The sequence below is a fragment of the Paenibacillus sp. GQ49 genome (assembly GCF_059759055.1).
Genome location: NZ_JCAXEL010000005.1, coordinates 230,686 through 346,028 on the forward strand (window position 1 = coordinate 230,686; position 115,343 = coordinate 346,028).

Annotated in this window: 76 protein-coding genes and 1 riboswitch (2 of these 77 only partly in view); of the genes, 59 read left to right on the forward strand and 17 right to left on the reverse strand. The window is 45.2% G+C overall.

The window, feature by feature from the left end:
- From AC6CIF_RS12280 to AC6CIF_RS12290, 3 genes are all read left to right on the forward strand, one after another.
- Positions 1–263 carry the end of a response regulator transcription factor gene (locus AC6CIF_RS12280; protein ID WP_498199844.1) on the forward strand. It extends 382 nt beyond the left edge of the window, so only the last 263 of its 645 coding nucleotides appear in the window; its start codon lies beyond the left edge, outside the window; its stop codon occupies positions 261–263.
- Positions 264–443: 180 nt separating this feature from the next.
- Complete coding sequence (locus tag AC6CIF_RS12285; RefSeq protein ID WP_498199845.1) at positions 444–1,475, forward strand: alpha/beta fold hydrolase; 1,032 nt, start codon at positions 444–446, stop codon at positions 1,473–1,475.
- 401 nt (positions 1,476–1,876) lie between these two features.
- Positions 1,877–3,616: an ABC-F family ATP-binding cassette domain-containing protein gene (locus AC6CIF_RS12290; protein ID WP_498199846.1), complete on the forward strand. Its 1,740-nt coding sequence runs from the start codon at positions 1,877–1,879 to the stop codon at positions 3,614–3,616.
- Between the two features lie 70 nt (positions 3,617–3,686).
- Here the strand turns inward: AC6CIF_RS12290 and AC6CIF_RS12295 are convergent, their stop codons facing one another.
- A complete protein-coding gene (locus tag AC6CIF_RS12295; RefSeq protein ID WP_047843165.1) occupies positions 3,687–4,070 on the reverse strand; it encodes a hypothetical protein in 384 nt (127 codons plus the stop codon).
- Between the two features lie 506 nt (positions 4,071–4,576).
- Here AC6CIF_RS12295 and AC6CIF_RS12300 point away from each other — a divergent pair.
- Positions 4,577–7,249 carry an endo-1,4-beta-xylanase gene (locus tag AC6CIF_RS12300; protein ID WP_498199847.1) on the forward strand — a complete coding sequence of 891 codons (2,673 nt, stop codon included), beginning with the start codon at positions 4,577–4,579 and terminating at the stop codon, positions 7,247–7,249.
- A gap of 205 nt (positions 7,250–7,454) precedes the next feature.
- Positions 7,455–7,552: riboswitch (TPP riboswitch) on the forward strand.
- A gap of 113 nt (positions 7,553–7,665) precedes the next feature.
- Positions 7,666–8,328, forward strand: a complete 663-nt coding sequence (gene tenA, locus AC6CIF_RS12305) for a thiaminase II (protein WP_498199848.1) — start codon at positions 7,666–7,668, stop codon at positions 8,326–8,328.
- A 266-nt stretch (positions 8,329–8,594) separates the two neighbouring features.
- On the opposite strand, the gene AC6CIF_RS12310 is transcribed toward tenA, so the two are convergent.
- From AC6CIF_RS12310 to AC6CIF_RS12330, 5 genes are read right to left on the reverse strand one after another with little or no spacing between them, the layout of a single operon-like run.
- A complete protein-coding gene (locus AC6CIF_RS12310) occupies positions 8,595–8,891 on the reverse strand; it encodes a spore coat protein (protein WP_047843175.1) in 297 nt (98 codons plus the stop codon).
- An 11-nt stretch (positions 8,892–8,902) separates the two neighbouring features.
- Positions 8,903–9,103, reverse strand: coding sequence for a hypothetical protein (locus AC6CIF_RS12315; protein ID WP_498199849.1), 201 nt, complete (start codon positions 9,101–9,103; stop codon positions 8,903–8,905).
- A 31-nt stretch (positions 9,104–9,134) separates the two neighbouring features.
- Positions 9,135–10,271, reverse strand: a complete 1,137-nt coding sequence (locus AC6CIF_RS12320) for a zinc-dependent alcohol dehydrogenase (protein ID WP_036615410.1) — start codon at positions 10,269–10,271, stop codon at positions 9,135–9,137.
- Entirely contained in the window at positions 10,268–10,654 is a 387-nt protein-coding gene (locus AC6CIF_RS12325) for a spore coat protein (protein ID WP_047843178.1), read from the reverse strand. The genes AC6CIF_RS12320 and AC6CIF_RS12325 overlap by 4 nt, the downstream gene beginning before the upstream one ends.
- A gap of 11 nt (positions 10,655–10,665) precedes the next feature.
- Entirely contained in the window at positions 10,666–10,908 is a 243-nt protein-coding gene (locus AC6CIF_RS12330) for a hypothetical protein (protein ID WP_036615405.1), read from the reverse strand.
- Positions 10,909–11,096: 188 nt separating this feature from the next.
- Here AC6CIF_RS12330 and AC6CIF_RS12335 point away from each other — a divergent pair, with 188 nt between their 5' ends.
- From AC6CIF_RS12335 to AC6CIF_RS12370, 8 genes are all read left to right on the forward strand, one after another.
- Positions 11,097–11,378 (forward strand): hypothetical protein, encoded by a 282-nt coding sequence (locus tag AC6CIF_RS12335; RefSeq protein WP_498199850.1) that lies wholly within the window; start codon positions 11,097–11,099, stop codon positions 11,376–11,378.
- A gap of 302 nt (positions 11,379–11,680) precedes the next feature.
- Positions 11,681–12,766, forward strand: coding sequence for an L-dopachrome tautomerase-related protein (locus AC6CIF_RS12340; RefSeq protein WP_498199851.1), 1,086 nt, complete (start codon positions 11,681–11,683; stop codon positions 12,764–12,766).
- A gap of 289 nt (positions 12,767–13,055) precedes the next feature.
- On the forward strand, positions 13,056–13,322 hold the full coding sequence (locus AC6CIF_RS12345) for a CD3324 family protein (RefSeq protein ID WP_076210507.1): 267 nt from the start codon (positions 13,056–13,058) through the stop codon (positions 13,320–13,322).
- A 156-nt stretch (positions 13,323–13,478) separates the two neighbouring features.
- The gene (locus AC6CIF_RS12350; protein WP_498199852.1) at positions 13,479–14,561 is read left to right on the forward strand and encodes a nucleotidyltransferase domain-containing protein; all 1,083 of its coding nucleotides are present in this window, start codon (positions 13,479–13,481) and stop codon (positions 14,559–14,561) included.
- A gap of 196 nt (positions 14,562–14,757) precedes the next feature.
- Positions 14,758–14,904: a hypothetical protein gene (locus AC6CIF_RS12355; protein WP_339296875.1), complete on the forward strand. Its 147-nt coding sequence runs from the start codon at positions 14,758–14,760 to the stop codon at positions 14,902–14,904.
- A 336-nt stretch (positions 14,905–15,240) separates the two neighbouring features.
- Positions 15,241–16,701: a spore germination protein gene (locus AC6CIF_RS12360; protein ID WP_498199853.1), complete on the forward strand. Its 1,461-nt coding sequence runs from the start codon at positions 15,241–15,243 to the stop codon at positions 16,699–16,701.
- On the forward strand, positions 16,698–17,813 hold the full coding sequence (locus AC6CIF_RS12365) for a GerAB/ArcD/ProY family transporter (protein WP_498199854.1): 1,116 nt from the start codon (positions 16,698–16,700) through the stop codon (positions 17,811–17,813). Before AC6CIF_RS12360 ends, AC6CIF_RS12365 begins: the two co-directional genes overlap by 4 nt.
- 2 nt (positions 17,814–17,815) lie before the next feature.
- The gene (locus AC6CIF_RS12370) at positions 17,816–18,910 is read left to right on the forward strand and encodes a Ger(x)C family spore germination protein (RefSeq protein ID WP_498199855.1); all 1,095 of its coding nucleotides are present in this window, start codon (positions 17,816–17,818) and stop codon (positions 18,908–18,910) included.
- 120 nt (positions 18,911–19,030) lie between these two features.
- Here the strand turns inward: AC6CIF_RS12370 and AC6CIF_RS12375 are convergent, their stop codons facing one another.
- Both AC6CIF_RS12375 and AC6CIF_RS12380 read right to left on the reverse strand, forming a co-directional pair.
- Positions 19,031–19,372, reverse strand: coding sequence for a nuclear transport factor 2 family protein (locus AC6CIF_RS12375; RefSeq protein ID WP_498199856.1), 342 nt, complete (start codon positions 19,370–19,372; stop codon positions 19,031–19,033).
- Between the two features lie 28 nt (positions 19,373–19,400).
- Positions 19,401–20,195 (reverse strand): SDR family oxidoreductase, encoded by a 795-nt coding sequence (locus AC6CIF_RS12380; RefSeq protein WP_498199857.1) that lies wholly within the window; start codon positions 20,193–20,195, stop codon positions 19,401–19,403.
- A gap of 176 nt (positions 20,196–20,371) precedes the next feature.
- On the opposite strand from AC6CIF_RS12380, the gene AC6CIF_RS12385 reads away from it, so the two are divergent.
- The 5 genes from AC6CIF_RS12385 (at position 20,372) to AC6CIF_RS12405 (ending at position 26,565) form a co-directional block, all read left to right on the forward strand.
- Positions 20,372–21,253: a LysR family transcriptional regulator gene (locus AC6CIF_RS12385; protein WP_340914493.1), complete on the forward strand. Its 882-nt coding sequence runs from the start codon at positions 20,372–20,374 to the stop codon at positions 21,251–21,253.
- A gap of 227 nt (positions 21,254–21,480) precedes the next feature.
- On the forward strand, positions 21,481–21,630 hold the full coding sequence (locus AC6CIF_RS12390) for a hypothetical protein (protein ID WP_498199858.1): 150 nt from the start codon (positions 21,481–21,483) through the stop codon (positions 21,628–21,630).
- A 424-nt stretch (positions 21,631–22,054) separates the two neighbouring features.
- A complete protein-coding gene (locus tag AC6CIF_RS12395; RefSeq protein WP_498199859.1) occupies positions 22,055–22,483 on the forward strand; it encodes a hypothetical protein in 429 nt (142 codons plus the stop codon).
- Positions 22,480–22,695 carry a glycoside hydrolase family 32 C-terminal domain-containing protein gene (locus AC6CIF_RS12400; protein WP_498199860.1) on the forward strand — a complete coding sequence of 72 codons (216 nt, stop codon included), beginning with the start codon at positions 22,480–22,482 and terminating at the stop codon, positions 22,693–22,695. The genes AC6CIF_RS12395 and AC6CIF_RS12400 overlap by 4 nt, the downstream gene beginning before the upstream one ends.
- Before the next feature lie 66 nt (positions 22,696–22,761).
- Entirely contained in the window at positions 22,762–26,565 is a 3,804-nt protein-coding gene (locus tag AC6CIF_RS12405; RefSeq protein ID WP_498199861.1) for a GH32 C-terminal domain-containing protein, read from the forward strand.
- 105 nt (positions 26,566–26,670) lie between these two features.
- Here the strand turns inward: AC6CIF_RS12405 and AC6CIF_RS12410 are convergent, their stop codons facing one another.
- Positions 26,671–28,332 carry a PucR family transcriptional regulator gene (locus AC6CIF_RS12410; protein WP_498199862.1) on the reverse strand — a complete coding sequence of 554 codons (1,662 nt, stop codon included), beginning with the start codon at positions 28,330–28,332 and terminating at the stop codon, positions 26,671–26,673.
- A 202-nt stretch (positions 28,333–28,534) separates the two neighbouring features.
- Here AC6CIF_RS12410 and AC6CIF_RS12415 point away from each other — a divergent pair, with 202 nt between their 5' ends.
- The 9 genes from AC6CIF_RS12415 (at position 28,535) to AC6CIF_RS12455 (ending at position 37,596) form a co-directional block, all read left to right on the forward strand.
- Entirely contained in the window at positions 28,535–29,794 is a 1,260-nt protein-coding gene (locus tag AC6CIF_RS12415; RefSeq protein ID WP_498199863.1) for an amidohydrolase family protein, read from the forward strand.
- Between the two features lie 23 nt (positions 29,795–29,817).
- Positions 29,818–31,041 carry an amidohydrolase family protein gene (locus AC6CIF_RS12420; RefSeq protein WP_498199864.1) on the forward strand — a complete coding sequence of 408 codons (1,224 nt, stop codon included), beginning with the start codon at positions 29,818–29,820 and terminating at the stop codon, positions 31,039–31,041.
- Between the two features lie 333 nt (positions 31,042–31,374).
- A complete protein-coding gene (locus tag AC6CIF_RS12425; RefSeq protein ID WP_076210471.1) occupies positions 31,375–32,307 on the forward strand; it encodes an ABC transporter permease in 933 nt (310 codons plus the stop codon).
- A 17-nt stretch (positions 32,308–32,324) separates the two neighbouring features.
- Complete coding sequence (locus tag AC6CIF_RS12430) at positions 32,325–33,206, forward strand: carbohydrate ABC transporter permease (protein ID WP_498199865.1); 882 nt, start codon at positions 32,325–32,327, stop codon at positions 33,204–33,206.
- A 56-nt stretch (positions 33,207–33,262) separates the two neighbouring features.
- Positions 33,263–34,756 carry an ABC transporter substrate-binding protein gene (locus AC6CIF_RS12435; protein WP_498199866.1) on the forward strand — a complete coding sequence of 498 codons (1,494 nt, stop codon included), beginning with the start codon at positions 33,263–33,265 and terminating at the stop codon, positions 34,754–34,756.
- 16 nt (positions 34,757–34,772) lie between these two features.
- Positions 34,773–35,735, forward strand: coding sequence for an amidohydrolase family protein (locus AC6CIF_RS12440; RefSeq protein WP_036615371.1), 963 nt, complete (start codon positions 34,773–34,775; stop codon positions 35,733–35,735).
- Between the two features lie 279 nt (positions 35,736–36,014).
- Positions 36,015–36,497 carry a MarR family transcriptional regulator gene (locus tag AC6CIF_RS12445; protein WP_017688279.1) on the forward strand — a complete coding sequence of 161 codons (483 nt, stop codon included), beginning with the start codon at positions 36,015–36,017 and terminating at the stop codon, positions 36,495–36,497.
- A gap of 20 nt (positions 36,498–36,517) precedes the next feature.
- Positions 36,518–37,093 (forward strand): nitroreductase family protein, encoded by a 576-nt coding sequence (locus AC6CIF_RS12450; protein ID WP_498199867.1) that lies wholly within the window; start codon positions 36,518–36,520, stop codon positions 37,091–37,093.
- A gap of 17 nt (positions 37,094–37,110) precedes the next feature.
- On the forward strand, positions 37,111–37,596 hold the full coding sequence (locus AC6CIF_RS12455) for a nitroreductase family protein (protein WP_498199868.1): 486 nt from the start codon (positions 37,111–37,113) through the stop codon (positions 37,594–37,596).
- A gap of 31 nt (positions 37,597–37,627) precedes the next feature.
- On the opposite strand, the gene AC6CIF_RS12460 is transcribed toward AC6CIF_RS12455, so the two are convergent.
- Both AC6CIF_RS12460 and AC6CIF_RS12465 read right to left on the reverse strand, forming a co-directional pair.
- Entirely contained in the window at positions 37,628–37,816 is a 189-nt protein-coding gene (locus AC6CIF_RS12460; RefSeq protein WP_498199869.1) for a hypothetical protein, read from the reverse strand.
- A 40-nt stretch (positions 37,817–37,856) separates the two neighbouring features.
- A complete protein-coding gene (locus AC6CIF_RS12465; RefSeq protein WP_498199870.1) occupies positions 37,857–38,279 on the reverse strand; it encodes an NAD(P)-dependent oxidoreductase in 423 nt (140 codons plus the stop codon).
- 307 nt (positions 38,280–38,586) lie between these two features.
- Here AC6CIF_RS12465 and AC6CIF_RS12470 point away from each other — a divergent pair, with 307 nt between their 5' ends.
- Both AC6CIF_RS12470 and AC6CIF_RS12475 read left to right on the forward strand, forming a co-directional pair.
- The gene (locus tag AC6CIF_RS12470) at positions 38,587–39,147 is read left to right on the forward strand and encodes a helix-turn-helix domain-containing protein (RefSeq protein WP_498199871.1); all 561 of its coding nucleotides are present in this window, start codon (positions 38,587–38,589) and stop codon (positions 39,145–39,147) included.
- A 216-nt stretch (positions 39,148–39,363) separates the two neighbouring features.
- Complete coding sequence (locus tag AC6CIF_RS12475) at positions 39,364–40,572, forward strand: CynX/NimT family MFS transporter (protein WP_498199872.1); 1,209 nt, start codon at positions 39,364–39,366, stop codon at positions 40,570–40,572.
- 52 nt (positions 40,573–40,624) lie between these two features.
- On the opposite strand, the gene AC6CIF_RS12480 is transcribed toward AC6CIF_RS12475, so the two are convergent.
- Positions 40,625–42,181, reverse strand: coding sequence for a glycine betaine uptake BCCT transporter (locus AC6CIF_RS12480; protein WP_498199873.1), 1,557 nt, complete (start codon positions 42,179–42,181; stop codon positions 40,625–40,627).
- 399 nt (positions 42,182–42,580) lie between these two features.
- Here AC6CIF_RS12480 and AC6CIF_RS12485 point away from each other — a divergent pair, with 399 nt between their 5' ends.
- Together AC6CIF_RS12485 and AC6CIF_RS12490 are read left to right on the forward strand one after the other, a co-directional pair.
- Complete coding sequence (locus AC6CIF_RS12485; protein WP_498199874.1) at positions 42,581–42,928, forward strand: hypothetical protein; 348 nt, start codon at positions 42,581–42,583, stop codon at positions 42,926–42,928.
- 157 nt (positions 42,929–43,085) lie between these two features.
- The gene (locus AC6CIF_RS12490; protein ID WP_498199875.1) at positions 43,086–43,709 is read left to right on the forward strand and encodes a histidine phosphatase family protein; all 624 of its coding nucleotides are present in this window, start codon (positions 43,086–43,088) and stop codon (positions 43,707–43,709) included.
- Positions 43,710–43,862: 153 nt separating this feature from the next.
- Here the strand turns inward: AC6CIF_RS12490 and AC6CIF_RS12495 are convergent, their stop codons facing one another.
- Positions 43,863–45,431 (reverse strand): FAD-dependent monooxygenase, encoded by a 1,569-nt coding sequence (locus tag AC6CIF_RS12495; RefSeq protein WP_498199876.1) that lies wholly within the window; start codon positions 45,429–45,431, stop codon positions 43,863–43,865.
- A gap of 119 nt (positions 45,432–45,550) precedes the next feature.
- Between AC6CIF_RS12495 and AC6CIF_RS12500 the strand changes: the two genes are divergently transcribed.
- From AC6CIF_RS12500 to AC6CIF_RS12515, 4 genes are all read left to right on the forward strand, one after another.
- Positions 45,551–46,186 (forward strand): TetR/AcrR family transcriptional regulator, encoded by a 636-nt coding sequence (locus AC6CIF_RS12500; protein ID WP_498199877.1) that lies wholly within the window; start codon positions 45,551–45,553, stop codon positions 46,184–46,186.
- A gap of 199 nt (positions 46,187–46,385) precedes the next feature.
- Positions 46,386–47,093: a response regulator transcription factor gene (locus AC6CIF_RS12505; protein WP_498199878.1), complete on the forward strand. Its 708-nt coding sequence runs from the start codon at positions 46,386–46,388 to the stop codon at positions 47,091–47,093.
- 71 nt (positions 47,094–47,164) lie between these two features.
- A complete protein-coding gene (locus AC6CIF_RS12510) occupies positions 47,165–48,529 on the forward strand; it encodes a sensor histidine kinase (protein WP_498199879.1) in 1,365 nt (454 codons plus the stop codon).
- Positions 48,530–48,630: 101 nt separating this feature from the next.
- The gene (locus tag AC6CIF_RS12515; RefSeq protein WP_340386376.1) at positions 48,631–49,335 is read left to right on the forward strand and encodes a hypothetical protein; all 705 of its coding nucleotides are present in this window, start codon (positions 48,631–48,633) and stop codon (positions 49,333–49,335) included.
- A gap of 106 nt (positions 49,336–49,441) precedes the next feature.
- Here the strand turns inward: AC6CIF_RS12515 and AC6CIF_RS12520 are convergent, their stop codons facing one another.
- Positions 49,442–49,960, reverse strand: coding sequence for a TetR/AcrR family transcriptional regulator (locus tag AC6CIF_RS12520; RefSeq protein WP_498199880.1), 519 nt, complete (start codon positions 49,958–49,960; stop codon positions 49,442–49,444).
- 215 nt (positions 49,961–50,175) lie between these two features.
- Here AC6CIF_RS12520 and AC6CIF_RS12525 point away from each other — a divergent pair, with 215 nt between their 5' ends.
- The 3 genes from AC6CIF_RS12525 (at position 50,176) to AC6CIF_RS12535 (ending at position 54,728) form a co-directional block, all read left to right on the forward strand.
- Positions 50,176–51,681, forward strand: a complete 1,506-nt coding sequence (locus tag AC6CIF_RS12525) for an FAD-dependent oxidoreductase (protein ID WP_498199919.1) — start codon at positions 50,176–50,178, stop codon at positions 51,679–51,681.
- A 424-nt stretch (positions 51,682–52,105) separates the two neighbouring features.
- Positions 52,106–53,530, forward strand: coding sequence for a glycoside hydrolase family 1 protein (locus AC6CIF_RS12530; RefSeq protein WP_430213915.1), 1,425 nt, complete (start codon positions 52,106–52,108; stop codon positions 53,528–53,530).
- Between the two features lie 25 nt (positions 53,531–53,555).
- Complete coding sequence (locus AC6CIF_RS12535) at positions 53,556–54,728, forward strand: MFS transporter (RefSeq protein WP_498199881.1); 1,173 nt, start codon at positions 53,556–53,558, stop codon at positions 54,726–54,728.
- 92 nt (positions 54,729–54,820) lie between these two features.
- On the opposite strand, the gene AC6CIF_RS12540 is transcribed toward AC6CIF_RS12535, so the two are convergent.
- The gene (locus AC6CIF_RS12540) at positions 54,821–55,573 is read right to left on the reverse strand and encodes a MurR/RpiR family transcriptional regulator (protein WP_498199882.1); all 753 of its coding nucleotides are present in this window, start codon (positions 55,571–55,573) and stop codon (positions 54,821–54,823) included.
- A 415-nt stretch (positions 55,574–55,988) separates the two neighbouring features.
- Here AC6CIF_RS12540 and AC6CIF_RS12545 point away from each other — a divergent pair, with 415 nt between their 5' ends.
- Together AC6CIF_RS12545 and AC6CIF_RS12550 are read left to right on the forward strand one after the other, a co-directional pair.
- A complete protein-coding gene (locus tag AC6CIF_RS12545; protein ID WP_498199883.1) occupies positions 55,989–57,851 on the forward strand; it encodes a beta-glucoside-specific PTS transporter subunit IIABC in 1,863 nt (620 codons plus the stop codon).
- Between the two features lie 457 nt (positions 57,852–58,308).
- The gene (locus AC6CIF_RS12550; RefSeq protein WP_498199920.1) at positions 58,309–59,472 is read left to right on the forward strand and encodes an MFS transporter; all 1,164 of its coding nucleotides are present in this window, start codon (positions 58,309–58,311) and stop codon (positions 59,470–59,472) included.
- Between the two features lie 307 nt (positions 59,473–59,779).
- Here AC6CIF_RS12550 and AC6CIF_RS12555 read toward each other — a convergent pair whose 3' ends face one another.
- Positions 59,780–60,106, reverse strand: coding sequence for a DUF5808 domain-containing protein (locus tag AC6CIF_RS12555; protein WP_498199884.1), 327 nt, complete (start codon positions 60,104–60,106; stop codon positions 59,780–59,782).
- A 973-nt stretch (positions 60,107–61,079) separates the two neighbouring features.
- Here AC6CIF_RS12555 and AC6CIF_RS12560 point away from each other — a divergent pair.
- From AC6CIF_RS12560 to AC6CIF_RS12570, 3 genes are all read left to right on the forward strand, one after another.
- Complete coding sequence (locus AC6CIF_RS12560) at positions 61,080–61,643, forward strand: GNAT family N-acetyltransferase (protein ID WP_498199885.1); 564 nt, start codon at positions 61,080–61,082, stop codon at positions 61,641–61,643.
- Between the two features lie 182 nt (positions 61,644–61,825).
- Positions 61,826–62,401 carry a TetR/AcrR family transcriptional regulator gene (locus tag AC6CIF_RS12565; protein WP_498199886.1) on the forward strand — a complete coding sequence of 192 codons (576 nt, stop codon included), beginning with the start codon at positions 61,826–61,828 and terminating at the stop codon, positions 62,399–62,401.
- Positions 62,402–62,610: 209 nt separating this feature from the next.
- Complete coding sequence (locus AC6CIF_RS12570; protein ID WP_498199887.1) at positions 62,611–63,651, forward strand: NADH:flavin oxidoreductase; 1,041 nt, start codon at positions 62,611–62,613, stop codon at positions 63,649–63,651.
- A 293-nt stretch (positions 63,652–63,944) separates the two neighbouring features.
- Here the strand turns inward: AC6CIF_RS12570 and AC6CIF_RS12575 are convergent, their stop codons facing one another.
- The gene (locus AC6CIF_RS12575; protein WP_498199888.1) at positions 63,945–64,964 is read right to left on the reverse strand and encodes an alpha/beta fold hydrolase; all 1,020 of its coding nucleotides are present in this window, start codon (positions 64,962–64,964) and stop codon (positions 63,945–63,947) included.
- A gap of 145 nt (positions 64,965–65,109) precedes the next feature.
- Between AC6CIF_RS12575 and AC6CIF_RS12580 the strand changes: the two genes are divergently transcribed.
- The 16 genes from AC6CIF_RS12580 to AC6CIF_RS12655 all read left to right on the forward strand — a co-directional run.
- Positions 65,110–66,018: a LysR family transcriptional regulator gene (locus AC6CIF_RS12580; protein WP_498199889.1), complete on the forward strand. Its 909-nt coding sequence runs from the start codon at positions 65,110–65,112 to the stop codon at positions 66,016–66,018.
- A gap of 70 nt (positions 66,019–66,088) precedes the next feature.
- Positions 66,089–66,805, forward strand: coding sequence for a class I SAM-dependent DNA methyltransferase (locus AC6CIF_RS12585; RefSeq protein WP_498199890.1), 717 nt, complete (start codon positions 66,089–66,091; stop codon positions 66,803–66,805).
- 255 nt (positions 66,806–67,060) lie between these two features.
- Entirely contained in the window at positions 67,061–68,992 is a 1,932-nt protein-coding gene (locus AC6CIF_RS12590) for a fructose-1,6-bisphosphatase (RefSeq protein ID WP_498199891.1), read from the forward strand.
- Between the two features lie 525 nt (positions 68,993–69,517).
- Positions 69,518–69,718: a cation transporter gene (locus AC6CIF_RS12595; RefSeq protein ID WP_047843207.1), complete on the forward strand. Its 201-nt coding sequence runs from the start codon at positions 69,518–69,520 to the stop codon at positions 69,716–69,718.
- An 82-nt stretch (positions 69,719–69,800) separates the two neighbouring features.
- Entirely contained in the window at positions 69,801–72,188 is a 2,388-nt protein-coding gene (locus AC6CIF_RS12600; RefSeq protein WP_498199921.1) for a heavy metal translocating P-type ATPase, read from the forward strand.
- A 51-nt stretch (positions 72,189–72,239) separates the two neighbouring features.
- Positions 72,240–73,094: a DUF8832 domain-containing protein gene (locus AC6CIF_RS12605; RefSeq protein WP_498199892.1), complete on the forward strand. Its 855-nt coding sequence runs from the start codon at positions 72,240–72,242 to the stop codon at positions 73,092–73,094.
- A gap of 16 nt (positions 73,095–73,110) precedes the next feature.
- Positions 73,111–73,740: a nitrite reductase gene (locus AC6CIF_RS12610; protein ID WP_498199893.1), complete on the forward strand. Its 630-nt coding sequence runs from the start codon at positions 73,111–73,113 to the stop codon at positions 73,738–73,740.
- Positions 73,741–73,745: 5 nt separating this feature from the next.
- Positions 73,746–73,949 (forward strand): heavy-metal-associated domain-containing protein, encoded by a 204-nt coding sequence (locus tag AC6CIF_RS12615; RefSeq protein WP_076210398.1) that lies wholly within the window; start codon positions 73,746–73,748, stop codon positions 73,947–73,949.
- A 33-nt stretch (positions 73,950–73,982) separates the two neighbouring features.
- Positions 73,983–74,222, forward strand: coding sequence for a glutaredoxin family protein (locus AC6CIF_RS12620; RefSeq protein WP_076210396.1), 240 nt, complete (start codon positions 73,983–73,985; stop codon positions 74,220–74,222).
- Between the two features lie 142 nt (positions 74,223–74,364).
- Positions 74,365–74,694 (forward strand): metal-sensitive transcriptional regulator, encoded by a 330-nt coding sequence (locus tag AC6CIF_RS12625; protein WP_047843212.1) that lies wholly within the window; start codon positions 74,365–74,367, stop codon positions 74,692–74,694.
- A 676-nt stretch (positions 74,695–75,370) separates the two neighbouring features.
- The gene (gene fabD / locus AC6CIF_RS12630) at positions 75,371–78,652 is read left to right on the forward strand and encodes an ACP S-malonyltransferase (protein ID WP_498199922.1); all 3,282 of its coding nucleotides are present in this window, start codon (positions 75,371–75,373) and stop codon (positions 78,650–78,652) included.
- Positions 78,653–78,706: 54 nt separating this feature from the next.
- Positions 78,707–79,948 carry an FAD-dependent oxidoreductase gene (locus AC6CIF_RS12635; RefSeq protein WP_498199894.1) on the forward strand — a complete coding sequence of 414 codons (1,242 nt, stop codon included), beginning with the start codon at positions 78,707–78,709 and terminating at the stop codon, positions 79,946–79,948.
- A 48-nt stretch (positions 79,949–79,996) separates the two neighbouring features.
- Complete coding sequence (locus AC6CIF_RS12640) at positions 79,997–85,258, forward strand: SDR family NAD(P)-dependent oxidoreductase (protein WP_498199895.1); 5,262 nt, start codon at positions 79,997–79,999, stop codon at positions 85,256–85,258.
- Between the two features lie 35 nt (positions 85,259–85,293).
- Entirely contained in the window at positions 85,294–91,209 is a 5,916-nt protein-coding gene (locus tag AC6CIF_RS12645) for an SDR family NAD(P)-dependent oxidoreductase (protein ID WP_498199896.1), read from the forward strand.
- A 41-nt stretch (positions 91,210–91,250) separates the two neighbouring features.
- On the forward strand, positions 91,251–108,851 hold the full coding sequence (locus AC6CIF_RS12650) for an SDR family NAD(P)-dependent oxidoreductase (protein ID WP_498199897.1): 17,601 nt from the start codon (positions 91,251–91,253) through the stop codon (positions 108,849–108,851).
- 111 nt (positions 108,852–108,962) lie between these two features.
- Positions 108,963–115,343, forward strand: partial view of an SDR family NAD(P)-dependent oxidoreductase gene (locus AC6CIF_RS12655; RefSeq protein WP_498199898.1) — the 5' portion only. Its footprint extends 4,656 nt past the window's final position; the window shows 6,381 of its 11,037 coding nt (coding positions 1–6,381); its start codon is at positions 108,963–108,965; the stop codon falls past the right edge of the window.

The window sequence follows — 115,343 nt, forward strand, 5'->3', positions numbered from 1 at the left end:
CTCAGGAAGTGGCTGCCAAATTGATAAAAAATATCCTCCCGTCTGCTGCTCCAAAGAGCAACGAGTACGGATTGAGCGCACGTGAAATTGAAGTGCTTCACAAGTTAGCATCTGGCTTGCGCAATCAAGATATTGCTGAAGCTTTGTTTCTTAGTGAAGGGACCGTTAAAAACTATATTTCTTCCATCTATTCCAAATTGGATGTGAAAGGAAGGAGGGAGGCAACTCGCAAAGCCAGAGATTCTGGAATGATGGAAGAATAAACAGGTAGAATATTACTGATGTTCATAAAAAATCGGCAACTCATTAGAGTTGCCGATTTTTTATGTCATAGGTCAATTCATGACTAAATCGCACTATGTCTATATGACTTTTAAAGTCTAAATTTATAACAAGCGGAACAATCACTTCGGAAGATTGAAGCGCAGAGAGGGGTAATTCGGATGAAAAAAATGAAGAAATTATTTTTTGGGATCGGTATTGCTGTTTTAATACTTTCAATGGTGGTTCTTTACTTTCCAACATGGACTCCGAAAATAAAAGGGGAAAATAGTATTAATGTACTGGAACAAGTGGAGATCAATGGAACAGGTCATGAAATCATGATCCGCGGTCAAAATGCAGAGAATCCGGTCATTCTGTATGTACACGGTGGGCCGAGCGCATCTGAAATTCCGCACGCGAAGCAATATCAGGATGTATTGGAATCCAGATTTACCATTGTGAACTATGATCAAAGAGCAAGCGGAAAGTCTTATCATTTTTTTGAGGATTACTCCAATTTATCAACTGACTTGCTGGTTGATGATATACTGGCCATCACGGATTATATCTCTGAACGCCTTGGCAAGGAAAAGGTGATCCTGATCGGCCATTCCTTCGGTACTTACATTGGTTCTTTGGCTGCCCATAAGGCACCGGAGAAATATGAAGCCTACATTGGAATTGGTCAGGTAGGAGATACTAGGCAGAGTGAGATAGACGGTTGGAATTATGTAATGAAACAAGCTCAGTTAGCAGGTAATGATGATGACATAGCAAGACTGAATCAGGTTTCTGAAGCCATCAATCAAGGGCAGACATTTACACCGAGAGACATTGTTACACGATACAATGGTGCTGCGAGATTGATGGATAACCCTGATGACAGTTTCCTTGGAATGACGTTCAGCAGTGAATACAACATGCTCGATGTCATACGTTATTATAAAGGAATGACTTATTCACAAGGAATTCTGATTGGTGAAGTGATGAGTCGTCCATTGCCGTCCTTAATTAAGAAGCTGGATCTGCCATTTTATTTTGTTATGGGAGATTATGACTTTATGACTTCGTCCCATGCTGCCAAGCAGTTTTTTGACGGAATTAAAGCTAACAAGAAAGAATTTATTTCTTATGAAGAATCGGCTCACTACCCACACTATGAAGAAAAGGAAAGATTCTTCAATTGGATGACAGATACGTTTACTCCATAACATTTGTTAGAAATTAAAAAAGAGAAGCGTTCGTAAATAAAAAGTGATCCGCTGCTGTTTTCAACTAGCAGGCTGACAATAGGAATCGTTGCAGAAATGCTGACGATTTTTTTTGTATACATATACAGAGCGTTATAGAGCTAGAGCCCATATGATTAACAAAGTAGAAGATTTTAAGTTTTAGACGAGAAGATGATACCTCGCGATCAGTATGATGGAATGTTACTTATTCAAAAAATCCATCCCTCTAATCACTAGGAAAGAGCGTATTAAAATTTCGAAGTGAAGGATAGGGCTAAAAATCGATTGTACTTGGTGGTAAACAGTGTTACTCTAAAAGTCTGTGTTCGACAATATATTCAATACTAGCCACCAATTTAGTTATAAAGAAAGGTAACACTATGATAAAAGTTGAAAACTTATCCTTCTCATTTCCACAAAAGGAACTATATAAAAACATTTCATTTACGTTTGAAGAGGCACAACATTGTGCTTTTATCGGAACAAGCGGAAGTGGAAAAAGTACACTGATTGATATCCTGATGGATCCGGAACGATATTTGTTCGAGGGCAAGTTAGAGATAGACCCCGATTGCAGAATCGGGTATGTGAGTCAGTTTTTGCAAGTAGACAAAACAAAAGAAATGACCGTTTTTGAATATATCGCAGAAGAATTCATCAAGGTACAAGATGAAATTACAGCGATTTATGCGGAGATGGCCACCACATCGGATATGGATTCCCTGATGGAAAAGCTTCAATTGGCTTTGGATGCCTTCGAAGCGATGGATGGGGACAATTTCGAAAAAAACATCAATAAACAGTTAAACCTTGCCAACCTCATGAAGCTCAAAGATCTTAGTATATCCGCCATAAGTGGCGGGGAATTCAAACTTATTCAAGTGATGAAGGAAATGCTGAATCGTCCAGACTTCATGATTATGGACGAACCCGATGTATTTCTAGACTTCGAAAACCTGAACGCGCTTAAAAAATTGATTAACTCCCACAAGGGAATGCTGCTGGTCGTTACACACAACCGGTATCTGTTGAATCATTGTTTCAACAAAATCATACATCTTGAAAACACGGAGCTCCAGGAGTTTGACGGGCGATATATCGATTATAACTTCTCACTGCTTCAGTCTAAGATCGAACTGCAAGAAATCGCAGTTGCTGAAGCTGAAGAAATTGAGAGATATGATCACATCATCGACAATCTTAGAGAGATCGCCACGTATAATTCGGAAGCCTCCAGAGGCAGAGCGTTAAAAGCCAGAGTCAAGTTTCAAGAGAGATTGGAAGCACGTCGAATAAAAGAGCCATTTGTCGATATCAAACAGCCGAATATCCGTTTTGGGATCGATAAGGAAATGGAAGATACCGTTGTGGTTAACGTCAATAACTATAACGTTTCCTTTGACGAATTGCTTTTGGAAAATGTGAACTTTGAGATCAAATCAACAGATAAAGTAGCCCTGATCGGTCCTAACGGTACCGGGAAAACGACATTACTTCGAGAAATCTTTAAAAACAATCAGGATTCCATTGAAATAAATACTGATGTTAAAGTGGCCTATTTATCTCAGGTTCAAGGCGAAATGCTAAAAGATTCGAATACCATCCTGAATGAATTCATTGATTCCGGGTTTCAAACGTATGATGAAATTAGATCGTATCTTCCAAACTATGGCTTTGAAGGAGAAATCCTTGATCAAAAGATTGAATCGTTATCTGGCGGAGAAAAAAACATGCTTCAATTGGCTAAAGTTTCTGCCAGTCAGGCCAACGTATTGCTCCTGGATGAACCGACAAGCCATTTAGACATCTATACACAAATTGCATTGGAGAAAGCCATTGAGGACTACAAAGGTGCGATTATCATGATTTCTCATGATTTCTATTCGGTTGTCAATGGTATGGATTATGTTTTAATTATCGAGGACAAAACGATCAGTAAAATGAGTATAGAAGAATTCAGACAGATGATTTATACGAGTCATTTTGATGAAAACTATCTAGAAAATGAACAAAAGAAAAAATCTGTTGAAATGAAAATTGAATTGGCTTTAAAAGATACTAATTTTGAACTTGCAAAAAGTTTGGTTGATGAGCTAGAAAAGCTGATTAAGTTGCTTTAGACAAGGTGAATATTCCATAAATCTAAATCCCCCTGTATGTGGATTAATCCGCATACAGGGGGATTTACTTCTAGAAACAGCTAAACGAGCTGATTCGCTGCAGATCAATGCCGGTGTATAGCCAGAAGAAGCCATTCCAACGGAAGCCAGCCACCGAATTTCTACCTACAAATACCGGGTACATCCAGAAGCCGGGACCACGATCCGGCCAAATATATGTGTAGCGAAACAGACAGCCGGATATGGCTCTTGGATCTACCGCATATAACGAAGCGGGTTGCTGTGGAATGAATGATGGTGGCGGCCCTGTAGGTGCCTGCACGCCTTGTGGTCCGCCGCCTCCACCCCCGGGGAACGATGGCGGACCAGGAAATCCGCCGGGTCCTCCTGGTCCTCCGGGACCCCCAGGTCCGCCGAACCCTCCACCAGGTCCAAAAGGAGGTAAAAATGTCATATCACATCACTCCTGTTCATTAGTCTAATGTATTGTATGTAGGCAAGTGAGAAGGGGAATGGGTGGAAGCCTATAGAAGGCTGCTAATAATCAAGTCGAATCAAGCAATTTAAATTGCAGAAAAATGTCGAATAACGTGATTGTTAACTAATGTATTATAACGAATTGAATATTAGCAGTGTTTGGCTATTACTGGTAAAGCAGGCACGACCAAAATGATTTTGCATTTTCCTTATGTGAGTAGGGGAAGGCATATCGTTTTGGTCTTTTTTATATCCAAATTCAGAAATGAGGCAAAGATATGGATTATCGCAAGTTGTGGGCCAAAGCAAAAATAGAGTTGGATTTCCAGTTTCCTAAACCCATACGAGATTACCAATTGATAACTTTTTATTATAATTATTGGAAATTTGTTATATGTAAGCGCTATCCAAAGAACTATAATCTATTTATCTGGATGTTAATCCGTTCAGAAATACTTAGACCAAATCAAGAGGAGGAATTGTATGAAACGGTTAGGTCAATGGAATATAACAGCCTTGGTTCTTGTGCTGGTACTCGCCATGCTTCCATTTTCGAATGTCTCACATGCAGCCAAGGCAGTTACGGAAGTGGAGGGAAGTCATTTGAGCACAAACTTTGAAGACGGTACACTTCAAGGATGGACTCCACGTGTCGGTAGTGAAAATCTGACAGTGACACAGCAGGAAGCACACGAAGGTCAGTCCAGTATGCTGGTCGCCAACCGTGAGCGTTCCTATCATGGACCAATGTTATCCATGAAGGATCTGCTTAAGCGTAACCAAGAGTACGAAATTGCGACATATGTAAGACTTACTCAGCAGCCCAACACGGATCAAACATTACAGCTCACCACATATAAAAAAACAACTGCCGAAAGCTGGAACCCGATCGGTAGCGTGAAGATTGCCAAAGCAGAATGGAATACATGGCACAAGATCACCGGAAAGTTTCAGTATAGCGATGATCCCACTGAATTGAAATTGTTCATCGAAACACCCTACATCTCTGAAGATAGCGTAGATACGTTATCGTTCTATGTGGATGATGTATCATTTACTCTGGCCGAGCAACTGGAGATTGAAGAAGGTATTCGGTCTCTTGCGGATCTGTATCAAGATGATTTCCCCACTGGTGCAGCGGTGTATCGCTGGCAATTGGAAGGCGCATATGGAAAACTGCTCACAAAACACTTTAACAGCTTGACCGCAACCTATGAGATGAAACCGAAGTACATGTCTCCTTCCGAAGGTGTTTATGAGTTCGAGGCAGCCGATCAATATGTTCAGTTCGCCGAGGAGCATGGTATGGGCGTACGCGCACATGCGTTGTTGTGGCATATTGATGCAGCAGAGTGGATGTTCAAGGATCCTCAGGGTAACCCTGCCAGTCGAGAATTACTACTTGCCCGGATTCAGGATTACGTTGAAACCGTCATGACCCGATACAAAGGTAAGATCTATGCCTGGGATGTGGTAAACGAGGCGATTGCGGATAGCAATGGTGATGCCAACGGTTTACGTAAAAGTCCCTTTTATGAACTAATCGGTCCGGATTACATTGAGAAAACCTATGAATTCGCTCGTGCAGCCGATCCGAATGCCAAATTATATTACAACGAATACTTCACGGAAGTCCCTGAGAAAAGAGAGCATATGTATCAGTTGGTCAAAAGACTGAAAGAAAAAGGGCTCATCGATGGTGTGGGTTTGCAATCCCACTATAACCTGGAATCCCCGCCCATCGAGGAAATTGAAAAAACGATCAACATGTTCGCCGAACTTGGATTGGATATTCAGATCACGGAACTGGATGTGGATAGCGGAATTCCATTTGGTGAAGAGATGTCGGATGAAGTTGCTGTAAAACAGGCGTATCGATATAAGGAACTGTTGGATTTGTACAAAAAACACAAAGACCACATTTCTTCAGTTACCTTATGGGGACTCCAAGATGAGAAGTCTTACAACAACCAGGCTATGCTGTTTGATTCAGCCCTGAAGGCCAAAAAAGCATACTGGGGACTCGTGGATGAATCCAGCTTGCCTGTGTTGACGCAGAGAGCCGTATCACTTTCGGGTAAACCGGATATCAAAAAACAGTCACAAGATCCGCTCTGGAACAAAGCGGTGTCCACTACACTGGAGGGCGACTCTTCGGGATCAGCCAGTTTCCGCACCTTATGGGATCATAGTAACCTGTATATCCTTGTCGATGTTCAGGATGCGAAGGCAGATGTGAATGACAAAGTAGAACTCTTTGTTGATCTCAATAATGGCAAGACCACCTCATATGAAGCAGATGACCGACATGTAATCATTAAGCGGTCGGGCAAAGCTGAGGGCGCGGAGCAGCATTCATATGGTGTACGCGAGACAAAAGCCGGATATCAGGTTGAATTGTCCATTCCGTGGGGTGGTATCCAAGTCGGATCAGAATATGAAGCCGGATTGGATATCCGTGTGACTGATGGCGGTTCAAGTGGGACACAGCCTTATAAACCACTGTACTGGAATGATCGAACACAATCTCAGGAACAGGATACAAGCAAATACGGCGTGATTCAGCTTGCCCCTATGCCTAAATCTGCACAAGCTGTGCAAGGGATTGTTCAGATTGATGGGAAGAAAGACACATCATGGAATAAGGCTGCACCATTTGAAGTAAAACGGTTGAACCAGAGCGAAGGTGCAGAGGCAGTGGCTCGCGCAATGTGGTCAGGTGAGTATCTATATCTGCTGATCGATGTCACTGATCCAAACATCATCACAGATAGTATCAACCCATGGGATCAGGATTCGGTTGAGATTTTCCTGGACGAGAATCACCAGCGCACACCGTATTTTCAATATGATGATGCCCAGTTCAGAATCAGTGCAGACAATGTCGGAACCTTTGCAGGCAGTGCTTCACCCGGACGCCTTGTAAGTGCTGTGAAGAAAACGAATAAAGGATACCTCGTAGAAGCCAGAATCCAGTTGAATTCACTGACGTCAAAGGCTGGAAATGTCCTCGGTTTCGAGCTTCAAATTAACGACAATCAGGGCGGAAGTAAGCAGAGCGTAGCTAAATGGAATGATACGACCAATGAAAGTTGGAGGAACACTTCCCAATACGGAATACTCACTTTTGTCGAAAAAAACAAACTCGGGCATTAAATCCTTTGCAGTAATAGCAAGAATAGAAATCATCATAACAGTGGATAAAACTCAACCATTGTTATGATGGTTTTCATTGTTTAAATACGTCACCGAAGCTGTTGAGGGGCGATAAATCTGCCTTGACTATATTTAACAGCCCTTGATATACTAAATGAATGTTATTTTTTCTTTTATGCGGATAAGAAAGTAATTAACTACATACAACCGTTTGCGAGGGAGCCTTAACCGGCTGAGAGGGTGTTAAACCGACCTTACCTGATTTGGATCATGCCAACGTAGGGATGCAACGATGAAACACTGTACTTGGGTAGCTCATGCGAACCCTCTTGTTTTAGTGTATTTGTCTGCGAAACATCCTATGGATGTTTCGTTTTTTTGTTTTTAAATACGTACATTATGAATTGGAGGAACATATGTTGACTATTTCAGAGAGACTATATCGGGCGGCGCAGCCTGTGTGGAAGGAATGTCTTGAGCATCCCTTTGTGAAAGGAATCGGAGATGGTTCCTTACCGGTTGAACAATTTCGTTATTATTTGTTGCAAGACTACTTGTACCTGTTCGATTATGCCCGCGTATTTGCACTGGGTATCGTCAAGTCGCACGACCCCAAATTGATGCAGTTTTTTAGTGAAAATGTAGATAACATCCTGAATGGTGAAATGAAAATTCATCGATCTTATATGGAGCGATTAGGAATTACAGAGGATCATGTTTTCCAGGTAAAACCTGCCCTGAAAAATGCAGCCTATACTAACTATATGCTCTCTGTTTCCCATGCGGGTGGCATAGCAGAAGTACTTGTATCCATTCTGGCCTGCTCATGGAGCTATGCAGAGATTGGTCAAGTCCTTGCTCAAAAGCCAGGTGCAGCTGATCATCCTTTTTATGGAGAGTGGATCACAGGATATGCTTCCTCTGAATACAACAGCAACAATCAATCCCTAGTGACGTTAACGGATAAGCTATTAGAAGGCTGTAGCGAGGGAACATACCAACGGATGGAAGATATTTTCGTGATGTGCAGTCGCTTTGAGCTTGATTTTTGGGAGATGTCATGGAGGATGGAGCCTTGAGTTCACTGGTAGTTAATTCAATTAGAGAGCACCGTCCATAAACAGTAAGAGGACATTAAAGCTCGTATTACACTAAGTGCAGAAAGTATACAGGGGTAGTCTCAGGATGGAAAATAAGTAGATTTAAGTAAAGGAACGCTTGTATAAGCGTGTTTCGTGACGATGCCAAAAAAAGGGCGGAGTGTATCCGCCTTTTTTCATTGTTGAAATTCTTGACACAGGAACATTTTGTTCTTTGAAGTCTCTGGCTAAAATCAAAAAGGGTGTCAGGACGGAATGTTCATAGCAGTCTGAATGTTTTTCAGATCAAGCTGAATTTGCTCTGCAATATGGTAAGGGTGGTATAAGCCATGCTGCACCATGTAATTTGATATCTTTTCATGAGAGTCTATAGCTTCATCGAGCTGTTTCATCAAAATTTGTTTGATTTCGGGGGTGGCACATTCGGTCACAGCCATGGCGTAGTTTCTGACGCTGCTCTTGGCGTTCATCAAAAAATCCATTGCGATGACGTCATCGGTCAGGGTATTAAGACCAGTCATATGTTCTAATATTGGGTTCATTTTTTTATCTCCTATACAGTCGCTTTAGACAGCACTCCACCGAGCTCTTGAAGCTGCTGTTGTGATAATGTCGCATCTTGTTGCAAAATTTGCTTGAGCTCCGGGTCGGTTACCAGAGCTTGCATGGTCATGGATTTAGTCATGCAAACCGTCTTGAACGCAGCTATTTCATGCACCTCGAGCATCTCATGCAAAGCGTAAGTGGAATCCATTCAGATTGTCCTCCCGTGTATCTATTCATATTTAAGGCTTTAAGATGACTTTAATGCAATCGTCCGTTTTTGTATCGAACACTTCATAGCCCCGCTTGGCCTCGCTGAGCGGAATGACGTGCGTAACAATGTCGCCAGGGTCCACTTTGCCAGATGTAACCAACTCGTACATATATGGCATGTAGTGAATGACCGGAGCTTGTCCGGAACGGATGTTCACGTTTCGCTGCATGATGTCACCAAGCGGGAATCCGTTATAACGTCCGCCGTATACCCCAGTGACTTGAATGGTGCCACCTTTGCGGACAGCCTGAGATGCAATGATAAATGCGCTCATGGTGCCGCCTTGCAGTTTCATACCGCTGGCTAGAAATTCAAGATCGCTCATCTTGCCGTCCATTCCTACCGCATCAATCACGACATCGGCGCCGCCTTTGGTCATTTCCTTGAGAGTGTTCCCAATATTCTTATCCTGTTCGAAGTTTACGATTTCCACATTGTTTGTTCGCTTCGCATGCTTTAAGCGGTAATCGACATAGTCGACGGCTATGACCCGCTTAGCTCCTTTCAGCCAGCAGAACTTCTGGGCCAGGAGTCCGACCGGGCCGCAGCCGAGCACGATGACCGTATCTCCATTCTTAACGCCGGCGTTATCTACGCTCCAGAATGCCGTCGTCATGGCATCGGCGATCAAGCTTAGCTTTTCGTCCGGTTGTTCGCAGTTTTCAGGGATCTTAAAGTGGGTAAAATTGGCAAATGGGACCCGTAAATACTCGGCTTGCCCGCCGGGATATCCGCCGGTCGTTCCGGAGTAGCCGAAATATGCGCCCATATCCCCGTGCTCGTTGGAATTGTCACATTGGCTTTCCAACTGATTTTTGCAAAAAAAGCATTCTCCGCATGCGATGTTAAACGGTATGATTACGCGGTCGCCTTTTTTTACCTTGGTCACGCCAGGGCCCACTTCTTCTACGATCCCCATCGGCTCATGTCCGATGACATAGTTCTCCTGAAGGTTAGGGATCATCCCGTGAATAAGATGAAGGTCAGAACCGCAAATCGCGGTACTGGTGATCTTTACGATCATATCGTCCGGTTTCACAATCTTCGCATCCGGCACCTCTTTGACCACGACATTTTTAACCCCTTGATACGTTACCGCCTTCATGCTTTATGTCCTCCAATATGTTCATCTGGGGTCCGATCAAACATCCCTTTACGTGACGTATCACCCGGGAACAGATTCATCTGCCCGATCATCACCGTATTTTTCGCCGAAAGCTGATCGAGTTGGTACTGTTCGTTCAGCTCATAAGGATGAAACCATTTTTTGCGAATCATGAGCTCCGAGATTTCTTGGTGCATTGCAATTCCCTGCTTCAGATGAGTATGCAGCAGGGCTCTTACATCCGGTGAAGCCGTTTCCGTCAGGGCGATGGACAAATTACGTACACCCTCCTTGGCACGAAGAAGGAAGTCCATGGCAAAAGTCATATCTGCCATTTCCGGCATATTCAATGAATTAATCGGATCTAAATAATCGGTATTCATCTGAGTTCCCCTTAATGTGTTATAGGTGTCGGATTATTCGGAACGGGTGCTTGAAAAGGAGCTCTTGCGTAGATTGCTTGCAGCTCAGCAATCTGTTGTATGGATTGAATTACGTCTTTCTGCATTAATGCTTTTAGCTCTTGGTCAAAGACCAGGCCTTGCATAAGTTTCGACTTAGCGATGCAGAGCGTTTTGAAGTTTAATGCTTCATGCAGTTCCATCGATTCGTGCGGCGCTAGCGTTGGATTAGCCATTCAGAAATGTTCCCCTCCTTTTTCATCAAGATTAGATTTTCCAATGCATCGGATCTTATACTAATATGGATCACCGGAGAGGTAAGATCCGAATATTCCCATACAGTCGCAGGGATATAAACAAAATCTCAATCCCATACTTATCTCTGTTTAAATGAATGATCTTACTCAAGGAAGGAGGAGTCACGGTGCCCAATAAAAACAAAATTGATCTAGCCACCGAAAATGCAAGAAAACCGGCAGAAGGTGCACTTAACTCGAGTGGTAGTAATACGCTGGAGCAGCATGCATCTAACGCGGTTTCTGAGGTGAAGACGGCTTTAAATCAGGCAATAAGCTCGTTAAATGAATCTAATGCAACAAATCTACAAGCGTTGGAGATTGCCCGGCAGCAATTGACCCGAGCAGATGAATTTTTAGATCAAGCGCTAACTTCAGCAAATGCATTACGTCTGCCGGACCAACAATAAAACGGTTTTGATACAGATAAGCTTGGCAGAGTTTTTCCTTCTTTTCCGAATTTTCTCCGATACTCTCTACATGGGGAATTACCCTGCGTTGACGATCAGAGGAAGCATTTTTTCTAGAACACATATAGGTACCGTCAACATGCTTCGGCTTACGCCGAAGTTTTTTGTATTTTTAGATCTATCGGAAATTCTCAAAAACGAGGTTGAAAAAGAATGATTAAGGGCCAGGCATTAGAAAAAGTCTTGAACATAATTATAGGTAATATCTATTCAACTATGTTGAGGAGGACATCATACAGCCTATGTTACCTATGGATGAATATTTTGGTAAGTTAGAACTCGTTCATTCCTTTTACGGGGCTATGCCTACAGGCGTTAGTGTATCCGAAACCGGGCGTATCTTTATTTGCTTTCCAAAATGGGGAGATGACGTTAGATTTACGGTAGCGGAAATTGTTGAGGGTCAGATGCAACCTTATCCTAATGTAGAAGCGAATTTGATCAACCCATTGAATATCGTTATGTCCTTCATCAGTGTCCAAAGTGTTGTTGCAGATGGAAGGGGAACCTTGTGGGTACTGGACACGGCTGCACCAAATTTTTCTGAGCCAATTAAAGGAGGGGCAAAATTAGTCGCGGTAGATTTAGAAACAAATACAATAAGAAAAGTATATACATTTGCAGATGATGTAGTCTTGCCGACAACGTATCTGAATGATGTCCGATTTGACTTTCGTGTAGGAAAAGCAGGTTTCGCATATATAACGGATTCTTCTTCCAATGGTCCAGGCGCTATTATCGTCGTAAATTTAGAAAACGGAAATGCGTATAGACGGTTGCATGGAGCAAGCTCGACCTCACCCGATCCATATTTTGTGCCAAAAGTGGAAGGTAAAATTTTGATGAATCGAAACGCGGATGGTTCAACATCGCCCTTTCGATTGGCCTCTGATGGTATAGCCATTTCCCCTGATGGAAAAATGTTATTCTATTGTCCATTAACCAGTCGCCAGCTATACTCGATCTCAACAGAATCGTTAAGAGACAGAACGATACCGGATTTTAAGTTAAGTGATCTTGTGCAGTATTGGGGAGAGAAGGGTGCATCTGATGGGATGATCACGGACGCAAAAGGAAACGTTTATGCTGGAGATTATGAAAACGATAGTATTCGAAAGATATTGCCAAATGGAATCATGGAAACCATCGCCCATGATCCCCGAATTTTATGGCCGGATACTTTTTCGATTGGTCCGGATCAATACTTATATGTGATTGTGAACCAATTACATAGGCAGGCGAGATTTCATTATGGAAGAGACCTGCGACAAAAACCGTACATTTTACTACGTTTGAAAATTGATGAATTACCTGCTCCTACCTTTTGATATACATCCCACTTTACGCGTACAATCAGCCCCAAAAGACATAATTAAACAATTCAACAACAAGCCCTGATATAATAAGCGAATAGCAACTATCTATTTTCTATGGAGGTGAGGCTATTGAAAACAATCGGGGTAGGATTCTTACATGCACGGCTCTATGCAAAGCCAGTGAAGGATATGGCAATGCTTTGCATAGAGCCCAGGAATAATCACATTGCCAACGACGAATCGTAATATTCTACGAACTGGCTTTGCACCTTATTGATCTATTAAATAAGGAGTGAGGCCCATGAAATATTCAAAAGCCGAGTCTATTTTTCCGGAAGAATTGTTACGGATCATTCAAGAATACGTTCAAGGGGAATTGGTTTATATCCCAAAACCCAAAGAGGCGCACCTAAAATGGGGCGAGAAAACAGAGAGCAAGAGCAGGGTCTCTGCTCGAAACGCTGAGATTAAATCTTTATTCTGCAACGGAGTCAAGATAGAGGAGTTGGCGGGTCGATATTTCTTGTCCTGTGAAAGCATAAAGAAAATAGTCTATACAAAGAACTAATAAAATCCGCTAACACGTCGTTTCGACGGTTTAGCGGATTTTGTGCAAAGATGACTTAAATCAACTTATGCATAGTAACCGTACCTCTAAGTCGATAGACTCAAATTAAGGTTGTTGTGATGAAGGACGGCCGGATCATACAAAGAGGTGTAACGAATGAACGAAATCATAAAGAAGAAGCTGCTGGACAAAAATGAACTGCTCATTAACATGGTGATTGAACGCGTAAAAAGAGATTTTCTAGACGATATCGCCATTATTGGGCTTACTGGTTCATTTAGCACCGGTGACTTTCACGAGAAGAGCGATCTTGATTTAATTATCATTAATAATACAGAAAAGGGATGGGAAATATCCGACTGCTTCATCTTGGACGACGTTGGGTATGACATCTATTGCACGCCATGGGATTCAAGAATACAAGAGCAATCCACCTTGGAGAGTCCTAACGTATCGAGCCTAACCGACCTCAAAATACTCTACTATGCTAAGCCTGAGGATTTGGAGAAATTGAACGACTTCCAGCAAAAAGCTCTTGATGCACTTGCAAACCCGATAGGAGAAGCATGCCTTAATCGAGCAAATAAATGGATCGATCTGGCTAAGCAAGCATACAGCGACACGATGCTGGGTGAAGATATCGGTTCAGTGCGATATGCATCTGCTGGCGTTCTGTACAATCTAGTCAATGCCTTGGTGAGTATGAATAACACGTGTATCAAACGAGGAATCAGGCGATATTTGGAAGAGATACGCTCGTTTCGTTATGTTCCGGATGATCTTGAATCCTTATACATGTCAATCATCGAAGCTCATACCATTGAAGATATCCGAATAACATCTTTTAATATGTTGAATAGCGTTATGAGGTTACATAACACGATGTGTGATAACTTCATTGTTAAACCGGCTCCGTCCTTTGATAATCTGAGGGGGACATACGAAGAATTGTGGTGCAACTACCGCAATAAAATATTGAACAGTGTTATATCGAACGATGCTCCCTACGTCTTTCTTTCCGCCTTTGGAGCACATCGATATCTTGATGAAATGGCTGTAGAGAAAGGAACTCAGAAATTTGATCTTATGCAGTACTTTGATGCAAGCAATTTACCAGTTATGAAAGAGAAGTTCCTTGAAGTGATGGATGACTATCTAGATGAATATAATAAGGTCGGCAGAGAAGTCAAACGTTTTACAACCTTCGAGCAACTATATGCCCATTATATGAATCACTGACCTTACATATAGTTGGTATTAAGTCCGCGGCAAAGGGAGCCTAGACAATCTATCTGATTTATTTTCCGATTCTGATACTTTATTTATTCGAACACAAGGAAAACTTCTTTTACAATCATTGTCAGTACGTTATAATACAATCACCAGGCATATTACCCAACAAAGTTAAATATTGTAAATATTAGGAGGTATGGTTATGGTCAAGAAGACAATTTCGAAAACCATCAGCGCAGCTTTAATCGTTTCTTTGCTGGCTACTGGCGTGATAGTCGCTATTGAAGGTAAAACAACGTTAGAGGTTGCGAAGTCAGCAGGGGATAAAAAGGTTGAAGTTATTAAATGAAGAAGTTAGGTGCGACTCTAGTAGTCCCAATTAGGGGTATTCGAAGCACCTGATGTGAAAGCCAACGGAATCAAACCAACAGTGGTAGCAACTAAAAAAGCATAAATCGTTAATATATTGACCTCAGCTCACTTAACCCGGCTGAGGTTTTTTCATATGCATTGAAAAAATACCACATGCATTCTCAACTAGTAAAAAGAATCCTGATCCAGATTTCCATCTCATTCTCGAACATGTTGAGGTTTAGTATACAAATTGCCGGTCGTATGATTTTTCGATTACAGGACAAGATATTAACCTTATCACCATTTTATTACTTTGATAAAGGAGACGACCATGGTTGAAAAACACGAGCCTCAAATGAAAAATCATCAAAAGTCTACATGGCTTGATGATTTAAAACAGATATTAAACCATATGGAAGATGCCGAAATCATTGAGCACAAAATAGGTACGAGTGCTTCAGTCCATCTTTTATTTATAAAAACGTTAATAGATCAAGAGCGTTTAAACGAGGCGATTATTCAGCCACTTCATCAATCAGGCGGAAATTCGCTTTCTTCATGCATAATCAATTCTGATGTTTCAGAAGTTATATCGATCGAAGATGCTGGGCAAAAAATAATGCAAGGATATATTCTTCTATACGATTCAGTCAACGATCAATGGCTAGGCATACAGTTGGAAAATCCTCTTGGCCGGGCAATTGAACCTTCCCAAACGGAAACGGTTATATATGGAGCGAAAGATAGCTTCAGCGAACAAATCGATAATAACATTACAATGTTGCGCAGACGTTTGCCTATAACGACATTAAAAACGGAAAGCTTCACTATCGGATCACTGAGTAAAACAAAAGTTGTGTTAATGTACATAGACGGAATAATTAATCCGGAATTTGTTTCCATTGCAAGAGAAAAAATTGAAAGTGTGGATTTCGATCAGTTTTTAGACTCCGCACAGCTTGCAGCTTTTATTGAAGATCATAACCATACGGTCTTTCCCCAGTTTCTACAAACGGATCGGCCGGATGCCTGCGCCTTCGCCTTAGGTGAGGGTAAGCTGACTTTATTAGTCTCCAATTCACCGTTTGCTTTAATTTGTCCCATTACATTATTCCATCTATTCCAATCGCCAGAAGACTACTTCCTTCGTTGGCCGGTAGCCAGTTTTTTACGTTTAATGAGGTATGGAAGTTTTATTATTTCTTTGACGATGATTCCTTTTTATGTTGCGTTAACGACATTTCATTACCAAATGGTTCCGCTGCCGATTCTCTTCGTATTATTGGAATCGAGAAGCAAATTGCCCTTTACTCCTTTTGTGGAAGGACTTTTCATGATCATAACGCTGGAAATCATCAAAGAAGCAAGTTTGCGAATGCCGACCAAAACCAGTCAAACTCTAGGGGTTATCGGTGGTATTGTCATTGGACAAGCGGCTGTTGAGGCAGGCTTTGCAAGTAAAGTATTAATTGTTTTGATGGGTATATCCGCTATTGCTTTCTTTTTAGTTCCCAATTATCAAATGACAAAATCCATGGTTCTGTTGCAATTGCTTCTTCTTATCCTTGCATCGTTTCTTGGGCTGCCAGGAATCGTGGTCGGGATAATCGGGATTCTTGCGCATCTCCATGCATTAACGTCATTAGGTCAACCTTATTTAGCGCCGCTTTCACCTTTTTATGGGAAGGATTGGATCGACCTCTTTATTCGCGGGCCTTTGATTTGGATGAAAACGCGTCCGCATAACCTAAAACCACTACAGAAATGGCGACAGGAGAAGATGAAGAAATGAAGACTTTATCCCTATTCAATCAAACTTCCACCCTTGGCGGCATCCATTTCCTTTTATTGGTTAATCGAACGCAAATGCATTATTTTATTTTAATCATGCCGGTTTATTTGGTTCATTCCTATATGGTTTGGGGAATTGTCGCCTTGGGGCTACTGTCCCAACTTAATTTGATGATGCTATCCAAATGGTTTACTTCCAGTTATGCATCGAAAGGCTATCAAGGATTTGTACAGCTTTTTGGGAAACGGGCGGTTCAAGTTTTCGCAATACTTGGTTTTGTGATAATACTGTTAAAAATTTCAATCATCACACTGGGTTACGTTGAAATGCTCCATAATTTTATATATCCATCAATGAATAAAAAGTGGCTGATCCTAGTTATTCTTTCGATCAGTTTATTTGTGGCTTCACATGGCATGGAGAAAACATTGCGTTTTGTCGTTATCGCCTTTCTCTGCGGGGCGTGGATCTTAATCATGTTTATTCCCTTTTTCTTTCCAACGATTGCAAATTACCGCGATTTGTATCCTCTAATCCCCACCGAATGGTCAGGACATTCATGGCAGGGCTTGTTGTTTATTTGGTCGGCATTTTCCGGTCCAGTATATTTGGCCTTTATGGTTCCATGGTTGAGCTCCAATAAAAAAATATCGAAGTATCTTGTCATTGGAAACATGCTGACGATCTTGGAATATTCATTATTGTTCATTGCTTCGGTATTGTTTTACGGTTCGAACTTCTTAAGCAAGATCAACTTTCCAGTAGTATATATGGGAAGTTACATTCAAATGAGTGGTTTAGAACGAATCGATTACATCCTTATCTCTTTCCATATGTTTAACTATGTATTTGACATTTCAATTCTTTTGTTGTGTTTATATGGAGCTGGAAGAGTCTTTATGAAAAAAATGAACGAAGGCACAACTCGGATCGGATTATTGTCAAGTTGGTTCGTCATTTTGATAAGTATCATCATAATGGATCAATGGTTATGGCAAACGGTTCCGGGTCAAAAGATGTTACTGAACATTCAAATCTGGCTTGGTGCATTCATTTATTTACTGGTTCCTACGATCCTTTTCACTATGGTTAAACGAAAGGAGAGAGTGTAGGTATGGTATCATACAAGCATTATGGTTTATTGGCGATTGTAAGCCTTATGTGGGTGGCCGGTTGTTCTTCTCCATATGTCGAGAGCAATATGATCGAAGAGATCGCCCCGGTAGTTTTCTGGTCTGTTGACAAGGGGACGGAAGGAAAGTTTAAAATCAGCACTTTAGTGCCTCCACTCATCAAAGAAAAAAAACGCTTTCTCTCCAAGGAAGTTGATCTGTTAAAACAGGGAGGCAAGGAGTTTAATTTAATTTATTATCGGGAATTAAAGCAGGGGCAGCTGCGAATGTTATTAATCAATGAGGAACTGGCAACAAAAGAAGGCATTGAAAAGCTGATCAATACGATATTGGTTGATCCCGATATTTCAATGCATGTCTACTTATTGATCGTCAGAGGCGATTTTGATGAATACATAAAAAATCAATTGACGAAGCAAGAAAACCAAGATTATTTTCTTTATCGGATGTTAAAGCATTACGAGGAACATAACCAAGGTGAAATGAGCATTGTCAATATTCATCAATTCATGAAGATGTTATATTCCCCTCTTAAGGATCCGATCCTGCCGGTTTTTCATGCGGATAAAAACAATTTCAATTACGTAGGAACGGCCTTTTTCCAAAATGATAAAGAAGTAATGGTCACTCAAGACGTAAGTGATGAAATTTTTCAACTTCTGGATAACGATCATTTCTTAAAAGTCTTGGCCATTCCAAAGTTATCTATCAGTTTGGGACGTGTTCGATCCAATATTCGCATGAAACTATCAAGTGACTATTCATCCTTGTCTTTACATGTGGGATTGAAAGGAAGAATTGAGGAATACCAGGGAGAAAAGAATATTCAAAGCGAGGAACAATTGGAACATTTAATTCATGAGATTGAGGTATACCTTGAGGAACAAACGTCAGAATTATTAAAAAGTATGCAACGGTTGAAAGTGGATCCCTTAGAGGTCGGAACACATTCACTTAAGCCTTTTTCTAAACCAATAACGGAAGAGCAATGGTTGAAATATTGGGAAAATATGAAGATTAATGTTGACTTCGACATCAAAATACAGCCTTTGATTAATGTTGAACGGCTGTCGTGATTCAAAAGATGCCCCCCCACATGATCAAATACATCATTGTGGGGGCATCTTTTTTGTTCAAATCATGTACAAAGAGAGCTTAGTACTGCAGCCCGTGGCGGACAAGCCATTTGGATATCTTTAGAAAATGGAAAGTCTAATGATCTTATCGTCATTAATAACAAAATGATAATTCAATAATAGCGGATCGGGTAGACCCGTCTTATCGTAGGTACCATCCAACTCGCATGTTAGCACAATTTCATCACCTATTTTTTTTGCTTCAGTTGGCTTTAACGTTACATTCGCCGCGAAATGGTTTTGATCACTCCATTCCCGAATCGCCTGTTTGCCATTTCGCTTTTTCCCTTCATCCAACACGACAGCATTTTCTGAGAAACAATCTACAAATACTACCGGGTCTGGCTTGTTAGATGCAGTAATGTATTTGCCAATTACAGCTGGTAAATGATTGAGATCCATATTGTTCTCTCCCTTTATTAATTGATTTTTAGACGGTAGGGATCGTTCCCCCATCTATGACATATTCACTACCTGTAATAGATGCTGCTCGGTCTGAGACCAGAAATGCGACCAGTTCAGCGACTTCTTCAGGAAATCCTGGCCGGCCAATTGGAATACCTCCGAGTGAAGTCATAAGTTGTTCGAGCGCACTTTCTCGACTTCCGGTTTCGGTTGCAATCCGATCAATTAATGCGTCAGCCGCTTCAGTCTGAATAAACCCGGGAGACAATGTATTGATGCGAATTCCTTGAGGGGAAAATTCATTCGATAATCCCTTGCTATAATTAGTCAGCGCGGCTTTGGCAGATGCATAAGCCAGTGTAGTTTCATATAAAGGCAAACGTCTCTGGATGGAAGTGAAATGAAGAATAACGCCTGATTTATTTTCTAACATAAGTGGAATTAAACCACGATCAAGTCGAACTGCTGCGAGTAAATTCCAATTTAATGTATGAAGCCAATCCTCATCACTCAATACAAGTGCGCCTCCTGGTGGTGTCGTTGATCCACCTACGCAATGGACAATAATATCGATACCTCCAAGTTGCTCTTTTACTGCTGTAATTATTTGCTCTACACCTTCAGGTGTGGCGACATCTGCTTGCACAAATTTGACCGAATTTGGCAAGTCAGTTGATAGGGAGCGGGCAGTAGTAAGGACTGTAGCTCCGCCGTTTGCAAGTCTTTTTACAACAGCTTGCCCCATTCCCTTTGTTCCCCCGGTTACAAGCACCTTTTTACCTTCAAATTCCGATACAGAGAACTCAAATTCTTTATGCATAACTATTCCTCCTAGTGATGGTATTCAATGATTAATTTAAAATTGCTCTGTCTCTAAACCTTGATGTGTTGTTCGAGAGGAGCTAGAACTAATACTACACTTGCTACTTTCATAACGTCCAATTTATTATAATAATAGAAATGATGAATATTATTAATATATGGAGGGGTGTTTTAATGGAACTTACACAATTAGAATACTTTATGACCGTTGCACGGCTTGAACATATGACCTTAGCCTCCAAAAAACTCGGTATTACTCAGCCAGCATTAAGTCATGCAATTGCCAAGCTTGAAAACGAAATAGGAGCTCCTTTATTTGAGCGAAATGGACGAAATATAAAGCTGAACCGAAACGGTACCATGTTTTCTAAATGGATTGGTAGAGCCCTACAAAATATTGAAAATGGCCTAAAGGAAATCGAAGAGTGGTCCAATCCGGATACGGGTGTGATTACGTTGTCTTATCTAAACATTCTCGGGGTTGAATTGATCCCAAGTCTAATCCGGAGTTATCAATTGAAGTATCCCAAAGTTCGGTTCGAATTGACACAAGGGAACTTAGGAGATATTGATGAACATCTGGAGCAAGGGTTTTCGGATGTTATGATTACATCGAGGGAATCTACTATGGATAATCATCACTGGAAGACTATTCAGAATGTTCCTTTATACATTGTTGTTCCCTCCCAACATCGTTATGCAGATTGTAGCGCTCTTAGTTTGGCAGAGCTGTCTGGCGAGCCATTTATTGGATTGAAAAATAACTGTGGATTAAAAGCAACGATTATATCCCGGTTCCAACATACCGGATTTTTTCTTGCTTCGGCCTATGAAGCGGAGGACCTGATCACTGTAGCCGGTTTTATAAAGTCGGGTTTGGGTGTATCAGTGCTGCCTAAGACGCTGGGTTTAATGTTAGATGAATTGGTCTGGATCCCTATCATTGATGAAGGATGGTACTGGGAAATAGGATTAAAGTGGAGAGATGATCATAACATTTCCCCAGCAGCGAAAAGGTTTATTGAATATGTGGATACTTTACATCAAGGAGAATGACCGCCAAATGTTTAGTTTTGAAAAGAAATTCTGAGAAAACAATCATACTTTATTGTATTTGAACACAAGGAAAAAATCCTTTTACAATGATTGGCAGTACGTTATAATACAATCATCAGGTAGATTACCCAACAAAAAAGTGAATTAATGTAATATCTAGTCACGCTCGGCTCGTCATAGTTCTTTGGGCCGCTTATTACAACATAATAGATATCGGAGGTATGATTATGGTTAAGAACAAAATCTCCACAGCCCTCAGCGCAGCTTTAATCGTTTCTATGCTGGCTACTGGCCTAATAGTCACTATCCAAGATAACACAACGTTAGAGGTAGCGAAGTCAGCAGGGGATAAAAAGGTTGAAGTTGTTAAAGCGTAAGCGAGACGTTAATTTATTTAGAACATGTCAAGAACAAAAATATATTCCTATTGAAGTCGCTATTTTAGCGGCTTTTTTGTTTTGTCGGTAAAATTGGGTTTAATACTAACGATATTTTGTTGAACAAGTAAAGAGAAGTTTAGAAGTCACCTTTTTTACATTTGTAAACCATTAGGTTTAAAGTAATAAAAAAATGATTAGATCGACTTAAGTAAAAATTGTTATTTTCTATAATCAGGCATAAAATGCGCAAATGTAAACTAAAAAAAGACATATACATAAAAAATAATGTTTATTTATATAAAAATACTTTGACAAATGAAAACGGGTGGATTATTTTGTTAATAAGGAATGCATATATCTTCTTTTAGATTCTAAGTAGCTTAAGGGAGCGTGAATAAAATTAAAAAAGTACATCTATCAGGTGAAAACTTTATTCCCCACGGATACGCTAGACTTTCGAGACCCAAAAGTATTCTGGCATGAAGAATCTTCAAACTGGGTAATGGTTCTTGCTGTAAGCGACCGTGAGAATTTTACACATCTTCAAATCTCAAGGATTGGTCTTTTGCAAGCGCTTTCGGTTCTGGTATTCCGGGCATCCACCGTGGAATGTTTGAATGTCCTGATGTTTAGGACGTATTCGGAAGGACTTCGCTTAATTCAAGCACCCATAACTGAGTCAAATCAACTTAGAAGATCAATTCTGTCTCTACAAGACATTACGATTAAACCAGATATGAACGTTTTGTCTGCTGTTTCTGCTGCGAAAATGGAAATTATTGCGGAATTTGAAATCGGAACGCTGTTGATTTCCATCCCGATTTTGCTGCAAAACACAAGGCCTCCATGAAGCCAGAGCATAAACGGATACAGTTGAGAATCTATGTTGATTGGTCAAGTGTAGAGATCTTTGGCAACAACGGGACAACTATCATTTCAGACACGATTTTCCCCGACTTGGAAAGTAGAGGACTGGAACTCTATGCCATTGGTGGAGAACTAAAGGTCATGTCGCTTCAAATCAATGATCTCGTAAGCATTTGGGAAAATCAACCGAACTGAACTGGGTGTCCAAAACCAATTAAATTTGAACCGACTTTACAATCCTATTAGAAAAGAGGGTATGGAATGAAAGATAAATCTAAATATGCAATATGTCTTCTGATGGCAACGGGATTGGCTCTGACTTCAAACGGTATTTTTACATCTCAATCAATTGCGGCTAGTGCTGTGCTCGCTGATCAGGAAACAAATAAACAGGCAAAGGAGGAACTTGATATTTTTGAAAGCGCATCCAAATCAAATACCAATCTGATAGGCTGGCAAGTGAAAGGAAAAGGGGGATTAGAGGATACTTCAGAAGGAATCTTGCTAACTTCACAGCCTAAAGAAAATGTAATGGCCATCTCAGAGACAGTGTCCGATGATTTTATCTATGAAGCTGATGTCATGATCAGGGATACGAAGGCAGACGCAACATTGTTGTTTCGTTCTAATGAGGATGGCTTTAGCTCATACATGCTGCAAATCGTTCCGGACGCAGGTCTGATTCGGTTAAGAGATGCAAGAAATGGAGATGGGAAATTAAAGGAGGAGCGTAAAGTTTCTGTTGAAATGGGGCAGATCTATCATCTCAAAGTGAAAGCAGTGGGTTCCTCGCTAAAAGTATATTGGGGCAATCAATATAAACCATTAATTGATGTTCAAGACATTTCGTATCAAAGCGGAAAGCTTGGACTCCATGTATGGGATGGATCCGCCTTGTTTTCGAACATCGTGGTGAGCGATCTGAAAGGTAATTTGGGTACGGTGCTTTCTCGCAAGGGAAAATGGCAGCCTGATATCAACGGAAAAAGAGGGACGGTAGAACAGGAGAGCAAAGCACAGCAAATCTATAATAAAGAGGCGACTGATATGGTGTATGAAGGGAATATTACCCTTCGTCCTGATTCTATTGCAGCTCTCGCATTTCGATCTTCAACCGATGGAACTGAAGGATATGAAGCTACTCTTACGAAGGAAGGAGATCAGGTCCGTGTAAGTTTGACGAATACAACAGGAACAGTAATTGCAAGTTCGCAACGTACTTATCCGAGTCAGACGGGAACCAAACATCATGTGGAAATCAAGGCAAAGGGAGATCGAATTCAGGTCTTCCTGGACGGATACACTACGGCCGCGATTGACGCGAAAGATTCAACCTACAGGAGTGGAAGTACCGGAATTGTCGTAAAAAAAGGGACGGCTTACTTTCAGGATACTTATGTGACGGAACTGAGCCAATATTACAATGAGATATATCGTCCACAATATCATTACACGCCAATACGTGGTTCAGCGAGTGATCCGAATGGGCTTGTCTACTTCGAAGGAGAATATCATCTCTTCCATCAGGATGGAGGAACATGGGCGCATGCGGTAAGTAAAGATATGCTGAACTGGAAACGGCTTCCGATTGCACTTCCCTGGAATGATCACGGACATGTCTGGTCTGGGTCGGCTGTTGCGGATATGACAAATGCATCTGGTTTATTCGGAGATTCAGGAGGCAAAGGCCTTATTGCATACTACACTTCCTTTAATCCGGATAGCCCGAATGGGAACCAGCGTATAGGTCTGGCTTACAGCAAAGACCAAGGTCGTACTTGGGAGTATTCGAAGGAGCGCCCGTTTGTGATCGAGAACCCAGGTAAGAGCGGAAATGAAGCTGGGAATTGGGATTTCCGCGATCCGAAAGTGATCCGTGATGATGAGAATAACCGCTGGGTTATGGTTGTGTCCGGAGGAGATCATATTCGTTTCTACACGTCAACGAATTTACTTGACTGGACATTGACAGATAATTGGGGATATGGGGATTACGTCCGCGGAGGCGTATGGGAATGCCCTGATTTGTTCCAACTTCCGGTAGACGGAACGTCACAGAAGAAGTGGGTTATGATGATCAGTACAGGAGCGAATCCCAAAACAGGTGGATCAGATGCCGAGTATTTTATCGGTCATTTAACAGCTGATGGTAAATTCGTGAACGATAATCCGGCGGGTAAGGTGCTAAGAACAGATTTTGGTAAAGAATTTTACGCTTCGATGTCTTTTGCTAACATGCCTGATCATCGCACAGTGATGATGGCGTGGATGACGAATTGGGATTATCCGTTCGCTTTCCCAACGTCCAATTGGAAAGGTGAACTAACCATTCCGAGAGAAGTGTCATTGGTAACAACCGAAGATGGAATTCGGATGGTGCAAAGTCCAATTAAAGAATTGGACTCACTGCGTAAACCTTTGTATTCTGCTTCCAACAAGTCGGTGAGTCCTTCTTCCGGGAATCTGCTAAAAGGTATTATTTCAGGTGCTTACGAAATTGAAGCTGAAATTGAAATCCCTGAAAATAGCACAGTGACCGAGTTTGGATTTAACATTCGTGAGGGTGCAAATCAGAAGACGGTCGTGGGTTATAAGGCAAGTGATAGTCGTATGTTTGTGGACCGAACTGCATCCGGTGAAACGGATTTTTCTAACCTTTTCAGTAAGAAACATGAAGCGCCTACGCAAATGGAGAATAATCGGATCAAGATGCGTATTCTTGTGGATGAGTCTTCTGTTGAAGCCTTTGGTAACGACGGCAAAGTCGTCTTTTCAGATGTTATATTTCCGGATCCTGTTAGTAGAGCGATGAGTTTTTACGTAAAAGGCGGGAATGTGAATGTTGTTTCCTTGAAAGTGCATCAACTTCAATCGGTCTGGAATGCGGACATTCCTTCAAAAGCTCAAATAAAAATGGATACGAGCGTTCGGGAATTGGGGGTAGGCGAGTCGGATACACTGCAGGCGATGGTCGAGTATGGTCCGGGTTTAGGCGTTCAACCGCTGAAGTGGAATTCCAGTAATAACGAAGTAATAGCCATAGACTTGGTAGACAATTCACACGCAGTTATTAAAGCAAAAAAAGAAGGGGAGTCCACAGTCACCGTATCTACTCCGAATGGCAAAACTTCCACTAGTGTACTCGTTAAAGTCTCAGGTGGCGAGTTCCGGACAAACCTGAGTGGATGGACTAAAGATCTGTCTGCTGCTTCATGGTTAGTTAGTGAACATGGGATTCGTGGTAAATATTTTAGCGATGCGAATTATATTGCCAAAGAAAAGGCTGGGAATTTTACGTATGAAGCAGACATGATGCTCGGTGAAACAGGAGGGGCAGGTTCTATTTTGTTCAGGGCTAGCGAGGATGGTCGCAATGGATACTATCTGAATCTAGACCCTAACATGAAGGCAATCCGTCTGTTCTATAAAATCAACGGAGGATTTGAAGAACGGCAGGTTCTTGCAAAAGTACCAACTTTCATTCAACCAGGTCAAACGTATAAGGTGAAAATAGAAGCGAATGGTCCGCATATTGTCGTTCACGTGGACAGTCACAAAGTCATAGATATCATGGATGGTACTTTTGCAGAAGGCCACTTTGGACTGAATGTATTTGGTGGCTCCGCATCTTATCAGAACGTCAATGTCAGCAACGGTGAACCTGCAAACCTCACCAAGTCCAGCCTTGTAAATGCCGCAACGCAGAAATCCATTTACACAGCTAACCATGTCAACGGGGAGCCGGTTACCTTGCAAGATGCAAGTGCAGCTTCCGTCCAGAAGTGGGTATTTGTTCCGACAGGCGACAAAGCAGGTTCGTATTCAATTCGTACTACGGCCGGTCAGACGCTTGATCTGGATATAGGGCAAAACAAACTTCAGCTGTATCATTACTTAGGATATAACAACCAGCGTTGGGTCCTTCACCAGAACAAAGACGGATCAGTTCATATTACTTCAGCTCATCATCAAAAAGCATTAGAAGTATCGGAAGATGGGACCAAACTCTTCCTGAGTGAACTGAATCCATCACTTGATCGACAAAAATGGATATTAACGAAATAATAAATTTATTCCATGATGGCGCATCTCATAGATATTCCAATAAAGAAGTGTCGCGGGACATGAACATTGTTCTATTCAAGTCGCTATTATAGCGGCTTTTTTCTTTTAATCTTGTCCTAGCAGAGGTTCGATGGCGATCGCTATGCGGATTCGTAAGCTTTCAGTTGGATCTTTGAGTTTCACACCCAAGAGTTTTTCACACTTTTCCAGTCGATACACCACCGTATTTCGATGAACGAAAAGTTGCTTGGATGTTTCGACAAGCTGGCATTGTGTATCGTAAAAAGCGTTCAAGGTGCGCAGCAACTCTTTTTTTTCATGTTCGTCTGCAATGTGCAGCAATCCGTTTAAGGTCGCGTCATAAAATTGTTTCAGTTCGTTGTGGGGAAGCATGTGGAATAAATATCCGATGTCCTTGGCTTGGTAAGATTGGACGAATTGTTTGCGTTTTAGCCAGTAGCCGAATTGCAATGCATTGACCGCTTCTGTATAAGAATGACGAACGCCGAGTACATTGGTTGCAGGTTTGCCAATGCCGATCGACAGACTCAGTCCAGTCTCATGATGCAGCTCTTTAAGCATTCCTGACAGCTGCTCGGTGATTTTTGCCTCATCCCACCCAGACTCAGGGATAGATAGCAGAAGGCAGTAGGTATCATGTTTGGTAAACATGACGAAGGAATGATCTAACCCACCAAAAACACGTTTGATGTGCTCGTATTGCTCCTCTTGCTCCGTGACATTATCTCCTTTCGGAGGCGCCGAACCTTTGTAATTAGGAAATCTTTGATGCATGTGATGTGCCTCGTCATTACGCATGGTCAGCACGACGCTTGCACGCCCCTTAATAAGCCCACATCTCTTGCCGCGGTTCAGCGCCTCCTGCTCAGAAGTGATATATCCCTCAATCAGATCGGAAAAGAACTCGTTTTTGTGTCTGCGGGAGCGCTCTTTGACAGCCTGTGATTTGGTCAGCTCCATTCCAATGACGTTGGAGGCCTGCTCAAGCGTCAGACCGAAAAGGCCAGTCCATTGATCGGGCGAATGAAAGGATAGCAAATAGCCTTCGTGGCGGTAAGTTTTTACTGGATATACCAGCATGCAGCAACGCTCTCGGACTGATGGGTTGATGAAGCACAACGAAGTGGGACTCGAAATATCGGACAAGTCTTGAAGTGTATTTACAGCGGCTGCAGTGAGTTCAGCAACACTTGTATTCTGGTTGGAAGCAGAGATAGTTTGCCATTTGTAGTTTAACAGGATGACTGGGGAGGAGAACAGTTTGGACAGAGAATCGATAATGCTGGAAATTCCTTTGCCGCGCATGATCATCTCGGAGAATTTTTTGTGGATGCTGAGTGCATATTGCAGTTCGTCGCTCTTGTTATTCAGAATCACACTGGTCGATCGCTGCAAAATTTCGCCGAGGGATAGACGGACATCGGAAATTTCGATGATGGGAAATTCATTCTGATCCGCTTCCCAAAGTATTTCATCAGGGATTGGCAGTTCAAAGCGCTTGGTTTTGATGGCCAAGCCCGAGCAATGAAGCCGCTGCATGTCCCTAATTAGATGAATAAACATCTCTGGCTGCTGCTTCATGAAAAAGCCGTTGGTCAGCAAGAGCTCGTTTGGCCTTAGAAAGCGAATGATGTCCGGACAATCCATAATGTTGACCGTTTGAACCTCACGTACTAGCCCCTTATGCCCCGTAATCACTCTGGCATCATCGTAAATGCCGTTTTTCAGCAAATCTGTCAGCAGCACATCGACCCATCCCTTTCTGGAACAAGTTATTTTATTGTTAAGTAATATAACACTACGATCATGTGGAGTAAATATCTTTGGTTTGATCATCCAAGATTGCTAATTATTTTTATCCTTTTCATCCAATGATTTCTCATAAGGAGTGAATTATGCTTAAAGTGTTTCTTGCGTGTAATAAAAGCGTACATGAACGGAGGATGTAATGATTGATCTACTTATCACAGATACGGTGATTTCCGGGGATGAAAGGCGAATGGATGTCGGGATATCCTCAGGCAAGATTTCATTTGTCACGCCATGCGGGGAAAGGAAAACCGAAGCGTCTCGTGTAGTGCAGGGCAAAGGGGGCTTATTGCTGCCCGGATTCGTCGAGCCGCATATTCATTTGGAAAAAGCATATTTGCTGGATTCCATGGATCGGGAGGCGGAGTCTCTCCAGGACGCGATTCAGATAACATCCAAACTGAAAAGTTCGTTCACGAAGGAGGACATGTACCGGCGCTCGCAGGTTGTCATTCGAGAAGCCGTCAGGAATGGTGTAACCCATATGCGTTGCCATGCAGAGGTTGATCCGGTTCTTGGACTCAGAGCTGTCGAATCTGCTCTTCGTCTCAAACAATCCATAAAACATCAACTGGATTTACAGGTAGTAGCCTTTCCGCAAGAAGGGGTGTTTAAGAGTCCGGGGACTGCTGAGCTGATGGAAGAGGCCATTCGTATGGGAGCCGATGTGATTGGAGGAATCACGTATCAGGATGCAGACCTGGGGGAACACTTGGATTTTGCATTTGCTCTGGCAGGGAAGTACGGAAAACCACTGGATTTTCACGTGGATTTCTCGGTCGATTCCAACGACCGTGCCGTTGTGGAAATTGCAAAAAGGACAATTGCTGCAGGAATGCAGGGGCATGTAGCCGCCGGACATGTAACCTCGCTCGGTTCCCTCCCTGAACACGAAGCTTTGGCTATCGGAGAGCTTCTGTGTCTTGCCGGAATCAGCGTCATTACGCTGCCGATGACGGACCTCTTTTTGAATGGAAGGGAAGGCCCAGAAGGTTATCATAGAGGTCTGACTCCTGTGAAACTGCTGCAGGATTGCGGAGTGAATGTGGCGATTGGCGTCAATAATGTGCGCAACTCATTCACGCCATTTGGCAAGGCAGACCCGATTGAGGCTGCCTGGCTATTGGCGATTACTTCGTACATGGGCAGCAAACGGGATGCGCTCATCTTGATCAACATGCTGACGCATAACGCGGCACAGGCGTTAGGCATTGAAAATTATGGCGTTAAGGTTGGCGCTCCGGCTGATATGGTATTGTTCCGAGAGCGGTCGGAAAGGGAAGTGCTGCTTAATAAACCGGAGGCCCGTACGGTCTGGAAATCGGGATTACAGGTAGCTTGTACCGACTCAAAACTTTTGGAATTACCGTGGTTGTCGGATGGGATCGAAACAATCTAAGTATGAAGTAAGGGGATGGAGTTATGGAGAAAGGGTTAACACTCGTTAAAAATGTCAAATGGTCGGAAAACCTGTTTGATCTAACGATTGATCAAACAACAGGACTTATTGTCAGCATTGAGACTGCCGGAACGGATGCGGATCTCACATCTGTAAATATTGCCGGTAGGGCGACAACCGTCATTGACGCGGACGGGCTCCACTATGTACCGCCAATGGCAGATATGCATACCCATCTTGACAAGCATTTTATTGGGGAGCCTTGGAAGTCTTTGCAGCCGTTTGTCACGCTGCCCGGCCAGTTGGAATTTGAGAAAAACATGTTGGGAGAACTACCGACCGGGGCGGGAGAACGTGCGAAACGAATGTTGGATTTAATGCTAGCCCAAGGTACAACGGCAATCCGCACACACGTTGACGTGGATCCGCAAATTGGCCTCTCTCATCTTGAGGAGGTCTTGGAAGTGCGTGAGATGTACCAGGGACGCATCGATATGGAAATTGTGGCGTTCCCCCAGCAAGGCCTGCTTCGATCTGACTCCGTTTCTGTTATGCGGCAAGCGCTTCGTGCTGGAGCTAACTATGTTGGTGGTGTGGATCCGGCCGGACTGGACCGCCGGGTGGATGCAAGTCTGGAAGCCATGTTCGAACTTGCGACAGAATTCTCTGCGGGCATCGACTTGCATCTTCATGACCCGAGTCATCTCGGAATATACACGATCAGCCGCTTCGCCGAACTGACAGAACAAGCCGGTATGTCCGGCCGTACCGCGGTAAGCCATGCCTACTGTTTGGGCCAGGTTGGGGAAACAGAGGTGCGCTCACTCGCGGAAAGGTTGTGTGCGGCCGGCGTAGCCATCATGACGAGTGTGCCCATTGACAGGCCTATGCCCCCCATCAAACTGTTGATGGAAACGGGAGTGTCCGTGCATATCGGTTCCGATAACATTTTGGATTCGTGGAGCCCATTCGGAAATGGCGATATGCTCTCCCGTGGGTCACGTCTCGCTGAAGCATCCGGTTGGGTGGAAGACTTCTGGCTGTTAGAAACGTACAAGCTTATATCCAATGCGCCATTAACTCCAAAAGTGGGTGAACGAGGTGCTTTCTCGTTGGTAAATGCCATAAATGCGATGCATGCGTTGGCGGCGGCACCTCCACGCGAAGCTGTATTTTCGAGTGGTGTGCTTGTTGGTGGTCGAATGTTTCCCAACAGCAGACAGATGCAGCCATCCATCCATTCGTAACAATCTTTAATTAAACATGAAGCAGCGCATCCTTTTGCAGATGCGTTGCTTTTTGGCATGAAAAGGCTGATCACAGGGCTTATAATACGTTGCACAATGCAGTGAATGTTACAATACATAACATTTAAATTTACAAAGCATTTTCTTTTGGTGTAACAATCCAAATGAAATCATTTTTTTTAGTGAATCACACCAATGACTGAGGCTTACTTACATCGTATTATTCATATAAGAACAATTTTAAGTCACATAAACTGACATTAATAGAATAGGAGGGATATTGGAGGAGTTACACAAACCAAACATCATTGTTACGAACAGGGGGAGAGAGACATGCGTCGAGGTTTCCATGCAAACCGCATCCAAAACATTAGAAAGCATGGGCTGTTATTGATCATGATTTTGCCAGGCATCGTCTATCTGTTCATCAACAATTACTTGCCCATGTTCGGCATTGTGATCGCGTTCAAAGATATCAATTTTGCAAAAGGAATCTGGGGAAGTGACTGGGTAGGCTTCGATAATTTCGCCTATCTGTTCCAAACACAGGATGCTTGGGTGATTACCCGAAACACGTTACTCTACAACGGCGCATTTATCGTGCTTGGAACAGTGCTCTCCATAGCTGTGGCCGTATTGTTGAACGAGGTAAAAAAGCGATTTGCCTCCCGACTGTACCAAAGCATCATTTTGCTGCCCTATCTGATCTCGATGGTCATTGTCGCTTACTTGGTTCTGGCATTGCTCAACGAGGAAAACGGATTCGTCAACCATTACGTGCTTCCTTTGCTGGGGATTGACCCCGTGTCGTGGTATGCGGATTCCGGTAAATGGCCCTTTATATTAAGTGTCGTATATCTGTGGAAAAACGTCGGTTATACATGCATTGTTTATCTGGCCTCAATCGTAGGCATCAGCCAAGAGTATTATGAATCCGCTACGCTGGACGGAGCATCCAAGTGGAGGCAAGTCTGGAGCATTACCCTTCCTCTGCTTAAACCCACGATGGTCATTATGGTACTTCTTGCAGTGGGACGCATCTTCAATTCCGATTTCGGATTGTTCTATCAGGTTCCGCTGAATTCGGGTGCACTGCAAACGACTACCGATGTCATTGACACATACGTTTATCGTGGATTGATGACTTTCGGGGATTTCGGAATGTCATCCGCTGCCGGACTGTACCAGTCCATTGTCGGTTTTCTGTTAGTATTAACGACCAATGCGATCGTTCGTCGCAAAAACCGGGATTTGGCGCTGTTTTAGCTAAGGGGGAGGACAACATGTATTCAAATAGGATATATCAAATGGCTGTTCACCTCGTGCTTATCATGATGGGAATCGCTGCAGTGTTTCCGTTTATACTTCTGATATCCGCTTCCCTAACCGAGGAACAAGCCATTATCAGGGATGGTTATCGTTTGTTACCGGCTCAATTCAGCTTCGATGCTTATGTGTATCTGTTTAATCAGTATTCGTTGATTCTGCGGTCGTATGGAATTACGACGTTCATCACGGTCGTGGGCACGATCGTTGGATTGATGATCACAACCCTGGTCGCTTATCCGCTATCCAGAAATGTGCTTCCATTTCGTTCGTTCCTGTCATTCTTCGTATTTTTCACCCTGCTTTTCAATGGGGGGCTGGTGCCCATGTACTTGGTTTATACGGACCTCTTCCATTTGAAAGATACCATCTGGTCGCTAATCATCCCGAATTTACTGACCAACGGGTTCTACATTTTGTTGATGCGCAGTTTCTTTTCCACATCAATTCCCGGCGAAGTCGTGGAGTCAGCCTATGTGGATGGAGCCAACGAATGGGTTATTTATTGCAAAATCGTTCTCCCGCTTGCTCTCCCAAGCCTGGCAACCATTGGTCTGATGCTCATGATTTCGTATTGGAACGATTGGTTTAACGGTCTGATCTTCATCAATGACGGAAGCCTCTACAGCATTCAAAACCTGCTTAATCGAATGTTGTCTGATGTCCAGTACTTGCAGCAAAACAGTTTGTCTGGCCAGACGGCTGTTGTCTCATCCGTACCTCTCGGCAGTGTGAGAATGGCTATTGCCGTAATCGGCGTGTTGCCGCTGATCGCAGCGTATCCGTTTTTCCAGAAGTTCTTCGTCAAAGGATTGACCATTGGTGCCGTAAAAGGTTAGTCATGCTTCGTATCCAAGATGTCTCATCCAAAAGCAAACATGGGGAGTGAATGAAGATGTTCAGAAAAAGATTGCCTGCGGGTTTCATAAAGGTACTGTCCTTAATTTGTGCGGCCCCTCTATTGTTGACGGCATGCGGAGATCCAGACAGTAAGGAGGGGGCAGAACCTGGGAGAGCTTCAGCTACTGACATGTATGAAGTGGTCATGACGTATCCGGCTTTTGGGGATGTAACAGATGTTAAGGAAATTCAGGAAGCCATCAGTGATATTACAGCGGAAAAGGTAGGCGCCACCGTGAAGCTCTTGCCTGTTAATGGATCGAACTATGCCAATCAAATGAACTTGATGCTGGCGGGTAGCGAGAAACTGGATCTGGTGTATACCAGCGTATGGTTCGGCCTTGAGTCCCAAATCGGCAGGGGGCAGTTACTGCCCATGGACGAATCGTTGAATGAATTTGGTAAAAAGATACTGGAGGCTGTTCCGGAGGAAGCCGCAGAAGCCGGGAAGATGAATGGCGAAACATATGGCGTTCCCAGCATTAAAGCTTGGGCACTTTCTCCCAGTTTTGTGATGGACAAAGAGCTTGCCGATAAGCATGATATTGACCTTAGCGCCATAAAAACCTGGAATGATATCTCTGCTGTATTGCAGCGTATCAAGGACAATGAGCCGGGTGTCACGCCGATTGTCAGCTATACCTCGCAGGAAACACCTGGACAAGCCATGCTGAATTTTGATCCATTGGGAACAGCACCTGGCGTGCTGGATTTTAGCGGGGAGGACTTCACCGTGCAGAATCTTTTTGCGACTTCGCGGTTCTCCACAATGGCTGACCTGATGCGTGATTGGTACCAAAAAGGTTATTTCAGCAAAGACGTCGCAACGTCACAGGAAACGGGGTCCAATCTGATCAAGGCAGGCAAAGCCTTCTCGTATATCCGGAATATCAATGAGTGTTACTCGGAATCACTTGCGGCTGGGACTGAACTTGTATGCGTACCTCTTGAGGACTCGTACATGACGCGTAATAGCGTAGCTTCCAACATGATGTCTTTGGCAAGGAACAGTGAGCAGCCGGATAAGGCGATTCAAGTATTGGAGCTGTTTTACTCGGACGAAGCAGTCATTAATCTGTTTACCAACGGAATTGAGGGCCAGCATTATATTCAGCGGGATAATGGCCTGATCGGCAAGCCAGAAGGTGCTACTGCAACAGGATACGATTCAAACCAATATGCCGTGGGGAACAATTTCCTGTCCTATATATGGGAAGGGAACGATCCTGACATGTGGGAGCAGTTGAGGGGCGAAAACGAGAGTGCCGTAAAATCAAGGGCGATGGGTTTCAGCTTCGACATCAATCCGGTCAAAACACAAATTACCTCGGTGGCCAACGTCCAAAACCAGTATGATGCAGGCTTTCAGACAGGAACTTTTGACCCGTCAGAACTGGGTGCTTATCTCGACAAACTAAAGAATGCAGGCGTAGAGAAAATATTGACGGAAAAGCAAAACCAGTTAAACCAATGGCTTAAAAATAAATAGAAGGAGCTGATCACGCATGTTTAATCCTGTCATTGATGTTCACCACCATATCATCTCTAAAGAAATGCAACGAAAGCAGCGGGAGTTGGGAATGGAGATTCCGAGTTTTATGCCAAAGTGGACGCCCGAGATCGGCATGCAAAAAATGGATGTATGTGACATCTCGTTTTCATTCCTTTCAGCCCCGTCAGACCTGACGTTCATCGACCAATCTTCTGCCAACGCATTGGCACGTAAAATGAATGAAGAGCTCGCATCGTATGCTCAACTTCATCCTGAGCGGTATGGTGCGTTTGCAACGCTTCCACTCCCGGATCCCGCAGCAGCCATGGAAGAAACCTTGTATGCACTTGATGTTCTCGGGATGGATGGTGTTGCAATGCTAACAAGTTATCAGGGGAAATATTTAAGCCATCCGGATTACACCGAATTGTTAACCGAATTGGATCGACGCAGTGCTGTTGTGTTTCTGCATCCCATCCTTATACCACAAAAAATCGCAGGACTTAGTCCTGCGCTGCTTGAGGGCACCTTCGATACGACGCGTGCCGTCACTACGATGGCTGTTCATCGCATTTTCGACCAATATCCATCTATTACCTTCATTCTTCCCCATACAGGGGGCATGGTGCCGTATATCAAATGGAGAATTGCGCTTGCCGCCATCGGGCAAGATTCGATTCAGGTTGAAACAACACCGGAACAATTTCAAGCTGAAATAGCCAAACTGGACCACCTTTATTATGATTCCACGTTGAACCTCGGCACAATCCAAAAGTTGATTGCGCCTGATCGGATTCTGTTCGGAGCGGACATACCTTGGCCTGCGGACAGCGTCCTTCGTATACAGCGGGAGTCGGTATTCCATGAAGCACAGCAGATCAGCGAAGAAAACGCGAAGGCGATCGCTTATGGCAATGCCTTTCGTCTATTCCCCCGTATTTCTAAGCTTTTTGATATAGAGAAAAAGTTAATTTAAAGTGACAGGAAACGATAACTCAATAATATTAAGAAGGCAGCCGATCAACGTGATCGGCTGCTTTTGTTTAACTAACGAGCAGATTAAAAGATAATCCGTTCAAGGCAGGTCTCTGTCTGGATTATAGAGTAATGTTGTAATGTCAGAGAATATAGTTGATAAGCATTATTATTCATGATATATTGTTAACCGGTAAACTAAATATAAGAATTCATTTAGAAAAACCCTATTTTTTAAATGATATTTTTTGTTTACAAGTAAATAAGGAGCGATCAAAGAATGATCTCAAAAGATCGAACAAAACAGTTGCTTTATGACCAATTTATTCGTTTTTTACATGTGTATGAGAACCACAAGGATACAGAAATCGAGCATTTCCTAAGTATCGCCCAGCGTGAAAGCATCGAGAAAATCCCTCAGCATTTGACCGCGGTTCATATGATAGATTGCATAGGCAAGCATGAGCCTATTAACAACACGGGTATTGCCGAGGCGATGAATTTGTCCAAAGCAAGTATCACCAAAATTGGAAACAAACTGCTGGAGGAAGGATTCGTCAAACGTACAAAAATGAATGACAACAAAAAGGAGAGTTATTTCCGGTTGTCACCGCAAGGTAAAAAAATCTTTGAACTGCATGAACGTTTGCATATACATGAGGCTGAGCGCTTCTATCGTACTCTCGACAAATATTCGGAAACGGAGCTAAAAGTAATCCATCAATTTCTTCAAGACAGCAGTATAAATATTGAATCCAGATAGAACAAAGGAGAGTGAAGCATATGAGTCTGGCGAAATTGATCAGGGAGCGCAGGAGTATTCGTAAATGTAACTTTACGCCGGTGGATCAGGAGTTAATTGTAGAATTACTGCGTAAGGCTATACGGCTTCAACCATTGGTTGAGGCTGGCTCATGGCGTGTGGTATATGCCGGAACTCCAGAAGCACGCAAACGGTTGGTGGACTGCATGCTGGAACAGATGTCACAAAGCAAGCTCGGCAAGCTGATTCCAGGGAAACTTCTGGATGTTTTTAAAAAGAGAATTACCGATATTCCTGCGCACGTCATTGTTATGTCGACTGTAGGACCGGATCGTCTGACCAATGACCGTAATTATGCAGCTGCCTGCGGGGTGATGCAGAGCTTCCAACTGTTGGGCTGGGAACGAGGGTTAGGAATGTTATGGGATACAGAGTCCATGATTCAGCATGAAGCGTTCTTCAATGGAATTGGCTTACGTGAGGATGAAAGATTTGTTGGTATTCTTCATATAGGATATTACGACAAAGCGCCAAGAAGTCGGAAAAGAACACCAGCCGAGCAGAAATGGACCGTATTGCGAGGACAGTCTACATAGAAGAGGAGGATGTGAAAATGAAATTGTCAGATCTGGAAGGAGTCATGGGCGGTCCGAGTGAGTATTTGGAGCAACCGGTATCGCACGACCTAATCCTTGAATTGCTCAATCATGCCGTATGGGCGCCAAATGATGGCCTCCGAGAGCCGTGGCGATTTATCTTTGCCGATAACCGATATGGGGACCTCATGCAGGGATTACAGGAGCCTGCCCCTGCATATCTTTTGGTCTTGGTGAAGGAAGAGGCGGATCAATATAAGCGAGAAGAGGACTTTGCAGCTGTCTGCTGCCTAATTCAGAATTTCCGCTTGCTGGCTCATGAGCAAAGTCTGGGTGTGCGCTGTACCTTGCATGACTGGATGTACGATTCGAGCCGTACTGAAATGTTTGGTGTACTGAGTAACGAGCGCATTGCTGCGGTTCTGGAATTGGGATACGGTGCAAATCAGTGGAAAGGGAATACGGAGTTACCTGAGACTCAACTTCATTTTGAACTTCTGTAGGGTGGCGATCAATTTTTATTGCACCAAAATATCATAACTGATTGAGCTTGCTTTCAGGCTCCTCACCATTTTCTACACGTTTTATATTCTTTATAAAGAAATCATATCTTGTTTTATGAAATTTCCGACCATCAGGCATTCCCGCTGTATGGGGAGTAAGTATCACATTACCCAGATTCCGGAGTTCACTATCAATAGGAAGCGGTTCAGATTCAAACACATCCAGGCAGGAGCCTGAAATATCCCCGTTTTTTAATGCATCAATCTAAGTCTCTTTCGTTGACAATGCCGCCGCGGGTTGTATTGATAAAAAGAGTGGTATTTTTCATTTTTTTGAATGCCGCTTTGTTGATCAGCTGTTTGGTTTGCTCATTCAAGGGTACATGTACACTGACTATGTCCGATGTACTTACAAGAGTATCGAAATCCGTCATTTTCACAAAACCATCAGATTGTACAGTGGCATTTCTCGCATACGCCAGCACATTCATGTCAAAAACCCTGGAAAACGCAGCTACTTTTTTTCCAATAGCACCCAAACCGATAATCCCAATCGTTTTGCCCTTTAATTCACTCCCTGTATAGTCCAATTGATTTTCATCCATCTTGTTTTTCATGAAAGTATCAAGAAACGGTATGTTTTTATAATAAGACAATATCAGTGCCATGACATGCTCGGCCACTGCCTGTGCATTCACTCCTGCAGCATTGGCCGGGCGGAACAATTACAACGTTCCAGTCTTGCGGAAAACTCCCTGCAATATTGGATTTTGAGGTCTCGCTAAAATTGCCAACCATGAGAATTTTCATTGCTAAACCACCTTTCATAAGCTATACCATTCTTCAAATAAAACCGTTGATGCTCGTCATTTTATCCTTTTAATACAATTTTATCAAGAAGATTTCATTACGTTCTATTGAACCGGAATGGAAAAGAATCTTGATAAACAATATACTAGCTATATAGTTTTTTGTTGAGGTGAATATCAAATGGATGAAATCGATGAGTCAAAACAAATTGTATTACAAATCGGCGGTGCATTAAAAAAGTATAGAAAAGAAAAAAACATGACCTTAGACGACTTATCAGAATTAACGGGCGTAAGTAAACTTACTCTGGGGAATATCGAACGTGGCGAGACAAATCCAACTTTGGCCATCATATGGAAAATTTCAAAAGGAATATCTTTACCGCTATTGGCTTTGTTCACATCAGAGAAACCCGTTAGTTTGTATCGAGCAGGGGAGGGACTGCGGTTTTCTAATGATGAAAAAAATTGGATCATTGAACCCGTCTTTAAAAGCAACGATATTGAAATGTGTCGGGCATACTTACAGCCTAATAGCTCGTATTACCCTGAAGGTCATCATGTGAATACCACTGAAATTGCGACAGTAATGACCGGTTCCATTGAGTTACAAGTCAATGGAGAGATGTACACATTGAATCAATATGATACGATCAGTTTTCGTGCAGATGATCCTCACGCTTATACCAATCATACAAATAACGAGACAGTGCTCCATATATCCTTAAAATATGGTTTCTAGTCGTCGAAAATCCACTTATTAAATGCAACTCCGAATTCCATGACGGGAATTCAGAGTTGTATTTTTTTATTCAATTTTAGTATATTATAAAATAATTATTGTTTATTAAAGTATACTATAATATACTTTTATTATTCGCGCGAACGTTATAGCAAAGTTTTTCAACCAGCATGAAGCAAATATTATACGTAAGAATTCAGGAAGGAGAATTGTAGAATGCCGAATACACAAAATAAAAAATTCGTGCCATCCTCTGTAGCGCTGATCATTCTCGGCATTATTGTTATTGCAGCTAATTTACGTACTCCCTTAACCTCAGTTGGTCCTTTAGTGGGTTTTATAAGGGATGACGTTCATATTTCAAATACATTAGCAGGCCTGATCACAACGGTACCCTTGCTTGCCTTTGCTTTATTATCGCCTCTCGTACCAAAATTAGGACGGAGGTATGGGGTTGAGCGTATCATTTTGATTGCCCTAATCTTTCTGACTGTTGGTATTGTAATACGATCTTTATCTGGCGCAGTTAATCTGTTTATTGGAACAGCGGTTCTTGGATTCGCCATTGCCATATGTAATGTATTATTGCCAAGTATAATCAAAAGGGATTTTCCAAATAAAATTGGCTCCATGACAGGAGTTTACTCCATTTCAATGAATTTATGTGGAGCAATCGCATCGGGAATCAGTGTACCGCTAGCCATGAACACAGGGCTAAAATGGCAGGGAGCATTGGGAATATGGGGGATTCTAAGCTTTGTATCGATCCTCTGTTGGTTACCCCAATTAAGAAATCAAACGAAACAAACTGCCACGACGAGTCAACACATGGCAAGCAACGATGTGAATGTTTGGCGATCCCCGCTTGCTTGGCAAGTAACCTTGTTCATGGGTATACAGTCTATGGTTTTCTATGTATTGATCGCATGGTTGCCTGAAATTTTAAAGCAGCAAGGAATTGATTCCAACCAATCTGGATGGTACCTCTCGATCATGCAGTTAGCGATGCTCCCATTTACCTTTATTGTCCCTGTTATTGCCGGGCGTATGTCTAATCAACGTTTGTTAGTGGTCATCACAACCATTTTGCTTTTGACGGGGACGCTTGGACTTCTTTACGGAAGTTCTAATGTCATTCTGTTGTGGATCATCATACTCGGAATTGGTGGAGGTTTCGCCTTTAGTTTGGCCATGATGTTTTTCGGGTTACGCACTGAAAATGCACATCAAGCAGCGGAATTATCTGGCATGGCCCAATCGATCGGATATCTTCTTGCCGCAATTGGTCCAGCCCTTATAGGATATCTGCACGATGCAACAAATAGTTGGCACCTGCCACTTTTCATTCTGCTTGGGGCTTCCGTGTTACTATTTATAGTTGGTATCGGAGCAGCAAGTAATCAAAAACTCAATACCATGAAATAATAATAAGCCCGCAACGACGCGGGCTTTTGTTTGTTTTAACATCAAGTATACATTACCTGCCGGGAATTTCATTCAGCGAGTGTTCTTGTTCCTCCAGCAGTCGTTTCAGTTTCTGGCGCTGCCGTTTTTCTTTCTGACGGCGCTCTCTGTCCTCAGCTTGCAGAGCCTTGAGCAGGGAGAAACACATACCAATAAGAACAACGGCGAACGGCAATGCGGCCACAATGGAGGCCGTCTGGAGACCGTTCAACCCCCCGCTGATCAGTAGGACTATCGCGATGGCGGACTGCATGATTCCCCAGGTTAATTTCACTCTCGTACTCGGGTCCAGCTTGCCATCTGAAGACAGCATACCCAGCACAAAGGTAGCCGAATCAGCCGACGTAATAAAGAAGGTCATGATCAGGAGTGTAGCGATGAATGCTATGATCGTACCCAAAGGAAGCTGCTCCAGTGTAAGGAATAAAGCGGTTGTTGTATCTTCTTTGACAGCCTCCGCCAAATGGGCGGCATTAAACAATTCGAGGTGAAGTCCTGTTCCGCCGAAGACGGAGAACCAGATAAATCCGAACAGGCTTGGAAAAACCATGACGTAAATTACAAACTCCTTTATGGTTCTTCCTCGGGATACCCTTGCGATAAACGTGCCAACAAAGGGAGCCCATGCGATCCACCATGCCCAGTAAAATAACGTCCATGCTCCAATCCAGGTTTCTTTGGAGAACGGTGTCAGTCTCAAACTCATGTTAATAATATTTTGCATGTAACTGCCCAAGGTTGTCGTGAATGTGTCAAATATAAAAGAAGTCGGTCCAGTCACCAATACAAACACCATCAATAGCACAGCTATAACAAGGTTGGTGTTGCTCAGAATCTTAATACCTTTATCCAGACCGGAAGTTGCCGAGATCAAAAACAGTACGGTTACAATTGAGATAATGACAATCTGGGACAGCGTCGAGTTTGGAATACCGAATAAGTAATTCAGACCCCCGCCGATCTGAAGCGCACCCAATCCAAGAGAGGTTGCAACACCGAAGATCGTTGCAATGACTGCAAGAATATCAATGATCTTACCAAGCCAGCCTGCAGCAAGACGTTCACCGATCAGCGGAATAAAGGTGGAACTGATCAGTCCTTTGTAGCCTTTCCGGAACTGGAAGTAAGCGAGCGCCAAGCCGATGACAGTATAGATAGCCCAAGGATGAAGCCCCCAGTGGAAAAAGGAATAACGCATTGAAAGTCTTGCTGCTTGCGTTGTTTCGGGTACCGCGCCCTCCGGTGCAGATAAATAGTGGGACAGCGGTTCAGCAACTCCCCAGAAAACCAGCCCAATGCCCATACCAGCGCTAAACAGCATGGACAGCCAGGAAACCGTAGAATATTCCGGCTCATCATCGTCATCCCCCAGCCTAATACCGCCAAATCGGCTGAACGCCAGATAGAAAGCAAAGATCAGGAAGAACAGTGTCGCTAGCAAATAAAACCAGCCAAAATTCTGAATAGAGAAGTTGTAGGCTACATTAGCCACATCCGCCAGCTGAGAAGGAGCGACGGCTCCCCATATTGCAAACAGTACAACGATGATAACTGTGATTGTAAATACCATGATGAGACCCTCCGTTATGTAAGCTTAGCCAACCGTTTCTTAGTATGTGCTAGTCCGACTTGTAATATTTCGGAAAGCTAGCTGTTGATAATTTAAAACAAACCGCCGTGTAATGAAACACCCGTCAGTTTATTCGTTCCCTTTTCCGTTGCCCTTATGAAGTTTAGTTATGCTCATTTTAGAGTAAAATGAGAAGGGGATTCCAAAGAGAATTCAACTCCAAAATAAGGTTATTATAATGAAAAAGATTCTGAAGATATGATAGGGTGATAGGGATGAGAAGACTTGAGTCTGGTATGTCAGTAAACAACGAATTATTTTCTGATATTGTAATGTAGATTCAATGACCGGGTTTTACAAGCGGCGAATATCGTCAATTGTTCCTTTACCGGCAAGCTAGTGGATATTACGTTTGAGGGAATTGGCAACCAAAAGCTAATCGCCAATTTTGAAAACTGCAACCTTGACGGTGTTCGTTTTGTCAGTTGTGATCTGACGCAATGTATTCCGCCAAAATCCAAAAACCATGTGTATGTTGAACAGGTATCCGCACGTGTGAAAAATGCTCTGACGAAGATAGACGATGACCCTAATCTATCTGACGATGATCGGAAAGTACTGGTACGCAGTCTTCGCAGGCTTGAGCCTATGAAACAATATATTTTTAACACAGCGCATATGAAGAAAATATATGGTGATGTTTTTGTTGAACGATTTTTCAGTAGTCTGGATTGTAACATTGCGTAAACCTAAACAACAGAAATTATATAGGATAACAACGGGAACAGTATATATGTATAGAGTAGCCTTTTCCTTGAATCTAGAAACTTGACGTAGAGTAGATGAAGTGTTGTATAAATTATCGCAATAAGGGGAGCGTAGAAGAAAAAAAGGTGGAAGATAAATGTACCGATTATTCATTTTGATACCCTGTTTTTTTCTGTTGCTTGGAACAACTTTTAGTGCCTGGGGAGCAGAGATTAACGGTTCTTCTCTCATAAAAGATCTTCAAAAAGGCGGATACATCCTTTATATCCGACATGGAGATGCAACTGTAGGGGAAGATCAACAAAACTTTAGTTTAACAGATTGCACTACGCAGAGGAATTTAAGTGTTTTGGGAAAGGAACAAGCTGAAAAGTATGGCGATGCTATCCGTAAATTAAACATTCCCGTCCAAATACCTTTAGAAGCAAGTCCATTATGTAGAACCCTCCAAACGGCTCAGATTGCTTTTGGTACACAACATATAAAAGTAAATGAATTCTGGTTAAACATATATAATCTCGGTCAAAACCCGAGCACTGAAAAAATAAATAGTACATTGCAAGCATTTACAAATGAAATTGAACAAATACCTCCAACTCATGTTAACAGAGTAATTATAGCTCACTCTTTTCCTCCTGGGATAGGATTAGGAGAACTCGCGAGTATGGAGACCGTAATTTTAAAACCACTGGGAGATCAAAAAGGGTATGAGGTTATTGGGAAATTGACATTAGAAGATCTTTTACAACTAGCCGGATAGCCGGAATGTCAAATTAAATTGAAGTTTATAATTCATGAGGCACAATTTTAAAAAATGGATTGAAGTGAAAGGAAGGGGGCCGCTTTTGGTGTCAAAAGTAGCCCTCTTTAATTTCCTCTTGAATTAATTTTATTTCCGCTGGCCTTATCCAAATCAGTTTGCCCGATAAATGGAATTCCAGTAATTCAAAATCGATGAAATATCATCAATGGAGGTACGCATTGCAATGTAACCGTCGGGACGAATCAATATGAGTTCTTTATTTGTTGCATCGTAAATTCGATAGGCATTACCTGCTGTGTCTATTAAACCTTCCGCCGCCCCCTCCATGTTGGATGGCAGGATATAATGCATATGGAGTTCGTTGTTGGTGAAGTTCATTAGCGAAGGATCGATGCTGTTTGCAAAAGCCAAAAGCGTCCAGTGTGGGCCTCGCAATAGCTCAAAGAGACTTCCTGCAAATCCGGTGCCTTGCAGGCCCCTAGCATTAGGAGCACGATCCCCAGGAAATGAACGGGTAGCATTTGTTCGAGCAGGATGACGGGTAAGCGAACTTGAGCGATAGGAAATGAGTAGCCCACTCGTCAGATCGTCGGATATGGTGCTCAAAGTTTGGGACAACCCTCCGCCTTCAGTCGCCGTTCCTATGACCACGCCCATCTTCTTCGTGCTGTCCTCAAGAACAGATTGAGCCACTGGGCGGCGCTCCTCATCATATGTGTCGAGTAAGGCGGTGTCCGCTCCCCGTATCACAGCCGCCAGCTTCCAGCCGAGATTGTACGCGTCCTGCATCCCCGTATTCATGCCTTGACCACCGGCCGGCGAATGAACATGAGCAGCATCGCCGGCAAGGAAGGCCCGGCCGTTGCGGTAACATTCGACCATACGAACGTTGACCCGATAGATGGACAGCCAGGAAGCATCCGTGAGCCGAACACGTCCGGCCCCGGCGCGACGGTCAAACATGGCTTGATACGCCTCTAGCGACGGCTGCTCTGGTTCTTCGATGTCTTCCGGAATTGTAGCCTGCAGTTGCCAAATATCGGATTTTGGCAGCGGCGTCACCCCGATCATCCCCTCCGAAGAAGTCCAGATATGGATATGGTCACGATCTAACCCTTCCAATCGTACATCGCCAAGATACCATCGCTCATGATCGTGTGTTTCCCCAACCAGTGGTAAGTGAATAAATTTGCGGATATTGCTTTTGCCTCCGTCAGCGCCGACTACATAACGAGCGCGAATTTGCTCTTCTCCTTGTGGTGTATTCACGGTTATCGTTACACCATCCTCATCCTGAACAAGACTTATGGCTTCCATGCCCAACTCAACTTGACCGTCAAGCACTGCATATCGGTCGCGCAATGCTTTTTCCACATCATATTGAGCAATCCAGACCGGATCACGATAGGGTGTTTCAAGTTCGGGGCTGGCTGCAACGGTAATAGCCGGCTTGTCCACACTCCTGCCATCTGCGGTATAATAACGAACAGGCAAATCCACAACACCTGTGTCAATAATGTAGTGGACGGCCTCCAAATCATCGACGACTTCAAGCGAGCGAGGCTGTATTCCTTTGGCGCGAGAAGCAACGTTAAATAAGGAGCTTCGTTCAATAATACGATGGTTGATGTTTCGACGGGCCAGATCACAGGCAAGTGTAAGCCCTGTAGGTCCTGCCCCGACAATAAGAACATCAACAAAAGACGGCTTGCTATTCATGAATAGAATCCTCCTTGTTCATTGATTTGATATGCTACATTTGCTATACTACACCGTGCAGTGTAGTTTGTAAACAGAACGGAACTCTGATGGTATACCTATAAGGGGGCAACGTAAGAATGGATCATATGGAAAACAAGAAAATCCGCAAAGGCTCTTCAGACAAAAGAGCTAAAATTATGGCGGCAGCACGAGACCTGTTTCTTTCCGATGGGTTTGATCGATCCAGCGTCGATGCGGTCGCAGCTAAAGCGGGAGTTTCCAAACGGACAGTTTATGATTATTATGGCGACAAACAGAATCTACTGCTTGCCGTTGTTGAAGAATCCAGTTTGGCGGTTCTTGACATGATTGAGCAAGGGATTTCAGATCACCTCTTGGAATTCGAGGATCTGAAGCAGGCGCTCATCTTATTTTGCGAACAAATCGTAGCTTCTGCGAACGGTTCGTCCGATTACATGGCTTTGATCCGTCTGGTTACGGTGGAAGCCGCCAACCTGCCAGACTCGTTTTTTGATAGGCTGGATAACGCAACTGAAGAGGGGATTATCAGGAGGTTTACAGAGTTTGGACAAACCGGATTGCTCCATGTGCCCGATCCTGAAATGGCTACAAAGCACTTTGCTGCATTAACGTTTTTATTGGTATTTAATCAACCTGGAAAAACAGAGGCATTCGAAGAGGAACAAACCAAACGTATCATCACTGAAGGTGTACGCGTTTTTCTTTGTGCTTATGGACCTCGTACCGTTTAAAACGAAAATCAACCATCATACTGATTGCGATTTTGTTCAAAAAATAAAACAGGAACCGATAAAACCCGCAATAATGTTCCCAAGTACACCGCCCGGTACGTCCCGCCCAATCAAGTCTCATCTTCCTGCTGGTGGAGGAATCTAAATCGCTTGTGCTAAGATGGGTGTGGCGAAAACAAGGCTAGATAGGGGTGTACAGTTGAAGAAAATCCTAGTCATTGATGATGAAATCGCAATTCGAGATTTAATTGAGCTGGTGCTAAGGCGAGAAAACTACGATGTGCAGACCGCAGAGGACGGCAAAACGGGCTTGCAGCTGCTCGACTCTTTTCAACCCGATATAGTGGTACTTGATCTGATGCTGCCTGACTGCTCCGGATATGACCTATGCAAGGAAATCACCGGGAAACGTGCCGTTCCTGTGATCATGCTCTCTGCCAAAAACGAGGTAATCGACAAGGTGTTGGGTCTAGAGCTAGGGGCGGAAGATTACATGACCAAACCCTTTGACAATCGTGAATTGCTCGCTCGGATCAAGGTGATTCTGAGAAGAAACGAGAGCAAGGAGGAATCAAGTGAAGGAACAGAAGTGAAATCTACACGCATCATTCATGAAGAACTGACATTTGATCTGGAAAGCCGCAGGGTGCTGAAAAACGGTGAACCCGTGTCTTTAACGGCCAAAGAGTTCAAAATTCTGGAAACGTTACTCAAGAGGCCAGACAAAATCTTTACCCGGGATGAGCTGCTGCAGATCGGATGGGGATATGACTTTATGGGAGACAGCCGCAGTGTGGATATGACCATCATGCGATTACGGAAGAAGCTGGAGGATAACGCGGACGAACCGAAGTACGTCAGGACGATTTATGGATTTGGCTATCAACTTGGAGGTGGCGAGGCCTGAAGTATGCAACCCGGTTACTGCTGAATTATTTATTTTTCTCCGTGCTGTCCTTTGGCATTATCATTTTTGCGGTGAATAAAGCCATCGATTACTACAGCTTCATTACCATTGAAAAACAGATGATGGAGAAAGCGGATCTGTCCGAGTTGTCCTTCCGTGAGGTGTTATCACAGCATAGGTCATCTTCAGGAGAGCCCCAGACCAAGGAAATTGTCAGACTTGCTCTGGAGAAGCTGAAAGCTTCAGGCAAGGAAGTACGTATCTATGACAGCTCCAAGCAGTTGCTGGGCTTGGCTGTGGATGGCATCATCATTAATGATGGCAAACCTCTTATTTTTGAAACAAATATTGAGAAAGCCCTGAGCGGCAGTTATGCCTACACCGTCACGGAAGATCATCTGCTTTATTTTGCGACTCCCATTCAGGATCAATTCTACGAAAACGCTTATGTGTATGAGTTCGTGGAGGACATTTCCTACTTTTATGCGATTATGGATCAAATCCGTTATATCCTGTTTGCGGGTGCAGTCGGATTTATTGTGCTGATTACGTTATCCAGTCTGTGGATTGCCCGCAACACAACCAAGCCGATTAAACTGTTGCTTGGCGCCACGCAAAGTTTCTCGAGACAGGAGTTTCGGAGAGTTCATCTAAATCGGAAGGATGAGCTGGGCATGCTGGCAGATGGACTGGATTCCATGGGGCGGCAGCTTCATGATTACATTCAGTATCAGAAACAATTTGTCTCCAACGTATCTCATGAGTTAAAAACACCCTTGGCAGCCATTCGTGGTTTCTCTCAATACTTGGTTGAAGGAGAGAACGAGAACAAGGAGCTGCAAAAAATCTATGCTCATCTGTTGCAGGAATCGGATCGGCTCACCCGCTTGATTAATGAACTGTTATTACTATCCCGATTCGATAAGGCTGGTTCTAACGATTTGGAAGCCCGGAAGACGGAAATGAACGAACTGATTCAGCAAGTCGCAACGAGTATGGGTGCCAAGGCCAGAGAAAAAGGAATCGAGATTATGTTCAGGGAGGCGGAAGCGAAATCGGAGGATAAGCTTCTGACGAAAGTCCACGCCAACGTGAATCCAATGCTGATGTCCCATGCGATCGCGAACCTTGTGGACAATGCCATCAAATATTCAGGCAGTCCATCGCTAATCGAATTAAAGTTGGAACATACGCCAAGTGAGGTAGTTATACGGATACGTGATCAAGGTATTGGTATCGCGGGCGATGAGCTGGAGAGAGTACAGGAACGTTTTTACCGGGCGAAAAATGCAAGCACAGCGAACGGTTCAGGTCTTGGGCTTTCTATTTGCAAGGAGATTGTCGAGCGGTTTAATGGTTATATTGACATGGAAAGTCAAATCGGGGAAGGAACAACCGTTACGATTGTGTTGCCCCGTGCGGAAACACAATCGTAAATAATTAACGTTACAAGATTGGTACATTTCTGTTATGAGACTAACAAATGTTTTATTTATAATCACTTCATAAGAACAAATCACACATTTATGGAGGGATCATGATGAAATTGATAAACAAAGCAACAGGTGTTATCGTACTAGGTGCTCTACTAACGGTGGCATTAGCGGGCTGTCAGTCCAATGATGCTACGCCCCCAGCAACCGGACAGAACACAGCGAATGAACAGAGCAAAGGCGAAGGAGCAACAAATGCTAATGCTCCTGCTTCCGAAAGTTCTGAAGAAAAGGGGACTGAAGCTATTAAGGAAGGTTCGATGGAGAAGGAAGGCAATGTGGTGCTGAAGGAGCTTGCTTTTGTCTATAATGAGCACACCATTGCGATTTCGGATACAGCGAACGAAGATCAGATGGAACAGATGCTGGGCAAACCGGATAACCTGAAATCTCATACGTACAGTGCCGACGACGGAACCAACATGGATACGTTAATCGGTTTTACAGAAAAGGTCTATACGTATCCTGGTCTGGAGATTAAAACAATCAGTATACCGGAGGGGAAACAAGACTCCATCTTTCATATCGAAATCACAGATCCTAAGTACGCGACAGTGCGAAACATTAAAGCAGGAGATAGCCTGGATACACTCAAAAACGCCTACCCTGAGGGGAAACTGCTTGGTGATGGAGCCCCTAATGAGGAGGATGACTTCCGTTACGAGCCATCCAATTATGTGGATGTGATGTCGTTTCATATCAAGGATGCCAAGGTGGAGAGCATTCAGATCTACAGCCTTTTGGACTAATATTAAGTCGAAGGACAAGAACATAGTCCTATTGAAGTCGCTAATTTAGCGGCTTTTTTGCTGTAATCGCATCTTTATGGGACGTGATCTATGAATGAGCTTCATGCTAGTCTAACATGATTTTCTCGTTTACCATTTGATAGTAATACTCATCCATCTGTTCCGCCGTAACATCTTCTTCAAGATGATATATCCACCACGTCACAAGTAAACTAATAACCCCTGAATGATATTCGGCTAAGAGTTCTATGGGAGGCGAAAATGGTTTACCTCTTCTTTTTAATTCCAGAAAATCTCTTCTGGATATATCTCCGATATAGTTTTTGAAAAAGTCCGTAAATCCCTTGTCATTCTTCTGGTTCTGAACAATCGGCTCCAGTAAATTCTCCAACATGAATCTAGATAGGCTTTGCAAGGGTTGCCGAAGCCGATCTTCTATTCTCATTTGTAAATAATCCTGAAGAACCCACGTTAAAGTAGCGGATAACAGCGCAAATTTATCCTCAAAATGTTTGTAAAACGTTGTACGGTGAACCATCGCTTTGTCACATATCTCATTAATCGTGATATTGCTGAATAGTCTGCCTTGCTCAGATAACAGATCTCTAAAGGCCGTAATTAACAATTTATGAGTCCGGGCAACTCTTAAATCAAGCTTTTTTTCAATGATTTCATCTACACCACTTCCATATCGTAGTTTAACTATATACCAACGCTATATTGATTCTTACTATAAAAGAAATTTTGATTATATATTGGTATTATAAGTAATATTTTGATTGATCTACAAGTGTAGATTAAAATCTAGTTTCTAGAAAGGATGAATCTCCGGTGTCTGACATGAAAAAAGCTGTGGTGATCGGAGCAGGGATTGCTGGATTAATTACTGCAAGAATGTTAGCCGATTATTATGAGGAAGTATGTGTGATTGAAAGGGATGAATTCCCTTCGGAGCCAAATAACCGGCAGGGTGTACCTCAATCTTTTCATCCACACCGTGTACAACCACGCGGCGCGCTGATTATGGAACATTATTTCCCAGGTTACAATGACGAATTGATAGCATTGGGGGCAATCTCTTCACACGATGAGAAGCTTATAGTTACTAATCGATACGGTACATTAGTTAACAAGGAAGATCCTTCTTCATTTAAAATTGCATCGTGCAGCAGAGCTTTGCTGGAATGGGTGCTGCGCAAGCGAATCCAAAATATCCCTCATATAAGCTTTTTAACAAGTATGGAAGTTACCGGACTCATCGTATCTGAAGAACAGCATGCTGTTACAGGCATTTATACCAAAGAAAGAAGCGGTGAAAAAAGGGAAGACCAACTTCCAGCCAATATGGTTATTGATGCCTCTGGTCGTTCCTCCAAATTGATCAGATGGCTTGATCAGATTGGATTGTCTGTGCCGGAGCCGGAGGTGCTGAAGGTATCTCTTGGTTACAGCACTCGTTATTACAAAATAAAATCCTCTGTTCCAAATGAATTCGTGATGTCTGATTCAGATCCTGAGCAAGGTATTCGTGCAGGCATATTTACGCGCATTGAGGATGATATCGTTGGACTCATTCTTTTCAATGCTGGAGGAGATGAGTATCCGTCCACTCAGCCCGAAGAGTTTCAAGATCAAATCAAGCATCTATTTGCTTCAGATAAAATTGTGAAGTTAATGGAGCAGTTAGAGCCATTGCAAGGGCCTAGGGGGTACCGTATTTCCAAGTCTGTTCGTCAACATTTTGAACTGATGGAAGATTGGCCCTCTGGTTTACTCGTCCTTGGTGATGCATTTTGCAGCTTTGATCCTATTCATGGACAAGGTATCACCGTTGCTGCGATCGAAGCTGAGACTATAGGAAAGTCTTTGGAAGCACAGCGCTTGCATCCCGATCCGCAGTTTGAACGGAACGTATTGCTTCGTATGCAGCAGGCCATCGATCCGGCTTGGTGGCTTAGTTCCGTGGCTGACCTGCGTTGGAGAGGGGTAGAACATGGTGGGCCTTATGAACTGAAAGGAGTGGATTTTGCTCAGAAATATATCAACTTATTTACGAAGCAAGCGATGAAAAAAGCGGATCAGGAAAAAGATAACCATCTCTTTTTTATGCAATTCCTAATGAATGCTTTGATCCTTCCGCCAAGTGAATATTTCAAAGCGGATGTCCTGGACAGGATTCTGAACGACAATGGTTCAGAAGAAGAAATGGAATTAAGAGCAGCGCTTCGTGTCCAAGATCCGGAATTGTACCAGCAAAAATTAGATGAGATCCTTCCATTATTTCAACTGGAATATGATGAGCAGATTAAAAAACTGCTGGAATCACTTCAGCCTGCGATGAGCTAATAAAACAACTTAAAAGCTGTGTGTAGGGGTGAGTACAACCACCACAACCAATAGTCGAGAAACCCAGGTGATTCATAGACCTTGGGTTTCTTTCGTGTTTGAATGAGGACGTACAATTGAATAACGAGGTGACGGTGCTCGCAAGTGAGGAGGCTTCGCCCTGTTTGACCGGAGCCATTCCGCTTATTAAAAGTAGAGTTACCCTCGAGCTAGCATGCAGCAATCCTTTGAAACACTGTGTTACTTTTATGTTACAAATGTGAATCTGTGATACCTTGAACTAAATACGAAATAACATATATTTTATGAATTAATCTATGTAACATAAGTTGTGCAAACAAATACATGATAAAAAAACCGATAAAGCGGGATTCGTTTTTTATCCAGATCAGCTGAAGGTTTAAAAGAAAGGTGGGCTTACTAAATGAGTCAAACATTTCAATTTCCTAATGGTTTTTTGTGGGGCGGTTCCGTCTCTGCGAACCAAATTGAGGGTGCATATCTAGAGGACGGGAAAGGACTATCCATTTCGGATATCATGCCGCACGGCATTCAGACACCTCCAACAACAGAACCAACAGAGGAGAATATGAAGTTAATCGCAATTGACTTCTATCATCGATACAAGGAGGACATTAAACTCCTTGCCGAAATGGGTTTCAAAGTTTTCCGCACGTCTATCGCCTGGTCCAGAATCTTCCCCAAAGGGGATGAACTTGAGCCAAACGAAAAAGGCCTCCAATTTTACGACAACCTTTTTGACGAGTGCCGGAAATACGGAATTGAACCTCTAGTTACGATCTCTCATTATGAGACTCCTCTACATCTCGTTAGGGAATATGATGGCTGGGCGAATCGAAAAATGATCGGTTTCTATGAACGGTATGTGCGAGCCATTTTCGACAGATATAAAGACAAAGTGAAGTATTGGCTTACATTTAACGAGATTAATTCTATTCTGGAACACCCGTTTGTGGGCGGCGGGATTAACACGCATGCGGATCAACTTAGCAAACAGGATCTGTACCAAGCGGTTCACCACGAGTTTGTTGCAAGTGCTCTGGCGGTTAAAATAGGGCATGAAATTAACCCTGATTTCAAAATTGGTTGTATGGTCATTGCTATGCCGATTTACCCATTGACTCCTGACCCTAATGATATGATCAAAGTGATGGAAGCTGATCATAAGAATACAGGTTTCACGGATGTCCATGTGCGTGGTTACTACCCAGGCTACATGAAACGTTATTTGAAAGATAACGGAATTACCATTCATTTTGAACCTGGCGACGAAGAAATATTGAAAAACACCGTTGACTTTATTTCCTTTAGCTATTATCAAAGTTGTTGTGAAACGGCTGATCCTGCCAAGCAAATTAAAGGAGAGGGAAACCTGATTGGGGGTGTTCCAAATCCGCTCTTGGGCGCGAGTGAATGGGGTTGGCAGATCGACCCCCAAGGCCTGAGGTACATCATGAATGCGATGTATGACCGTTATCAGAAACCATTATTCATCGTTGAAAATGGATTAGGAGCCGTAGATGAACTGATCACGGACGAGCATGGCCACAAAACAGTTATTGATGATTATCGCATCAATTATTTGAAGGAGCACTTGCTTCAAGTCGCTGAAGCCATCCAAGATGGTGTTGAATTAATGGGCTATGCAACATGGGGTTGTATTGACTTGGTTAGTGCAACAACTGCAGAAATGAAAAAACGGTACGGATTCATCTATGTGGATCGTCATGATGATGGTTCAGGAACATTGGAACGCTATCGTAAGAAGTCCTTCCACTGGTATAAGGATGTCATTCAGAGCAACGGGAGCAGTTTGTTTCGAGAATAGCGATAGGCGCTAATGGGAGCAGAAGATGAGAAAAAAAATATTTTTAATTATTGCATTATTTGTTGCTACATTGAATTTGCGCCCAGCTATTAATTCCATATCTCCGCTGTTAGATACGATTCGGGAAGATCTGGGGATGAGTGCTGCACTAGCCAGTTTGCTAACTTCAATACCCGTACTATGTATGGGAGTATTTTCACCTTTTGCCGTCAAAGCAAGTGGGAAATGGGGAATAGAACGAATTATTGGATATTCCCTACTTGTGGTTGGAATCGGAATAGCCATTCGACTATTTACACAGTCTACGTTCGTTTTACTTTTATCTGCATTAATCGTAGGTATCGGGATCGCTTCGATTGGCCCGTTAACTTCAGGTTTTATTAAAAAGTATTTTCCCGATCATGTGCCATCCATGATTGCACTCTATAGTATTGCGATCACTGTAGGGGCTGCAGTTAGTTCAATGGTATCCATTCCCTTAGAGGAATACTTCAATTCTTGGCAGAAAGCGGTAGGGGGGTGGGCGGTAATTGCCTTTGTAGCAGCGATCATTTGGTGGATCATGGTGAAGCCGCGATCTGAATCTGCTCATGTGAGTGAACGAAAAGAACGTCCGCAAATTAAACTTCCCTGGGGAAATAGAAGCGCATGGACGCTTACGCTTTCATTTGGATTAATGGCTATGTTGTTTTATTCTTTTACAGCGTGGCTCCCGTTAATGATTCAAGAAATGGGGTATAGCAAATCGTATGCAACGCTTTGTCTGACCATATTTGTTGTCATCCAAATCCCAATTAGTTTTGTACTTCCTGTATTATTGAAGAACTTTCCTTCAAGAAGAGTATGGATGGTTGGTGAATCTCTGTTCATGATTGTTGGGTTGATTTTATTGATGATGAATTTCATACCGATGGTTTCCGTTGTACTCTTTGGAGTTGGAGCAGGGGGCTTGTTCACTTTAAATCTGATGTTACCGATTGACTCTACAACCAATGTGAACGATGCAACTTCCTGGTCAGCGATGCAGCAATCTGCTGGGTATGTTATTGGCGCGATGGGTCCAATATTGCTAGGCTGGATTCATGATGCTTCCCATAGTTTCACACCTGCTATGATTGGAATGATTGTGATCATCATTCTAATGATTATGACGCAAATTGCAGCAACACGAGGAAAAAAAGTAATGGAAAGCGTCTAACGTAGTCATCCCATAGAGAGTCATTAAGACTGAAAAGAGAGCCTAGAGGGCTCTCTTTCTGGTGCGTATTTATAAAAAGATCGAGTTCTCTCTCATAGCTCTAATTCTGTATTTACCATTTCTTTGAAAACCTCTCGTCCCAGCCATTCCAATAGGAAAGTAACAGGAACCTGAGTGGTGATGCTCGTGGATTCGTAATACTCTTCTTTTACATAATAAGGGATACTTACATCTGATATTTTAGCCATGGTAGATTGGCGATCGTTCGTTATCGCCACAATTTTATTTTTCTCCTGCTTGATCCGTTGGAGATAAGGTAGCACAAACGGGTTTTCACCTCGCGTAGATAATGCAATCGTAACGCTGTCTTTTTGAATTCTGGTATGAACAGGATAATGAGGATCTTTTATGTACACGGAACAGATCCCTAGATTTGAAAAAAATCGGGCTCCATACTCGCCTATTATTCCGGAGCTCCCGATACCAATAAAAATAACGCTACTGGCATTAGCAATTAACTTTGCTGCCGTCCGAATTTTCTCCTCTAATTCAGGAGCTTGAGAACGTTCAAAAAACTCATACACTGCATGATGTGGACTTTTCAACTCTTGCTTCGTTAGTTTATCCTTTTGGGAAACGAGCATCTTAAGTTTTACTTTAAATTCGGAAAATCCCTCACATTGATTCTTTCTGCAAAATCGCAGAATGGTGGCTGTAGATACATGAGTCTCATCGGCCAGTTCTCTGATACGCATGTACGCCACTTTTTCCATGTTCTGAGAAATATAGTTATATAAAGATAGTTCCAATTCGTTATAGGATGAGATTTGCTCACTGGTGAACATGGATATACACTCCTTATACCATAATAAAAATAATAGGTAGCCTGCTTAGGCAGTATACATTACCTACGTTTAAAAAACAACGTGTTACACTTTTGTAACAAAAATCATTTCGTGTCAAAGGAAACTAAACACTTAAATCATATATATTTTCTTCTCTATTCTGAGTAACATGACGTTATAACATATGTTTGATACTTCCATTATAGCTGGCTAGACGCGTCCATGGTCAGAGAACGAAGGTGGCAACGAATAAACCAACCTACCCTTAACCAGTTCAAGTTTCAAGCTTGTTGAGCTTCCTTAGTCTGCTTGAGAATGTCACAATAGCTGTCATATGAAAACATAATGAGTTTGTTTTGCCATCCTCAAAAATTTAGCTTTACTACCTTAATATACGTCGAAGGAGCCTTACATCATGGATAAACAACAATTGTCCAAAGATATTCTCAAACTGGTTGGTGGGGAAGAGAATATCGATCAAGTTACGCACTGTATGACTCGACTCAGATTCAATCTAAACGATAACAATCAAGCAGACAGAACAACGTTAAAAAACACACCTGGCGTTATGGGTGTAACGGAAAACGGTGGACAGTTTCAGGTGATTATTGGCAGTGAAGTTTCCGAAGTGTACAAAGCACTAGTGGACAATATGAGCATGAAGCCTAACGCAGAGAGTACTCCAAAAGGTGGAAAGAAACAAAGGAATCCGATCAGCGCATTATTTGATTTCATATCGGGCATGTTCACGCCAATCCTGCCAGCAATTGCTGGCGCAGGTATGATCAAAGGGATCGTGTCCATTCTGGTGGCTCTTGGTTGGATGACGAATACAAGTTCAACCTATATCATTTTGTCTGCGGTTGGCGATGGCGCATTCTACTTCCTGCCCATTATTCTGGCCATTAGTGCTGCGAAGAAAATGGGGAGCAATGTTTATGTAGGTGCTGCACTAGCGGCTGGTCTCATGCATCCAACCATTACAGCGTTGCTTCAAGAGGGTAATACTTCGTTTGCAGGCATTACGGTTATTGCCACATCCTATGCATCATCGGTTATTCCCATCGTCATTGCAATCTGGATCGCTGCTTACGTGGAGAGAGCGATTGACCGCATCACTCATTCTTCACTGAAACTGATTGTTGTACCAACTGTTACGTTACTCATCATGGTACCACTAACCTTGATCGCGATCGGGCCACTGGGTGGCATTATTGGAAACGGTTTATCTGGGGGTATCAGATGGTTATTTGATAACGCATCCATTTTGGCAAGTATCTTGATTGGTGGCACAATGTCTGTGCTGATTATTACAGGCATGCATTATGCACTGTTGCCGCTTGCAGTTGGTTCGATTGCAACACTTGGTTACGATTTTATCGTTCCGTTAATGTTCGCAGCTAATATGGCCCAGGGTGGTGCTGCATTTGGTGTGGGCTTCAAGTCTAAAAACACCCACACCAAATCACTTTCATATTCTACAGGACTGACCGCTCTTATGGGAATTACGGAGCCAGCCATGTACGGAATTAACATGAAATTCAAAAAACCATTTATTGCAGCGCTCATTGGGGGCGCAGTTGCTGGGGCGTTTCTGGGAGCCTTTTCGGTTAAAGCCTATTTCATTAGCACTGTAGGTCTTCCGGGAGCTGCCTCATATGTCGGTCCAGACATTAGCAACCTGCTCTATGCACTGATTGCTGCTTTAATTGCATTCGTTGTAGCTAGCGTAATTACTTATATTCTGGGCTTCCAGGAAGAGGCAGCTGCACCATCAGCAATATCTACAACTACACCAGCAGTAACTGAAGACACTAAATTACAGGATGAACAAATATTCAGCCCCATGAATGGGGAAGTTAAGCCACTTAGCCTGGTGCCAGATCCTGCTTTTTCCGAAGAAATGATGGGTAAGGGATTTGCCATTCAACCTGCTGAAGGACGTGCAGTATCTCCGGTTAACGGCACAGTAATTTCTGTGTCCAAGAGTGGACATGCTATTGGTCTCGTAAGTGATCTTGGCGCAGAAATGCTGATTCACATCGGAATTGATACTGTAAAGCTGAAAGGCCAATATTTCTCACCAAAGGTACAGGCAGGAGCTAAAGTATCCGTAGGCGATCTATTGATGGAATTTGACCGTGAAGAGATCGAAAAAGCGGGTTACAACATGCTTACTCCGGTCATTATTACGAACATGGTTCAATATACCAATGTCCAATCGGCTGGGCGTACCACAATTCATGAAAAAGAATTGATGTACACAGTCAAAGCCTAATTGGATGTTATTAATAGCGGCAGTGATTCCAAGTTATCTCTGGAACGCTGCCGTTTTTTATAATAATAAAACACTGCGTTACTTTTGAGTAACAAATGTGATCTCATGTTAATTCAAACTAAAATGCCGAAATGTATATATTTATTTGAATAATAAAAGTAACATAAGTTTTGCAAAATAAAATGTATTACAGACGGATAAATAGGATTACTCTGAATATGGAGAAATCTCTTATGGATTTAACACTGAAAGGTGGAACACACAAATGAGTCTAACCATTCGATTAGCGGCTGATTTTTTGTGGGAAGGTCTTTAGCTTCTAATTCAATAGAAGGGACATATATAGAAAATGGTTTTGTCACAGATGGAGTGAATGTAGAATATTTATTTTAGTGAATAGTTAATTAATCTATTTTTCTAGAAATACAGAAATGAGAAGGTGCAATTGTTGAAAAATATGTGGAAAATATATTTATTAGCTGTTATTAGTTTTCTTAATGGCGCATCAGAATACGTTATTGCCGGGGTCCTAGACAAAATTGCTGAATCTAGCAACATTTCAGTTTCTTCTGCTGGACAGCTAATTACAGTGTTCTCTATAGCGTTTGGCGTAGGTACTCCTTTTTTAATTGCTTTTACATCTAAATTAGACCGAAAAAAACTCTTAGTATATGCATTAACTGTATTCTCTGTTATTAACATTTTAATTGCAACGATAACCGGATATGAGATGCTTATCGTAGCTAGAATTATTTCAGCACTTAGTGCCGGTGTTATTCAGGTTACGCTCCTTACTCTTGCTGCGGTTTTGGCTGCTCCAGGAAAACAAGGCAGTTCAATTGCTACGGTTATTATGGGGAATAGTACGGCATTAGTTATCGGTGTACCCATAGGCAGGGTTGTAGCTTCCCATTATGATTGGAACATCATATTTATTGGTCTTGGAGTAATAGGACTTATTCTCTTATTCCTAGCGCTGCTGATCATACCCAAAGTGGTTGCTGAAGAAGTTGTTCCTTTGCGTGATCAGTTTAAATTCATCATGCAACCGCGTATTGCAGCAGCGTTACTGATTACGTTTGTGTGGTTAGGCTCATATTCCATTTTATTTACGTACATTTCACCGTATCTCCTTGATATATTTAGCATGAGTGATCAAGGTGTAACGGTAGCCCTGTTTATATTTGGTATCGCTAGTGCTATAGGTTCCAAAATAGGAGGACTCAGTACAGATAAATGGGGTACATTCCGTACACTAGCTGGCGGAATGATACTCCATGCCATTGCATTACTGTTGTTCCCGTTTATAGGCCAATCCATAGTTCTTCTATATATGTTACTTATTTTCTGGGCAATAGCAGCCTGGTCCTCAGGTACGCCGATCCAATTTCAGCTTATAAGTCTCGCTCCCGCTGCTTCAGGCATTGTACTTAGTTTGCATAGCGCGATTGGACAAGTTGGAATGGCTGCCGGAGCTGGTGTTGGGGGTATTGCTGTCAACCACAACTTGTTGAACTACATTCCATGGATCGGTGCGTTTGCCCTTGTGATTGGCATCGTAACAACACTGCTTGATAACTCCCTATCTAAAAGAAAACAAACGAAACAATCTTTGCAATAAATAAACACTTGTATCATCTTCGTTTGTTACATGCTCGTTAACGATGTACGAAACCTCTATAACAATAAGAAAGCAGCTGACCCAAGTGATCAGCTGCTTTCTTTGTTTTATAATTCATAACTCATTAACCCAATGATAGTAGGTCCAACTGCACCAAAGCTTGATGTGATGGGATTAAGTTCACAGCGAATGAAGTCAAGCTTATCGACGGTTTCCGCATACATTTTATATACCGGTTGAGACGAGTACTAACCTCCAAGCCTTGTTACACCACAACTAACAGTACGATAATTCCGAGAAAAATTGGTCAGCATACTGGGTGACCGAAATTTAATCCCCAGCCGACTCCGAATCTTTTCTCAACGATTAGGTTTGGATCCTTCCGATTGAAATAAATCATACCTAATAGCCATTTATCATCATCATGGACAGGTCTGAAATTGGAGCGATCTGCCGATTGCTCCAAGCGGCTTCCGCCCTGACCAGCCCAGAACGATAATGCTAAGGCGTATAGGATAATAAAGGCTATTATGATTAGGACAATGGGAATAGCGAAATTGATGTTCAGCAGAGATATCATATTTAGTTGCACGACGGACAACAGGATAACTATTAAGAAGCTTGCTGTAATCATAAAACCTGACCAAGTACGGCGGAAAGTTACGTCTTGTCTGTTGGAACGGTTCGGATCAGTGGGTTGAACCTGCTACTTCACTCTGCGAATACTCCAATTCTCAAATTTGCATCTTTCATCTGATAATAGGAAAGTATTTATTTCATCGTATAGCAAAGTAAATCAACTGGAAGAGAATTATGTCGAGTTATTAGAAGCATTTTTTATTTGGTCGATATGAACAACAATCCTTAGCGGCAAATTTTCCATCAGTTATTGAAAACTATTTTAGGAAATATCTTAAAGGAGAAAATTTTTTGTTAAACTAAGGAGTAGGTTAGTGTAATTTCCCGTTTTAGATAACGTTATAATATATACAGAGTTCAAGACATGAATACAATAAATGGAGGGGGAGGATTGAACAAGTATGTGTTACATATAGTTGCAAGTGTAGTTTGCTGTTGGTCTCTTATATGTTTTGTGGGATAGCCACCAACCCAAAATAGGACCTGTAGGAGACGGAAAACCAAATTATCCTTCAATATCTCAATGGATATCTATTAGCTCTTCTTTTATTCTTGGAGTAGTTAATTTACCTCTTTCCATAATTCGATATAGACAAAAGGCTAAAGAAGATATTAAAAGTTAATGCTTTATTACGCTAACGTAGAAACTATAATTGAATAAACGACGAAAATGAAGCTGCCTGTGTCGGCAGCTTTCATTACGTTAACGGGCAGGATAGATGAATTTTGTGAATATACGCCAGATATGCGAACGATAAAAACATAAACTTTTAAGATTAAAGACATGCTACAGTCTTCAGAATCGTAGAAAAAAGAGGTCGAACCCGCCCGGATTTTATGGCTATCAGCCCTTCGATGGTGAAGTGCCTTCATGCACAAGATACGATCATAATCCATTAAACCGGAAGGAATATCTCTTACATGTCTTGAATCACGATAAATCTGAATTAAAGCTGGAGGCGAATGAGATGCTGGAATTAGAGTTTACGACTATAGAGGAGTGGGATGAAGCATTGTGGGCGCGGATGGAGCGCATCTATCATGAGGCTTTTCAAAGCGGCGCTAAGACAAAAGCGATTCTGCGCAGTATGCTGGACCGGAAGATTGGTTATTTACACACGGGCGTGCATCATGGAGAAGTGGTTGCGATGGCTGTTACTGGACTGGAGGGGAATGTTGCGGACCGCATCCTGATCATCGATTACCTCGCGGTTGAACAGAAGTTGCGTGGGTGGGGCATAGGGACCTGGATGCTAGAGCAGCTCAGAGCCTGGGCGTTAAGAGAGCACCGGATCAAAGGTATGATTATCGAGGCGGAGTTCGGGACAACGGAGGCTCATCAGGAACGCATACAGTTCTGGCAACGCAACGGGTTCATCCTAACCTCCTATGTCCATCAATATAGAATGGTGCCAGAGCCGTATCAGGCAATGATGCTGCCACTGGATACAAGTACGCATGTGCCTGATGATGGTGAAGCACTGTTTCGTTATATCAATGCTTTTCACAAGGTTGCTTACCGGAAGAGTTAGACCGCATTCAATGGGGTAGTGGAAATGAAGGGGGATAAACATTCTCTTTTGTGTTTGGTTTAATGTAAGGACCATTAAAAACGGACATATGAAGAACCAGTCTTCACACTTTGGGGAGGATCGGTGCTGATGTAAAATGATCAGTTCTTGACTGCATGGTCAATAACTGATACATTAATCCCATGAGCAGACCAAGAGAATTTGATGTCGATCGTGTATTACACCAGTCTATGGAAGTGTTCTGGAATCAAGGCTTCAAAGCAACTTCTTATGAGGACCTTACGCGTACTACAGGAGTCAAAAAGCAAAGTTTGTACTGTGTTTTTAAAGACAAGCGATCGTTGTTCCTGAAGGCGCTGGCACTTTACCGTGAACAGGTTATAGCTAAACTGAAACAGATTGAAGCCCTGGATTCGTCTCCCGTTGATAAACTGGATACCTTACGATATTCCCTTTTAGACGATGAAACTAGCTGCCAAGGGTGTCTGATTGTGAATGCATCACTCGAATTCGGAACAGATGACGAGCAGGTCACACGCGAAGCTGAGCTCATGGCAGAAGAGATTCAACTGGTATTAGAGAAGATCATAAGTAGTGGCCAGAAACAACAGTTAATTTCCAACCGGTATACGAGTATAGAGCTTGCATCTTATCTAAATAACACCATTCTTGGTGTGAGAGTTATGGAGAAATCAGGTTCATCCCGTGAACAGATCGAGACGGTTCTGCGTACTTCATTTGGCATGATCATGTCTTGATCTTTTTTTTGTGAAATTCTTGACTATGGAGTCAAAAATAATTGAAGGCGGATCAATACACCACGAAAGCTTGAAGGAGGTGGGGCTTTTCGAGAAAAATCGTGTATTGATTCATTTGGAAATAACGTCTAGCTGTTAACCAGGCTGATTGCTGTTTAACATCTCCTAGGTCAATTTATATAAAAAAAACGAAATATGTGGAGGTTATTATGAATTATTCTCAATCCGTAGAAGCATTGTTCCAACCTATAGAGTTAGGTCACTTGAAGTTATCCAATCGGATCGTGATGGCGCCGATGACGCGTCAATTTTCTCCGGAAGGTATCCCGGGTTCGAATGTTGCGGGCTATTACCGCCGCAGAGCAGAGAACGCAGTGGGGCTTATTGTGACAGAAGGGACAATAATTAATCATCCGGATGCATCCAATCAAGCCAATGTGCCGCACTTTTATGGTGAAGCTGCAATGAATGGTTGGGCACATGTTGTATCTGAAGTACATGAAGCTGGTGGTCGAATTATTCCACAGATCTGGCATATGGGAGCCAAAGGTCATGTTAATGATTATTCGGAAGCTGAGATTGCTACAATCGTTCAGGAATTCGCACAAGCAGCCTCAGAAGCGAAACGCGTTGGGTTCGATGGTATTGAAATCCATGGAGCACACGGCTATCTGATCGACCAATTCCTGTATGAGAAAACCAACTCTCGTACGGATCGTTACGGTGGAGATATGTTGGCTCGCACACGTTTTGCAGTTGAAGTGATTGAGGCTTGCCGTAAAGTAGTGGGACCGGAATTCCCTATTGTACTGCGTTTATCTCAGTGGAAGACAGATGATTATCAGGCTAAATTGGCTGAAACACCGGAATTACTGGAGCAGCTTCTCGCACCGTTGGTTCAAGCTGGAGTCGATATCTTCCACTGTTCCACACGTCGTTTCTGGGAGCCGGAATTCGAAGGGTCTGATCTGAATTTTGCTGGATGGACCAAAAAACTGACTGGTAAACCGACAATTACTGTTGGATCGATTGGTCTTGATGGTGACTTTACAAGTCTGTTCACAGAAGGTAAAGGCGCAAGTAACGTCGGTATCGAGGGATTGGTACAACGACTTCAGAATGATGAGTTTGATCTGGTTGCTGTAGGCCGTGCTCTTCTAGTCGACCCTGAATGGGTTAAGAAAATTCAAGAAGGACGTATCGATGATCTGGTTCCATTCACAAGAGAGGCGATGACTGTACTTACTTAATTGCAGTTATAATCATTAGGAATATGTATTAATCAAACACACCTTCAAGATCATCTTGGAGGTGTGTTTGTAATGGCAACCAGAGTGATTTATCCGGTGGAACTAAAGATGAAAGACATAGAGATGAGACTGGCAGAGGATGCAAAAAGAAACATCGGAATAAGGTCCTCAACTTCATTATTGCTGGTTCCTTAATTTCTACATTATCACTCAACAACACCACTGCTTGGGGGGAGCTCTCCCTCCGAAAGATCAACGCTTCTCTTCACTGAATTCCCAATGCAAGTGACGATCTATTCATTAGTGCTAAGTGACAACAAGTGTTTTAGATTGTCATCAATAAATTGATTATCGGCACTGTTGATTCCACGACCGGCAAAATGGCCCCAGATCGATTGAATTGGTTTCAAGACAGCATTAGGTATACGCTTAGCTTCGTATTCATTATCGTCCGCTGTGCAGAAGAGATCCGTGCTTCCAGGCATGATACAGGCAAGTGCTTTTATGCTCTGAAGTGCTTTATCAAAGTCTCCGTTATAGGAGGGGTTTGCACTGATATCAGCATGTTGGCCTGTCCATAACATAGCCAGAACATTATGCGGATCCATATTCATAAAGCTATTTTCCCAGACACCAGCTACAAAATCCTCCAATGTGTCAAATCCCATCTCACGGTATAGCTCTTCTCTATAGAACGCATGTGATAGTCCCCATCCCGCATACACCCGACCAACGGCACGCATGTCTGTAGAACTTAGTTGGTTTAATTTATTTGAGTCGAAGCCGACTGCAGATAGCAATGAAGCTTTCACACCTTCCAGGACCACAAATGTGTGAGGCCAAGGTTTGGCGATGCCTCCGAAAGGTGCGATTCGTTCAACCATCTCCGGGTAACTTGCTCCCCATTGAAATGCCTGAATGCCGCCCATCGACCACCCGACGACGAGAGCAATCTTTTGAATACCGAATTTTTCGGTCAGCAGTTGGTGCTGGAATCGAACGTTGTCATAGATGGTTACCTGTGGAAAGTTAGCCCGATCGAATGGAGGAGGCGTGTTACTGGGAGAGGAAGAGAACCCATTGCCCAGCAAATTGGGAACGATAATAAAATATTTCTCTGGATCCAGTGCCATCCCGCTGCCAATGAGCCATTCATTCTGAATATGCTGATCTCCAAAAGCCGTTGGATAGACAATAACATTATCCTTCTGTTCATTTAATTTTCCGTATGTTTTGTAAGCAAGAAAAGCATTTGGTAACGTCACTCCTGATTGTAAGAGTACATCACCCAAATTAAAAATTTCATAATCCATCGTATAGTCGCTCCCTTCAAAATAAAAAACCACATGTTCACTGTGATCTCTTGTACTCAGTATAGAGCTGTGATACTCTCAATAAAAGTGAATATAATTCAAGATAGCATTCAATAAAATTGAAAGATGAAGGGGGGATCATCGGATGGAATTGCGTCAACTGAATACGTTTTGTACCGTTGCAACAACATTGAATTTCACGCGGGCAGCAGAAGCGCTGAGCTATGTTCCTTCCAACGTCACGATGCAAATTAAAGCATTGGAAGATGAGCTAGGTGTTCGCCTCTTTGATCGGTTGGGCAAGCAACTCGCGCTCACAACTGCGGGTAAACGCTTTTTAACACACGCCCAAGGTGTTCTTGAAAAAATGGACGAAGCTCGCAGTGCTGTCCATGATAATGAAAAACTAAGTGGTACCTTAACGATAAGTGCGAATGAGGTTATTTGCTCCTACCGGCTTCCACCTGTCTTCCAACGGTTTCGTTCGCAGCATCCGGGAGTTCGCCTAATCTTCCGCTCAGTTCCGAATCAAGAACTCAAGCAAACGCTCTTTGAGGGAACCACGGATATTGTTTATATGTTGGATGAACCCATTCGCTCGAGTGGACTTTCCGTGGAACCTTTGCTGGAAGAACATTTCCGATTGTTAGCTGCTCCAGATCACCCACTCGCCAAACGAACTGTGCTGCAATTGGAAGATTTTCATGATGAAGTGTTCCTGACAAATGAGAAGGGTTGTCCATATCGAACGATGTTTGATCGGTCATTTGAGAAAGAGGGCATTGATAGCATTACATATTTAGAGTTTCAAAGTGCTGAAGCCATTAAACAATGTGCAATTTCAGGAATCGGTATTGCCTTTCTTCCTGAGATCGTCGCGGAATCTGAAGTTGAACGTGGAGAACTTGTTGTCCTCCCATGGCAAATTCCGGACTTGCAGGTATATACACAGATGTTGTGGCATAAAGACAAGTGGCTTTCACCAATGATGTTATCTTTTATAGAAGCAACCAGGGTAGTTTTTGGTTCACAGAGTGAGAATAAAACCGTGTAGCTTATGTATGAGACATCAAACTGACTGTTGGGCACAGTAAAACGCTGCTGAAAGTGGGGAGACATTATTTATGATTCCATTAGTATACGACCAGATTAACCATTGGGGAAAAGACGATGAATTTTTCCTTTCATTGTTAAAGAGATTACAAGTAGAATCTATAGCTGACCTGGGCTGTGGAACAGGAAGATGGACTACTCATCTTGTTCCGTGTTGTTATAAAATTACCGCTATAGACCCCAATGAAGAAGCGATTGAAATGGCGCGAAGTAAAGATAATTCTGGAAATGTGAATTGGATTATAGGTGATAGTGCGGATTTACAAACCAATACCTATGATGCGGTAATTATGACAGCCAATGTTGCACAGGTATTTCTTACAGATGACAGTTGGAAGCAAGTGATCTCAGACGTATTCCGATCCATAAAAATTGGGGGTCACTTTATTTTTGATACAAGAAACCCTATGGTAAAAGTATGGGAAGAATGGGAAAAGGACAAAACTCCTGACTTAGCTAAAGATAGACTAAGCGGAGATCCTTTAGAAATTTATACAGAATATGAAGGGTTTGAGGGAGATATTTACACTTTCTATGAAATTGTAAAAAATACCAAAACAGACAAAGTATTAGTTCATGAAAAAATGCAGCTGAGGTTTCGAAATCAGGAAGAATTCAATGAGTCGCTGAAACAAATCGGTTTTTCCAAAATTAAAACATATGGGGATTGGGAATTTAAACAAGCAAATTCTGAGAATAGATCGTTTATTTTTCATTGTGTAAAATAGCAGTTAGTAAAAAAACCTCAAGGGACCAGAGCAGATTGAACACACTTCTTATTCCTAAAATAACTACAAACATGGTTCATTCAAATCCATTCAATGAAATTTGTTCATATATGATGAACTGGAGTATGATGGGGGAAGGCGATGCTGATAATCACCATATAATCAATGCTAAGTATAGAATGTAATTTGATATAGGTCTAAAGCTTTTGGACCCGGCTATACAACACCATACTTCCTTGAAGGGGGACATCTGTTTTGGATGAGCAGTTTCTAGATTTATTGGCCGAGAAGTATGATACGGAAGAAAAAATCATAACAGAGATCATCAACCTTGAAGCGATCTCCAATCTCCCAAAGGGAACCGAGCATTTTGTCAGCGATTTGCATGGGGAGTTCCACGCTTTTCAGCATGTACTAAGAAACGGTTCGGGTACCGTCAAAGAGAAAATCAAAGAATTATTCCGGGAGGTTTGGACAGATCAAGAAATCAATGATTTTGCGGCGTTAGTTTATTACCCGGAAGAAAAAATACAGCTGGTTATAGGGGAACTGAGCAATAAACAGGCTTTGAACCAGTGGTATAGACTAACAATTGAACACATGCTTAAGCTTATTTCTTATGCCTCTTCCAAGTATACACGCTCAAAATTGCGTAAAGCTCTGCCGGAGCAATATGTATATATTGTAGAAGAGCTTTTATACAAGACGGATTCGACCAACAATAAGAATCCTTATTACGAGGAAATATATCGGCAAATTATATCCTTGGGTCAGGCGGACAATCTCATTATCGGCCTTGCTTATACGACACAGCGCCTGGTCGTTGACCATCTTCATGTGGTTGGAGATATCTATGACCGGGGGCCGTACCCCGATAAAATTATGGATACGCTGATCAACTACCATTCTGTAGACATACAGTGGGGAAACCATGATGTCCTCTGGATCGGAGCCTACGCAGGTTCTCTGGTCTGCCTTGCGAATATTATTCGGATCTGCGCCAGATACGATAATCTGGACATCATTGAAGATGTATACGGAATCAATCTGCGCCCACTGCTAAACCTGGCGGAGAAATATTACGAGGACAATCCGTCCTTCAGACCTAAGCTACAGGCTGGCCATAATGTATCGGAGCAGGAAATTTTGCAGATCACCAAAATTCACCAAGCCATTGCCATGATTCAGTTTAAACTTGAAATCCCGATTATCAAGAGACGCCCATACTTTAATATGTCTGAAAGGCTTTTGCTGGAGCAGATTGATTACGACAACAATGAAATCAACATCTTCGGTAAAACGTACCTGCTGGAAAACACCTGTTTTGCAACCGTAAATCCGCAGAAACCTGAACAATTGCTGGAGGAAGAACGCCAAGTGATGGAAAAGCTGTTGTTTTCCGTTCAGCATTCCGAAAAGATGGCCAGACATATGAATTTTCTCATGAAAAAGGGTAGCCTTTATTTAAAATACAACGGGAATTTGTTAATCCACGGCTGTATTCCTTTGGATGAAGAAGGAAATATGGAAGAAATGCAGATTGAAGACAAGACATATGCGGGCCGTCAATTGCTTGATGTTTTTGAAGATTATTTACGTTACGCCTTTGCGCATCCGGAAGAGACAGAAGATCTGGCGACGGATATGGTATGGTACATCTGGACAGGGGAATGCTCCTCACTCTTTGGAAAGAGAGAAATGACCACTTTTGAACGGTATTTCATCCAAGATAAAGAAGCACATAAGGAGAGAAAGAATCCTTACTACCATTTACGTGAAAATGAAGAGATCTGTCGAAAAATCTTGCAGGAGTTTGATTTGAATCCAGATCATGGACATGTCATTAACGGGCACACGCCAGTCAAAGAAATTAGTGGAGAGAGCCCTGTTAAAGCAAACGGGAAAATGATCGTGATTGACGGCGGTTTTTCCAAAGCCTATCAATCCACAACGGGCATTGCCGGATATACCTTGTTGTACAATTCCTTTGGCATGCAGCTCGTTGCTCATAAGAAATTTAACTCAAAAGAAGATGTCTTATGTAACGGAACGGACGTGTTATCTCTAAAAAGATTGGTGGACAAAGAACTGGCGCGGAAACTGGTGAGGGAAACCAATGTCGGGGAACAGCTGTTGCAGAAAATCTCAAATTTGAAGGATCTATTAGACTATCGCCACATGAAATGAAACGATTGCTAAAGTACACATTCGGAGCAACCGTTTGAGTGCAATTGGACGTAGACGCTCGTATTGGGCAGGGAAGTAATAATACCCTGTCTGTACGAGCCTTTCTTTTGTAGCAGTGCGATCTAACAACGTAGAGGAAATGTAAATTTGCCTTCAATTTGTGAAGAGGAGGAAGATATGGACTACATTTCACGGAAGGAGATCATGATTCCATTGAAGTCGCTATTTTAGCGGCTTTTTTATTTTATCGGTACAAGTTTTTTCCCAAGTCCTGGACAAGAACATGGTCCGATTACCGATCAGCGTACAGATAATCGGTTCTTCTCTCCATAAATTCATTGAGCTAACGAGAAAGCTAGTTCATATAGGGCGGAGGGGTATAAAAAGATGTTGACTAATATAGGGTAGGGGGGTATAGTATTTAACAAGAGGTCGACGAGACCTGAGGAACTGGCCTCGAGAGTACAGCCCATCGTTTAGGTCAAACTAAACCAAAAAAATACCCACAAGAAGGGACGAAATAAGATGAAAAACATTGTATTGAACGTACAAGGTATGAGCTGCCAACATTGTGTAAACTCCATCGAAGGTGCTTTGAAAGAAATTGGAGTGAGTGGCAAGGTGAACCTCAGTGATGATTCGGTTGAAGCGACGTATGATGAAAATCAAGTCTCCTTGGAGCAAATTAAAGAAGTTATTGAAGAACAAGGCTACGAAGTAGCGTAAAAGTAATGGACGATAAGGGGAGTGAATTATTGTGGCAACAGCAGCGGCTCAGACCAAACAGTCGAGTATACAAATTACAGGTATGACCTGTGCAGCTTGTGCAAACAAAATCGAAAAAGGCCTCGGCAAAATGGACGGGGTCACATCAGCAAATGTTAACTTTGCTTTGGAAAAGGCAAGTGTAACGTATGATCCCACGAAAGTGGAAATGAAAGAACTTGAGGAAAAAATCAAAAAACTTGGATATGGTTCCGTTTCAGAGGTTGCGCAATTCAATCTTGAAGGCATGACCTGTGCAGCATGTGCGAACAAAATTGAAAAAGGGCTGAATAAGCTGCCCGGCGTGACTAACGCTTCAGTAAACTTCGCCATGGAAACGGCCCGAGTTGAATTTTCTCCTGGTGAGGTTTCCATCGAAGATATGAAAGACAAGGTGAGTAAACTCGGTTATACAGCGATCGTCAAACAAGACGGTACCAGTAATGGTGCAAGTGACCATCGTGCTAAAGAACTGAGTAATCAAAAACGGAAATTATTGATTTCGGCAATTCTTTCCTTGCCGCTGTTGTGGACTATGGTAGGTCACTTCTCGTTCACTTCATGGATCTATGTGCCGGAATTGTTTATGAATCCGTGGTTCCAACTAATCCTGGCTACACCAGTACAATTTTACATTGGTAGACAGTTCTATGTGGGTGCATATAAGGCTCTCCGAAACAGGAGTGCCAACATGGATGTGTTGGTAGCACTTGGTACCTCGGCAGCGTACTTCTACAGTTTATACTTGACCATTCAATGGTCAAGTATGGCTGAGGGGATGCATCATGGTCCATCCCTGTATTATGAAACGAGTGCGGTCCTTATTACTTTGGTTCTTATGGGTAAATTGTTTGAATCTCTTGCGAAAGGTCGAACATCAGAGGCAATTAAATCACTGATGAGTCTGCAGGCGAAGACGGCATTAGTGGTTCGGGATGGCAAAGAACTTACCATTCCAGTGGATGAAGTCATTGTAGGAGATGTTGTCCTTATTCGCCCAGGAGATAAAGTTCCTGTAGACGGAGAGGTGCTGGAAGGGATCTCATCTGTAGATGAATCCATGCTTACGGGTGAAAGCCTTCCAGTAGAGAAAAAAGTCGGAGATGCTGTGATTGGAGCTACGATTAATAAAAACGGTATTCTTCGGATCAAAGCAACCAAAGTAGGTAAAGAAACCGCTCTTGCACAAATTATTAAGGTTGTTGAAGAAGCTCAGGGATCAAAAGCACCAATTCAGCGGGTAGCCGATGTGATCTCGGGCATATTCGTCCCGATCGTTGTAGGGATTGCAATAGTTGCTTTCGTGGTTTGGTACTTCTGGGTTACACCAGGCGATTTTGCAGGTTCGTTAGAAAAAGCAATTGCGATTCTTGTTATCGCATGTCCTTGTGCACTTGGACTTGCAACCCCAACATCCATTATGGCGGGGTCTGGTCGTTCGGCTGAACTAGGGGTGTTATTCAAAGGCGGGGAGCATCTGGAGCAGACGCATAAAATTGATGCGATCCTTTTGGATAAAACTGGTACTGTTACAAAAGGTAAACCTGAATTGACTGACGTCGTCGCTCTTGGCAATGAAAATGAATTCCTGAAACTTGTTGGAGCTGCAGAGAAAAATTCTGAGCATCCACTTGCAGAAGCCATCGTTGTGGGCATCCAGGAACGAAATATCGAACTACCAGGAACACAATCCTTTGAAGCATTTCCGGGTTTCGGAATCCAGGCAATGGTTGAAGGTAAACAGCTACTCGTGGGTACACGTCGACTGATGGAAAAGTATAATATCGATGCAAAAGCAGCTTATCATTCGATGTCACGTTTGGAAGAAGCGGGGAAAACTGCGATGCTGGTTGCCATTGATGGGCAGTATGCAGGTATGGTCGCTGTAGCAGACACAATTAAAGAAACTTCGAAAGCTGCAGTGAGCCGTCTGAAAGAAATGGGCATTCAGGTCATTATGATTACAGGTGACAATGAACGGACGGCAAAAGCCATCGCTGCTCAAGTAGGTATTGACCACGTTCGTGCAGAGGTCTTACCTGAAGGAAAAGCGGAAGAAGTGAAAAAACTGCAATCACAAGGTAAAAAAGTGGCCATGGTTGGCGATGGTATCAATGATGCACCCGCTTTGGCAACTGCAGATATTGGTATGGCGATTGGTACGGGGACAGATGTAGCGATGGAAGCAGCTGATGTAACACTCATGCGCGGCGATCTATCCAGTATTCCTGATGCTATCTACATGAGTCGTAAGACCATGCGCAACATTAAGCAAAACTTGTTCTGGGCACTTGGTTACAACACTTTAGGCATCCCTATTGCAGCTATCGGTCTGTTAGCACCATGGGTTGCAGGCGCAGCGATGGCCTTGAGTTCGGTATCCGTCGTTCTGAACGCCCTGCGATTGCAACGCGTAAAAGTACGTCACTAGTCAGTTACTAGAACAGGAGCGAACATAATGATGAGGAGGAGTAAAAAAATCATGCTAATGTTAACCGGTGTTTTAGCTTTTGGTGTGTTGTCTGCTTGCGGAACCCCTAAAGAAAGTGCACATACAGATGGACATGGTGGTATGAATCATACTGAGATGAATTCTGAAACTGCAGGTGCGAGTCATGATCATGCAGTGCCTCATGCTGATTCAACAGCAAGTACCCTTAAAGCCTCGTTCTCCTTTGCATCAGATGTGAAGGCCAATGAAAATTCACATCTGACAATCCAAATCAAGGACGTCGATGGTAATCCGGTTAATGAATTTGAAATAGGTCATGAAAAACGAATGCACCTTATCGTGGTGAGTAAAGATCTTTCTTACTTTAATCATATTCATCCAGATTTTAAAGGCGATGGAACGTTTGTGATTGAAACTTCATTTCCAGACGGTGGCGAATACAAAATTCTTGCCGACTTTGTTCCAGAAGGTGGAGCGAGTACTACACCCAGTGAATGGGTGAACGTTGGGGGTCCAGAAAAAGCCCAAGAGCTCGTTCAAGCGGATTCCAACCTTGTAAAAGAAGTGGATGGTAAAAAAATAGAACTTTCATTGAGTACCAAAAAGGCCAATGAAGACATAAATCTGACCTTTAATATCATGGATGCGAAAACGGACGAAGGGATTAATAATCTGGAACAATACCTCGGTGCAGTAGGTCATGTCGTTATCCTTTCTGAGGATGCAGAACAATATCTGCATGTTCATCCAACAGAGGAAAAGGCAACCGGTCCAAAAGCGGAATTTATGACCTCCTTCCCGCATAGCGGAATCTATAAAATCTGGGGCCAATTCCAACATGATGGGGAAGTCTTTACAGTACCTTTCGTCGTAGATGTAAAGTGAGTAGAGAGGTATGAGCATGGGAGATACAATTAAAATAGCGATTAGTCCAGCAATCCAACTGGGTGGAAGCTTATTCACTCCAGAGCAACTAGTTAAAATTGGCGAGATTATTGGTCCAGATTCAAAAGTGGAAATGACACCCTTTAAGCAACTCTACGCAGAAGTATCGATTGAACAACGAGATCAGATCAAAAATGAACTTGAAGATCACGGTCTTGAAATAAACCCTGCAGGATTTGTAACCAAAAGCCTGATCACTTGCAACTTTTGTAGAGGTGCAGAAGAAGCAGGCATGGAAACAGCCAAAAATTTAAATCAAGCCATTTCCGGTATCGATACGCCTGCACCACTCAAGATTGGATATGCAGGATGCGCCTTAGGCACTAGTGAACCGTTGATTAAGGATATTGGGATCGTAAAGATGCGCGATAAGTTCGATGTTTATGTTGGTGGCGAGTCGAAGGGGCTTAAACCCTCCTTCGCCAAGCTGCTACATTCCGGATTAATGGAGGATCAGCTTATTCCTTTCGTTACTGCAATTATTGAATATTATAAGAACCATGCGAAAGGCAAAGAAAAGTTCAGCAAATTCGTTAATAGAATGACACTGGAAAACTTGAAGTCTATGACGCTTGAAAGGGGGTGAAAACAGTGAAAGAAGCAACTGTAAAAATTCAAGGTATGTCTTGCCGTTCTTGTGTATCTAAAATTGAAGGTGCAATTAGCGCTCTTGGCGCTGAAGGCCACGTAAATTTTGAACAGGGAACAGTAGAAGTTCGATTTGACGATTCTAAAGTTCAAATCGCTGAAATTGAAGAAGCGATCCGTAAAAAAGGATATAACGTCGGAGCGTAATATATATTGAAATACAAGGGAGAGTAATTGGGCATGACGGAATCCATTCAGATTTATTCAATCCCAACCTGTAGCGATTGCAATTATGCTAAACGTTACTTTAAAGAGCGTGAGCTTCCCTATACGGATTACAATTGTGAAGAAGACGCCAAGTACGCTGAGGAAGTCTGGAACCTGACTGGCAAACAGGTTGTTCCAACCCTTGTCATTGGAGATAAGGTCTTTGTAGGCTTTGCCGAAAATCTCACTGAAATCAGTGAGTTAGTTAAGTAACTCTTATGACCCCGGTCACTTCCGACTGGGGTTATTCTTAATATAAATAGCCCTTTGACTGATATATTGTTGTAGGAACTTCTTGCTCCCTTTACATAGGGTAGGGGGGGATGGTAATGTGTAAATAAAGGAGTTGATCTACTTGGATGATACGATACTTGAGGCCGCCTCATGTGACCATACATCTTCAAACGAGCGGAAAAGCCATCATTCGGAGAGTACAAAGCGAAAGTTAATTAGCCGTTTGAATCGGATTGAAGGGCAAGTGCGTGGAGTAAAAGGAATGATTGAGAAGGATACGTATTGTGATGACGTATTACACCAAATTGCCTCTATTCAATCCGCGTTGAATGGAGTAGGAAAGCAGCTTTTGGAACATCATATGAAAAGCTGTGTCATTGAACGCATTTCAGAGGGCGATCACAAAGTTTTGGATGAATTGATGATCACTGTAAATAAGTTAATTAAATAAGCTAGAATATTGGTGGTACCTCTCATTGTATTCAGGCAAATGCCCCATCAAGGTTAATTTTATTAGGGTTAGTGGTGAAAAGAATGTCAGGAACGAGAATATGTTTCCGTTGAGTCGCTATTATAGCGGCTTTTTTTGTTTTAATTCGATGAGGTGAGATAAAAGCAGCAGTTAAGCTGACAATTATAGATTCGGTGAAAAAGTTTAAAACATTCGTTAACATATGCAAAAACAGCGGAAGCTTTAACATAGCTTTTCTATCAGATAGATAAAGCACAAATATAACATGGATTGTTATTTATTTAGTCGTTATCTATTTATTAAATCATTCCGAAATTCTGATTTATGGAAAATAAATAATACAAATCCATACCATTTTTCTATTTTTATTTTTAAAATACGATGTTATTCATCACTTTACGATATGCAATGACTACATTTACAAAATCCATCATTTACAAAAATTACAAAATTGATTATAGTATATTCAACAAGCTTTTCAACTAATTCAATCGTTGTTTCGGCACGTTGAAGATAGGAAAATGCACATATAATGATAGTTTTGTGTTAAATTACAAACTTCTGTCCCTGATCAACGGGGATAGCGGAGTTTATTTGATATGTCTATTGATGTGCTTGTAAGGAGGTGCTCAGACTGAGCGATTCCGTTGTTTTTATGTTTTCTGGACAAGGATCGCAGTATCCGCAGATGGGGAAGGAGCTGTTTGAGCAGGATGCATTGTTCAGAGAAACGATGCTTGCTCTGGATCAAACGGTTTTGGAATGCGGGGGCGAGTCAATCGTCCAGTATATGTACGGCGAATCGTCAACCGATGAGGACCGCTTCGAACGTACAATTCTGTCGCATCCCGCCATCTACATGGTGGAGTATGCACTTGCCCAATCGTTATTGACTCGTGGCGTGATACCTGATTACGTCCTTGGCAGCAGCCTTGGGGAATTTGCCGCCGCTGCGATTGCAGGCGTATTCAGTGCAAAAGATGGCTTGCGCTGTGTTATGAAGCAGGCAATACGATTCGAGCAACATTGCCCTTCTGGCGCGATGTTAGCGATATTGGGAGATGCATCTCTATATCCGGAACTTCCGGAAATTGAATATTGTACCTTGGTGTCCGTCAATTATGACGGGCATTTTGTTATTTCCGGACCGGTGCATACACTGGAAAAAGCACAGGAGTGGCTCACATCGCATGCTGTGTTAAGTCAGATGCTCCCGGTTTCTTTTGCCTATCATTCTCAATGGATTGATAGCGCAGAGGCAGCATACACGGAGGATTTGCAGGCATTTACATTTGCCGTCCCCCACATACCGTTAATCTCCTGTATGACTGGAGGGGAGGCTGCCCGAATTGCACAAAATCACTTCTGGCAGGTTGCGCGAAAACCAATTCTCTTTCGCGAAGCAATACAAAAGCTTGAATCTGCCGGACCGCATCACTATATCGATATCAGTCCGGGCGGTACGCTTGCAGGTTTTATAAAGCGGCTTGCAGACAAACAAGCTTCATCATCTGCGGTCGTTTTGTTATCTCCCTTTTGCAGGGATAAGGAACAATTGGAAAGCGTGGCCAGGCAATATCAACAGCCGTCGATGAACATTCAGAGGGGAGAGCAGAACATGAGGGCTTATGTATTTCCAGGGCAAGGCTCGCAGTTCAAGGGCATGGGGCACGACGTTTGGAATCTTTATCCGGACCTGGTCCGCACCGCAGATGAAATATTGGGATATTCCATACGCGAGCTGTGTCTTGAAGACCCCGGAGACCGACTCAAACGTACGGAATACACCCAGCCGGCCCTGTACACCGTGAATGCCCTGATGTACTACAGGGAACTTGAGCAACAGGGGAAGCCGGAGTATGCTGCGGGACACAGCTTGGGTGAATTTAATGCGTTGCTGGCTGCAGGCGTGTTTGATTTTGCAACCGGACTACGTATCGTCCAGTTCCGCGGTGAATTAATGGGCAGGGCAAAGGGCGGTGGGATGGCTGCTGTGATTGGGCTGCATGCGGATGTGGTGGGTAAGATTCTTGCACAGCATGGCCTTGACCACTTGGATATCGCCAATATGAACAGTCCCCGTCAGATCGTTATTTCGGGTCCGCAGGACTTGCTAATTCAGGCGAAGTCTGTGTTTGAGCAGGAAGGTGCATCCAATTACGTCATCTTGAATGTGAGCGGCGCATTTCACTCCAGATATATGGAAACAGCCAAGCAGCACTTTGCTGCATATCTCAAGCAATTTCAGTTTGCTGCCCCGACGATATCCGTTATTTCCAATGTTGGGGCAAGGCCCTATACAATCGATCATCTGCAACACAACATGGTGGAGCAGTTAACGTCCTCCGTGCAATGGACCGATACCATTCGATATCTGATGGGAAAAGGGGTTAACGACATTGTACAGATTGGACCCGGGACGGCTCTTAGCAAACTCGTAAAGGCTATCCAGACTCAGGCTCAGCCACTTTTTGTGGAGAAATTATCTGTTGAACCGCCTCCGCCTTCACCCGCAGTGATAAAGAACGTACCTAAGGATGAATCATTGCGAGTGTCTGAGACCGCTGCCCATCCGTTCAGCAGTTCGCGGCGTTTCCAATCTGAACGGATGGGCAGCGCAGAATTCAGGCAGGATTATGGTGCCAGGCTGGCGTACGTTGCGGGAGGCATGTTTGGCGGCATTTCATCTGTGGCGATGATCACAACACTTGCAAAAGCTGGTATGGTCGGCTTTCTCGGAACAGGTGGACTGCGCGTTGAAGAAGTGGAAGAGGCGGTGATGTCCATCCGGCAAGAATTGCCTGTCCAACATTGCTGGGGATTAAATGTGCTTCATGATCCTCTCCACCCTCAGCGCGAGGAAGAGATAATCAAGTTAATGCTTAGATTGGGCCTGAACAAGATGGAAGCTAAAGGATTTCTGGGCATGACTCCGGCACTTGTCCACTATCGGGTCAAAGGAATCTATCGCAGATCCGATGGTGCTGTGGCTTCATCTCATCTTCTTCTCGCCAAATGCTCTCGTCCAGAGGTGGCAGAGCTGTTTATGAGTCCAGCTCCGCAACATATGCTGGACCAATTGCTGGCTGAAGGACGCATTTCTGCTGAACAGGCCCAATGGGCGCGGCAATTGCCGATGGCGGATGACATCTGTGCAGAAGCCGACTGTGCCGGATATACCGATGGTGCAGTATCCATGACCCTGCTGCCTGCCATGCTGTCCCTGCGCAATCAGATGATGAAAAAGCATGGCTACGCCAAAGCAATCCGGGTCGGTGCAGCTGGGGGTATTGGTACTCCCCAAGCGGCTGCGGCAGTATTTGTCATGGGGGCAGACTTTATTCTGACCGGCTCGATTAATCAATGTACGGTCGAAGCCAATACTAGCCAACTCGTAAAGGAACTGCTTCAGCAAATCAACGTTCAGGATACCGGATATGCGCCCGCAGCAGGCATGTTTGAACTGGGAGGCAAGGTACAGGTGCTGAAGAAAGGCGTTTATTTTCCTGCGCGTGCTAACAAACTACATGAACTGTATCGCCAGTACGACAGCATCGACGAGATCGATGAGAAAACAAAAACAAGGCTTCAGGAGCAGTATTTCAAAAGGAGCTTTGACAGCATTTACGCGGAGATGGAATCCGCTCTTACAACCCAGGAGAGAGCACTTGCCGAACGTAGTCCCAAGGCCAGAATGGCCGTTATTTTCAAATGGTATCTGGAGCACTCCGCCAAACTGGCGCTTCAGGGGGATGAGAATCATCAGCACAGGGTGGACTTTCAGGTATATTGCGGTCCGGCACTCGGTGCTTTTAATCAGTGGGTACAAGGAACAACGCTCGAATCCTGGACACAGCGCCATGTGCATCTGATCGGAGAGAAGTTAATGGAAGAGACAGCCCAGCTGCTCAACAAAAGCCTGCTTCAACAGGTATAAACCGATCCAGCTCAATTAGATGCGCAGTGAGACAAGCCAATAAGGAGGAATCGAATGGATATTGAAAGTGAAGTGCTTATTGTGGGGGCGGGCATTGCAGGCGTGGCGCTGGCACTGGCCATGGGCAGAAAAGGTCGACAGGTGGTGTTGATTGAACGCTCAAAACAATTTCCCAACATTCCCAAAGGTGATTTTCTTCAGCCGGTAACGATTGATCTGCTGGACAAGCTTGGCGTTCTTCCTGAAGTAACCAAACACTGCGCTCATGTAGCACGGGTAAACTACGGCACGCTTGGGGGTGTCAACTGTTTTACGGGCAGCTATGAGGAAATGGACATACCTGTACGTTATGCATTGAATGGGGACCATCACCACATTCATCAAAGCCTGTTTAATGCCATTGAGGAAATGCCCAACGTACGCTTCTTCCCCGGCATGAACGCAGGCAAACTGTTGTTTACCGATCATTATGTGAGCGGAATCGAAGCAGATTCGGCGGGCAAAACGGTACGCATCGGCAGCAAAATCCTTGTCGGGTCAGACGGCATCAAGTCCAAAATTCGTGATCAGCTGGGACTTAAATATCACCTTTATCCCTATGAGGAAAAGATGGCAAAAATGTTTGCTTTCACTTTTCACGATGTCACACAAACCAGAGAAGAGGCCAGCTTTTTCTTTGGCGAAGGTGTAAGCTGCGGAGTCTTTCCTTTGCCCGGCCAAAGGCTGCGGATCTACCTAGCTTTGCGAAAGGATATATGGCAGCGCATCCGGGAGGACGGTATCGAATCGTTGCGCGGCATGCTGCTGTCCCTCTGTCCGCACTTGCAGCAAGAAATATCGCAGATCGTGGATTTCAAACAGGTTCAATCCATTCCGGCCTATTATCTGCATACCGAAAAATGGGCAATTAACGGCGCCGTTCTGCTAGGAGATGCATGCCATGCTTTAAGTCCGGCACTGGGACAGGGAATGAATCTGGCGATTCAGGGTGCTGTCGAACTGTCGAATACGTTGGAAGAAGCGCTCATTACGAATGACTGCTCGGAACGTCAGCTTCGCCTGTATGAGAAAAAAAGAAGAAAATATGTGCGTCTCATCCAGCGCAACAGCACAGCCCATACTTATTGCTGGTTTGTGAAGAACCGAGCCTTTGTGACACTTCGCAATGCTGCTTTTCGTCGAATTGGCAAGTGTCCCAATCTGCTGAAGGAACAGATGCTGACTACCTCGGGATACAGTGACAAACCGCCGTCATTCTCACACATGCTGCGCTTTGCGGGAATTATGAAGCCTTAATGTGATGAAAAATCAGTATGCCGATACCAAAAGAGAGGAGACATTCAGATGGGAAGCAAAAGGACGGAAATTGCCGTTGTGGGTATGGCCTGCCGTTTCCCGGGAGCCAGCGGATATGATTCATTTTGGGAAAACCTGATTCAAGGTCGCAATTCCATCTCCGAGATTCCCCCGGAACGCTGGGACTTGGAGCAGTTTTATTCGTCAAACTCGAATGACACAGGCAAAACCTCAAGCAAATGGTGCGGGGTGGTCGAAGGATCATATGATTTTGACCACAGCTTTTTTAACATTTCCCCGCGCGAGGCTGCGAGCATGGACCCACAGCAGCGTTTGCTTCTCGAAGATACATGGCATTGCATCGAGGATTCGGGTATTTCTCTGTCGGAGCTTCAGCAGAAGGTGACAGCTGTTTATACCGGCGTGATGACAGCGGGTTATTTGCAGCAGATGGAAGCCTCACAGGCGGACAGTTATGCCTGTCTTGGCAATTATGAGAGCTTGCTTGCAAACCGGATATCCTACGCGTTTAATTTGAGTGGCATGAGCCTGCCGATTAATGCCGCCTGCGCTTCCTCACTTGTGGCTATTCACGAAGCGAGACGCGCCCTGATTCTGGGAGAATGTGATTATGCCTTGGCTTCTGCCGTGAATTTGAATCTCGATCCGCTCAAATATGTTTCCTTTTCCCAATCCAGAATGTTAAGCCCCACAGGGCAGTGCAAAACATTTGACCAGAGTGCAGACGGATACGTTCCGGGAGATGGGGTTGCTGTATTGCTTCTACAGCGATTGGAGGAAGCGGTTGAGCAAGGAAATACGGTTTATGGCATCATTAAAGGCTCTGCTGTCAACCACACAGGGAAAAGTTTGTCCATTACGGCACCTCGCATGGAGGCACAGCGTGATGTCATTTTGGCTGCGTGGAAGGCTGCGGATATTGATCCTTGCACTATTAACTATATTGAAGCACACGGGACTGGCACGTCGCTGGGGGACCCAATTGAGGTCGAGGCGTTAACCCAGGCATTTCGGGACTATACCCCGGATCGGTCATTCTGTAAGATTGGATCGGTTAAAACAAACATCGGTCATCTGGAGAGTGCAGCCGGCATAGCTGGTCTTATTAAAGTGATAATGATGATGAAACATCGGAAAATTCCGGCCTCTCTTCATGTGAAGACGCTGAATCCGATGATTCCTTTTTCGCGTACCCCGCTGGAGGTTGCACAAAAACAAGAGACTTGGCACAGTCGGGAGCAGGGGCAGCCTTTGCGCGCAGGGATCAGTTCATTCGGTTTCGGAGGTGTAAATGCCCACATTGTGGTCGAACACTACGAACCTGCTCCCAAACCATCTGTTCCCTCCAAGCTATCCGTTCAGCAGGAATCTAGAGAGCCATTCCGATTATTTTTGCTGTCTGCCAAGTCGGAAGCGAGCTTGCAGGAGCATGTCGCAGATTGGCAGCAGTGGTTTGAAAAGCATTCTAATACGGAAGATACACTACGGGCCATCAGCCTGTCGCTGCTTAAAGGCAGAGAGCATTTCAAATATCGGTTTGGGGGATGGGCTCATACCCGGGAAGAGCTCAGGACATTGCTGAATTCCGACTGTTACGGCAGTCCGCAAATTGGAGCATCCGCAAGGTATCTGAACATTCAGAGTCCTACATGGGAGGGATACGCCCAATTGAAATGCTCTGGACATACGTCTCAGTTATTACTGCGTAAGGCGGAAAGGCAAATCGAGGCAGCATTAAAAGCAAACGGCATGAGAGAAGAATGGGAAGACTTGATGGCAGGGTACTATCAGGATACGTGGCATGAAGATCGGCGAGATCTGTATTGTTTTATAGCCGGATATGTTCATGCTGCTTCCTTGATTCAACTGGGTTTTGCCCCTCGGTGGATTCAGGGAACAGGAATTGGCATGCTGATTGCCTGGGTCATTGGGGGTCACATTTCCGTTGAAGATATGATCTCCGTGCTGCTCAAGCAGAAACGTGCCGAAGACGTGAGAATGTGCAGCCCCATATGGCCTGTCATGCCAGAGGGAAACTCCTCCCCAATCATGCCCTTTGCTTTTGATGATTCCTATGTACATGATTTGATTCAATCTGTACGGATCTTGGAGGAACAGGCTTACGACGGGTTCCGAGACGAATTGATGGATCGAGCGTTTCGTTTATACACCCATCAGTATACGTTCAGGAACTACATAAATGAATGGAATGACGAATGGCACGAGAGCACGGGAACAACCATGCCATGGCAGTTGCAACCAACGTCTGACAGCAGCAGTACAAGCGAATCTTTCCGTTCCACGTCGGCTGTGTTATGCATTGCAGTCATGGATGCACTGCGCAGGGTGAAACGAAAGTGGCAGCTTCAGGTATCTGAAGAGTCAGACATTCCGGCTGTACAGGAACTGCTTGATCTTCTGGCGGATAAGGTTATTACTCGGAGAGACATTATCGAGATGTTGTTAAACGAGACAGGGGAACATCATGAACTTTCACGGATCACAGCGCAGTTAAACCAGAATGCCGGACTCATGCTGCCAGAACGCGCATACACACTCATTCGTCAGCATCAACAGCGGACAGGTGGAATGGACAACGCATTCCAATTTCTATATGACTTCCTTCAACCCGGTAGTGAAAATGAAATAGATCGCAACATACCTCTACCTCATTCAGAAAAAGCCACTGACTGGATGAAGCAGGCCGGACAAGAAGCAGAGGAAGTGAGCTTGGAATTACCATTTCACGAAAATGTACTGCGATTATGGCTGTCCGGCATGGAGCTCGATATGCGTCAGCTTGCGGAAGAGGAGCCTTATCAGAAAATACGGTTGCCACGATATGCATTTCAAAGAAAAACATTCCGTTGGTCTGCCAACTTTGGTAGAAAAGCGAAGGATTCCTTCCAAGAAACGGAAAGCAAAAAAGAACATGATCGGCTTCATCCAATGCTTCATCGCAACCTTTCGGCTAATCAGGACACAAGATTCCGTTCGGACTTTACAGGGCATGAATTTTTTCTCAACGATCATCGGGTTCGAGGGCAACGTGTACTTCCAGGTGTGGCATATCTGGAGATGGCCCGCATGGCTTTGCACAGTGTAAACGAATCGCCTACTTTTGCAGCGTTCCAGATTAAGAATGCAGCCTGGACAAGTCCGATCTTCGTGGATGAGCGTCCAGTTGAGGTATCCGTTCGACTACATTACGAAGACACGGAACGGGGAATTCTGCGATATGAGATCAGTGCGGAAGGCATCGAAGCCCCAGATCGTCTGAGCTGCGGCACAGGCCGCGTCGCATTGAGATCGTTGGCCCCTGTTGATCGTCTTGATATTTCGTCTCTGATTGCAACCATGCGAGAGGAGAGTTTGTTGGATCATGAGACCATCTATGGTCGCTTGCGAGAACAAGGGCTGGAATATGGACCAGGTCATCAGACGATTAAGCAAATGTACATCGGCTCGGGTCAGGCTTTGGCACATCTGAACATCCCTTCCCATATAGAGCATACATTGGGCGATTATGCCTTGCATCCTAGCCTGATGGATGGGGCCTTGCAGGCAGCGATGTTGTTGCTTAACGATAAGGCCACCCTTCAGGATCAAGAGAAGGGAACGAAGCTTCCTTTTTATATGGAAGAAATGGATTGTTTGTTGCCGTGTACAGCGGAGATGTGGGTGCATGTGCGTTTCAGTGATGATTGTCCAATCGGAGGGAACGTGGCGAAACTGGACATGGATCTAATGGATGCTGAGGGAACCGTCTGTGTCCGGATTGGGAATTACATGTGCCGCAGCATTCCGGGGGAGACGAGGCAGCAGCACGTGATGCAGGATGCGGAGCGGGTAACGATTACCAGGGATTTGCACGAAGATTTCCCACCTGGTACAGAGTTGCTGGCTCCTGTGTGGAGTGTGCTTCCATCAGAGAAAGAAAGCAGGATTCCTTTGAAGAGCCTCAGAACGGCCATCATTGTTGCACAGACAGTAGAGATGAGCGGATACCTTGATGAGGTCACACATCAATATCCGGGAGCTTCACTGATATTACTGAAGCCTGGAGAAACTGAGGAGCAAATGGTCCAAGAACTGGAAAACTGCGGACAGATTGACCATCTGGTGTGGGTCTCGGGGCTGGGCAGCGCAGAAGGGAAGGATGCCAGCGCGATCACTCAGAGCCAGGAAGAAGGCGTGATTACTGTATTCAGTTTGGTCAAAAGTCTGTTGCAGCTAGGGTATGACAGAATCCTTCTCCAATGGACCGTAGTTACTTTTAGTGCCATAGCCATTCATGCCCAGGATGAAGTGCATCCGCTCCATGCAAGCATACATGGCTTCCTCGGTTCTTTGGCCAAAGAATACAAAAACTGGACGTTCCGGGTAGTTGATCTGGATTTTGCAGATCGAAGTCTGCCATCGCTGAGCGATATGCCTACTGTGGCTGAGAACACTTGGAGCAATCTGATTGTCTATCGGGCCAAACAGTGGCATCGCTGCGAATTGCTGCCTGTTAAGCTGCCTTCCATCCAGCAATCGGCTTATCGTCACGGCGGCGTATATGTTGTTATAGGCGGTGCTGGCGGATTGGGTAAAGTATGGAGCGAGTATATGATTAGTCGCTACAACGCTCAGATCATTTGGATCGGACGAACACCGCTCAATCCCGAGATTATTAAAGAGCAGGAAAGGCTTGCTCTTAAAGGCCGGGCTCCAGAATATATATCAGCAGATGCAGGCAGTCCTGAGGCCTTACACCAAGCTTACAGGTTAATCAAACAACGCCACGGAACCATTCATGGTGTTATTCATGCTGCCATCGCACTCAGAGACAGCAGTGTAATGAAAATGGACTTGCCCCAATTCAATGAAGGATTATATGCAAAAGTCAACGTATGCGCGGGAATGCTCGAGGTTTTTGAGAAGGAGTCGCTTGATTTTATGCTGTTTTTCTCCTCCATCAATGCGTTTGCCACACCTGCCGGGCAAAGCAATTATACAGCCGGTTGTACATTCAAAGACTCATTCGCCCAGTGGCTTCATCGTTGTCTTCATTACCCTGTTAAAACCATGAATTGGGGGTATTGGGGAAGCACCGGAACGGTGGCTTCTCCAGCTTATCGTGAGCGGATGACCAAACAGGGCATTGGCTCGATAGAGCCTCCCGAAGCGATGGCTGCGCTGGAACTTCTTCTGGCCAGTTCACTTCCTCAACTGGGATTGGTCAATATCATTGGTGAGGCAAAGCCATACGCGATTAGCGAGCAAGAATTCATAACAGTATATTAGGCATGAAGCGTGTAATCCAACAGGAGGGCGAAATCATGCAAGATAACGAGCGGTTATCCTTACAGCACAAGCTGTGGAATTCATTAAACCAGAAGCTGATGCATGTGTTGATTGTTCAGATGGAACAGCTTGGAGATGTTAGAACGATGGCAGGAGCTTCGCACTGCACTTCTTATCCTGGAGTGCTTCCTGCACACCAACGATGGATGGACCACACGCTTCGCATTCTTCAGCGTAACCCGGAAATCGGTGAATTTGAACGAAGCAACATTTGGTCTGATTGGGAGGAGCACAAGGAGCGCTGGATTACACAGCCAGAAATGAGAGCAAGGGTGGAGCTCGCTGACGTGATGATCCGGGCGCTGCCCGACATTGTTACAGGCAAACAGTCCGCAACAGAGATCATGTTTCCGGGTGGCTCCATGTCCAGAGTGGAGGGAATATACAAGCAAAATTCAATTGCAGATTATTTCAATGCACTGCTTGCAGATGAGGCCGCCCAGCTGATCAGGGATCTCTCCGGGCATGGCAATCGCAAGATCCACATTCTTGAAATCGGCGCCGGAACTGGAGGAACAAGCTCCATGCTGTTTCAAAAGTTCGAGCCCTACCGTGAACTTATTCAGGAATACTGTTACACGGACGTCTCCAAATCTTTTCTACAACATGCAAGGAAACAATATGGGCCGTATTATCCCTACCTTACTTACAGCCTGCTCAATATTGAAGAGCCTTTGCATTCTCAGGGAGTTGAAGCGGGACGATATGACCTGGTCGTGGCTACCAACGTGCTGCACGCCACACGTCAGATCCGCAATACTTTGCGCAATGCCAAAGCGTTGTTGACCTTGAATGGTAAACTGCTAATCAACGAAATTATTGAGGATTCCCTGTTTAACCATGTTACGTTTGGCTTGCTGACCGGATGGTGGCTGTTCGAAGACGAACAGGTGCGTATTCCCGGCACTCCGCTATTGCATCCGAATCAGTGGAAAACGGCACTCGAACTGGAGGGTTACTTTGACATAGAATTTCCCGCATCCAACGCCGAAGGACTGGGCCAGCAAATTATAAGCGCAGCGAGTGACGGAATAGTCCGGCAGAAACACACCTTTTCATCAGCGACTCAGATGCTGCCCGCGGCTGGAAAGGAAGAGCCTCTAAAGCCACAAGAGACTATTACAGTTCAAGAACCAGAACCAGCCTTAAACGCGTTAAACTCGAAAAACCCTGCTGTAGATGACAGGGAATTAAAACAAGCATGCATGATGTATTTACAAAAGATGATCGGTGCCATTCTGGATGTAGAACCAGAGCAAATCGATCCCGCGGAAGCTCTAGAAATGTATGGACTGGATTCCATTCTCATCATTCAGTTAACTGAGCAGCTAAATAAGGAAATGGGGGAGCATGTGAGCAGCGTGCTCTTTTTTGAATATACAACTCTTGACGCACTGGTCAATCATTTTGTGGAAAAGCGCAAGTTTGAGCTGATCTCGATGCTTGGGTTAACGGAAATGCAACAGGAATCGATAACAGAGCCTGAACTGGAAATTGGTGATTTTTCGGCAGAAGCTGCTACTCACCTAACTGATCGTTACAAGCAGCAACAACCCTCTGAGGCAACAGGTGAAGTAGCCATCATCGGGCTTGCCGGGCGTTACGCTCAGGCTGATGATATGGCAGAATTTTGGAAAAACCTGATGCAGGGCAAAAATTGTATTACAGAAATACCTTCACAACGTTGGGATTGGAAAACTCACTATCATTCGGAGAAAGGACAAAAAGGAACGTCTTACAGCAGGTGGGGAGGATTTATTCGTGGTATCTATCACTTTGACCCGTTGTTCTTCCATATTTCTCCTAAAGAGGCCGAACAAATGGACCCTCAGGAGCGGCAGTTCCTGCAAACGGTCTATGTTGCCATCGAAGATGCGGGTTATACGCCTCAGGCTCTTGCCGATGCAGGTACAGTTGGTGTGTACGCAGGTGTAATGAATGGCAACTATCCTACGGGAGCTTCCTTTTGGTCCATAGCCAATCGGGTATCCTACACGTTTAATTTCACGGGGCCAAGCCTGGCCGTGGATACGGCATGTTCTTCCTCCTTGACGGCCATTCACCTGGCAATGGAAAATCTGCGCAACGGCACCTGTGACGTAGCCATCGCAGGCGGTGTGAATCTGATCGTTGACCCTGTTCATTATGTCAGGTTATCCGAAAAAACCATGCTGACTCCAGACAACGAGTGCAGTCCTTTTGGAGAGGGAGCCAACGGTTTTGTGGACGGGGAGGGTGTTGGTACATTACTGCTCAAACCGCTTCATCTGGCGGAGGCCGACGGGGATTTTATTTACGGCATCCTTAAAGGAAGCATGATTAATGCAGCGGGTAGAACAAAAGGGTACACCGTGCCCAATCCCGGCCAGCAGGCAAAGGTGATCAGCGAAGCCATCTCACGATCTGGCGTAGATGCCCGGACCATCAGTTATGTTGAGGCACATGGCACCGGCACTGCACTGGGTGACCCGATTGAAATCGAAGGCTTGCGCAGGGCATTTGAGAAACATACCGCGGATAGACAATTTTGTGCGATCGGCTCGGTGAAGTCGAACATCGGCCATGCCGAGAGTGCGGCTGGCATCGCCGGGGTCAGCAAAATATTGCTGCAAATGCGTCACGGTTGCCTGGTGCCTTCACTGCATGCAGAGAGCAGCAACCCGAATATCCGGTTCAGTCATACCCCATTTCACGTTCAGCAGCACATGACTCCATGGATTCGTCCCGTACTGGATACACCTGAAGGCATGCGCGAATATCCACGGATTGCGGGTATCTCCTCATTCGGGGCAGGCGGTGCCAATGCCCATGTCATCCTTGAGGAATACAGGACGGATAACAAGGTGGGCCAGAAATCGATGATGGAAGGGGTTTCCAATGCACCGGTAATGATCGTTTTATCGGCAAAAACCGAAGATCGCCTCAGGATAAAGGTGAGACAGCTTGTACAAGCCGTTAAGGACAACGCTTATACGGACATACATCTCGCCCGAATCGCCTACACACTGCAAACCGGAAGAGAAGAGATGGAATGCAGATGCGCTTTCACGGCGTATACCATCAAGGAGATGTTAGGCAAATTGCAGGCGTATCTCACCGGGGAAACGGCACATGAACAGATATTCACCGGAGAGATCGATATTGAACGGAATGACAATCGACTTGTAGACGATGACGATATGCAGGAACTGGCAGCCAGCTGGATTCGCAAACGAAAAACGGTTCGACTTCTGGAGCAATGGGTTCGGGGAATGAAGCTGGATTGGCAGCAGTGGTATGGAACGGTTAAACCACAGCGAATCAGCCTGCCGGGATATCCTTTTGCGGAAGAACATTACATGATACCTTCTTTATCCTCCTCCTCATCGGGGAATGAAGGCTTTGAAGCCACAAACGTCGTAGCACGAAGCCAGCCAGAATGGCTGCATCCGCTGCTGCATAAAAACACCAGTTATTTGGGCAGTCAGCGGTTTAGCTCACGTTTTACCGGAAACGAATCATTTCTGCGTGATCATCAAGTAAGAGGGGTGAGCATATTACCCGGAGCGGCTCAACTGGAGATGGCTGCAGCAGCTCTACGGCATTCCCTGCCGCCCGAAGAACATAACAGACAGCAAAACGGAAACGATCATATTCGTCTGCATGATCTGGTATGGTTGCATCCCGCATCTGTAGAGGATCAGCCGTTGTCTGTACATCTTGAATTGCAGGCCGAGCGACACCAACAGGGGTACCGGTTTGAAATTACAAGCAATACGAAGGCTGAGGCTCCATCCGTATTATGCAGTCAAGGATTCGTTTCCCTGATTCGCTCCACAGGGGACACGCCTGTATTCCAACCTGCTGATTGGCATAAGCGTCATGGCAACAAGACCGTTCCACCTGAGAGAGGATATGAATTTTTTTCTCGAATAGGTCTGGTTTATGGAAGCACTCACCGCTGCATCTCACATTTGTATACAGGACAGCACAGCGTTATGGCACGACTAGCCATGCCATTGTCGGATACAGAAAGTCTGAAGGAATACGGACTCCACCCATCCATGCTAGATTCGGCTTTTCAGGCCTGTCTGGCACTTGCTATGGATTTGAGTCAGTTGAGCCAGGAAGAAGGTCTTTCGCCTGAGCCCTGGCTGCCATATGCACTGCAACAAGCAGAGATTTACAGACCATGTTCTTCTGTGATGTGGGTAGAAGTCCGTTATACCGCGGGCAGTGGTCCTGGGAATTCCATGCCTCGTTATGATCTCACGCTCTATAGTGATGATGGATTGCTTTGCGCAAAGTTTGAAGGTTTGGCGTTACGGAAGTGGGCAGCCACGCCCCAATCCCAGCAGGATTGGACCGGAGAGGAAGTTGGCTTGACTAATCAGTTTGGGGATCATTTCAATAATCTGCATGCCCTGGAGCCCTGGACACAAGATCTGACCATGTCGGCGGCAGCGGCAACGGCAGCAGCTGAAAATAATGCTAAACTGGCTGTTCTTACAACGGTATGGGCCCCTTTCCCATTAGAGCAGCAATCATCAAGTGAAGACATTTCCGGCACTGAGGTGTTTTCGGCGGGAAAACTTCTGATTCTCTGCGAAAATGCCGACATGAACATTCGGTTCCCGAGAGGGGATGATTTTCACCAGATTACCTTTCCGAGACAGGCATCTGTGACACAGATGGTGGATATGCTTGCTTCCGAAGGAGATTGCGATCATATGATCTGGTATTGTCGCCCCGGTATGTCCGAGAATCACATGACAGAAACAAACAGGGAAGAGCAGGATAGCTTCGTACCCGAACTTACTCGTTTTTTCAGATTTGTCAAAAGCCTTCTGCACCTGGGATATGGCTCCAGAAGTCTTCACCTCACGGTCGTTACAACGAATGCGCAAGCGCTCGCCTTCGATGATACGATCGATCCGGACCAGGCTGCTATTCATGGGTTGACGGGTTCACTTGCTAAGGAATATGCGCATTGGTCCATTCGCGTCATTGATCTGAATGGTGGCGAAATTCTCCCAATGGATGCTATTGCAGATATGACCCCGGACCCCCACGGAAACGCATATGTGTGGAGGGATCAGGAATGGTATCGCCAGGAATTGGTGCCTGTAGAATACGATTCCGTTCCACTAGCCGCTTATCGGCAGGGAGGGGTCTATTTGGTTATTGGCGGAGCCGGAGGAATTGGCGAAGTCTGGACACGTTATATGATTGCGACCTACAACGCCCAAGTGATCTGGCTAGGAAGAAGTCCCATGAGTCCCAATATTCGCCAAAAAATCGAACAGTTGGGCCAGTTAGGGCCGGAACCTCTATATATCCAGGCAGACGCTTCGCTCCACGGTCGTCTGGAACAGGCCTATGAGTCTGTCATAAAGCGGTTTGGACAGGTGAATGGAATAATCCACTCTGCACTAGTGTTGTCTGACAGAAGTCTGGCGCGTATGGATGAGGAGATTTTTAACAACGTGCTGTCTGCCAAAGTTCAAATTAGTGAACAAGTGAATGCATTAATGAGTCGACTTCGGAAGCAACCCGATTTTGTCTTGTTTTTCTCTTCGCTGAACTCCTTTATGAAACTGCCAGGTCAGGGCAACTATGTAGCTGCCTGCTGTTATGCCGATGCCCTGGCCTCGCAGATGAACAGGAAATGGCCTGGACGGATCAAAGTGGTCAACTGGGGATATTGGGGCAGTGTTGGTTCGGTCGTATCTGAGCAGATAAGGCAAAGCATGCATCAGAAAGGCATTGGTTCTATCGAAGCAGAGGAAGCCCATCCCATTCTGGAATGGCTGATGTCAGGTTCCCTGCAACAGGCCGTCATACTCAAGATGACCCGCAAACCCGAAATGCTTGTACTAAATGAAAATCAAATGTTAACGGTATATCGTTAGACCAAGTGCACATTGACCGATATGCAAAGGGAGTGTAGTAGATGATCATTACAGAACATATGGATTCGGTTCAGGAGCAGATGAGCAGCATCGAACGGCTTCTTATTCGGTTATTATGGGGGCAGCTGCACAATGCGGGATGTATGGACGAACATTTTGTATTTGAAAAAACGGTCCGCCCATTCTATCAGAAATGGTTGATCGAAAGTCGCCTAATGCTTGCCGAATATGCCCGGGAGTTGCCTCGTCCGGTTGAAAGCCTCCAATCAGAAGAGATTGCGTCTTGGACCCGGTTATCCTGGGAGGCATGGGAGAGCAAACTTCCGGGCTGGATCTCACATCCCGATGTGCGCGCTTATGCGAGATTGGCCGATTCGATGATTCGTGCTCTTCCGGACATTCTCAAAGGACATAGGGCCGCTACCGAGGTGATGTTTCCCGACTCGTCGATGCATATGGTTGAAGGTATTTATAAACACCATGCCATTGCCGATTATTTCAACGGAACTCTTGCGGAACAGGCGCTGAGCGTAATCAATGAATTGACGTCCGAGATCACAGGACACAGGAAAGTAAACATTCTGGAAATTGGCGCCGGTACGGGAGGCACAAGCGAAGTCGTTTTTGAAAAGTTAAAACCCGTCGCACACAAAATACAAGAATACTGTTATTCGGATATATCCCGTGCCTTTCTCATGCATGCTGAGCAACAGTATGGACCCTCAGTACCCTATTTGACATACAAAATTGCCGATTTGAAAATTCCTTTTGCCGAGCAAGGCATTGAACCGGGTAGGTACGATCTCATTATTGCGAGCAACGTATTGCATACCACCCCGGATATCCGAGACACACTTCGCATGATCAAGGCATCACTCAAAAAGGATGGACAATTGCTGTTAAACGAGATTACGCGCAAAACCGTAATAAATCACCTGACCTTTGGACTGCTGGAGGGTTGGTGGCAATACACGGATGAGAATGTCCGCATCCCGGGGTGTCCGGCCTTGTCGGCCGCAAACTGGAAAAAAATGCTTCAGCGGGAAGGCTATCATTCCGTTCATTACCCGTCAGCACAGGCAGACCGCTATGGACAGCACATTATAGCCGCCAAAAGTGACGGTATCGTCATTCGCGCTAACGGTTCTGCACCTGTTGTTAAAAACGTTTTTCAACCCAGTCATCCTGCCGATATCCTACACCAGAACGAATCGTTCTATGAACAGGAGCAGCCCGCTGCGGATCATGGGATCATCACCACGGAGATGACTGAACAGTTTGTGAAAAAGGCGATCCGTGAAAGCATCGCAGAGGACCTCAAGATGGAACAGTCCAGAATCCAGAACAATCGCAGCTTCTCGGACTATGGCGTCGATTCCATTATTGCCGTCCATCTGGTCAACGTGCTTAATCAGAAGTGCCAACTGACCTTGCAAACGACCGTGCTGTTCGACTATAACAATGTGGATCGTCTGACAGAACACATTTTGCAGGAATACGGAAAAACGATCGAATCACTGCTCTTGCAGAGTCAGTCTAGGGAGCCAGAACCGGCAGCTGCAATAGCATCAGATACAGCAACAACCATTTTCCAGGGTACATCGCTGCCTTCACAATCTGTCAATTATGCATCGACTCCCTTTGTGGACAGTAGCAACGCGAAAGCACCTAATACCCGAATCAATGACAAGACATCGGGTTCTTATTTTTATCGGACACATATTGGCAGCCCCTCGGAGATCAACGATCTTCAGCTTCATCAGACCTTTGTGCAGGAGTTGCGGCCTGACGAAGTACGTATTTCGGTCAGAGCGTTTTCCCTGAATTTTGGGGATTTGCTCTGTATTCGGGGCCTGTATCCGACCATGCCGCCGTATCCTTTTACACCAGGCTTTGAGGCAGCCGGTATTGTAGTCGAAACAGGTTCCTCCGTTACAACGGTAAAAACCGGCAATGAGGTAGTGTTCTATGCAGATGCCTCTCTCGGAGCGCATGCCACCGCCATTACGTGTAAAGCAGAGCAAGTGTTTGCCAAACCTGATCGGCTTACTCATGAGGAAGCTTGCTCGCTGCCCGTCGTAGCCATGACTGTCATTGCCGCCTTCCGCAAAGCCAATATTCAACCCGGCGAACGGGTTCTGATCCAAACGGCAACCGGAGGAGTCGGACTTGTAGCCATTCAGCTTGCCCGCCATCTTGGTGCAGAAATTTTCGCCACGGCCAGCATGCAGCACAAGCTTGATTATTTGCGCGAAATGGGCGCCAGCTATGTAATCAACTATGCCACTACGGATTTTGAACAGGAAGTAGAGCGGCTCACGAACGGAGAAGGAGTACACGTCATTCTGAATACCCTGCCAGGCGAGGCACTGCAAAAAGGATTAAACTGTCTCGCGCGGAACGGAAGATACATCGAGATTGCAATGACAGCTCTCAAAAGCGCCCATGCGATCAACCTGTCGGGACTGAATCACAACCAGAGCTTCTACAGTCTGGATCTGCGCAAGCTGGGCATTGAACAGCCTGAAATGCTCGCGGAATACAGGCAAGAGATGATGCAGTGGGTAGAAGAAGGGGTCATCCGTCCCCTGATCGGTCAGACATTCCCGATGGACAGATTGCAGGAAGCCTACCGCTACATGGATCAACGAAAAAATATTGGCAAAATTGTCATTAACGTGCCGGAATATATGCACTATCAGCCTGCAACTGCTGCTCTTCCAGTCGATTCTGCCGGTGTCACTACTCCAGTCCGGATTGAAAGTGACGGATTGGGAAACAAAAGCGAAGAGCTGACAACATATGAGCCGGTGGCGATCATTGGCATGAGCGGCCGATTTGCGGGTTCGCGGGACGTAGCGGAATTGTGGGCGCATCTCGAAAAGGGAGATGACCTGATCCAACACGAGCAGCGCTGGAATCTTGCCAAGCATTATGGAGTGGATGTTTCCTTTTGCGACCAGGGCAGCTTTTTGGATAATATTCATGCGTTTGATCCGCTCTTTTTTAACATTTCCGGGCAAGAGGCGGCCTACATGGACCCTCAGCAACGGATTTTTCTGGAGGAAGCCTGGAGAACATTCGAAGATGCCGGTTATGCCGGCGACTCGATGCAGGGCCGTAATTGCGGCGTATACGTAGGCTGTACGGAAATGGACTATGGACAGCTGATGGGTGAACAGCCTCCGGCTCAGTCGTTCTGGGGGAAAGCCGGGTCCATCATTCCAGCCAGGATTGCCTATTATCTCGATTTGAAAGGTCCTGCCATTGCAGTAGATACCGCCTGCTCCAGCTCGTTGGTGGCGATTCATCTGGCATGTCAGTCGCTGTGGGCGAGGGAAACGGAAATGGCGCTTGCGGGCGGGGTATTTATTCAATCGACTCCCCAGTTCTATATGGATGCCAACCGGGCGGGTATGCTCTCAACCACCGGGCGATGTCATACGTTTGATGAACGGGCAGACGGTTTTGTGCCAGGAGAAGGAGCTGGAGCGGTTCTGCTGAAGCGGCTCAGTGATGCTGTACGTGATGGAGATCACATACATGGCGTAATTCGCGGAACAGGCATCAATCAGGATGGTACGACCAACGGAATTACCGCACCAAGTGCCAAATCACAGACCGCTTTGGAGAAACAGGTCTATGATCGCTTCGGTATTGATCCGGCAAGCATTCAGCTGGTAGAGGCGCATGGAACCGGAACCCGGCTCGGGGACCCGATCGAATTTCAGGCGCTTACTAACGCATTTTCGTCATATACGGATCAGAAGCAATACTGTGCGCTGGGCTCCATCAAAACCAATATCGGGCATCTGGCAACCGCTGCGGGCATTGCCGGATTGATCAAGGTTTTGCTTTCCTTGCGTCACAAGCGCATCCCAGCTTCACTGCATATGGAAAAGCCCAATCCCAACATTACATTCGGGGACAGCCCTTTTTATGTCAATACGGAGACCAAGCCATGGGACACCGAAAAAGGCCAGAAGAGAAGGGCTGCGATCAGTTCATTTGGATTCAGCGGAACCAATGCCCATATGGTCATTGAGGAGGCACCCCCGCGTCCGGCTGCCAGCTCCGACCTGCGGCCCGGATATCTGATTGCACTGTCAGCACGTACTGCGGACCAATTACGTCAGCAAGCTGAGCAGCTTGTGTCCTATGCAAAAGTAAACTCCGCGGTGGAAAGCCTGCACATGAGTTATACCTTACTTACGGGTAGACCTCATTTGGCCCATCGGATGATCTGCATTGCCCGCAACGGGGAACAGCTAGCTGATCAGTTGAGTGAGTGGCTTGCAAAAGGGGAGAGCAATTCAGTAACCAGCGGCTTCGTTAATCGAAACGAACAACGCGGCAACGCCTCGTTGAAGCGATACGCCGCCGAATGTATAAGGCAGTGCCGGGAAACGGAGGATTCCTCTGTTTATCTGGAGCATTTGTCAGCCCTCTGCGAAATGTATGTCCAGGGCTACGATCTTTCTTTCGACAAGCTGTTTCCAATCTCTGCACAGCGTATCCCGCTCCCGACTTACCCCTTTGCAGGGGACGACTACTGGGTGCCGGCACGTGAAGATACTCAGCGGGTTAAACAGCCGCCTTACGCCGAACATGCTTTTGGAACAGTGCTGCATCCACTGGTTCACAGAAACACATCCAGCGTAAAGCAATTGCAATATTCGTCCACTTTCAGCGGTCAGGAATTCTTTTTCAAGGACCACTTGGTGAAGGGGATGAAGGTGCTTCCAGGTGTAGCTCATTTGGAGTGGGTATGCTTTGCAGCAGATACGGCATGGGGTGATCACTCGGATTCGAGGGTGATTCGCTTGAGAAACGTGATCTGGTCTGCCCCGTTGATTCTGAATGAAACATCAGCGTCCTTTGCCATCCGTTTTCGTCCTGTCGAGCAGACAGAGGGAGACGAAACGATGCACTTTGAAATTGTTCAGGAGCAGGGAAAGGAAAGCGATCAATATAAACAAGTATACAGTCAAGGCCAAGTTATGCTCGCCAAGCTTCCGGGACAGGTGGAGCGGGATATTCAAACCGAACTTGCGGGTTGCACACCCAGCCCGGTCTATGCCGAAGCATTCTACGCTGCCTCCGCTCAAACGGGCATTATCCTTGGGCCGGGCTTACGCGGGATACAGTCCGTATATGTTGGGCGGGATCGTGTCATAGCACACTTGTCACTCCCGCAATCCCTGACTTCTTCGGGTGAAGAATATATTCTTCATCCCAGCTTGATGGACTCAGCACTTCAGGTCACCATCGGATATCTGCTCGGCATTGTGACTGACCAAGCTGCCTCAGGCAGGCCTGCGCTGCCGTTTGCGCTGGAGCAGTTGGATATTCTGGGTCCCTGCTCAGCGGAGATGTGGGCGGTTGCCACGTACAGTTCAGGATTCAGCCGGGACAGCAAAATCCACAAGCTGGACGTAGATCTGTGCGACATGGACGGAGTGGTACGTATACGCATGACCGGATTTACGCCGCGTGTTCTGGAGAAAGATTTCGATCCACAGAAGGAAGAAAATGTGAGGCCGATTCTAATGGCGCCGGAATGGAAGCCGCTTGAGATCTCTTCCAACCAATCAGCCGCTAAGTACAACAGTCATCTGATCTTGATTTCGGATCACTTTACAGGGCAGCTATCTTCATTGCGTGAATCGTTTCCTCACGCCCGCTGCGAACGACTGGCAACGGACATATTTGCATCCGTAGAGCGATTTGAGCAAGACAATGCATTGCTGCACCCGCTTGCAAGCTTTTTTACTGAGTCAGCTGCACACCTGCTCGAAGAAATTAGGCAAATAGTGAACACGGAAACCGGAAGTACACTTATTCAGCTCGTTATTCCTTTCGAGGAAGAGGGGCAGGGCGGTCTGCTCAACGGCCTTGCCGGGATATTATTGACGGCTTCTAGAGAGCATCGACAGTTAACATGTCAGCTCATTCAGCTGCACTCCTCCATACAAACAGGAGAACTGATTGATAAAATGGCTTCTGAGAGCCGTCATTCAGAAAACGTAATTGCCCGCTATCCGGCTTCCGGCATCAGGCAGACAAGAGTCTGGCAGGAGTTGTCTGCTCACTCCGCTGGCAATTCATTGTCCTGGAAAGACGGTGGGGTATATCTGATAACCGGAGGCATCGGAGGAATCGGATTAGCTTTGACACGTACGCTTGTCAGTCAGATCAGGAATGCCACGATTCTGTTAAACGGCCGCTCGACTCCAAACGCAGAGCAGCAGGCCCATCTTCAACAGCTTCAGTTGAACGGAAATCATGTACTTTACAGGAAAGCGGACATCACTTCACGTGAAGCAGTTCAGAGACTGGTACAGGAAATTCAGTCTGATTATGGTGAGCTGAACGGCATTATTCATGCGGCAGGTGTCGTGAAAGATCGTGCCTTACGGCACAAAGATTCAGAAGAACTGCGATCCGTCTTGGCTCCCAAAGTGGACGGCACGATATGGATCGATGAATCGACCGCCCACATGGCGCTCGATTTTTTTGTCCTGTTCTCTTCATTGGCTGCTGTGACAGGTAATCCGGGTCAAGCGGATTACGCCTGTGCGAATGCCTTTATGGATGCCTACGCCACATACCGAGATGGGCTGGTTCGGAACGGACAGCGTAACGGCACAACGCTCGCAATCAACTGGCCGCTCTGGAGGGAAGGACGCATGCAACCAGGGGCAGTAGCGGAACAGAAAATTCGCCGCCAATGGGGAATGCACCCGATGGACACCTCTATCGGAATCAAATTGCTGCATATGGCCATGAACAGCGGTTCATCCCAAGTGTTGGCTTTTTACGGTGAGCCGGACGTATTTCTGTCAGGTGTGATGTCGGATTCCGCAGGTTCGGTGGATCAGCCATCGGTATGGAACGTGTCAACAACTCCTTCACAATCCATGACGTCTGTTGCCGTCCCAAGCGACGTCCCCGAGTCGCAAAAACGAACATGGCCAACCGGGGATGAGCGAAAACGTCTGCTCGTTTCCAAAGTCCAAGACGCTTTAACGGATCATATGTCTGAGTTGTTGCAGGTAAACCGGACCGACATCTTTCCAGATGTGGAATTTGGCGAATATGGATTCGATTCCATTTCGTTTACCGATTTCGCCGGTATTCTCAATGAGAACTATGAGCTTAAACTTACACCTACTGTTTTCTTTGAGCACTCCACCTTAAGGTCTTTAACAGGACATCTTGTCGGAGCCTATCCGAAACAGTGGGATGCACTTTTTCCAGAGATGCACATGGATACCGAGGGACTGCATACTGATGACTCATCACAGGAGAAGCAAACGAAAGATTCCTCTGAGCAGAAAGAGCAAATGGGAGGTTCAATAATATCCTCCGAACGCCATCGAGAATCCAGCCTGGCTGAATCCGATCATCAAAATCATAAGGCACCGGAACCCATCGCTATTATTGGCATGAGCGGCCGTTTCCCAATGGCAAAGGACATTGATGCCTTATGGAATAACCTGCTTCAGGGACGGGATTGCATCTCGGAAATTCCACCGGATCGGTGGGATTGGAGAGCCTATTATGGAGATCCCGATCAGGCTCACAACAAAACCAACATCAAATGGGGCGGATTTATGGAGGGTGTCGCCGACTTTGATCCTGGCTTCTTTGGCATTTCCCCGCGTGAAGCGGAATTGATGGACCCGCAGCAGCGGCTTTTGATGATGTATGCCTGGAAAGCAATTGAAGATGCGGGCTATGCACCACCAAGCTTGTCCGGTTCAAGAATGGGCATCTTTGTTGGCACTGCGAGCAGCGGGTATCATCGTCTGTTGGCACAGGCGGATACCATAATCGAAGGATATACTTCGACAGGCCATGTGGCTTCCGTAGGTCCTAACCGAATGAGCTTTTTCCTGAATGTACACGGTCCAAGTGAACCTGTGGAAACGGCTTGCTCCAGTTCGCTGGTGGCACTTCACAGGGCTGTTCAGGCGATACGAAATGGAGACTGTGATACTGCTATCGTGGGTGGAGTTAATACCATTCTGGACCCGGACTATCATATCAGTTTCAATAAAGCAGGTATGCTGAGTCCAGATGGACGTTGTAAAACGTTCTCCGATGAGGTTAACGGATATGTACGCGGAGAAGGCGTTGGCATGATTTTTTTGAAAGGGTTACGGGCCGCTGAGCAAGCAGGTGATCACATATATGGTCTGATTCGTGCTACGGATGAAAATCACGGTGGACGGGCCGCATCACTCACCGCACCGAATCCGCGAGCACAGGCCGACTTGATTAAATCCGTATATTCAAAGGCTGGTGTGCACCCTTCTACCATAGGATACATTGAGGCTCACGGAACAGGCACGCCACTTGGTGATCCTATTGAAATTAATGGCTTGAAGATCGCGTTCCAGGAGACTCTTGCAACTGCGGAACCCAATCTGACAACTTCAGTTTCCTGCGGACTGGGCTCCATCAAAACCAACATTGGACATCTGGAGCTTGCTGCGGGCATTGCCGGGGTCATTAAGGTACTGCTGCAAATGAAATACAAAACGCTTGTGAAAACAGTTCATTATGAGAGACCTAACCCTTACATTAAATTGGAAGGAAGTCCTTTTTACATCGTTGATGAGAACAAGTCATGGGAAGCGCTCAATGACTCTGCCGGCAGAAAGCTGCCAAGACGTGCAGGAGTGAGTTCCTTCGGATTCGGAGGTGTAAACGCACATGTGCTGCTTGAAGAGTATATTCCGGCTGAATCGGTAGCCAATTCTGATCGGACCCAACATCTATCTCACGAGGACTCAATGAACAAAGCTACTTCGGTATGCATCGTACTGTCAGCCAAAACCGAAAAAAGACTTCAGGAGCAGGCTCGGCAATTGCTGGCGGCGTTGCAATCGAGACGCTATGAGGATTGTCATCTGCCTCAGCTCGCATACACACTTCAGACGGGGCGTGCGGCGATGGAAGAGCGACTGGCTTTGGTGGCAACTTCCATTGCTGAAATAGAAGACCGGCTGGACGCTTATATTCATGATCCCGAGAAAGCCGAAAACATCTATCTCGGCAAAATAAAGTCCCACAGAGCTTCGATCGCTGCACTGGCAGAGGATGCCGATATGCAGGAAACGGTAAAAAGCTGGGTCCGCAAACGCAAGTATGGACAGCTGCTGGATCTTTGGGTGAAAGGTCTGGATGTTCCGTGGTCTGAAGGTTACACGGAAAGGACACCCCAGCGAATCAGCCTGCCCACTTATCCGTTTGCCACAGAACGTTATTGGGTGCCTGAACAGAAGGAGCGAGAATCAGGACAACCTGTACCGACATCTTATCTTCACCCGCTTCTCCAGCGAAATACATCGGATCTGCAAGGGATTCGTTTCAGTTCAGAGTGGAGCGGACAGGAATTTTTTCTAAACGATCATGTCATTCACAATCGTAAAATCATGCCAGGGGCCGCCTGCCTCGAAATGGCCCGGGCAGCGGTGGAACAGGTTATTCCGACAGATACATCCCGGCAGGACAGGGTCATCGTTTTTCACGACATCTACTGGACTGTGCCGCTGGGGATGGAACTGCATTCAGTCACACCGGGCAGGTTACAGGCGGAATTGAGATTAACTCCGCTGGATGCGGGGGAGATCCGTTATGAAATAACCAGCGGGGAAAACAATCCGAGATCCGTAAGATCCGAACCATCCAAACGAAATGTACATCATTTAGGAACGATTTCGACGTCCACTCGTCAAACCTCATCCTATCCAACGATCAATCTGGAATCCTTGCTGTTGCAATGTGGAAAACAAACGATGACGGCAGCTGAATGTTATCGTTTCTTTGAGCAGTCCGGCCTGTATTATGGACCGGGTCATCAGGGGATTCAGCGTCTTCATATCGGAGAGGGACAAGTCATCGCACAGTTAAAACTACCGCCGTCTCTTGCATCCACGGCTGAGGAGTACGGACTGCATCCGGCTCTGGTGGATTCAGCTATACAGGCATGCATCGGATTGCCGCAATTCAAGGAAGGCGGAGTTACCCCTTTTTCCTTGGATCAGGCTGTAATCTATCGAGACTGCCCGGATTCCGTCTGGGCATGGGTGCGTCTTTTGCCAGGACAGGATTCTTCCGGAACGGCTAGCAAAGTGCAGATCGATCTGTGTGACGACCAGGGAACAATAGTCCTGCAACTTAGAGGGCTGACGATTTTGCACAGACCGTACCCCGGGGAACCATCCGATGTTATTCAGGAAGAGTCCAATACATTTGCGAAGCCACTACCGGATGAAACAATAGCTTACGCCACCTCGGAGAAGCAGACACTGACACCAATTCCGCTCTCGGGAGCGATGACTTATGCGCCAAGTTGGAGAGAAGTATCGACCAATCCCGATGTAACCGAACCTATGTCCATGTCTTTCGGTAGTTCGGGGATTATCGTAGGCGGGACGTCGAGGCAGCAGGACGTTATTCAGCAATGGCATCCCGGCCTGCGACTTATTACGGTTGAAGGGGATGCACCAGAAACAAAACTGGAACTCGAGTTAAAGCGCCATGGCGTAATCAGCCGTCTGATCTGGATTGTACCGCCCTCAAGCATCGTTCAGGGGCCGGAGCATGCTGCGGAAGTGATCAACGAGCAGAACCAGGGATTGTTTCAGACATTTCTCCTTATTAAAGTCTTGTTGAATCTGGGCTACGACGCACGCAGACTCGATCTGACCATCATAACGGAGAAGGCCTGCAACGTATCGGCTGGAGAAACGATCTATCCTGCGCACGCCGGAATTAGCGGACTTACAGGTTCCCTCGCCAAAGAAATGCCGGATTGGAGGGTCTGCCATCTGGATGCGGATGATGTCCATGACATCGGAGCGCATCCCGAATGCCATTTTCCAGGGATATGGGATGGGAATACGCGCGCCTGGCGGAATGGAAAAGGGTATGAAAGTGTACTGGTGAACGTCTGCTCTACAGGTGACACGCATGAAGCATTTAGAAAAAATGGCGTCTACGTCGTTATTGGCGGTGCGGGCGGCATTGGGGAAGCATGGAGTGAATATATGATTCGGCGCTATCAGGCGCGGCTTATCTGGATTGGCCGAAGATCTGTCGATGCACGGATCGGAGAGCTATGCAGACGCCTTGGCGAATTGGGAACCGAACCGCTGTATATTTCTGCGGATGCAGCCGACAAGCACAGCTTGCAGGAGGCATACCGCCAGATCAGATCATTGGTACCAGCCATTCACGGGGTTGTGCATGCTGCGGTAGGCCTGATGGATCAAAGTCTGTCTCAGATGACTCCAGATTATTTCCGCAATGTATTGTCATCCAAGCTGGATGCCAGTGTGAATATGATGAACGTTTTTGGACAGGAGCCTCTGGATTTCATGCTGTTTTTCTCCTCCATGAGCTCGTTCACCACACCAGCTGGGCAAGCTGGATATGCCGCCGGATGTGCCTTTATCGATGGCATGAGCGCTGCAGCACAAGCCTGGAAATTCCCTGTAAAAGTGATGAATTGGGGGTACTGGGCTGAGACCGGTATCGCCAGTCAGGTGCCTGCCACTTTCAAGCAAAGACTGAATCAGTCGGGAATTGGCTCCATACATCCTGAGGATGCCATGCGGGCGCTGGAACTGCTGATGGCAGGAGGCAAGCATCAACTGGCGTTCATTCAGACGGACAAACCAGGGGCAGTGGAAGGCACAGCGTCTGATCGTATGTTTATGGTTGCGCCTGAAGCAAAGCAAGTAGGACGCCATCAGCTCATGAATCGAATTTCTGGGCAACAACTCAACGTGAAGCCGATTCAACAAAAGTGGGTCGCCTTTAACGATGAATTCGAGTCGATGCTGGCCGGACTGCTGTCGATTCAGTTGCAGCAGATGGCCTCAGCTGATTCGACAAACCGTCCTGTTGCCATCTATGATCGCTGGATGAAGGAAAGCAAAAAGCGTATAGAGCAGTATACCTTGTCGAAACAGTCTCTTGTTTCTGACTCGATGTGGTCGGCATGGGAGCAGCGTATGAAGCACTGGCTGCTGGACCCGGATTTTGCGCCTCAGGTTAAGTTAGTCGACCAGATGATACGCAGCCTGCCGGAGATTGTCAGAGGAGAGCTGGCTGCGACCAATATCATGTTCCCCGACGGAGCAATGGATATGGTGCAGAACATTTACAAGCATAATTCAGCAGCAGACTATTTCAACGAAATACTTGCCGATACCGTCGCAGCGTACCTCGCCGAGCGACTTGAATCCAATTCAAAGGCCGGCTTGCGTATTCTTGAAATCGGTGCCGGGACAGGAGGAACGACCGAAAAGGTGCTTGAGCGGATAAAACCTTTTGCCTCCTCTATTGCAGAGTATGCATACACGGACATCTCGAGAGCATTCCTGCTATATGGAGAAAAAACCTATGGGGAAAATCACCCTTATCTGAACTGCACCCTGATGGATATCGAAAAACCTCCTGCCGATCAATCTTACGATCTGGGGAGTTATGATCTGGTCATCGCAGCCAATGTTCTTCATGCTACCCGGAACATCAGACGCACCTTGGGTCACGTACACCATCTGTTAAAACAAAACGGCCTGCTTCTGCTGAATGAATTGACCCACAGCTCACTGTTTAGCCACCTGACATTTGGTTTGCTGGAAGGCTGGTGGCTCTATGAAGATGATGATATCCGTATCGGGGGCTCCCCTATTCTTGGCAAGCAGCAGTGGCAGAAGACGCTACAAGAAGCCGGGTTTGGACAGGCAATGCTGCCAGCTGAACCAGGTGAGAGCCTTGGGCAGCAGATCATCACCGCCTTCAGCGACGGATATATATCCATGGTCATACCTTCGCCGGAGGCCAGGTCCAATCATGAGCCGATTACTTCTGAAAACATATCGGTCATGAACATGGACAAAATGCAGACAGAACAACTGTCACAGTCAGAGTCAGAACTGGATTCCGATCAGATGTGGCAGGCCAGCCTGACATTTTTCAAACGTCTGGTCGGAGAGGTTATTCGAATGTCACCTGAACACATTGATGAGTCCGAACCGTTGGAGGCTTACGGCATCGATTCCATCCTGATTGTTCAACTGACAAATCAGTTGCGCAAACATTTTGACGGCGTAAACACCACGCTGTTTTTTGAGCACAAAACACTTGCATCATTAATTCATTATTTTATGAAACAGCACAGACAGAAGCTGTTGGCGGCGGCTCTACCGAATCTGCCGGAAAAAGAGCCTGAACAAACGCACGAATCCCTTATTCAGCCAACCGTATCAGCAGTGGAAAGGACGATGCAGGAGCCCGTTTTAGATCCGGTAAAGCCTGTACCCATCACGGCAGCTCTCCACTTGGCTACCAATGAACCGATTGCCATTATTGGCATCAGCGGCAAATATCCGCAGGCAGATAATCTGGAACAGTTCTGGGACAACCTGATTGCAGGCAAGGACTGCATCACGGAAATTCCGGAAGAACGCTGGTCACTTGAAGGATTCTATGAACCGGATCGCAAGGAAGCCGCGCGCAAAGGCAAAAGCTACAGCAAATGGGGCGGCTTCATTGAAGGATACGCCGATTTTGATCCGCTGTTCTTCCAGCTCTCTCCACGAGAGGTCATGAACATGGACCCACAGGAAAGGCTCTTTTTGCAAACCGTATGGGAAGCGCTTGAAGACTCGGGCTATACAAGGGAACAGATGGATCGACAGTACAATGGCAAAGTAGGGGTGTTTGCTGGCATTACCAAAAGTGGTTTCAACCTCTACGGCCCGCCACTATGGAATGAAGGCAGTGAATGGTTCCCGCAGACCTCGTTCAGTTCCGTTGCAAACCGGGTTTCCTATTTGCTAAACCTCCATGGTCCCAGCATGCCGGTGGATACGATGTGCTCCTCTTCACTCACGGCTATCCATGCAGCATGTGAAAGCATTCGCCGCGGTGAATGTGAGGCAGCGATTGCAGGCGGGGTGAACCTGTATCTGCATCCTTCAAGCTATGTTGCCTTGTGTGCCCAGCAGATGCTGGCAGCGGACGGTAAATGCAAAAGCTTCGCTCAGGAGGCAGACGGTTTTGTACCCGGGGAAGGCGTCGGGGTGGTTATCCTGAAACAACTGTCCAAAGCCGTTGAAGATGGGGATCAGATCCATGCCGTCATCCGCGGAACCCACATTAACCACGGTGGCAAGACAAATGGGTATATGGTCCCCAATCCTGCAGCCCAGGGAGACCTGGTTCGGGAGACGATCAACAAGGCAGGCATTGACGCCCGCTGGATCAGCTATATCGAGGCTCATGGAACCGGGACAAGCCTGGGCGATCCGATTGAAATGGCCGGACTTGCCCGAGCGTTCCGCCAGGATACGCAGGATAAAGGATACTGTTCCATTGGGTCACTGAAAAGCAACGTTGGACATATGGAATCGGCTGCTGGAATTGGCGGACTTACCAAGATTATTCTTCAGTTGAAACATGGTCAGATTGCACCCAGCCTGCATGCCGAAGAGTTGAACAGGGAAATCGACTTCAAAAACACGCCGTTTATCGTACAGCAGAGGGCGAGTGATTGGTCAAGACCGATGGTTGAGGTGGACGGACAGATGCGGGAAATACCGCGCATTGCTGGTGTATCCTCATTTGGCGCTGGGGGCGCAAATGCTCATGTAATCGTTGAAGAATACATTCCTGCTCATGCTCAGCCTTCTTTTCCTGTGATAAAAAGCTCTTCTGGCAGGACCGAACGTAAGTCGGAGCAACCGGTAATGATCGTTTTGTCTGCCCGAAATGAAGAAAGGCTGGTTGCTGTGGCGGAGAAACTTCTACTATATATTAGCCGCCGAACATTCGATGATCAGATGCTAGCCAACCTGGCCTATACACTTCAAACCGGCAGAGAGGCAATGGAGGAACGTTTGGCTTTTACAGCAAACACGATACCTGAACTGATCGCTAGACTGGTTACCATTCAAACCGGAAAGTTAAAACAAGCCATTCCCGGGATATACAGAGGACGGGTTAATCGAACCTCGTATACTCCTTTAGACACCGAGCAAGAAGCGAACAAACCTGCTTCTGAGGATGTCAGACTGGCGATGATACAAGTTAACGTGGATCGATTGCTGGAATTATGGGTGAATGGCGCGAAGTTGGACTGGAAGCAAATATATGGTGCAATTACGCCAGGCAAAATGAGTCTGCCTACCTATCCGTTTGAGCGGGAAAAATATTGGCTGCCTGACGCTAAGAGAATGTTGCTGTCTGTTGCTAATACCACTGAGGCAGATTCCCGAAATACCATTATGCTTCATCCGACGCTTCACCATAATACATCCCTGTTATCGGAGCAGCGCTTCACCTCACGGTTTAGCGGTGATGAATTTTTCCTGTCAGACCATCAGGTCGGAACCTATCGGGTACTTCCGGGAGTTGCCTATTTGGAAATGGCTCGCGAGGCTGTGAAACGCTCTATAGAACATGCTGATTCCCTACCAGAGGTGATTGTGCTGGAAAATATCATCTGGGGCAGACCCGTGATAATCGCCGCTCAGGCTACCGACGTTCATGTGCGTTTGTATACGGAAGAGCAGGGAGACATTCACTATGAAGTCTACACTCAAGATGCGTCAGCCCAGTTGCTGCACAGTCAGGGTTTGGCTTTGCTGAAAGCCGAATCTCAAGACTTAAGGCTGAATCTGGCAGAAATACGAAACAAATGCATCAAACCGTGGACAGCGGATGAATGCTATCAGGCATTTGAACAGATGGGACTGCATTATGGCACAGCCATGCGAGGGATCGAAACAGTCTACACGGGAGAAAACGCGGTGCTGGCCAAACTTGCTCTGCCTGCCCGGGTAAGGGACTCCGCTCGTGACTTCGTCCTGCATCCGTCCATGGCAGATGCGGCTTTGCAGTCCGCCATTGGATTGCTGCTTGCACATTCGATGCCTGGTGAACCCAGACTGCAAACAAGTCCAAGTCCGCTGCTTCCTTTTGCACTGGAGCGAGTCGTTTTCCGCCGTCCTTGCACAGCCCACATGTGGGCTTATATTCGCTACAGTAAGGGACATAAACCATCTTATTCACTGCAAAAGCTGGACATCGACTTGTGTGATGAAGAAGGAAATGTATGTGTGCAATTCGAGGGCTTCACCAGCAAACCATTGAAGGGAGAGATTCACATGGGGAAAATATCATCTCCAAACGAATCACAAACACTGATGTTTGCAAAAGAGTGGAAGGAGCAGGAAGCGGTAGTTGTGCCTGAGGTGGTATACAGCCGTCATATCGTCATGTTATCCGGCCCTTGGACAGAGCAGGAACACGTCTTGGCTGCCAACCTTCCGAATGTGCAGTATGTATCCCTTGGTCCATACCCGGCGGATCGGGCTGGTCATTCCGACTTGATGGATGAGCAATACTTGTTTGCTGTCAAAAAGGCCTATCGTTATGTGCAACAGTTGCTCAAAGCTAGACCGGAAGGTGCTGTACTCATTCAACTGCTGGTTGCCAAGCGGGCACAGTACAACTTATTCGGAGGATTATCTGCCTTGCTGAAAACGGCTGAATTGGAAAATCCGAAAATCATCATTCAAATCATTGAAGCAGATGATCTTCAGAGCACCGAACGAGTGGTGCAGATTCTAACGGAAAGCAGTCAAAGCGCTGGCGACACACATATCCGCTATCAGAACGATAAAAGATATACATCATTGTGGAAAGAGGTCGGATCTTCACATTCATCCTTTGTCGAGCTGCCTTGGAAAAATCGAGGCGTCTATCTGATTACAGGTGGTCTGGGAGCAATCGGATCTATCATAGCGGAGCATATCGCCGAGCAGGCGGAACATCCCGTGCTTATCCTTACGGGGCGCTCGGAACCGGATGAATCAGATCACCAGCGAATGGCGTTGCTGGAACAGCTGGGGGCAGAGGTCATCTATCGGCGTTCGGATGTCTCGAAGAGGGAAGCAGTAGATGAACTGATGCTGGAAATCAACCGAAACTACGGCGAATTGCATGGAATTATTCATAATGCAGGCCTAATTCGCGACAGCTATATGATCCGAAAGGAGCTTGATGACATCGAGCAGGTGCTGGCTCCAAAAGTCGCTGGAACGGTTCATTTAGATGAAGCAAGCCAGTATTTCAAGCTGGACTTTTTTGTATTATTTTCCTCGCTAGCCGGGGTACATGGCAATGTGGGTCAAGCCGATTATGCGGCAGCGAATGCGTTTATGGACGAATATTCCGAATACCGCAATGAACGTGTCCAGCAGGGAGAACGTCACGGGTTTACACTCGCCATTAATTGGCCCTTGTGGGAAGAGGGCGGTATGCATATGAATGATCATGTGAGACAGAACATGGAGCGAATATCAGGAGCGGCTCCACTGGAGCGTACAAATGCGATGCGATCTCTCCAGCAGACACTGCATGAGAGAAGGTCACCTGTAGTCGTTATGCAGGGGGAGGCTGATCAAATACGAAGCTTCATGGGTATTTCCGGAACAGCACCGATTATGAATACGAAGGAAGCATACAACCGTTCCGATGACGAGAATTACCTCCACCTTGTAAAGAAAATTCGCAGCGGCGAATGTACCCTTGATCAGCTAATGCATCTCAAGTAGTGGTAATTGCTTTGCTTGCTTCCAAGCCGATTTTTAAGACTTTTGCGAAATGCGGATTAACTTTTTCAGCAATGATATCGATTGACGTTTTTCTTTAAGGAGGTGATCGCTTTGGAAGACCAACTGTCCACATTGTATCGAAAGATTCGGCAAGGAAAGCTCAGCGATCAGCAGGCAGCGGAGCAGCTGCAAAGGCTGTTGTCCGGATCTGGAGAACAGGAGTCGAGCTTGAAAGAGACGCTCCATGAAGAGAGAGAGGACGATATCAACGAAAAAGCCATTCGTTATGTCAAAAAAATATTGTCCTCTAGCCTTATGCTGCCGGAACGGCAGATCGACGCACATGCGCCTCTGGAGAACTATGGCATTGATTCCGTGATGGTGATGAAATTGACGGATCAATTGGAACAGCAATTTGGTCCGCTGTCCAAGACATTGTTCTATGAATACCAAAATATAGCGGAGCTTGCCGGGTATTTCATGAGCCATCACCGGGAACGACTGGAGCAGCTCACAGGGGTGCAGGCAAAAAGCAAACCAGACGTACAACTCCGTACTTCAGAGCTGGAGTCCAGCACAATACGGAAGTCTGAAAGCCTGAATTCGTTCGATAAACGCCAGCGATCTGCTGGCTCGCGGAGAAGAATTCCAGCAGCGATCAGCGCAAGCGGAGAATCGACTAGCGAAGAACATCTGCACAGCAAATCTCTGGACATCGCCATCATTGGCATGTCTGGACGATATCCGAAGTCTAGTAATCTGAATCAGTTCTGGGAGAACCTCAAATTTGGGAAGGACTGCATCACCGAAATACCGGAAGATCGCTGGGATTACCGGATTCATACCGAGATGAATGGCAGTAAAGGAAAATATTCTGGAAAATGGGGTGGATTTTTGGATGGAGTGGATCGTTTTGATCCACTCTTTTTTCAGATTTCTCCGAAGGAAGCTGAACGAATTGATCCACAGGAGCGACTGTTTCTGGAATGTGTGTACGAGACCCTTCAGGATGCGGGATATACCCGCGAACAGGCCGCAGGTCCAGATGCCCCCCCGGATCAGATGGGGAATGTCGGTGTGTTCGCAGGAGTCATGTATCAGGAGTATCAGCTCTATGGCGCTGAAGCCAGGATTGCGGGTAAAGAGCCCTTTGCATTAAACGGTAATCCGGCTTCCATTGCCAATCGTGTCTCGTACTTTTGTAATTTTCATGGGCCTAGCATGGTAGTAGATACCATGTGCTCCTCGTCTCTCACTGCCATTCATCTGGCCTGTCAGAGTCTGAGTAAAAAAGAATGCCTAACCGCAATCGCCGGAGGCGTTAATGTATCTGTTCACCCCAATAAATATGTGATGTTAACACAGGGGCAATTCCTGTCTTCGAAAGGTCGCTGCGAAAGCTTCGGTGAAGGCGGTGACGGTTACGTCCCCGGAGAAGGTGTAGGGGCTGTGATGCTCAAACCTCTAGGCCGTGCCATAGCCGACGGTGATCATATCTATGGCGTCATTAAAGGAACTGCCGTTAACCACGGCGGCAAAACGAACGGTTATACGGTTCCCAATCCAGCCAGACAGGCAGAGGTTATTGAAACAGCTGTCGCGGAGGCAGGAATCGACATTGCGGACATCAGCTATATCGAAGCTCATGGGACAGGCACCTCACTGGGAGATCCCATCGAAATTACAGGATTAACCCAGGCATTTAGGAAAGGAAGAGCAACGGACAGCAAATGTGCCATTGGCTCAGCCAAATCGAATATTGGTCATTGCGAAAGTGCAGCAGGCATTGCAGGTCTGACCAAGGTCCTTTTGCAGATGCAGCATCGGCAGCTGGTTCCTTCCATTCATGCGGACCCGCCTAATCCACACATTCAGTTCGACAAGACACCTTTTGCAGTGCAGAAGCAATTAAGTGACTGGGACAGAAAAACGATTGGTTCAGGAGACTCTACACGGGAAGTGCCGCGGATTGCGGGAATTTCTTCATTTGGTGCCGGGGGTTCCAATGCCCATATCATTGTGCAGGAGTATTGTCCTGAGCAGTCAGATATGTTGCTGGCTGAGCAGGATAAACCAGCTAAACAGCAGGCGCTTATCGTTTTGTCAGCCCGGAATGAAGAGCAGCTTCGTGAATTGTGCGAACGCATGTTAACAGCTCTGCGATCCAATCGATATCAAGAGGAACAATTGACGAGCATTGCTTATACGCTGCAAACCGGACGTGAGATGATGAACATGCGCCTTGGCATCGTGACAGGTTCGCTACAGGAACTGAGCTCAAAACTGGAAAGCTACTGTTCGGGAGATCAGGATATGGACGACATGTATGTGGGATATGCAGGCGATGCACAACAGCCGCTATCCATACTCTCAACCGATGCAGACATGAGCCATACACTGATGAACTGGATTGCCAAACGCAAGTTCGGAAAATTACTGGAGTTTTGGGTGAAAGGTCTGAATGTGGACTGGAACTTGCTCCATAACGGATTCAGGCACTGCAAGATCAGCCTGCCTACGTATCCATTTGCCAAAGAACGGTATTGGGTCTCTGGTGAACCTTCTGCGGAGTTCCAGATGAAGGGGGATTCTTCCCATAACGGATACGCCGGTCATATTCCTTTTATTCATCCACTGCTTCACGAGAATAAATCCAACTTGTCGGAACAAAAATACGTGACGGTTCTGACCGGCCAGGAATTTTACCTGAATGATCATCGGATCGGACAAGAGCGGATTCTACCCGGTGCGGCCTACCTTGAAATGGCGCATACTGCAGTCAGCGATGCTCTAGGCGAGCAGCAAGGAGAGAATGTTGCAGTTATCTTGAAAAACCATGTGTGGATGCGTCCTCTTGTTGTCAGGGACACTCCGGTGCCTCTGCATATTCGATTACATGCCTCACTAGAGGAGCAGCCTATTCAATATGAAATGTACAGCGGGATGTCTTCGGATGGATCGGGCGAAAAGGTGCACAGCAGCGGTTATGCCAGCATCGTTTCACTGGAACCCGAGCTTGTAGCAGCAACGACGATTGATCCGGACGAGATAAAGGCACGTTGCAATACTAAACGATTAACTGCGGATCAATGCTACAAAATTTACGAACAAGGTGGTCTCAACTATGGACTCGCCCATCGGTTGTTGGTTGAGGTACACGTGGGAGATAACGAGGTGTTAGGACAGCTTCGACTGCCTTCTATACTAAAACATGAAATGCAATCCTATGTTCTGCATCCGGCCATCCTGGACGGGGCATTGCAATCCGCGATCGGACTGTGGATGGAGGACAAGGAGGGAGAAGAAGGCAAAGAGTTGGAAAACGCAAATTCTTTGCTGCCGATTCCCTATGCCATGGATGAAATTCAGGTTCTGGGCTCCTGCACTGAAGAAATGTGGTCTCATGTGCGTTACAGCTCTGATTCCGCTTCATGCGCTGCGGATGACATGCCTAAGCTGGATATTGATTTGTTCTCCAGTACCGGGGTTCCATGTGTTCTTATTCAGGGACTTAGTTGCAGAGCCTTGAACAGCGGTATAGTCCCGGGGGATGAGCCGCATGGGTGGGAAACGGCCATGTTGGTACCTCGTTGGGAAAAAAACGCCGCTGCCCTGAATGAGTGGAACCACCCTTATGACAGGCATATCGTAATGCTGGCTGAACCTTGGGCCGAACTGGCGGAGGAAATAAAGGAAAGACTGAAACGAGAGCAAATACCAACGGAGATCGTAGCGCTTGGACCTGAAAAGGTTGCTGAAATTAACAACGTTAGTGCAAGTTCCCAACGTTTTGCGTCTGCTTCAACCCAGGTTCTCCACGTACTTCAACAACTGGTGAGCAGTTCATCCAATGCCGAGAATGTGCTTATTCAGTTGCTGTACAGCCGTGAAAATCATTTTCAGCTGTATAGCGGATTAACAGGATTGCTGCGAACCGCGGCACTGGAAAATCCCCGAATTCATGTTCAGTTCATTGAAGATATGGAAGAGGGAGAGGGGTATTCAGAATCGAAGAACCGGCCTCGAGAACCGCGTAATGCCAAGCGTGCTGCCGAACTAATAAAGGCCAACCGGGAGTCTGAGCATGTATGTATCGGCTACCAAGGCCCACAACGACAAGTGCTTCACTGGAAAGCCCTCCATCTGCCTGCCGAGACGGATGCCATGCCTTGGAAGAATGGCGGGGTGTACCTGATTACAGGAGGGGCAGGTGGCCTGGGCCATATTTTTGCCCGTGAGATTGCCTCTAAGGTAGTCAACGCAACGCTGATTTTGACAGGTAGATCGGACATATCAGCGAATCAGGAGCAAGCGTGGGAACCCTTGAAAACAAATGGCACCACGATCATCTATCGCCAAGGGGATATATCCCGCGAAAAAGATACATCAGAGCTTGTTGCTTATATTCAGCATAGCTTCGGCCGTCTGGATGGAATCATCCATAGCGCAGGTTTAACGGGAGATCAGTACATCTTGAACAAAACAAAAGCCGAAATGGAGAAGGTGCTTGCTCCGAAAGTTGCTGGCACCTTTCATCTGGATGAAGCAACCCGGGCGATGAAGCTGGACTTTTTTATCCTGTTTTCCTCCATGTCGGGTGTATATGGAAATCCGGGCCAATGCGATTACGCTGCAGCCAACGGATATATGGGCAGCTATGCACAGTATCGTCATCAATTAATGCTTGCCGGTAAACGGCAAGGAAGAACCCTGGCCATCCACTGGCCGTTATGGAAAGATGGCGGCATGCATTTAAGCCCTGCTGAAGAGAAGGGGTTATGGGAAAGTACGGGAATGCGTCCACTGGATATCGAAGCAGGTATTATGCTGCTTTACAGAGGTTTTCAGTCAACTGAATGTGAAATCATTGGGGTACAAGGAGATATTCCGAAGCTGATTTCCAGCCTGGAGTCACGTTGGAATATGAACCGTGCAACGCGGGATACCCCATTCGTTTCAGAAGCAGATGCCATGTCTGTGCTGCAAAAATTGGCTGCGGAACTGCTTGGTGTGGGACCAGATGAGATTAGCCGCGAAGCGGATTGGCTTGAATGCGGACTGGACCAGCCTCAATTAACGCTCTTGGCCCAAAGGTTGAACGAGCAATGTGGGCTGGATCTGAGTCATGTTCTGTTTGTGGAATATCCAACGCTGCAATCTGCTTCCACATTTCTGAGCCAACGATACCCCAGCGCTTTCCCGTCAGCACCGTTAGATCCTGAGAGCGTACCATTACCGCGTACAAGTCAAACCAGCCTGCCAACGGATCGTTTGCTGAAGCACGCGCAGACCACAGCAGCAGACAATATACTGGCGGAGGCATTGGATACTTTTCTGAAAAGGGCCTTATCCGCGGTACTCAAAGTGCCCACAGATCAAATTGTAAGCCACGCCCGACTGGAAGAGTATGGTATAGACTCGATTAGCATTACCCAATTGACGGATCAGCTCGAGGGTACTTTCGGGCCGTTGTCCAAAACACTTCTTTTTGAATATCAGACGCTCAAAGAGTTAAGTGGATATCTGATCAAGACCCACCGCGATACCGTCAATCGTCTGATTTCGGTTCCTGCACTGCCATATGAAGAACGTAAGGAGCGTTCGAATAAGACTAAAAATGCCCGATCTGGTCTGCAACACCCTCCATTTCGTGCATTCCATCGTCCAGTTCAGCGCCCCTTGGCACCAGCAGATGCTCAAGTGGGTTCACTTGCCAAGGATATCGCCATTATTGGCCTGTCCGGACGTTATCCCGAGGCGGACGATCTGGAACAATTTTGGGAAAACTTGATGCAGGGCAGGGACAGTGTCACTGAAATTCCGTTGGATCGCTGGGATTACAGGCTACATATGCACCATGCGGACCCTAATTCACCGAAGCCTGGCAGCAAGTGGGGAGGCTTCCTCCAGGGCGTGGATCGTTTTGACCCCTTGTTTTTCCAAATCTCGCCCAGAGAAGCACAGATGATGGATCCGCAGGAGCGGCTGTTCCTGGAAACGGCGTATGAAGCGATTGAGGATGCGGGGTATACACCGGAGGGTCTGGCTTCCGCAACCGGAGATACTTGGGGAAACAGGGTTGGCGTATATGTTGGAGTCATGTACGAAGAATACCAGCTGTACGCCGCCCAGGCTCAGGCCATGGGAGATTCGTCCATCGCTTTAAGTGGCAATCCGGCATCCATCGCCAACCGAATATCGTATTATTGCAATTTCAATGGGCCAAGCATGGCTGTTGATACGATGTGCTCCTCTTCCTTGACTGCGATTCATCTGGCCTGCCAGAGTCTTATATTGAAGGAATGCGAGGTGGCGGTGGCGGGTGGTGTCAACGTATCGATTCATCCAAACAAGTATATTTTACTGAACCAAGGTGGCTTCCTTTCAAGCGAAGGCCGATGCAAAAGCTTTGGTGCACAAGGGGATGGCTATGTTCCTGGCGAGGGTGTCGGAGCAGTCATTCTCAAGCCGCTCAACAAGGCAATCGAAGAC

What these genes read in the sequence shown, in the direction of transcription:
- AC6CIF_RS12320 (WP_036615410.1), bottom strand. Translation starts at nt 10,271, where the DNA reads ATGAAGGCGGTAACGTATCAAGGGGTTAAAAATGTCGTGGTCAAAGAG.
- AC6CIF_RS12370 (WP_498199855.1), top strand. Translation starts at nt 17,816, where the DNA reads ATGGTATCATACAAGCATTATGGTTTATTGGCGATTGTAAGCCTTATG.
- AC6CIF_RS12345 (WP_076210507.1), top strand. Translation starts at nt 13,056, where the DNA reads ATGAAATATTCAAAAGCCGAGTCTATTTTTCCGGAAGAATTGTTACGG.
- AC6CIF_RS12295 (WP_047843165.1), bottom strand. Translation starts at nt 4,070, where the DNA reads ATGACATTTTTACCTCCTTTTGGACCTGGTGGAGGGTTCGGCGGACCT.
- AC6CIF_RS12365 (WP_498199854.1), top strand. Translation starts at nt 16,698, where the DNA reads ATGAAGACTTTATCCCTATTCAATCAAACTTCCACCCTTGGCGGCATC.
- AC6CIF_RS12400 (WP_498199860.1), top strand. Translation starts at nt 22,480, where the DNA reads ATGAAGCCAGAGCATAAACGGATACAGTTGAGAATCTATGTTGATTGG.
- AC6CIF_RS12500 (WP_498199877.1), top strand. Translation starts at nt 45,551, where the DNA reads ATGGATCATATGGAAAACAAGAAAATCCGCAAAGGCTCTTCAGACAAA.
- AC6CIF_RS12635 (WP_498199894.1), top strand. Translation starts at nt 78,707, where the DNA reads ATGGATATTGAAAGTGAAGTGCTTATTGTGGGGGCGGGCATTGCAGGC.
- AC6CIF_RS12515 (WP_340386376.1), top strand. Translation starts at nt 48,631, where the DNA reads ATGATGAAATTGATAAACAAAGCAACAGGTGTTATCGTACTAGGTGCT.
- AC6CIF_RS12475 (WP_498199872.1), top strand. Translation starts at nt 39,364, where the DNA reads ATGCCGAATACACAAAATAAAAAATTCGTGCCATCCTCTGTAGCGCTG.
- AC6CIF_RS12555 (WP_498199884.1), bottom strand. Translation starts at nt 60,106, where the DNA reads ATGATTACAGCAAGCTTCTTAATAGTTATCCTGTTGTCCGTCGTGCAA.
- AC6CIF_RS12355 (WP_339296875.1), top strand. Translation starts at nt 14,758, where the DNA reads ATGGTCAAGAAGACAATTTCGAAAACCATCAGCGCAGCTTTAATCGTT.
- AC6CIF_RS12325 (WP_047843178.1), bottom strand. Translation starts at nt 10,654, where the DNA reads ATGAATACCGATTATTTAGATCCGATTAATTCATTGAATATGCCGGAA.
- AC6CIF_RS12605 (WP_498199892.1), top strand. Translation starts at nt 72,240, where the DNA reads ATGCTAATGTTAACCGGTGTTTTAGCTTTTGGTGTGTTGTCTGCTTGC.
- AC6CIF_RS12645 (WP_498199896.1), top strand. Translation starts at nt 85,294, where the DNA reads ATGCAAGATAACGAGCGGTTATCCTTACAGCACAAGCTGTGGAATTCA.
- AC6CIF_RS12585 (WP_498199890.1), top strand. Translation starts at nt 66,089, where the DNA reads ATGATTCCATTAGTATACGACCAGATTAACCATTGGGGAAAAGACGAT.
- AC6CIF_RS12300 (WP_498199847.1), top strand. Translation starts at nt 4,577, where the DNA reads ATGAAACGGTTAGGTCAATGGAATATAACAGCCTTGGTTCTTGTGCTG.
- AC6CIF_RS12425 (WP_076210471.1), top strand. Translation starts at nt 31,375, where the DNA reads ATGCGTCGAGGTTTCCATGCAAACCGCATCCAAAACATTAGAAAGCAT.
- AC6CIF_RS12530 (WP_430213915.1), top strand. Translation starts at nt 52,106, where the DNA reads ATGAGTCAAACATTTCAATTTCCTAATGGTTTTTTGTGGGGCGGTTCC.
- AC6CIF_RS12580 (WP_498199889.1), top strand. Translation starts at nt 65,110, where the DNA reads ATGGAATTGCGTCAACTGAATACGTTTTGTACCGTTGCAACAACATTG.
- fabD (WP_498199922.1), top strand. Translation starts at nt 75,371, where the DNA reads ATGTTTTCTGGACAAGGATCGCAGTATCCGCAGATGGGGAAGGAGCTG.
- AC6CIF_RS12330 (WP_036615405.1), bottom strand. Translation starts at nt 10,908, where the DNA reads ATGGCTAATCCAACGCTAGCGCCGCACGAATCGATGGAACTGCATGAA.
- AC6CIF_RS12640 (WP_498199895.1), top strand. Translation starts at nt 79,997, where the DNA reads ATGGGAAGCAAAAGGACGGAAATTGCCGTTGTGGGTATGGCCTGCCGT.
- AC6CIF_RS12360 (WP_498199853.1), top strand. Translation starts at nt 15,241, where the DNA reads ATGGTTGAAAAACACGAGCCTCAAATGAAAAATCATCAAAAGTCTACA.
- AC6CIF_RS12420 (WP_498199864.1), top strand. Translation starts at nt 29,818, where the DNA reads ATGGAGAAAGGGTTAACACTCGTTAAAAATGTCAAATGGTCGGAAAAC.
- AC6CIF_RS12470 (WP_498199871.1), top strand. Translation starts at nt 38,587, where the DNA reads ATGGATGAAATCGATGAGTCAAAACAAATTGTATTACAAATCGGCGGT.
- AC6CIF_RS12495 (WP_498199876.1), bottom strand. Translation starts at nt 45,431, where the DNA reads ATGAATAGCAAGCCGTCTTTTGTTGATGTTCTTATTGTCGGGGCAGGA.
- AC6CIF_RS12440 (WP_036615371.1), top strand. Translation starts at nt 34,773, where the DNA reads ATGTTTAATCCTGTCATTGATGTTCACCACCATATCATCTCTAAAGAA.
- AC6CIF_RS12435 (WP_498199866.1), top strand. Translation starts at nt 33,263, where the DNA reads ATGTTCAGAAAAAGATTGCCTGCGGGTTTCATAAAGGTACTGTCCTTA.
- AC6CIF_RS12450 (WP_498199867.1), top strand. Translation starts at nt 36,518, where the DNA reads ATGAGTCTGGCGAAATTGATCAGGGAGCGCAGGAGTATTCGTAAATGT.
- AC6CIF_RS12490 (WP_498199875.1), top strand. Translation starts at nt 43,086, where the DNA reads ATGTACCGATTATTCATTTTGATACCCTGTTTTTTTCTGTTGCTTGGA.
- AC6CIF_RS12610 (WP_498199893.1), top strand. Translation starts at nt 73,111, where the DNA reads ATGGGAGATACAATTAAAATAGCGATTAGTCCAGCAATCCAACTGGGT.
- AC6CIF_RS12455 (WP_498199868.1), top strand. Translation starts at nt 37,111, where the DNA reads ATGAAATTGTCAGATCTGGAAGGAGTCATGGGCGGTCCGAGTGAGTAT.
- AC6CIF_RS12285 (WP_498199845.1), top strand. Translation starts at nt 444, where the DNA reads ATGAAAAAAATGAAGAAATTATTTTTTGGGATCGGTATTGCTGTTTTA.
- AC6CIF_RS12595 (WP_047843207.1), top strand. Translation starts at nt 69,518, where the DNA reads ATGAAAAACATTGTATTGAACGTACAAGGTATGAGCTGCCAACATTGT.
- AC6CIF_RS12650 (WP_498199897.1), top strand. Translation starts at nt 91,251, where the DNA reads ATGATCATTACAGAACATATGGATTCGGTTCAGGAGCAGATGAGCAGC.
- AC6CIF_RS12535 (WP_498199881.1), top strand. Translation starts at nt 53,556, where the DNA reads ATGAGAAAAAAAATATTTTTAATTATTGCATTATTTGTTGCTACATTG.
- AC6CIF_RS12565 (WP_498199886.1), top strand. Translation starts at nt 61,826, where the DNA reads ATGAGCAGACCAAGAGAATTTGATGTCGATCGTGTATTACACCAGTCT.
- tenA (WP_498199848.1), top strand. Translation starts at nt 7,666, where the DNA reads ATGTTGACTATTTCAGAGAGACTATATCGGGCGGCGCAGCCTGTGTGG.
- AC6CIF_RS12315 (WP_498199849.1), bottom strand. Translation starts at nt 9,103, where the DNA reads ATGGATTCCACTTACGCTTTGCATGAGATGCTCGAGGTGCATGAAATA.
- AC6CIF_RS12390 (WP_498199858.1), top strand. Translation starts at nt 21,481, where the DNA reads ATGGTTAAGAACAAAATCTCCACAGCCCTCAGCGCAGCTTTAATCGTT.
- AC6CIF_RS12350 (WP_498199852.1), top strand. Translation starts at nt 13,479, where the DNA reads ATGAACGAAATCATAAAGAAGAAGCTGCTGGACAAAAATGAACTGCTC.
- AC6CIF_RS12415 (WP_498199863.1), top strand. Translation starts at nt 28,535, where the DNA reads ATGATTGATCTACTTATCACAGATACGGTGATTTCCGGGGATGAAAGG.
- AC6CIF_RS12290 (WP_498199846.1), top strand. Translation starts at nt 1,877, where the DNA reads ATGATAAAAGTTGAAAACTTATCCTTCTCATTTCCACAAAAGGAACTA.
- AC6CIF_RS12430 (WP_498199865.1), top strand. Translation starts at nt 32,325, where the DNA reads ATGTATTCAAATAGGATATATCAAATGGCTGTTCACCTCGTGCTTATC.
- AC6CIF_RS12310 (WP_047843175.1), bottom strand. Translation starts at nt 8,891, where the DNA reads ATGAACCCAATATTAGAACATATGACTGGTCTTAATACCCTGACCGAT.
- AC6CIF_RS12540 (WP_498199882.1), bottom strand. Translation starts at nt 55,573, where the DNA reads ATGTTCACCAGTGAGCAAATCTCATCCTATAACGAATTGGAACTATCT.
- AC6CIF_RS12340 (WP_498199851.1), top strand. Translation starts at nt 11,681, where the DNA reads ATGTTACCTATGGATGAATATTTTGGTAAGTTAGAACTCGTTCATTCC.
- AC6CIF_RS12570 (WP_498199887.1), top strand. Translation starts at nt 62,611, where the DNA reads ATGAATTATTCTCAATCCGTAGAAGCATTGTTCCAACCTATAGAGTTA.
- AC6CIF_RS12385 (WP_340914493.1), top strand. Translation starts at nt 20,372, where the DNA reads ATGGAACTTACACAATTAGAATACTTTATGACCGTTGCACGGCTTGAA.
- AC6CIF_RS12480 (WP_498199873.1), bottom strand. Translation starts at nt 42,181, where the DNA reads ATGGTATTTACAATCACAGTTATCATCGTTGTACTGTTTGCAATATGG.
- AC6CIF_RS12405 (WP_498199861.1), top strand. Translation starts at nt 22,762, where the DNA reads ATGAAAGATAAATCTAAATATGCAATATGTCTTCTGATGGCAACGGGA.
- AC6CIF_RS12560 (WP_498199885.1), top strand. Translation starts at nt 61,080, where the DNA reads ATGCTGGAATTAGAGTTTACGACTATAGAGGAGTGGGATGAAGCATTG.
- AC6CIF_RS12575 (WP_498199888.1), bottom strand. Translation starts at nt 64,964, where the DNA reads ATGGATTATGAAATTTTTAATTTGGGTGATGTACTCTTACAATCAGGA.
- AC6CIF_RS12525 (WP_498199919.1), top strand. Translation starts at nt 50,176, where the DNA reads ATGAAAAAAGCTGTGGTGATCGGAGCAGGGATTGCTGGATTAATTACT.
- AC6CIF_RS12380 (WP_498199857.1), bottom strand. Translation starts at nt 20,195, where the DNA reads ATGCATAAAGAATTTGAGTTCTCTGTATCGGAATTTGAAGGTAAAAAG.
- AC6CIF_RS12545 (WP_498199883.1), top strand. Translation starts at nt 55,989, where the DNA reads ATGGATAAACAACAATTGTCCAAAGATATTCTCAAACTGGTTGGTGGG.
- AC6CIF_RS12375 (WP_498199856.1), bottom strand. Translation starts at nt 19,372, where the DNA reads ATGGATCTCAATCATTTACCAGCTGTAATTGGCAAATACATTACTGCA.
- AC6CIF_RS12445 (WP_017688279.1), top strand. Translation starts at nt 36,015, where the DNA reads ATGATCTCAAAAGATCGAACAAAACAGTTGCTTTATGACCAATTTATT.
- AC6CIF_RS12620 (WP_076210396.1), top strand. Translation starts at nt 73,983, where the DNA reads ATGACGGAATCCATTCAGATTTATTCAATCCCAACCTGTAGCGATTGC.
- AC6CIF_RS12600 (WP_498199921.1), top strand. Translation starts at nt 69,801, where the DNA reads ATGACCTGTGCAGCTTGTGCAAACAAAATCGAAAAAGGCCTCGGCAAA.
- AC6CIF_RS12550 (WP_498199920.1), top strand. Translation starts at nt 58,309, where the DNA reads ATGTGGAAAATATATTTATTAGCTGTTATTAGTTTTCTTAATGGCGCA.